The 115,343-nt window shown below is 53.7% G+C and carries 95 protein-coding genes, 1 other RNA gene and 1 riboswitch (1 of these 97 only partly in view); of the genes, 51 read left to right on the forward strand and 45 right to left on the reverse strand.

The window, feature by feature from the left end; translation table 11 throughout:
* The 4 genes from AYI87_RS10355 to AYI87_RS10370 form a co-directional block, all read right to left on the reverse strand.
* On the reverse strand, nucleotides 1-1,018 hold the 5' portion of the coding sequence (locus AYI87_RS10355; protein WP_144201844.1) for a TonB-dependent receptor. 953 nt of this gene lie to the left of the window's left edge; only the first 1,018 of its 1,971 coding nucleotides appear in the window; it begins with the start codon at nucleotides 1,016-1,018; its stop codon lies beyond the left edge, outside the window.
* Nucleotides 1,019-1,116: 98 nt separating this feature from the next.
* A riboswitch (cobalamin riboswitch) is annotated at nucleotides 1,117-1,333 on the reverse strand.
* Between the two features lie 218 nt (nucleotides 1,334-1,551).
* Nucleotides 1,552-1,902, reverse strand: coding sequence for a DUF805 domain-containing protein (locus AYI87_RS10360; RefSeq protein ID WP_011866788.1), 351 nt, complete (start codon nucleotides 1,900-1,902; stop codon nucleotides 1,552-1,554).
* A 140-nt stretch (nucleotides 1,903-2,042) separates the two neighbouring features.
* Nucleotides 2,043-3,344: a metal-dependent hydrolase family protein gene (locus AYI87_RS10365; protein WP_011866789.1), complete on the reverse strand. Its 1,302-nt coding sequence runs from the start codon at nucleotides 3,342-3,344 to the stop codon at nucleotides 2,043-2,045.
* A gap of 204 nt (nucleotides 3,345-3,548) precedes the next feature.
* Nucleotides 3,549-4,193, reverse strand: coding sequence for a hypothetical protein (locus AYI87_RS10370; protein WP_144201846.1), 645 nt, complete (start codon nucleotides 4,191-4,193; stop codon nucleotides 3,549-3,551).
* 366 nt (nucleotides 4,194-4,559) lie between these two features.
* On the opposite strand from AYI87_RS10370, the gene AYI87_RS10375 reads away from it, so the two are divergent.
* From AYI87_RS10375 to AYI87_RS10400, 6 genes are all read left to right on the forward strand, one after another.
* Nucleotides 4,560-6,248: a pepsin-like aspartyl protease gene (locus tag AYI87_RS10375; RefSeq protein ID WP_144201848.1), complete on the forward strand. Its 1,689-nt coding sequence runs from the start codon at nucleotides 4,560-4,562 to the stop codon at nucleotides 6,246-6,248.
* Nucleotides 6,238-6,888 carry a GNAT family N-acetyltransferase gene (locus AYI87_RS10380; RefSeq protein ID WP_144201850.1) on the forward strand — a complete coding sequence of 217 codons (651 nt, stop codon included), beginning with the start codon at nucleotides 6,238-6,240 and terminating at the stop codon, nucleotides 6,886-6,888. The genes AYI87_RS10375 and AYI87_RS10380 overlap by 11 nt, the downstream gene beginning before the upstream one ends.
* Before the next feature lie 98 nt (nucleotides 6,889-6,986).
* On the forward strand, nucleotides 6,987-7,799 hold the full coding sequence (locus tag AYI87_RS10385; RefSeq protein ID WP_144201852.1) for an SAM-dependent methyltransferase: 813 nt from the start codon (nucleotides 6,987-6,989) through the stop codon (nucleotides 7,797-7,799).
* A gap of 25 nt (nucleotides 7,800-7,824) precedes the next feature.
* On the forward strand, nucleotides 7,825-8,073 hold the full coding sequence (locus AYI87_RS10390; RefSeq protein ID WP_144201854.1) for a hypothetical protein: 249 nt from the start codon (nucleotides 7,825-7,827) through the stop codon (nucleotides 8,071-8,073).
* A gap of 408 nt (nucleotides 8,074-8,481) precedes the next feature.
* The gene (locus AYI87_RS10395; RefSeq protein WP_260865118.1) at nucleotides 8,482-9,870 is read left to right on the forward strand and encodes a GGDEF domain-containing protein; all 1,389 of its coding nucleotides are present in this window, start codon (nucleotides 8,482-8,484) and stop codon (nucleotides 9,868-9,870) included.
* A gap of 173 nt (nucleotides 9,871-10,043) precedes the next feature.
* Complete coding sequence (locus AYI87_RS10400) at nucleotides 10,044-12,221, forward strand: cation:dicarboxylate symporter family transporter (RefSeq protein WP_144201857.1); 2,178 nt, start codon at nucleotides 10,044-10,046, stop codon at nucleotides 12,219-12,221.
* A 2-nt stretch (nucleotides 12,222-12,223) separates the two neighbouring features.
* Here AYI87_RS10400 and AYI87_RS10405 read toward each other — a convergent pair whose 3' ends face one another.
* Nucleotides 12,224-13,006, reverse strand: a complete 783-nt coding sequence (locus AYI87_RS10405; RefSeq protein ID WP_144201859.1) for a CLCA_X family protein — start codon at nucleotides 13,004-13,006, stop codon at nucleotides 12,224-12,226.
* A gap of 225 nt (nucleotides 13,007-13,231) precedes the next feature.
* On the reverse strand, nucleotides 13,232-15,466 hold the full coding sequence (locus tag AYI87_RS10410) for an acyl-CoA dehydrogenase (protein ID WP_144201861.1): 2,235 nt from the start codon (nucleotides 15,464-15,466) through the stop codon (nucleotides 13,232-13,234).
* A 448-nt stretch (nucleotides 15,467-15,914) separates the two neighbouring features.
* Between AYI87_RS10410 and AYI87_RS10415 the strand changes: the two genes are divergently transcribed.
* From AYI87_RS10415 to AYI87_RS10425, 3 genes are read left to right on the forward strand one after another with little or no spacing between them, the layout of a single operon-like run.
* Nucleotides 15,915-16,658 carry a (Fe-S)-binding protein gene (locus AYI87_RS10415; protein ID WP_144201863.1) on the forward strand — a complete coding sequence of 248 codons (744 nt, stop codon included), beginning with the start codon at nucleotides 15,915-15,917 and terminating at the stop codon, nucleotides 16,656-16,658.
* 10 nt (nucleotides 16,659-16,668) lie between these two features.
* Nucleotides 16,669-18,057, forward strand: coding sequence for a lactate utilization protein B (locus AYI87_RS10420; RefSeq protein ID WP_144201865.1), 1,389 nt, complete (start codon nucleotides 16,669-16,671; stop codon nucleotides 18,055-18,057).
* A 1-nt stretch (nucleotide 18,058) separates the two neighbouring features.
* Nucleotides 18,059-18,628: a lactate utilization protein C gene (locus AYI87_RS10425; RefSeq protein WP_144201867.1), complete on the forward strand. Its 570-nt coding sequence runs from the start codon at nucleotides 18,059-18,061 to the stop codon at nucleotides 18,626-18,628.
* A gap of 285 nt (nucleotides 18,629-18,913) precedes the next feature.
* Here the strand turns inward: AYI87_RS10425 and AYI87_RS10430 are convergent, their stop codons facing one another.
* Nucleotides 18,914-19,807 carry a LysR family transcriptional regulator gene (locus tag AYI87_RS10430; RefSeq protein ID WP_011866804.1) on the reverse strand — a complete coding sequence of 298 codons (894 nt, stop codon included), beginning with the start codon at nucleotides 19,805-19,807 and terminating at the stop codon, nucleotides 18,914-18,916.
* 212 nt (nucleotides 19,808-20,019) lie between these two features.
* On the opposite strand from AYI87_RS10430, the gene ppiC reads away from it, so the two are divergent.
* From ppiC to mgtE, 4 genes are all read left to right on the forward strand, one after another.
* Nucleotides 20,020-20,298, forward strand: coding sequence for a peptidylprolyl isomerase PpiC (gene ppiC, locus AYI87_RS10435; protein WP_144201869.1), 279 nt, complete (start codon nucleotides 20,020-20,022; stop codon nucleotides 20,296-20,298).
* Between the two features lie 620 nt (nucleotides 20,299-20,918).
* Nucleotides 20,919-21,596 carry an HNH endonuclease gene (locus tag AYI87_RS10440; protein WP_144201871.1) on the forward strand — a complete coding sequence of 226 codons (678 nt, stop codon included), beginning with the start codon at nucleotides 20,919-20,921 and terminating at the stop codon, nucleotides 21,594-21,596.
* 72 nt (nucleotides 21,597-21,668) lie between these two features.
* Nucleotides 21,669-22,460: a DUF4344 domain-containing metallopeptidase gene (locus AYI87_RS10445; RefSeq protein WP_260865119.1), complete on the forward strand. Its 792-nt coding sequence runs from the start codon at nucleotides 21,669-21,671 to the stop codon at nucleotides 22,458-22,460.
* A 287-nt stretch (nucleotides 22,461-22,747) separates the two neighbouring features.
* A complete protein-coding gene (gene mgtE / locus AYI87_RS10450) occupies nucleotides 22,748-24,103 on the forward strand; it encodes a magnesium transporter (protein ID WP_144201873.1) in 1,356 nt (451 codons plus the stop codon).
* A 6-nt stretch (nucleotides 24,104-24,109) separates the two neighbouring features.
* Here the strand turns inward: mgtE and AYI87_RS10455 are convergent, their stop codons facing one another.
* The 3 genes from AYI87_RS10455 to AYI87_RS10465 all read right to left on the reverse strand — a co-directional run bounded on the left by AYI87_RS10455 (nucleotide 24,110) and on the right by AYI87_RS10465 (nucleotide 26,854).
* The gene (locus tag AYI87_RS10455; protein WP_144201875.1) at nucleotides 24,110-25,003 is read right to left on the reverse strand and encodes a mechanosensitive ion channel family protein; all 894 of its coding nucleotides are present in this window, start codon (nucleotides 25,001-25,003) and stop codon (nucleotides 24,110-24,112) included.
* A 102-nt stretch (nucleotides 25,004-25,105) separates the two neighbouring features.
* Nucleotides 25,106-25,717, reverse strand: a complete 612-nt coding sequence (locus tag AYI87_RS10460; protein WP_144201877.1) for a LysE family translocator — start codon at nucleotides 25,715-25,717, stop codon at nucleotides 25,106-25,108.
* Between the two features lie 21 nt (nucleotides 25,718-25,738).
* Nucleotides 25,739-26,854, reverse strand: coding sequence for an NADH:flavin oxidoreductase (locus AYI87_RS10465; protein WP_144201879.1), 1,116 nt, complete (start codon nucleotides 26,852-26,854; stop codon nucleotides 25,739-25,741).
* A gap of 110 nt (nucleotides 26,855-26,964) precedes the next feature.
* Here AYI87_RS10465 and AYI87_RS10470 point away from each other — a divergent pair, with 110 nt between their 5' ends.
* The 6 genes from AYI87_RS10470 to proC all read left to right on the forward strand — a co-directional run bounded on the left by AYI87_RS10470 (nucleotide 26,965) and on the right by proC (nucleotide 33,367).
* Nucleotides 26,965-27,894, forward strand: a complete 930-nt coding sequence (locus AYI87_RS10470) for a LysR family transcriptional regulator (RefSeq protein ID WP_222116774.1) — start codon at nucleotides 26,965-26,967, stop codon at nucleotides 27,892-27,894.
* Between the two features lie 551 nt (nucleotides 27,895-28,445).
* The gene (locus AYI87_RS21215; protein WP_186300604.1) at nucleotides 28,446-28,622 is read left to right on the forward strand and encodes a hypothetical protein; all 177 of its coding nucleotides are present in this window, start codon (nucleotides 28,446-28,448) and stop codon (nucleotides 28,620-28,622) included.
* Between the two features lie 4 nt (nucleotides 28,623-28,626).
* The gene (gene putP, locus AYI87_RS10475) at nucleotides 28,627-30,123 is read left to right on the forward strand and encodes a sodium/proline symporter PutP (RefSeq protein WP_144201880.1); all 1,497 of its coding nucleotides are present in this window, start codon (nucleotides 28,627-28,629) and stop codon (nucleotides 30,121-30,123) included.
* A gap of 12 nt (nucleotides 30,124-30,135) precedes the next feature.
* A complete protein-coding gene (gene proB / locus AYI87_RS10480; protein WP_144201882.1) occupies nucleotides 30,136-31,236 on the forward strand; it encodes a glutamate 5-kinase in 1,101 nt (366 codons plus the stop codon).
* A gap of 2 nt (nucleotides 31,237-31,238) precedes the next feature.
* Nucleotides 31,239-32,486 carry a glutamate-5-semialdehyde dehydrogenase gene (locus tag AYI87_RS10485; protein WP_144201884.1) on the forward strand — a complete coding sequence of 416 codons (1,248 nt, stop codon included), beginning with the start codon at nucleotides 31,239-31,241 and terminating at the stop codon, nucleotides 32,484-32,486.
* A gap of 23 nt (nucleotides 32,487-32,509) precedes the next feature.
* Nucleotides 32,510-33,367, forward strand: coding sequence for a pyrroline-5-carboxylate reductase (proC, locus tag AYI87_RS10490; RefSeq protein ID WP_258406656.1), 858 nt, complete (start codon nucleotides 32,510-32,512; stop codon nucleotides 33,365-33,367).
* Nucleotides 33,368-33,473: 106 nt separating this feature from the next.
* Here the strand turns inward: proC and AYI87_RS10495 are convergent, their stop codons facing one another.
* The 3 genes from AYI87_RS10495 to AYI87_RS10505 all read right to left on the reverse strand — a co-directional run bounded on the left by AYI87_RS10495 (nucleotide 33,474) and on the right by AYI87_RS10505 (nucleotide 36,646).
* Complete coding sequence (locus AYI87_RS10495) at nucleotides 33,474-34,769, reverse strand: glycerophosphodiester phosphodiesterase family protein (protein ID WP_144201888.1); 1,296 nt, start codon at nucleotides 34,767-34,769, stop codon at nucleotides 33,474-33,476.
* Nucleotides 34,770-34,850: 81 nt separating this feature from the next.
* Nucleotides 34,851-35,627: an alpha/beta fold hydrolase gene (locus tag AYI87_RS10500; protein ID WP_144201891.1), complete on the reverse strand. Its 777-nt coding sequence runs from the start codon at nucleotides 35,625-35,627 to the stop codon at nucleotides 34,851-34,853.
* Nucleotides 35,624-36,646 (reverse strand): M14 family zinc carboxypeptidase, encoded by a 1,023-nt coding sequence (locus AYI87_RS10505; protein ID WP_144201893.1) that lies wholly within the window; start codon nucleotides 36,644-36,646, stop codon nucleotides 35,624-35,626. Before AYI87_RS10505 ends, AYI87_RS10500 begins: the two co-directional genes overlap by 4 nt.
* A gap of 297 nt (nucleotides 36,647-36,943) precedes the next feature.
* Between AYI87_RS10505 and AYI87_RS10510 the strand changes: the two genes are divergently transcribed.
* Nucleotides 36,944-37,471: an acyloxyacyl hydrolase gene (locus AYI87_RS10510; RefSeq protein WP_144201895.1), complete on the forward strand. Its 528-nt coding sequence runs from the start codon at nucleotides 36,944-36,946 to the stop codon at nucleotides 37,469-37,471.
* Nucleotides 37,472-37,537: 66 nt separating this feature from the next.
* Here the strand turns inward: AYI87_RS10510 and AYI87_RS10515 are convergent, their stop codons facing one another.
* Entirely contained in the window at nucleotides 37,538-39,175 is a 1,638-nt protein-coding gene (locus AYI87_RS10515) for an endonuclease (RefSeq protein WP_144201897.1), read from the reverse strand.
* A 226-nt stretch (nucleotides 39,176-39,401) separates the two neighbouring features.
* A complete protein-coding gene (locus AYI87_RS10520) occupies nucleotides 39,402-40,082 on the reverse strand; it encodes an energy-coupling factor ABC transporter permease (protein WP_144201899.1) in 681 nt (226 codons plus the stop codon).
* A 244-nt stretch (nucleotides 40,083-40,326) separates the two neighbouring features.
* Here AYI87_RS10520 and AYI87_RS10525 point away from each other — a divergent pair, with 244 nt between their 5' ends.
* The 4 genes from AYI87_RS10525 (at nucleotide 40,327) to AYI87_RS10540 (ending at nucleotide 45,812) form a co-directional block, all read left to right on the forward strand.
* Complete coding sequence (locus tag AYI87_RS10525) at nucleotides 40,327-41,415, forward strand: sensor domain-containing diguanylate cyclase (RefSeq protein ID WP_144201901.1); 1,089 nt, start codon at nucleotides 40,327-40,329, stop codon at nucleotides 41,413-41,415.
* Between the two features lie 136 nt (nucleotides 41,416-41,551).
* Nucleotides 41,552-43,222: an amidohydrolase gene (locus tag AYI87_RS10530; RefSeq protein ID WP_144201903.1), complete on the forward strand. Its 1,671-nt coding sequence runs from the start codon at nucleotides 41,552-41,554 to the stop codon at nucleotides 43,220-43,222.
* Nucleotides 43,223-43,403: 181 nt separating this feature from the next.
* Complete coding sequence (locus AYI87_RS10535; protein ID WP_144201905.1) at nucleotides 43,404-43,706, forward strand: DUF1840 domain-containing protein; 303 nt, start codon at nucleotides 43,404-43,406, stop codon at nucleotides 43,704-43,706.
* Between the two features lie 660 nt (nucleotides 43,707-44,366).
* Nucleotides 44,367-45,812, forward strand: a complete 1,446-nt coding sequence (locus AYI87_RS10540) for a phospholipase D-like domain-containing protein (protein ID WP_144201907.1) — start codon at nucleotides 44,367-44,369, stop codon at nucleotides 45,810-45,812.
* A gap of 146 nt (nucleotides 45,813-45,958) precedes the next feature.
* Here AYI87_RS10540 and AYI87_RS10545 read toward each other — a convergent pair whose 3' ends face one another.
* The 3 genes from AYI87_RS10545 to AYI87_RS10555 all read right to left on the reverse strand — a co-directional run bounded on the left by AYI87_RS10545 (nucleotide 45,959) and on the right by AYI87_RS10555 (nucleotide 48,503).
* Nucleotides 45,959-46,429, reverse strand: coding sequence for a cupin domain-containing protein (locus tag AYI87_RS10545; protein WP_144201909.1), 471 nt, complete (start codon nucleotides 46,427-46,429; stop codon nucleotides 45,959-45,961).
* A 241-nt stretch (nucleotides 46,430-46,670) separates the two neighbouring features.
* On the reverse strand, nucleotides 46,671-46,916 hold the full coding sequence (locus tag AYI87_RS10550; protein ID WP_144201911.1) for a hypothetical protein: 246 nt from the start codon (nucleotides 46,914-46,916) through the stop codon (nucleotides 46,671-46,673).
* Nucleotides 46,917-47,150: 234 nt separating this feature from the next.
* Nucleotides 47,151-48,503 carry a phosphatase PAP2 family protein gene (locus tag AYI87_RS10555; protein ID WP_260865120.1) on the reverse strand — a complete coding sequence of 451 codons (1,353 nt, stop codon included), beginning with the start codon at nucleotides 48,501-48,503 and terminating at the stop codon, nucleotides 47,151-47,153.
* A 215-nt stretch (nucleotides 48,504-48,718) separates the two neighbouring features.
* On the opposite strand from AYI87_RS10555, the gene AYI87_RS10560 reads away from it, so the two are divergent.
* The gene (locus AYI87_RS10560; protein WP_144201915.1) at nucleotides 48,719-49,204 is read left to right on the forward strand and encodes a hypothetical protein; all 486 of its coding nucleotides are present in this window, start codon (nucleotides 48,719-48,721) and stop codon (nucleotides 49,202-49,204) included.
* A 109-nt stretch (nucleotides 49,205-49,313) separates the two neighbouring features.
* Here AYI87_RS10560 and AYI87_RS10565 read toward each other — a convergent pair whose 3' ends face one another.
* From AYI87_RS10565 to AYI87_RS10585, 5 genes are all read right to left on the reverse strand, one after another.
* Nucleotides 49,314-51,500 carry an OsmC domain/YcaO domain-containing protein gene (locus AYI87_RS10565; protein WP_144201917.1) on the reverse strand — a complete coding sequence of 729 codons (2,187 nt, stop codon included), beginning with the start codon at nucleotides 51,498-51,500 and terminating at the stop codon, nucleotides 49,314-49,316.
* A gap of 224 nt (nucleotides 51,501-51,724) precedes the next feature.
* Nucleotides 51,725-53,293 (reverse strand): sensor domain-containing diguanylate cyclase, encoded by a 1,569-nt coding sequence (locus AYI87_RS10570; RefSeq protein WP_144201919.1) that lies wholly within the window; start codon nucleotides 53,291-53,293, stop codon nucleotides 51,725-51,727.
* Between the two features lie 222 nt (nucleotides 53,294-53,515).
* Nucleotides 53,516-53,764 carry a hypothetical protein gene (locus AYI87_RS10575; protein WP_144201921.1) on the reverse strand — a complete coding sequence of 83 codons (249 nt, stop codon included), beginning with the start codon at nucleotides 53,762-53,764 and terminating at the stop codon, nucleotides 53,516-53,518.
* Between the two features lie 163 nt (nucleotides 53,765-53,927).
* Nucleotides 53,928-54,755, reverse strand: a complete 828-nt coding sequence (locus tag AYI87_RS10580; RefSeq protein WP_144201923.1) for a class II glutamine amidotransferase — start codon at nucleotides 54,753-54,755, stop codon at nucleotides 53,928-53,930.
* The gene (locus AYI87_RS10585; RefSeq protein ID WP_144201925.1) at nucleotides 54,740-55,693 is read right to left on the reverse strand and encodes a RimK family alpha-L-glutamate ligase; all 954 of its coding nucleotides are present in this window, start codon (nucleotides 55,691-55,693) and stop codon (nucleotides 54,740-54,742) included. The genes AYI87_RS10580 and AYI87_RS10585 overlap by 16 nt, the downstream gene beginning before the upstream one ends.
* Nucleotides 55,694-55,899: 206 nt before the next feature.
* Here AYI87_RS10585 and AYI87_RS10590 point away from each other — a divergent pair, with 206 nt between their 5' ends.
* On the forward strand, nucleotides 55,900-57,672 hold the full coding sequence (locus AYI87_RS10590; RefSeq protein ID WP_144201927.1) for an N-acetylglutaminylglutamine amidotransferase: 1,773 nt from the start codon (nucleotides 55,900-55,902) through the stop codon (nucleotides 57,670-57,672).
* 29 nt (nucleotides 57,673-57,701) lie between these two features.
* Here the strand turns inward: AYI87_RS10590 and AYI87_RS10595 are convergent, their stop codons facing one another.
* Nucleotides 57,702-58,271, reverse strand: a complete 570-nt coding sequence (locus AYI87_RS10595) for an SOS response-associated peptidase (protein ID WP_144201929.1) — start codon at nucleotides 58,269-58,271, stop codon at nucleotides 57,702-57,704.
* A gap of 565 nt (nucleotides 58,272-58,836) precedes the next feature.
* Here AYI87_RS10595 and AYI87_RS10600 point away from each other — a divergent pair.
* On the forward strand, nucleotides 58,837-60,552 hold the full coding sequence (locus AYI87_RS10600) for a hypothetical protein (protein WP_144201931.1): 1,716 nt from the start codon (nucleotides 58,837-58,839) through the stop codon (nucleotides 60,550-60,552).
* On the forward strand, nucleotides 60,545-61,474 hold the full coding sequence (locus tag AYI87_RS10605; protein WP_144201933.1) for a hypothetical protein: 930 nt from the start codon (nucleotides 60,545-60,547) through the stop codon (nucleotides 61,472-61,474). Before AYI87_RS10600 ends, AYI87_RS10605 begins: the two co-directional genes overlap by 8 nt.
* A 79-nt stretch (nucleotides 61,475-61,553) precedes the next feature.
* Here the strand turns inward: AYI87_RS10605 and AYI87_RS10610 are convergent, their stop codons facing one another.
* The gene (locus AYI87_RS10610) at nucleotides 61,554-61,940 is read right to left on the reverse strand and encodes a ribosome recycling factor family protein (RefSeq protein WP_144201935.1); all 387 of its coding nucleotides are present in this window, start codon (nucleotides 61,938-61,940) and stop codon (nucleotides 61,554-61,556) included.
* Between the two features lie 189 nt (nucleotides 61,941-62,129).
* Here AYI87_RS10610 and AYI87_RS10615 point away from each other — a divergent pair, with 189 nt between their 5' ends.
* The 3 genes from AYI87_RS10615 to AYI87_RS10625 all read left to right on the forward strand — a co-directional run bounded on the left by AYI87_RS10615 (nucleotide 62,130) and on the right by AYI87_RS10625 (nucleotide 66,088).
* Entirely contained in the window at nucleotides 62,130-62,378 is a 249-nt protein-coding gene (locus AYI87_RS10615) for a DUF3297 family protein (protein WP_011866839.1), read from the forward strand.
* 361 nt (nucleotides 62,379-62,739) lie between these two features.
* A complete protein-coding gene (locus tag AYI87_RS10620; RefSeq protein ID WP_144201937.1) occupies nucleotides 62,740-64,806 on the forward strand; it encodes a methyl-accepting chemotaxis protein in 2,067 nt (688 codons plus the stop codon).
* A 259-nt stretch (nucleotides 64,807-65,065) separates the two neighbouring features.
* A complete protein-coding gene (locus AYI87_RS10625; RefSeq protein ID WP_260865121.1) occupies nucleotides 65,066-66,088 on the forward strand; it encodes a substrate-binding domain-containing protein in 1,023 nt (340 codons plus the stop codon).
* A 20-nt stretch (nucleotides 66,089-66,108) separates the two neighbouring features.
* Here AYI87_RS10625 and AYI87_RS10630 read toward each other — a convergent pair whose 3' ends face one another.
* A complete protein-coding gene (locus AYI87_RS10630; RefSeq protein WP_144201941.1) occupies nucleotides 66,109-67,380 on the reverse strand; it encodes a serine hydrolase domain-containing protein in 1,272 nt (423 codons plus the stop codon).
* A 237-nt stretch (nucleotides 67,381-67,617) separates the two neighbouring features.
* Between AYI87_RS10630 and AYI87_RS10635 the strand changes: the two genes are divergently transcribed.
* The 4 genes from AYI87_RS10635 to AYI87_RS10650 all read left to right on the forward strand — a co-directional run bounded on the left by AYI87_RS10635 (nucleotide 67,618) and on the right by AYI87_RS10650 (nucleotide 71,329).
* A complete protein-coding gene (locus AYI87_RS10635; RefSeq protein WP_144201943.1) occupies nucleotides 67,618-68,166 on the forward strand; it encodes a DUF2726 domain-containing protein in 549 nt (182 codons plus the stop codon).
* Between the two features lie 255 nt (nucleotides 68,167-68,421).
* Nucleotides 68,422-68,871, forward strand: coding sequence for a dCMP deaminase family protein (locus AYI87_RS10640; protein ID WP_011866851.1), 450 nt, complete (start codon nucleotides 68,422-68,424; stop codon nucleotides 68,869-68,871).
* Nucleotides 68,872-69,613: 742 nt separating this feature from the next.
* A complete protein-coding gene (locus AYI87_RS10645) occupies nucleotides 69,614-69,943 on the forward strand; it encodes a hypothetical protein (RefSeq protein ID WP_144201945.1) in 330 nt (109 codons plus the stop codon).
* A gap of 189 nt (nucleotides 69,944-70,132) precedes the next feature.
* Nucleotides 70,133-71,329 (forward strand): serine hydrolase domain-containing protein, encoded by a 1,197-nt coding sequence (locus AYI87_RS10650; RefSeq protein WP_144201947.1) that lies wholly within the window; start codon nucleotides 70,133-70,135, stop codon nucleotides 71,327-71,329.
* Nucleotides 71,330-71,455: 126 nt separating this feature from the next.
* Here AYI87_RS10650 and AYI87_RS10655 read toward each other — a convergent pair whose 3' ends face one another.
* A complete protein-coding gene (locus tag AYI87_RS10655) occupies nucleotides 71,456-71,911 on the reverse strand; it encodes a GIY-YIG nuclease family protein (protein WP_144201949.1) in 456 nt (151 codons plus the stop codon).
* 267 nt (nucleotides 71,912-72,178) lie between these two features.
* Here AYI87_RS10655 and AYI87_RS10660 point away from each other — a divergent pair, with 267 nt between their 5' ends.
* Genes AYI87_RS10660 through AYI87_RS10670 form a run of 3 tightly spaced genes read left to right on the forward strand, consistent with a single transcriptional unit; the run spans nucleotide 72,179 to nucleotide 74,787 of the window.
* A complete protein-coding gene (locus AYI87_RS10660) occupies nucleotides 72,179-73,084 on the forward strand; it encodes a nuclease-related domain-containing protein (protein WP_144201951.1) in 906 nt (301 codons plus the stop codon).
* A gap of 59 nt (nucleotides 73,085-73,143) precedes the next feature.
* Nucleotides 73,144-74,172 carry a hypothetical protein gene (locus tag AYI87_RS10665; protein ID WP_144201952.1) on the forward strand — a complete coding sequence of 343 codons (1,029 nt, stop codon included), beginning with the start codon at nucleotides 73,144-73,146 and terminating at the stop codon, nucleotides 74,170-74,172.
* A gap of 6 nt (nucleotides 74,173-74,178) precedes the next feature.
* Nucleotides 74,179-74,787 carry a hypothetical protein gene (locus AYI87_RS10670; protein WP_144201954.1) on the forward strand — a complete coding sequence of 203 codons (609 nt, stop codon included), beginning with the start codon at nucleotides 74,179-74,181 and terminating at the stop codon, nucleotides 74,785-74,787.
* A gap of 190 nt (nucleotides 74,788-74,977) precedes the next feature.
* Here the strand turns inward: AYI87_RS10670 and AYI87_RS10675 are convergent, their stop codons facing one another.
* The gene (locus AYI87_RS10675) at nucleotides 74,978-75,406 is read right to left on the reverse strand and encodes a hypothetical protein (RefSeq protein ID WP_260865122.1); all 429 of its coding nucleotides are present in this window, start codon (nucleotides 75,404-75,406) and stop codon (nucleotides 74,978-74,980) included.
* A 189-nt stretch (nucleotides 75,407-75,595) separates the two neighbouring features.
* On the opposite strand from AYI87_RS10675, the gene AYI87_RS10680 reads away from it, so the two are divergent.
* Both AYI87_RS10680 and AYI87_RS10685 read left to right on the forward strand, forming a co-directional pair.
* Complete coding sequence (locus AYI87_RS10680) at nucleotides 75,596-78,322, forward strand: DEAD/DEAH box helicase (protein WP_144201956.1); 2,727 nt, start codon at nucleotides 75,596-75,598, stop codon at nucleotides 78,320-78,322.
* A 69-nt stretch (nucleotides 78,323-78,391) separates the two neighbouring features.
* Nucleotides 78,392-79,336, forward strand: coding sequence for a hypothetical protein (locus tag AYI87_RS10685; RefSeq protein WP_144201958.1), 945 nt, complete (start codon nucleotides 78,392-78,394; stop codon nucleotides 79,334-79,336).
* A 420-nt stretch (nucleotides 79,337-79,756) separates the two neighbouring features.
* On the opposite strand, the gene gcvP is transcribed toward AYI87_RS10685, so the two are convergent.
* The 6 genes from gcvP to AYI87_RS10715 all read right to left on the reverse strand — a co-directional run bounded on the left by gcvP (nucleotide 79,757) and on the right by AYI87_RS10715 (nucleotide 88,061).
* A complete protein-coding gene (gene gcvP, locus AYI87_RS10690) occupies nucleotides 79,757-82,645 on the reverse strand; it encodes an aminomethyl-transferring glycine dehydrogenase (RefSeq protein ID WP_144201960.1) in 2,889 nt (962 codons plus the stop codon).
* Nucleotides 82,646-82,813: 168 nt separating this feature from the next.
* Entirely contained in the window at nucleotides 82,814-83,203 is a 390-nt protein-coding gene (gene gcvH / locus AYI87_RS10695) for a glycine cleavage system protein GcvH (protein WP_011866859.1), read from the reverse strand.
* Between the two features lie 193 nt (nucleotides 83,204-83,396).
* On the reverse strand, nucleotides 83,397-84,491 hold the full coding sequence (gene gcvT, locus AYI87_RS10700) for a glycine cleavage system aminomethyltransferase GcvT (RefSeq protein WP_144201962.1): 1,095 nt from the start codon (nucleotides 84,489-84,491) through the stop codon (nucleotides 83,397-83,399).
* Between the two features lie 475 nt (nucleotides 84,492-84,966).
* A complete protein-coding gene (locus AYI87_RS10705) occupies nucleotides 84,967-86,175 on the reverse strand; it encodes an FAD-dependent oxidoreductase (RefSeq protein ID WP_144201964.1) in 1,209 nt (402 codons plus the stop codon).
* An 11-nt stretch (nucleotides 86,176-86,186) separates the two neighbouring features.
* A complete protein-coding gene (gene ubiH, locus AYI87_RS10710) occupies nucleotides 86,187-87,428 on the reverse strand; it encodes a 2-octaprenyl-6-methoxyphenyl hydroxylase (protein ID WP_144201966.1) in 1,242 nt (413 codons plus the stop codon).
* A 60-nt stretch (nucleotides 87,429-87,488) separates the two neighbouring features.
* The gene (locus tag AYI87_RS10715) at nucleotides 87,489-88,061 is read right to left on the reverse strand and encodes a UPF0149 family protein (RefSeq protein ID WP_144201968.1); all 573 of its coding nucleotides are present in this window, start codon (nucleotides 88,059-88,061) and stop codon (nucleotides 87,489-87,491) included.
* Between the two features lie 283 nt (nucleotides 88,062-88,344).
* Between AYI87_RS10715 and AYI87_RS10720 the strand changes: the two genes are divergently transcribed.
* From AYI87_RS10720 to AYI87_RS10730, 3 genes are all read left to right on the forward strand, one after another.
* On the forward strand, nucleotides 88,345-88,653 hold the full coding sequence (locus tag AYI87_RS10720; RefSeq protein ID WP_144201970.1) for a cell division protein ZapA: 309 nt from the start codon (nucleotides 88,345-88,347) through the stop codon (nucleotides 88,651-88,653).
* Nucleotides 88,654-88,730: 77 nt separating this feature from the next.
* Nucleotides 88,731-88,911: non-coding RNA, 6S RNA (gene ssrS / locus AYI87_RS10725), on the forward strand.
* A gap of 767 nt (nucleotides 88,912-89,678) precedes the next feature.
* A complete protein-coding gene (locus AYI87_RS10730; protein WP_144201972.1) occupies nucleotides 89,679-90,290 on the forward strand; it encodes a 5-formyltetrahydrofolate cyclo-ligase in 612 nt (203 codons plus the stop codon).
* Between the two features lie 18 nt (nucleotides 90,291-90,308).
* Here the strand turns inward: AYI87_RS10730 and AYI87_RS10735 are convergent, their stop codons facing one another.
* The gene (locus AYI87_RS10735; RefSeq protein WP_186300605.1) at nucleotides 90,309-91,139 is read right to left on the reverse strand and encodes a substrate-binding periplasmic protein; all 831 of its coding nucleotides are present in this window, start codon (nucleotides 91,137-91,139) and stop codon (nucleotides 90,309-90,311) included.
* A 354-nt stretch (nucleotides 91,140-91,493) separates the two neighbouring features.
* Between AYI87_RS10735 and AYI87_RS10740 the strand changes: the two genes are divergently transcribed.
* A complete protein-coding gene (locus AYI87_RS10740) occupies nucleotides 91,494-91,988 on the forward strand; it encodes a copper resistance protein NlpE (protein WP_144201976.1) in 495 nt (164 codons plus the stop codon).
* Between the two features lie 15 nt (nucleotides 91,989-92,003).
* Here AYI87_RS10740 and AYI87_RS10745 read toward each other — a convergent pair whose 3' ends face one another.
* On the reverse strand, nucleotides 92,004-92,597 hold the full coding sequence (locus AYI87_RS10745; RefSeq protein ID WP_144201978.1) for a hypothetical protein: 594 nt from the start codon (nucleotides 92,595-92,597) through the stop codon (nucleotides 92,004-92,006).
* A 181-nt stretch (nucleotides 92,598-92,778) separates the two neighbouring features.
* The gene (gene ung, locus AYI87_RS10750) at nucleotides 92,779-93,447 is read right to left on the reverse strand and encodes a uracil-DNA glycosylase (protein ID WP_144201980.1); all 669 of its coding nucleotides are present in this window, start codon (nucleotides 93,445-93,447) and stop codon (nucleotides 92,779-92,781) included.
* A gap of 128 nt (nucleotides 93,448-93,575) precedes the next feature.
* Between ung and AYI87_RS10755 the strand changes: the two genes are divergently transcribed.
* Together AYI87_RS10755 and AYI87_RS10760 are read left to right on the forward strand one after the other, a co-directional pair.
* The gene (locus AYI87_RS10755; protein WP_144201982.1) at nucleotides 93,576-94,112 is read left to right on the forward strand and encodes a type II secretion system protein; all 537 of its coding nucleotides are present in this window, start codon (nucleotides 93,576-93,578) and stop codon (nucleotides 94,110-94,112) included.
* A gap of 119 nt (nucleotides 94,113-94,231) precedes the next feature.
* Entirely contained in the window at nucleotides 94,232-94,549 is a 318-nt protein-coding gene (locus AYI87_RS10760) for a DUF3144 domain-containing protein (protein WP_011866871.1), read from the forward strand.
* A gap of 109 nt (nucleotides 94,550-94,658) precedes the next feature.
* On the opposite strand, the gene AYI87_RS10765 is transcribed toward AYI87_RS10760, so the two are convergent.
* The 4 genes from AYI87_RS10765 to ppk1 form a co-directional block, all read right to left on the reverse strand.
* The gene (locus AYI87_RS10765) at nucleotides 94,659-95,273 is read right to left on the reverse strand and encodes a LysE family translocator (RefSeq protein WP_144201984.1); all 615 of its coding nucleotides are present in this window, start codon (nucleotides 95,271-95,273) and stop codon (nucleotides 94,659-94,661) included.
* Nucleotides 95,274-95,294: 21 nt separating this feature from the next.
* Nucleotides 95,295-96,926 carry a S10 family peptidase gene (locus AYI87_RS10770; RefSeq protein ID WP_260865123.1) on the reverse strand — a complete coding sequence of 544 codons (1,632 nt, stop codon included), beginning with the start codon at nucleotides 96,924-96,926 and terminating at the stop codon, nucleotides 95,295-95,297.
* 146 nt (nucleotides 96,927-97,072) lie between these two features.
* Nucleotides 97,073-98,581, reverse strand: coding sequence for a Ppx/GppA phosphatase family protein (locus tag AYI87_RS10775; RefSeq protein ID WP_260865130.1), 1,509 nt, complete (start codon nucleotides 98,579-98,581; stop codon nucleotides 97,073-97,075).
* A 56-nt stretch (nucleotides 98,582-98,637) separates the two neighbouring features.
* Nucleotides 98,638-100,773 (reverse strand): polyphosphate kinase 1, encoded by a 2,136-nt coding sequence (gene ppk1 / locus AYI87_RS10780; RefSeq protein WP_144201987.1) that lies wholly within the window; start codon nucleotides 100,771-100,773, stop codon nucleotides 98,638-98,640.
* Nucleotides 100,774-101,154: 381 nt separating this feature from the next.
* Here ppk1 and AYI87_RS10785 point away from each other — a divergent pair, with 381 nt between their 5' ends.
* A complete protein-coding gene (locus AYI87_RS10785; RefSeq protein WP_186300606.1) occupies nucleotides 101,155-101,694 on the forward strand; it encodes a thioredoxin family protein in 540 nt (179 codons plus the stop codon).
* 112 nt (nucleotides 101,695-101,806) lie between these two features.
* On the opposite strand, the gene AYI87_RS10790 is transcribed toward AYI87_RS10785, so the two are convergent.
* Nucleotides 101,807-104,383 carry a TonB-dependent receptor plug domain-containing protein gene (locus tag AYI87_RS10790; RefSeq protein WP_144201991.1) on the reverse strand — a complete coding sequence of 859 codons (2,577 nt, stop codon included), beginning with the start codon at nucleotides 104,381-104,383 and terminating at the stop codon, nucleotides 101,807-101,809.
* A gap of 611 nt (nucleotides 104,384-104,994) precedes the next feature.
* Between AYI87_RS10790 and AYI87_RS10795 the strand changes: the two genes are divergently transcribed.
* From AYI87_RS10795 to AYI87_RS10805, 3 genes are all read left to right on the forward strand, one after another.
* Nucleotides 104,995-106,443, forward strand: a complete 1,449-nt coding sequence (locus tag AYI87_RS10795) for a sigma-54 interaction domain-containing protein (RefSeq protein WP_144201993.1) — start codon at nucleotides 104,995-104,997, stop codon at nucleotides 106,441-106,443.
* A gap of 180 nt (nucleotides 106,444-106,623) precedes the next feature.
* Nucleotides 106,624-108,066: a cytochrome c oxidase accessory protein CcoG gene (gene ccoG / locus AYI87_RS10800; protein ID WP_144201995.1), complete on the forward strand. Its 1,443-nt coding sequence runs from the start codon at nucleotides 106,624-106,626 to the stop codon at nucleotides 108,064-108,066.
* 316 nt (nucleotides 108,067-108,382) lie between these two features.
* On the forward strand, nucleotides 108,383-109,978 hold the full coding sequence (locus AYI87_RS10805) for an AMP-binding protein (RefSeq protein ID WP_144201997.1): 1,596 nt from the start codon (nucleotides 108,383-108,385) through the stop codon (nucleotides 109,976-109,978).
* Nucleotides 109,979-110,120: 142 nt separating this feature from the next.
* Here AYI87_RS10805 and AYI87_RS10810 read toward each other — a convergent pair whose 3' ends face one another.
* Entirely contained in the window at nucleotides 110,121-110,633 is a 513-nt protein-coding gene (locus AYI87_RS10810) for a lipocalin family protein (protein ID WP_144201999.1), read from the reverse strand.
* A gap of 361 nt (nucleotides 110,634-110,994) precedes the next feature.
* Here AYI87_RS10810 and AYI87_RS10815 point away from each other — a divergent pair, with 361 nt between their 5' ends.
* Nucleotides 110,995-111,975, forward strand: a complete 981-nt coding sequence (locus tag AYI87_RS10815; RefSeq protein ID WP_144202001.1) for a DUF4382 domain-containing protein — start codon at nucleotides 110,995-110,997, stop codon at nucleotides 111,973-111,975.
* A 68-nt stretch (nucleotides 111,976-112,043) separates the two neighbouring features.
* On the opposite strand, the gene AYI87_RS10820 is transcribed toward AYI87_RS10815, so the two are convergent.
* Nucleotides 112,044-113,909: an ABC transporter transmembrane domain-containing protein gene (locus AYI87_RS10820; RefSeq protein WP_144202003.1), complete on the reverse strand. Its 1,866-nt coding sequence runs from the start codon at nucleotides 113,907-113,909 to the stop codon at nucleotides 112,044-112,046.
* A gap of 105 nt (nucleotides 113,910-114,014) precedes the next feature.
* Nucleotides 114,015-115,325, reverse strand: coding sequence for a short-chain fatty acid transporter (locus AYI87_RS10825; RefSeq protein ID WP_144202005.1), 1,311 nt, complete (start codon nucleotides 115,323-115,325; stop codon nucleotides 114,015-114,017).
* Between the last annotated feature and the right edge of the window lie 18 nt (nucleotides 115,326-115,343).

Raw genomic sequence — 115,343 nt, forward strand, 5'->3', positions numbered from 1 at the left:
GCTCGCCGTTATCCGTCTTGATGTTAGCCACAGCCTTGGGCTTAAACTCGAGCAGAGAGCGGGTATCGCGGCGGCTTGTATTCCAGGTGCTGAGCCCGGTTGTCAGGGTGTCGCTGTAGTTAAGGTCGGCGCCCAGAGACCAGGCCTCATTTAGCTGTCGCTGATAACCGGTGCGGGCCGCCGTGGTCATCTCATGCAGGTAGGCATCGATAAAGAGATCGCCCTGCTGCAGATCACCCATTTGTCTTGGGTTTTCCTTGATCTGATCATCATTCAGCGCAGCAGCCAGTTCGCGGTGATTGTCATAGTGACTCGCCTCAGCGAAGAACTGCTGCACCTCATCGTCATATTGCAGGCGTCCCAGCACTGAGCTGGTTTTGCTGGCATTGTGATCGCGATAGTTGTCGCTCTTGAGATGGTTGGCCGCGCCATAGAGGCGCCAGTTGTCATTGATGGCGACCGACCCCTCGGCCTTGGCCTCAAAGGTGTCGAAGCTACCGCCGGAGAGCTGCAGGCTGCCGCCGTTATCTTTCGGCGCCTTGGTGATAATGTTGATCACCCCGCCAACCGCCTGGTCTCCATAGAGCACACCGGCGCTGCCTGAGAGGATCTCGACTCGCTCCACCTGATTGAGCCCGATGGCGCCGATGCTCGGCGCGGCGATATCGATGTTATTGAGGCGACGACCATCGATCAGGATCAAGGTGTTGTTGACCGCCTGACTGGCGCTGAAACCTCGCATGGCAAATACGGCGCCCGAGTTTGAATCTGACACCTGAATGCCGCTCTGTCCGCGCAGCAAGTCGGTGAGGTTGGTGGCACCGCTGAGCTCGATGGCGGCAGCGTCGATCACATTGACGTTAGCCGCGATATTGATAGGGGTGTTTTCGCTGCGGCCGATAACCGTGATGGTTTCATCCACAGGCCCTGGGGTGCCCGAACTTTCCGCTAAGACAGGAAAGCTCCCGGCCAGACAGGCGCCAAGCAGTAGCGCAATTTTACTAGGTTGTGTACCCATTTTCCTTTAACTCCTAAAAGGGAAACAGGGCAAGGCGTCACGACTGGGCGCAGTCCATCAAACCGCCAGGGTCGCATTTCGAGATCTGCCCGCCGAAATCTCAAAATCACCTTAAGGGCCGGTCTCCGGACTGAGGCTAAGTCTAAACAAAGGGTTTAAACGACGAGCTTAGATTTTTTTAACGCCATGATGTTAAAGGCATGGCGCACCCAGCTCTCACCTATCACCGTTGCGGGGGCAGTGCCAGATTCTCACTGGCTTCCCGATTATCCCTTGCGCCATTTTGGCTAGGGCACCACATAAGGTTGACTAAATTAGGTAACGCTCTGCCCTCGGCCCCGCGGCTTATGTGCGGCGTTGAGGAGAGGCTCTCTCCCGGCTCCAGTGACAGAATGCGGGCATTATAGACGTCTACACGTATAAATGTCTAATGCTCCCATAATGGCCCGAATCGGCATCTTCACCCAAGGGCTGCATTACTCCCTAAAACAACAAAGGAGGCCTATGCCTCCTTCATCGCAGATAGGGGAAAGTTACGCCTCGGCTAATGCCTTAGGGTTTTCACCATATTCATTGCCTTCAACGCTGTCTTGTACATAGAAGACGATCAACACGATAGCGCCGATAAGCGGGATCAGACCGATCAACTGCCACCAGCCCGAACGGCCGGTGTCGTGTAGGCGTCTTGCCGAGATAGCGAGAGTTGGGATAAGCAGTGCCAGCGAGAAGATACCGCTCAGCATATACAGACCTGTCACCACATCTATGGTTGCCGCCACGGCATAGAAGATGATGTAGAACAGGGTAAACATCCAAAATTCTTTGCGACGTGCACGACCGGTGAAATCAGCAAACTTCTTCAACGCACCAATAAAATATTCCATATAGTTCCCTTTGTTTACGTAAATTAACTGAAAAACTCCAATAAAGAGGGGGCCATTCCTAAGCCCCCTATTGGATAAGTGTCATAATATATCAATAGTTTAAAAAATATAATTGAAATTTAATGACAATCTTTTTTCATTCACAGGCGCGACTTCACCACCTTACCGCCTTTCATCACGAAGCCCACATCCAGCAGGGCCGAGATATCCTCCAGCGGGTTGCCCTGGGTCGCGATAATATCGGCCTGCTTGCCGACACTCAGGGTACCCAAGCTATCAGACATATCCACTAGCTCGGCGCCGTTGATGGTGGCCGAGATCAGCACATCTTTATTACTCATGCCCGCCTGATTCATCAATACGGCCTCGCGCGCATTGGTGCCGTGGGCCGAGACGCCGCTGTCGGTACCATAGGCAATCTTGACCCCGGCCTTATAGGCGCGGGTAAAGTTAGCCGTCATATCGGCACCCACTCGCACCGCCTTCTGCTTGATGGCCGGCGACATAAAGTCAGACTCCTTGGCCATATGCACCACGGTATCGCCCGCCAACAGGGTGGGCACCAGGAAGGCGCCATTCTTCTTGAGCAGCTTGATGCTCTCCTTATCGGCGTAGCTGCCGTGCTCTATGCTATCGACCCCGGCGCGCAGAGCGGCGTTGATCCCCTCTGTCGCATGGGCATGGCTGGCCACCTTACGCCCCAAGGCATGGGCCGTCGCCACAATTTCTTTGATCTCATCATCGTTCATCTGCTGGCCCGTGCCTGTGTCGGTATCCGACAAGACGCCGCCGGTAGAGGTGATCTTGATGACATCGGCGCCAAACTTGATGGCGCGGCGGGTGGCGCGGCGACAGTCATAGGGGCCGTCGCAGATGGTCTTAGTGGTGAACTTATCCAGCAGATCTGGGCTCATGCCGTCCACATCGCCATGGCCGCCGGTCACCGACACCCCGCCCGAGGCGATGATGCGCGGCCCGTCTATCCACCCCTTAGCAATCGCGTCACGCAGGGCATACATCTGCTCCGGCTTGGCGCCGAGGTCCCTAACCGTGGTGAAGCCCGCCATCAGGGTCTTGTTGGCAAAGTAGGCGCTCTGCATCGCCACATCGGCGTCTGACATCCTAAGGCGCTGGCTATCATTCTTGGGCCCCAGCTCGCCTTGCAGATGCACATGCATATCCATCAGACCCGGCATCACAAAGCCCTGCTTGAGATCCACATACTTAGCGCCAGGCGCGACGGTCTCGACGCTCAGATAGCCGGGGGCAACCTGGCTAATCTTGCCATCGGTGATCACCAGGGTCTGTTCGCTGAGCGGCTTAGCGGCCGGGTCGGCCAGCAGGGTGCCGGCATGGATCACTGTCACATCATTGGCAAACAGGGATGGCGACAAGAGAGCAGCCGTCAGCGCGGCAAGGGGGAGCAGAGTATTATTTTTCATTATGGCCCGTTAATCATGTCTGAAGGAGTGAGAACTCGCCGCGCCTTGCCGAGAAAGCTCCCGATAAGGACAGGGGCGAGCGTCTAAAACTTGACTAACATGACAACAAATTGGCCTAAAAACAACCACAAAAGCGGCCAACTTAGCCCGGGCCCCTAGCCCTAGCCCGAGCAAGAGCTGTCACAAGCAAGCGCCAAGCAGGTGTTATCGCAGGCCCGACATATCGGCGATACGCTCGACGGGCGGCGCTATCTTAAGAGAAGAGAGAGATAACAAGGCTTCGCCCCGCGCCGATTGATGCAGCAGAAACAGATCCTCCTTGCCGGCAATAACCGTATAGTGACCTATCTCGCCGACCGGCTTATCTATGCCCTGCTCGCCTCTGTGGGTCTGCGGCATCTTATCGCAGGTCAACATGGCGCTATAGCTCGCCTTACCGCCGAGCTCGCTGGCGCCCAGTTTCTGGTATTGCATCTCCCCCTCGCAGGTATGGCGATACTGCTCGGCAAAACTGTCGAGAAAGGCCTCGGGGTCGATACGCTGCGCCATCCCCTTAAACCCCTGCACGCAGTAGAGCGACGACCAATGGGCCAGCAGCTGCTGGGCGGGCACAAACTCGGCCGAAAACATATCACCGTGCTGCTCACTGTAGGCCAGGCGCCAGTTGGCGGGGAAATGCAAGCCAAGGTTCTGCTTGAAGATAGTCAATTGACTGGGCTGGACATGGGCCTGTGATGACATCTGTGCCAGCTCGGTGGCGGTCACGTCCAAGGGCTGTGCGAACAGGGGCAGTGCGAGCACCAGCCTTTTGGCCAACGCCTGAGTAAATACCTGTGGTGAAAAATCCATTTTATCTACCTCATCCTCAATGCTGCGACACCCAGATAGCCAACAAAAATAACCAACAAACCGATAACAATCTGCGGCCATTTGCAGTGTGAATCACTAAACACCAGTGATTTCCAGCAGATATTACTACAAAGTTACCCAGAGGGAGCGGATGATTTACAAAAATTAAGACTGAAAAACTCGTTGACGCTTTGGATTACTTTTTTAATCTTAATTAAAATTTACAAAGCCAATAGCAAAGGCTCTCTTAACTTCTTCCCTATTGATGTTCGACCACTGTCCTTAAATTGACCCTCTTGATTGGATAGAGTAAAACAATCACTTATATAACAATTATATGAATTCCCTTAGCCCCAAAGGTCATCGATGAGTTCAACCACCAATGCCCCCCGCACCCTCAAAGTCCCTCTCGTCAATGTGTATGCCAAAGGTGGCTACAGTGCCCAGTTGCGAATTGGCGCCGAGAAGCACCCGCTCAACCTGATCTTAGATACGGGTAGCAGCACCCTGGTGGTGTCTGGCAGCGACTATGTCGAGGAGCGCGACACTGCCCTCACCCCCACCAGCTTCGCCCAAGAGGTGCTGTACGGCATAGGTGGCTGGGACGGCCCAGTGGTCTACACCCGGGTGGGGATTCGTGAGGATGCGATAGATTTCGATCTCCATGACGACCATGTTCCCCACGCCCACCATCCGATTGTGCTTGAGCAGTGCCCTGTGGCCGTGGTGTCATCTCTTGCCCAAGAGACCAGCTTTGCCGATGCCGACGGCATCTTAGGTCTGGCCTACGACGCCCTTAACAAGGTCTATGATCTCAAGAGCTATTTTCATCACTACGGCATAGCCCCGGCGCTCACCTTCCCCTGGCCCTTCGATGAGGAGATCCACCTGTGCAGCCAGCACTATCGCCCCATACTCACTGAAGCGAATCAGGACTTCTCCATGGGTCAGGGCGCGCTCGCCGCGCAAGACACCCAGTGGCATCAGGCGACCGAGACGAGCTTCAACAGCGAAGATCTGCGCCAGTTTAAACGCTTTCTGCGCACCCAGCCGACAGATGATCTGCCGCCCTATTTCAGCAATTTAACCAGCCACGGCCTGACCCCCAACAAGTTTGCCTTCTTCGCCCGCCGCTCCAGTATACATGTGGCCAGCAAAGAGGTGCTCGCACCCAACAGCGCCAACGAGTTCGCTTTCCTCGGCCAGGATCCCCTCAACCAGGGCTGGTTGATCTTAGGTGGCGGCGAGGAACATACCGAACTGTATCAAGGCGAATTTAAAACCATAGCGGTGATCGAAAACCGGTATTACAACGTCAACCTGGTGGGACTAAAAATAGGCGATGGCGAGATGATCCCCAGCCTGCTGACGCAATCTGTAGAGAATGCAGAGCAGCAAGCATTAGCGGAGCACGAGTCAGCAGAGCAAGCGCCAGAAGCAGACGACGCCCAGCAAGATAACTCACCATCAGACACAAGTGCGCTCTGCCCAGACGGCCAGCACCTGCACACCCATGGGGTGCATATCTGCGACACCCTTAGGGGACAGAGCAACGCCATCATAGACACGGGCGCCTCTGCAATTGTGCTCACCCGTCACCTGTTTGGCGCGCTGACTCAGGCCCTGGAATCGATAGATCCCAAGTTCACCCAGCAGATAGCCCCCTTTAGCGATATCGCCTTTCAGCAGACAGGTATCGACATGGCAGAGCTACAGCTGGAGCGCTGGCCGGATCTCATCTTCTATTTTGTCGGCCCGCGAAACGAGCATGACTCGGCGCCGAGCTGCGACGATCCCGACTGTCCACCGGGATGCGAGCCTATCGCCATCCGCGTCACGCCCCAGCACTACTGGCAGATCAACACGCCGACTCAGGGCAAGGCCTGCTTCAAGCTGTTGTCGCAGCTGCCTAATTGGCCGGATCAATCCATTTTGGGTCTGCCGCTGATGAGCGCCTACTATGTGGTGTTCGACCGCTCGGTGGACGACAAGGGAGTGATCCGCTTCGCCGAGCAGAGACCGCTGCAGATATCCGAGGTGCAGCATGCCAGATAATGAACCCTTCTCATCAAAGCAACTCCCCTCAAGGGAGCAGCTTTCAAGCGAGCTGCCCTCTAGGCTAACCCACTACCTGGCAGACCATGGTTTTGCCAGCCAGCGCCTGACCATGCGCCCGATAGATGAGTCAGACAAGGCGCTGTATCGCCGCCTCTATTGCGACGAGAGGGTGATGCGCCATATCTGTCAGCCGTTCACCCATGCCGAAGCCGACAAAGCCTTTGAAACGTCAATTAAGGCAACCTTAAAGGCATTACAACACCCCGATACACCACCTAGCTACATGCTCTGGGTCATAGTAGAAAAAGCTTCAGGTCATACAACAGGCGTTATCGGACTAAATTGGGACCAGACTCAACGAGAATTGGCCGAAATCGGTATCATGATGCTACCCAAGGCACAAGGTAAACTACTTGCCGACGAGGCCGTCATCGCCCTGATAAAGCACAGTAAAAAAACACTGCAACTATCAGAAATTAAAGCATGTTTCTCTATTAAAAATCTTGCCACCAAAAGAATCGTAAAAAAACTGGGATTCAAACAACGTTCGCCCAGTCATCCCGCTCATGGTATTGGAGATGAAACCAGCGAGAGCCAATTGGAATACTTTTTGAGTTTGGCCGAAGAGTCTCAATAAAAAACCTGCCAAACAAAAATAATAAAGAGTTTTAAATCCAGTAAATTGCTGTTAGCTTTAACCCTTAATTAACAAGCATAACATCGGACATACTTAACATGGCGGGAAGCCTGGCTTGTGTCGGCATTGGGATGACACTAGGTGCTCACATCTGCCCGCTGGCACGCAGCTATATTGAACAAGCCGACGTCGTTTTCTCCGGCGTTTCAAACGGCATAGTAGAACTCTGGCTACAGGAGATGCACCCAGACGTACGCTCGCTACAGGTCTACTACGGCGAGGGTAAGTCACGTCATATCACCTACCGAGAGATGGTCGACGCCATACTAGCAGAGGTCAGACAAGGCAAGAAAGTCGTCGGCGCCTTCTACGGTCACCCCGGCGTATTCGCCCAAGCGCCCCACAGATCCATAGAGGCGGCGCGCGCCGAAGGGTTCGAGGCTGTCATGGTGCCCGGCATCTCCGCCGAAGATTGCCTGATCGCCGACATTGGCATAGACCCTGGCCAATTTGGCTGCCAGCAGTTTGAAGCCAGCCAGTTTATGTTTTACCAGCGGCGCTTCGACCCCTCCTGTTGCCTGATCCTCTGGCAGATAGGCCTGGCAGGTGATAAGAGCATGGCCAGATTCGCCACCGGCAAGGCCCATCGTCAGGTACTGATAGAATTGCTGGCAGAGACTTACCCCTTAGATCATCAGGTGATCCTCTACGAGGCCGCCGTGCTCCCCATAGATAAGGTGCGCAAACACACTCTGCCGCTACGGGACCTGGCCGATGCCGAGATCTTCATGCATACCACCCTGGTGATCCCGCCAAGCGAAAAGATGCGGCCAAACCCTACAATCTTGGAGAAGCTGGCTAAACTTGAAACGGCATACCGAGTCGATGACATCCTAATACCCGAAAACTAACCACCAACAACAATAAGGACGAACAATGTCAAACGTCATTGAATTACTAGAGCGAATTGGAAACGATGCAGGTCTTCAAACTCAAGATAGTTTTAGTCAAGCAGTCATTGACTCAAATCTTTCAAACGATTTAAAAAAGATGTTGTTAGAGAGAGATGTAAAAAACCTCGCCCGTGAACTTGATGTGTGTGCCGATGTTGTCTGCGCAATGTTGCCAGCAGAGGATGAACCAAAAGAAACAGATGAGAGTGACACCCAACAAGAAGAAAAATAATTCGATATTGAGACACTCGTTTTGTTTATCAAAATTACAAAACTCATTCTAATATTCTGCCTCATCGCCCCCATATGGGCCGGTGAGGTGGATATATTAAATGAAAAACTCATTAAGGCAGATCAACTGCGCAGCAGCGAGCCCCAAAAATTTGGAGAACTTCTGGCATCCTTAGATGAAGATGTAGATAAGTTATCCAGAGAGCAAAAATATTATTACAACTATCTTAAAGCCTACCAACTTTCCTTTAAGGGAGAGTTTGAAGAGGCGATAGCACTCTACAAAGAAAACTTAATCCATGACAGCCCAAAACTAATACAATTCAGATCAAATCTATCTATTATCAATATTTTAGCCATATCTAAAAATTGGACAGAGGGACTATCAAACCTCTCAAAACACCTTGAGATGTTACCGGAGATCGCCGAACCTGAATTTCAACAATTGGGACTACTGGTTGCGGCACTGTTTTACAACCAACTTGGGCAATACGAGCTGGGTCTGCGCTACGCCAACAAGCTGGAGTCTATTGTCAAAGAGGATAGAAATGCCTGTTTGGCAATTCAACTCACCATAGAAGCCAAACTCAAACTTCATCAACTGGATGAAAATAGTCCTGAGATAAATAACGGCATAGATGTTTGCGAAAAAAGCGGTGAAACTCTGGTTAGTACAATTATAAATACTTATGTGGCCACACTTTTATTAGAGCAACACAAAAACCAACAAGCATTACAACTACTAGAAGCACAGTTAGACACAATCCACGCATTTAACTATGCACCTGTCTCTTCTCGCTTGTACTCACTGCTTGCTCAAGGCTATCAAGAGTTGGGCCAGACCAACAAAGCAGAAACTTATGCATCCCAAGCCGTTGCAACCTCTATACCTATGGGGAACGATGAATCAAGCGTGATCGCCTATCGCATCTTATATCAGACGAATAAGGCCAGAAATGACTACAAGGCGGCGCTGGATTATCACGTCAAGTACGCCCAGGCCGACAAGGCATATCTGGACGACATCAAGACCAAGCATCTGGCCTTCCAGCTCGCCGAGCATCAGGCGGCGGAGCAGAAGAGTCGTATCAAACTGCTGGACAGACAGAACAACCTGTTGCTGACCGAGCAGCAACTGGCGAAGACCCAGGCGGAGAACAACCGGCTATTTATCTCGCTGCTGATCGCCATCATCACCCTGCTGGGCTTCTGGGCCTATAAGTCATGGACGATTCAGAAGCGCCTCAAGCAGCTGGCGGAATACGATGCCCTGACCCATGTGTTTAACCGCGGTCACTTCACCCAGGTCGCCCAGAGCGCGCTCACCTACTGCGAGAGCAGCGAGGTAGACCTCAGCTATATCCTGTTCGATCTGGATAACTTCAAGCAGATCAACGACAAGTATGGTCACGCCTGCGGCGACTGGGTACTGAAGAAAGTCGCCAAGGCCTGTCAGGCCCAAGGACGCAAGAACGATATCTTCGCCCGCATCGGCGGTGAGGAGTTCTGTATCGCCCTGCCCGGCTGCGACCTACAGACGGCGGTTAAGCTGGCCGAGGCCTGCCGTAAGGCGATTGCCGGGATTGATTGTAGCACCACCGGCCACGAGTTTGAGGTTACCGCCAGCTTTGGGATCACAGATACTCAGATGTCGGGCTATAAGCTGGAGCGGCTGATCAACGACGCCGACAGCGCCATGTACCAGTCGAAGGAAACCGGGCGGGATCGCATCTGTATCTTCGACCCCGAGGCCAAGCGCACTATCCCTCAGGCGTCCCATTCTCTGCTCTCCCTCTAGCGAGGGAGGCTAGCATCAAGCGTTCGGGCCAGCCTTGGCATGAGGCAGGCCACCACTATCTGCCCAGATATTAATTGTGCTGCTGCGCAACAGATTGAGATGAAAGCCTTTTGCCAAGCCGCAGCCCCTTTTATAATCAGGCAGTCGGAAACTCAAGCATACGTAAAAAGGGAATGACTCTCGTGCTAAAAAAACTGCTCGCCATGACCAGCTCGACCCAGATGCTCGTCGCCATGTTTGTCGGTTTTGCGGTGGGGCTCTTTTTCGGAGAGTCCGTCGGCTGGATGAGCAGCATAGGCACCAGCGTGATCCTCTTGATGCAGATGACGGTATTGCCCTATATTCTGGTCTCCTTGGTAGGGGGCATAGGTAAACTCAAGCGCGCCACCGCCAGCCTGATCTTCAGCCGCGCCGGCGTCATCATGCTGCTGCTCTGGGCTGTCGGACTCCTACTGGTCGCCCTGATGCCGCTCTCCTTTCCCTTTGTCGAGACCGCCTCCTTCTTCAGCACCAGCTCCATAGAGCCCGCCGCGGCCATCGACTACTTTAAGCTCTATATCCCCTCCAACCCCTTCCAGTCGATGGCCGAGGGTTATGTGCCCGCCATGGTGATCTTCGCCATCGCCATGGGGCTGGCACTGATTGGCATGGAGGGCGATAACAAGCAGCTGATCATTAACTTCATGCACACCTGCAGCGAGATCTTCTCCAAGATCACCCAGGCGCTGGTGAAGGTGTTGCCCATAGGGATCTTCGCCATGTCGGCCTCGGCCGCTGGCACCATGGGGGTGGATGAGTTTGCCAGCATGCAGGTCTATCTCGTCAGCTACTTCGTCCTCTGCCTGCTGCTCACCTTCTGGGTACTGCCCTGGATAGTCGCCTCCCTGACCCCGGTCACCTTCGCCCAAGCGCTAAGGATCAGCAAGTCCAGCCTGGTTACCGCGTTTGCCACCGGCAACATCTTCATCGTGATCCCGGTGATCGTCGAGGAGTGTAAGCAGATCATGCGCGAGCATCAGAGCCTGAGCGACGATGCCGAAACCTTGGTGGAGATCTTGGTGCCCATCGCCTTCACCTTCCCCAACATAGGCAAGCTGACGGTGATCCTCTTCGTGCTCTTCGCCGGTTGGTTCAACGGCACCCCGATAGAACTCAGCGCCCTGCCGTCGCTCTCCATCAGCGGCGTCTTGTCGCTGTTTGGCAGCGTCTATGTGGCTATCCCCTTCATGCTGGACCTGGTGCATCTGCCACAGGATCTGTTCCAGCTGTTTGTGATGTCGGGCTTTATCACGGGCAAGTTTAACTCCATCACCGCCGTGATGAACCTGTTTGCCCTGACGCTGCTGACGGTGGCGCTATTTGAGAAGCGTCTAAGACTCAGGCCGCCGCAACTGCTCAAGATGGCCATAGGCGTGGGGGCCAGCGTGGTGCTCACCCTCATCGTCTGCCGAGTGGGCATGGGGCTGTTTATTCACAGCCCAGAGGTAACCAGCGGCGTTATCGCCAACATGCAGGTGGCCGACAAGGTGCCGACCAAGGTGAGCAAGCAGTATCCGGTATTGGGTCAGAGCGCCAGTCGCCCTATCGCCGATGTCAACGCAATCCGCGCACGCGGCCTGCTGAGGGTCGGTTATATCCCCAGCAATGTGCCCTTTAGCTACTACAACAACGCCGGACAACTGGTGGGCTTCGACAGCGCCATGGCAAATCGTCTGGCAGACGATCTTGGGGTCAAGGTCGAGTTCATCCCCTTCGAGAAGGACAAGCTGGCCGCCTCCCTCGACGCGGGCTTCTTCGATATCGCCATGTCGGGCCTGGCGATGGATATCGAGCAGATGGATAAGCTGAGCTATGTGGAGCCAGTGCTGCTACTTAATCTCGCCATCGCCACCAAAGACCACAAGGTCAACAGCTTCAAGCGCAACCAGTCGATCAAGGCGATGCAAGATACCACCATCGCCTATGTGGAGCACAGCGACATTATCGAAGATGCCAAGGCCTTCTACCCCAACCTTAAGTTCGTCAAGATTAAGGGCTACAAGGACTTCTTCCGTCAGAAGGGCGACAAGTATGATGCCGTGGTGATCAGCGCCGAGGCGGGCTCCGCCTGGACCCTCTTCTTCCCCGGCTATGGCATAGCGCCGCTGGAGTACAAGGCGAAGTACCCTATCGCCTATGCGGTCGCCCAGGACAACCAGTCGCTGCTCAACTATGTCAACAACTGGCAGAAGCTGCGCAAGGTGGATGGCCACCAAGAGCGGCTCTACAACTACTGGATGCTAGGCCAAGGCGCCAGCGAGCCTAAACCCAGGTGGTCCATCATACGCGACGTGCTGCACTGGGTAGATTAAGGCTATCCCTCGCGCCCCAAGGCATCACCCAGGGGGCCGAAATAGGCCAGTAGCTGGCGATAGATGCTCTCTCTATGGTCGAGGCTAGGGTATCCGCCCGCCTTGGCCAAGGGCGAGTCCAGGGTCTCGTTGACCAGGTAGGGGTTGCAGATCTCGGGATGGGACTCGATACAGGCCTCGAAGGCCCTGGCCATCATCTCTGTGGGTTTGGAAAAGTATTGCCTCCCCTGCTGCCTGTCGAGCGCCACGGCGCGGCCTACATACTCGTGGCTGTCCTGGCCATCGCCGCTCAGCAAGACGCAGGCAAACAGCTGCATTAGGCGATCGTTAAGGGGATGAACAATTGGCGTGTGTTCGGCCAGCCAGCAGTGACTGGCAAAGGCGATACCCGTCGACGGTATCTCGAAGGCCTTGGTAGCGATATAGTGATCGAAGGCATGCCAGAACTCGTGTGCCAGGGCGCCGGCACCGGCATTTTTTGCCAGGGCTAATTCTCTCTGAGCAGGCATATAGTGGGCCTGCACGCCCATCTGTCCACCTGTCCCGAAGGCCAGGTTCAGTGTCTGTCTCAGCCCCATGGCCTTGGGCGGCAGCTTTAACATGAAGGCGAGATCGGCAAAGGCGTCGAAGATAAGGTTGGCCGCCTTATGCTTCTCTTCCTCCTCCACCCAGCTACCCAGGCGAATATGATTGAGGCCAAATACCTCCTTGATGTCGTGAAAGCTCACCTGCTCACCGCAGCGATAGTCTGGCCCCTCACGTCGATAATGGTTTCGTTTTAGCACTCGCCTGCCCATAAAATTGCCCGCAGCCATCATACCCTATTTTCTGTCTATGGATGACCTCGGCAAAAAAGGAGGTGTGGCACACTTTCAAGTGCTGGTTATGGCCCTCGATAATCGCACCAGCAGCGACGAAGATAGTCGCAACATCGGCACACAAAAAAGCCGCCCTAGGGCGGCTCTTGGCATTGCTGCTAATACGAAGCAGATCAGACTTAAACCATTAGGCTAGGCTATCTTCAGCGCCGCCTTGTCACTTATAAGCTGCATGTCGAAGTCGAACTCATCGACACGAATGGCGCGCTCACGCTTAAGGTTATAGTCCAGTAGTTGCTTGTGCTCGCCCTCTGTGATGATCTTGGCTTCGCGGGCGCGGTCCAGCGTCTGGGCGAATCTCACGCCAGACTTGAAGTAACCCTGCTTCAGTCCCTTCTTCACCTTGGCCAGCAGCGGCAGACAGGCGATCTTCGCCAGATAAGCCTGCTGGTTGATGTCGTTGCCATCGCCCGGTACTGGCTTCACCAGATGAGTCAGCTGACGCTTGATCTGGGTGTTGAGCTGCGCCTCATGGGCCAGTTCACGGATCAGGTCGTCGTTGATCTTCTTCATCTTAGGCGAGTAGGTCACAGTGATCAGCTTTATCAGCTGACGTGTCGCAGCTTGAGGGAAATTATCCAGGAAGCTCAGCAGGGCATTTTCGGCGTTCACCAGCGCCCAGCGGGTCGCGTACTCGAAGTAAGGCCTAGCCTGGGCACGATGCTCGCTGCTCACCTTCTGCTCGTAGTAGCGAATCGACGCCATGGCCGCGTACAGGTAGCTCATCACATCCCCCAGACGCGCCGACAGCATCTCGGCCTGCTTGAGTTTGCCGCCAAGCACCAAGAGAGAGAAGTCGGCATATACAGCTAGTTTCGACGCCAGCTTGTGCACCGCCTTCTCATATTCCACCACTTCGCTCAACTCAGACTTGGCATCGGCGGTAAAAGGCAGCAGACCCAGGCGGAAGGCGCGCAGGCTGTTGCCCACACTGTAGCCAACAGTCTGCTTAAAGATACGGTTAAAGGTCTTGTCGGCATCTTTGTCATCACTGTGAATCGCCTCAACCATGCTTTGCAGATGAGGGTGACAGCGCATCACGCCCTGACCGAAGATCATCAGGTTACGGGTCAGAATGTTCGCCCCTTCTACCGTGATGGCGATAGGCTGCGCCACATAGCCAGAGGCCAGGGTATTCTGCGGACCACGCTGAATCGCCTTACCGGCCTGAATATCCATGGCCGAGTTCAGCACGTCGCGGCCAATCTCCGTCATGTGGTACTTGGCCATCGCCGTTACGACTGAGGGCTTGAGCCCCAGGCCCAGGCCTTCGGTGGTCAGTACGCGCATCGCCTCTTGCAGATAGGTCTTACCGGCGATATCCGCCAATTTCTCCTGGATCCCCTCGAACTTGCCGATGGCCAGGCCAAACTGCTCACGCACCGCGGCGTATTCCGCCGACGACTTGAATGACGCCTGGCTTACCGAGACCCCAAGAGCCGGCAGCGAGATACCACGGCCGGCACCGAGACAGGCCACCAGCATCTGCCAGCCACGGCCAATATTCTGCTGACCGCCTATGATGAAGTCCATTGGGATAAATACATTCTCACCACGTGTGGTGCCGTTATAGAAGCGGCAGCCCATAGGATCGTGACGGTTACCCAGCTCGACACCCGGATGCGACTTAGGGATCAGCGCACAGGTGATCCCCAGCTGCTCCTTGCCGCCCAGCAGGCCTTGTGGATCTTCCACCTTGAAGGCCAGCCCCAGCACGGTAGCGATAGGCGCTAACGTGATGTAGCGCTTGTCCCAGGTCACCGATAGGCCGAGCACCTGCTCGCCCTGGTAGTCGCCCATGGTGACTGTGCCGATATCGGGAATACCGCCGGCGTCCGAGCCCGCCTCAGGACTGGTCAATGCGAAACAAGGGATCTCCTGGCCATTGGCCAGACGCGGCAGCCAGAAATCTTGTTGGGCCTGAGTACCGTAGTGCATCAGCAGCTCGCCAGGGCCTAAAGAGTTAGGCACCATGACGGTAACCGCCACCGCCGAACTCTTGGCGGCAATGGTGGCCACAATCGTCGAATTGGCATAAGGGCTGAATTCCAGGCCGCCGAAGGCCTTAGGAATGATCAGCGAGAAGAACTTATGCTCTTTTAGGAAATTAAGTATGTTGTCTGGCAGATGCAGGCTGTTTTGAATGGCAAAGTCATCCACCATCTCGATAAGTGTCTGCACAGGGCCGTCGAGGAAGGCCTGCTCCTCATCGGACAGGGTCGCCCCCGGAACCTGACGCAAGGCATCGAAATCTGGGATCCCCTGATAGATAGATCCCTCTAGCCATACATCACCGGCGTCGAGCGCCTCTTGTTCAGTGGTAGAAATACTCGGCAGTACTTTTTTAAATTTTGTTCTAATACTCATCTTTCAGACTCATCCGACCAGAAAACCTAGTGTGCATTACGTCACAAAAAATGGATTAGATCAAATATTCTAACCTCAAAAAAATGCTTTATTTTACAGTTACAAACGCAACTAAAAATTAAGCTCATTCTTTTCAAAAGGTTACAAGTGTACGCTCAAATAAAAAATTTAAACAGCTGTTTCATATAATTGTTTGAATCAGGCCTTTTTTGACCTAGATCAGAGACATTTTTCATTAATGAGTGAGCGAAATCACCCTGTTTCAAAAATGAAAAAATAAGCATATATATTTACTAAATTAGCACTACTTATTATGTGGTTATAAGCTTAAATTATCATCACAAATAACCCTGCGATATGGGCCAAATACCCAGCTTATGCCACCTGTAGCGGCACAATAAGCCAGCGCATTCGCCCACATGCAGCCATCAAAATAAGAGAGTGCTTCATGAAGATAGCCCTATTTATTCCCTGTCTGGTGAACCAGATGATGCCCCATGTCGGCATCGCCACCGTCGAACTCCTCGAAAAACTCGGCCATCAGGTCATACTGCCCAAGGGCCAGACCTGCTGTGGCCAGCCCATGACTAACTCGGGCTGTTTTGATGAAGCCAAGAAAACCACCCTTAAGCTGCTGAACGCCTTTAAGGGCGTCGAGTGTGACGCCATCGTCTGCCCGGCCGCCTCTTGCCTGGTAGCCGCCAAGGAGAACTTCCATGAGTTTGACAACAGCCCAGAAGCCCAGGCGGTGATCGACAAGCTCTATGAGCTAACCGAGTTCCTCCACGATGTGGCGCCGATCCCCGCCTTCAACAAGGCCTTCAACTACAAGATCAGCCTGCAGCTGAGTTGCCACGGCATCCGCATGTTGGACTTAGCCACGCCGAGCGAGCAGATGGGCCCACGCACCAATAAGGTCGAGGCCGTGCTGAGCCGTATCCCAGGTATCGAAATCGTCTACCCAGATCGCCGCGATGAATGCTGCGGCTTCGGTGGTACCTTCGCCGTCGACGAAGGCGCCGTTTCTGCCAAGATGGGTAAAGACAAGGCCCAGGCCCATGCCGCCACGGGTGCCACCTATGCGGTAGGTTTCGACCCCTCATGCCTGCTGCACCTGGATGGCATGATCCGCCGTCAGCTATTGCCGATCGCGACCCGTCATATTGCCGAAGTCATCAACGCAGCCCTGTAAGGAGTAGCTCATGTCTAGTCAAACCACCGCACTCAACTCAGGCGTGCATGCGAAGAAGGCCGACATCTTCTGTCAAGATGAGGCTCGCGTCGATTGGCACTCTAAGGCCCTATGGGTGCTCCGTGAGAAGCGCGATCGCGCCGCCGCCAGCCTGCCAGAATGGGAGCAGCTGCGTCAGCTCGGCTCCGAAATGAAGCTCCACACCCTGACCCATCTGGGCGAATACCTGGAGACTTTCGAGAAGAACTGTCTGGCCAACGGTATCGTTGTGCACTGGGCCAAAGATGGCGCCGAGCACAACCAGATAGTCCATAACATTCTGGCCAAGCATCAGGTGAAAAAGCTGGTTAAGTCCAAGTCTATGCTCACCGAAGAGTGTCACCTCAACCCTTACCTCGAGAGCAAGGGCATAGAGGTGATCGACACCGACCTGGGTGAGCGCATCATTCAGCTGGCCAAGCAGCCACCATCACATATCGTGGTACCGGCGATCCACCTAAAGAAAGAGGAAGTGGGCGACCTCTTCCACGACAAGTTAGGCACAGAGGCGGGCGCCTCGGATCCTCTCTATCTCACCCGAGCCGCCCGCGCTCACCTTCGTGAGCAGTTCCTGTCGGCCGATGCGGCCATGACAGGGGTTAACATGGCCATCGCCGACAAGGGCGCCGTAGTGGTCTGCACCAACGAAGGTAACGCCGACATGGGCGCTAACCTGCCTAAGCTGCAGCTGCACTCCATGGGCATAGACAAGATAGTGCCGGATCTCGACAGCGCCGCCATCTTGCTGCGCACCCTGGCCCGCAACGCCACCGGTCAGCCCATCACCACCTACTCCAGCTTCTATCGTGGCCCACAGGATGGCGGCGAGATGCACGTGATCATCGTCGACAACGGCCGCACCGACATGCTGCAAGACAAGATCCTGGCGGAATCGCTCAAGTGTATCCGCTGTGGTGGCTGTCTGAACACTTGCCCTGTGTATCGTCGCTCAGGCGGTTACAGCTACAACTACACCATTCCAGGCCCTATCGGTATCGCCGTGGGTGCCCAGGCGGACGATACCCACTCTATCCCTTGGGCCTGTACCCTATGCGGCAGCTGTAGTTATGTCTGCCCGACCAAGGTGCCGCTGGATAAGATCATCCATCACCACCGTCGCCTCAAGGCCAAGGCGGGCAAACTGCCATACGGTAAGCGCAACTATATGCCGTTGGTCGGTAACTTCATGGCCAGCGAAACCATGCTCAACTGCTCCATGAGCGTCGCCCGCACCGCGCTGCGTATCCTGCCGGGCTCGCTGCTCAAGCCATTCTCTGGCGCCTGGGGCAAATACAGAGAGCTGCCGGTCGCACCTAAGTCCAGCTTCGAAGCTTGGTTTAACAAAAACAGAGGTCAATAAAATGTCGAGCAAGCAATCTATTCTCAATGCATTAAAAAGCGTCGCGGTTGCACCTCAGGCTATGCCGTCAATCAATGTCAGCCCACGTCTGGATGATGTGATTGGTCAGTTTGAAACTAACCTAGGCACAGTTGCCGGCACCCTGCACCGCGAGGGTGGCTTGGCCGCCCTGCAAGCCAAGGCCGACGAGCTGATCAAAGAAGGTAAGCAGGTGATCTCTCAGGTCGAAGGTGTCACGGGCAACCGTAACGCCCCGGACACCGCCCATGAGCTAAGAGACATCGACTTTGCGGTGATCCCTGGTGACTTAGCCGTGGCTGAAAATGGTGCCATCTGGGTCAACAACCAGCATCTGGGCCACAGGGTAACTCCCTTCATCTGTGAAAACCTGTTCTTGGTAGTGAGCGCCGACAAGGTGGTTGCCAACATGCATCAGGCGATTAAACAGATTGGTCTGGAAAGCGGAGAGTTCGGCGTCTTTATCGCCGGCCCATCCAAGACGGCGGACATCGAGCAGGCCTTGGTCGTGGGCGCCCACGGCGCCTGCAGCCTGAATGTCTACCTGGTTTAAGCGCCTAGCTTAAAACATTCGTTTAGGTCCTAAGCTTCAACCCTATTTAGCAGCCTCAAACTGCCTGGCCACCAAGCTCACTGTGGTGGCTTTTTTTTGCCTGAATTGCTTGAGTGAAATAATTTCTTGAATGAAATAGTTGTCTTAATTTGTCGCCAAACGTCAGAGAAGATGCAGACGGGATCTTGCTAGGCGGCTAGCAGTAAGTTTGCTTGGGCTGGCGTCAGTGCCAACGACAAGGGGCTAGCGAAACTGACGCTAAGCAAAGGTATTAGCAACGTGGAGTTAATGGAACAAACAGCTGGCTCTGTCCTGCATAAATTCGATAAACAGCTTCACCTTGAGGGGCTGATGGGTACGCTGATGGTACAACAGGGAGATACGTCGCTGCTCGCCGTGCCAGTCGGGCAGCACCCGGCGAAGCTCACCCGAGGCAAGCTCCCCCTTCACGAACAGTTCTGGGCCGTAGAGAATGCCGCCATCGTCTACCGTGGCGCGCACCGCACCGTTGAGATCCCCAAGGGTCAACTTGGCGGGGCCTTCGTAATAGAAATCTTCGCCGCTGACATGCTTCATCGACCAGTTAAACAGGGGCCAAACCTTGATCAAGGAGTGTTCCACCAGCTGATCCGGATGTTGCGGCGTACCGGCGCAGGCAAGATAGCCCGGCGAGGCAAACAGGCCATAATCCAAGACCCCCAGAGACTTAGAGACCCAGGAGGAGTCGGGCTGGGCGCCGCCGACGATGGCCACGTCCACCCCTTCGTCGATCAGATCGATACTGGAGTTATTCTGGGTGATATGCAGCTGAATGTCCGGATAGGCCTTGGAGAAGTCGTTTAGCACCCCGATGAAGATCATCGAGATGATAGACACGGGCGCCGCGATGCGCAGTGTGCCTTCGGCCTTCTCGACTCTGGGCTCGCTACAGCGGTCAAACTGGGCCACCACATTCTGATAGCGGCCAAAGAGCTCGCTGCCCTCCTCGGTTAACCTCAGCTTACGGGTGCTGCGCATGATCAGCTGAGTATCAAGCAGGCTTTCCAGCTTAGTCACCTTACGGCTAACGGTCGCCACAGGCATACCCAGCTCTTTGGCCACCTGAGAAAAACCGCCGGTATTCACCAGATGCACAAAAAGATGGATAAGCTCAAGTTCTGTGCCTACGCTACGCGCCATCAAAGCCTCGAAAAAAGCGATTAGAAATGGATAGGAATTATAACAAAACCGCGCACATAGCGCAGTAGAAAAGCCTTAGGCAACACTGAGCCGTATCAAGAAAAATGCAATAAATTCTCCTCTTTCACGGTAAGTGCCCCGTGAATCTCGCCCGCAAGCTGAGTTATAATCATCGGCAATGATTAATTCCCGCCAATCGAGAGAGCATTAAGATGGCTAGAACCGCCGCCGCATTACACATTTTGGTCAAACATAAAGAACTCGCCGAAGAGATCATCGAAAAGCTTAACAAGGGCGCTAAGTTCGACCAGCTCGCCAAGAAACACTCCACCTGCCCATCGGGTAAGAAAGGCGGCAGCCTGGGGGAATTTAAGAAAGGTCAGATGGTGCCCGCCTTCGACAAGGTCTGCTTCAGCGGCGAGTTGATCACGCCGCATCTGGTCAAGACAAAATTCGGTTGGCATGTGGTGAAGATCCTCTACAGGACATGATGGTTTAAGGTCTGCGTAGACATAGTAAGACGACTTGCGACCGTCTTAAACATTATTTTCGCACGAAGCGCTAAGATAGTGCATTGTAATGAACACGTTACTAAGGTGTTGTATCGGACCTGATGCTTAGGTTTAGCCTAAGTGTTCAAAGGGGGTGATAGTTAACTGCCATCCGCCCCTCTATTTATCTTAGTGAATTACACTCAACCATTCATTTGACTGATTCACCATTTTGGACACCCTAGCTTTACTGTGACCAAACGCCTGCCCGGCGGGGGTTGTGCAAATACGCCTGTGAGACGCCGTGAATATATCCCTATAGTCTCTACCGAAACATCCCTGTTTCGGAAGCTCACCGGCGTATCTACACTCGATATCAATCATCTCTTCGATTAGGCCATATTTGATGGTCGAATCAGGTAAATTAAAGCCAAAATCATTCTAGATATGTGAAGTTTCACTTCATCTGCGCACCTAACAGTTGTTATCTTGAAAAGCTCAATGCTAAGTTATTGTCACATATTGAGTTATCTTTCCTGACTAAAATAAATCTAACAGTTCTTGGTTGGACTCTATGGGGAGTTCGGATTAACTCTCTAACATATTGAAAGGAAACAGCATTGAGCGCTCAATGGACAAGAGAAGAACTAAAAGCCGCAGTGAAAGCATATATTCAGATGCGTTCTGACGAAGCTAATGGCATTCATTTCGTTAAAAAGCACATCTATTCAGAACTAGCTAGTCGTTTTGGGCGTACCGAAAAATCATTTGAATTTCGAATGCAGAATATCTCTTATGTCTACTCACTTATGGGACGAGAATGGATTTCCGGTCTAAAACCCGCGAAAAATATTGGTTCAAAAAATGCGGCAGAAATCGAAAGCCTAATATCTGAAATTGAAGGACAAAACCTCCCCGAAGTGGTCGAGTTTGAAGCTCAAGTCATATCATATAAATCAAAGGAAAACCTTTCCAAACCAGATGGCGTCAAAGAACCGAGAAAAACACATACGCAAGTAACAAGTTTCGATAGAGACCCAAAAGTTAAAGCCTGGATTCTTGTAGAGGCATCAGGAAAATGTGAATGCTGTGGCTCTGAAGCGCCCTTCACAACTGCTGATGGCGAGCCTTTCATTGAGATTCATCACCTTCGCCGTTTGGCTGACGGTGGCTCGGATACCATAACCAATGCAGTTGCTTTATGCCCAAACTGCCACAGAGAAATTCACTACGGAATGAATAGATCTGAATTAAAAAAATCAATGTATAAAAAACTATCGAGACTTGTACAAGAGTAAAGGTATTACAAGTCAATCAAGTTCGCGCCTCCAGCCCCCAGATCCTGGCGTATTGCCGAGTAAGGAAAAATATTGAGTATCGTAAAATCTATATCGCTTGCTGTTGCGGGGGTGATCGTAGTGGCTTCGTCAGCCTTTGCTGAGGTTGCTGTGCGTCTCGAATATGGCAATCCTGGCGACGAGGCAGAGCAGGCGGTGAGAGAGGAGCTTATCGCATCGGGTGTCATAGACACGGGCGTTAGCTTTATCAGTGACCACTTCAAACTTGCCGAGCCCCTTGTGGTTGTTTTTGGCGGCGATGATGGCCCGCTGTTTGATGGCGAGAGCGGCAGCATAATGATCCCCTATGCTTTCGTTGACGAGGTCAGGCACAGATTCAAGCAGGCTAACTATGATAAGACTGGCGTGACGCCTGAGCAGGCGACGGATGATGCCTTGTTGCACACCCTGTTTCACGAGTTTGCCCACGCCCTCATCGACATGTATCAGCTGCCAGTTCTCGGAAAAGAGGAAGATGCCGCCGACGCCCTCGCCACAACGCTACTCGTCGAGTTTTTCGATGATGGTCAGGAGATTGCGTTAAGCGCCGCGGATCTGTTTGATATCGAGAGTGACGACAGAGAAGTGCTTGAAGATGAAGACTTTTGGGACGAGCACAGCCTGGACGATCAACGCTACTTTACGACCCTATGTCACGTCTACGGCAGCGCCCCCGACAAGTATGTCGCCATAGTTAAAGAGGGGCTACTAGGGGAAGAGAGGGCCGAGCTATGCATCGAAGAATACGCCGCCATCTCGCGCAGCTGGCTGTCAATACTGGAGCCTTACATCAAGGCCAAAAAAACGGAAAAGCTCAGCCAGTAGAGGTGGTGAGCGCCCCTAAACATCACCTAGGCAAAACGCATCTGGTCGGGTGAGCTGTCGGCGCTTTAAGGGATGGAGTATATAAATCATCCAACTTGCCAGCTCCCCTATCTTACATCATCGGCTAAGCACTTTAGCTAACAGCTTAAGAAGCAAAGCTATCACTAAGGCTCTAAATTGGTTAGCGTATACTAAGCTTGGCTTATTCCTTCCGTCACTTGAAAGATAAGAGTCCAGCTCACAACGGACAGGCCGAGTCGTGCAACCCAGGCAGTAAAGGATATCGAATGACCGACAAATTTCAGCAGCTTGCAGACAAGATAGATGCCGCCTTACTCACAGGCGATAACACCGCCATTGCGACCATCTTAGCCGAGATAGCCAGCGCCGAAATCGCCAGGCTGCTGGAGTCCCTGCCACCAAAGGAGAGGCTAAGCGTCTGGGCCCAGGTTGCCCCCAAGCGCTGCGCCAAGGTGCTCCTGGCCCTGCCACAGCCCCAGCGCCGCGCGCTCATTCAACATACGGATGAAGCCAAGCTGATCGCCGGTCTTAGCCAGATGCAGATGGATGAGCTGGCGGATATCGACGCCGACCTACCCATGCCGGTGGTCTCGGCCATGGTGCAGGCGATGGACTCCCAGCGCAGGCAGAGATACGAGCTAGTCAGAGACTACCCCGACCAGAGCGCCGGCGGCCTGATGGATGTGGATATCAGCGCCCTGCGCGCCGATGTCTCGATAAAAGCCGCACTGCGCTATCTGCGCCGATTGCGTCAGCGCGAAGGCCAGCTGCCGGAACATCTGGACAGCCTTATGGTGGTCGATAGAAACAACACCCTGGTCGGCATCATCCCCCTGAGTCTGCTGGTTTCCAGCGAGATGGACACTAGCTTAAGCGAGCTGATGTCCACAGAGATCACCTGCTTTACACCAGAGATGTCCGCCAGCAAGGTAGCACAAGTCTTTAAAGACAAAGATCTACTGTCGGCCCCCGTGGTGGACGGTGAGCACAAGTTGATTGGCCGCATCACAGTGGATGATGTGATCGACGTGATCCAGGATGAAGCCGACAAGGCCCTCTATTCCCAGGCGGGTCTGAACAATCACCCAGACCTGTTTGCCCCCATAGTACGCAGCGCCAGCCGCCGGGCACTCTGGCTCGGCATCAACCTGCTCACAGCCTTTCTGGCGGCCTGGGTGATCGGCCTGTTCGAGGCGGCTATCGAGAAGGTGGTTGCCCTCGCCGTGCTCATGCCCGTGGTGGCCAGCATGGGCGGCGTCGCCGGCAGCCAGACCCTCACCATGGTGACCCGAGGCCTGGCACTGGATCAGATCAATCGTAATAACATCATCAAGTTGATTGGCCACGAGTTTGGTATCGGCGCGCTCAATGCCCTGCTGTGGGCATCCTTGGTCGCCTTCATCGCCCTCAAGTGGTTTGGCGACTGGCAGCTGGGGCTGGTGTTTGGTCTCGCCATGGTGATAGTGCTGATCACCGGCGTGTTAGCCGGCGCCAGCATCCCTGTGCTGCTGAAGAAGATAGGGATAGATCCGGCGCTGGCGGGCGGCGTGGTGCTGACCACAGTCACAGATGTGGTGGGCTTCTTCGCCTTCTTAGGATTGGCGACCCTGTTCATTCTTTAACGCTGATTATTCAGCTGCTTTATCCTCAGAGTTGCCTCGCGGCGCCTTGACTATCTTAAGCTCGCCATCCAGATGTAGATCCCGCTGAGGAAAGGCGATCACTATGCCGGCCTGGGTAAACAGCTTGTAGATGCGAAAACGGATGTCGCTGCGGATCCGGCGAATGTCCGCCTCTGTGTTGGCACACACCCAGAAGATGCCATCGAAGATGAGTGCGTTATCGCCAAAGTCTTCGAAGATGGCAACCGGAGACGGCGTAGTTAAGATCTCCTCATGCTCATCCAGGGTCTGCTTGATGATATCCGCCACCCGCTCCACATCCGACCCATAGGCAACCCCCACCCTCACGGTCGAACGGGCGATGTTGTCTATCAGGGTCCAGTTGGTGACGGTATTTTCCAGCAGCTGGCTGTTGGGCACCAGCATATGCACCCCGTCGTTGCGGCGGATCAGAGTCGAACGGGTATTAATGCTCTCCACCACCCCCTTGGTCTCGCCTATCTCCAGAAAATCGCCGATGCGGATCGGCCGCTCCCACATCAAGATCCAGCCGCTGATGAAGTTGTTGATGATGTTCTGCGCGCCGAAACCGACACCGATTGCCACGGCGCCCGAGACGAAGGCGAAGGCCTTAATGGGAATATTGAGAATCTCCAGGCTGGTCACCAGGATGATGGCGATCGCCAGTATGAGATAGATACGGGAGAAGAGATGCACCGCATCCGGGGCGACCTTACGGGCCAACAGGGCGCGGCGGATCAGCTTGCCGATACGAGTCACGATAAACCAAGCCAGCAGCAAAAGCAGCGGCACCTGTAACACCTGAGAGACGGTGATCGCCGAGTCTCCGTAGGTGAAGAGAACGAATGATAAGATCTCTTTAATATCCTGCCAGCTCATGCCCCGCCCCTCACTTTGCGCCGTTCATTGAGTATAACAGCCGGGGCGAAAAGCGTGATTTAGCCATCGGGGTCAATCACTTGGGCTGTGCAGCTCTCTAAGTTAAATACTGAGCCAAAGCACGGCTACCAGAAAGAGCATGGCACCCGAGAGACGATTGAGCCACTGGCCCCTGCCGCGCTGCCGAAGGAAGCTCGAGAGCCGTCGACCACCATAGGCATAGAGCAGCAAACAGGCAAACTCTATGACCACCACCAGCGTCAGCAAGACTAGCGTCTGGGTCATCAAAGGCTGCTCGGGACGAATGAAGGGCGGCAGCAGCGTCATCAGAAAAGCCCAAGCCTTAGGATTAGAGATCGCGGCGGAGAAGCCACTCAATGCCAGCGCCCCCGGCGATGATTGCGACGCACTCTCCACCTTACTGGCACAATAAGGCGAGCGCCAGCTCTTCACCCCGAGATAGATGAGATAGGCTGCCCCAAGGTATTTCACCATCAGCAGCAACCATTCATGACGGCTAAGCAAGTTGCTGATACCGACAAGCGCCAAGGTGGCGATCGACGCGATGCCCACCAACACGCCGAGCATCATCCACAGGGTTCGACGCACGCCTATGTTAGCGCCGAGCGTCATTGCCAGCATCATGCAGATCCCAGGTGAGACCGACATGAGAAAGAAGGTCAACATAAAGACCAGTAACCATGAGAAATCCACAGAGTCTCTCCCTATCCTGAGTTAAGCCTGAATGTCGTCTGGCGTCGCAACCAGCCCGGGCACAGAGAGCAGATATTCAAGTCCCTTAGCGTTGAAGCCATTGAGACTCAGCCGCTTTCGACTAAAGGGCGGGTTAATCAACTTAGTGCGAGTCGACACCCGGTTGAACCAGTCGGGATTACCTAAGGCCGCACTGCCCACGGCCACCATGTCGGCCCCCAGATGCAACGCCTGTTGGGCACTGAGGCCATCGACAATCTTGCCCGCTACCATCAAAGGAATATCACCGATAAAGCCTTCACGAATATTCGCCAGCAGGAAACTCCCCTCGCCTTCATCCGGCGCCTTAAAGCTGTCCCCCATGGAGAAGTGCAGATAGTCGATATCTTGCTCGGCGAGGATATTGGCAACCTCCATCTGATGGCTCAGCGCTATGCCACGCACATTGGCATAGCTTTCCGGTGACAGACGAACGCCGACGATAAAGTCACGGGGCAGACGACGGCGGATCTCTACGATGATGTCGCGCAGCAACTTGGTACGCTTATAGACACTGCCGCCCCATTCGTCGCTACGCTGGTTGAGGGTCGGATTGAGAAAATTACACAGCAGAAAATTGTGGGCGCCGTGGAGCTCTATGCCATCCAATCCCGCCTCAAAGGCCCGCTGCGCCGAATGAACGAAGGCCTCCTTTAGCTCGGCGATCTGTTCGCCGCTCATCTCCTGTACCCCGAGCGGATAACGTCCACCCGGTGGGATGGCAGAGGGCCCCATTGGCGCACGGCTATTTAACTCCACCGAGGCGCGTACGCCACCGTGATGCAACTGCACTAGGGTCAGCACCTCATGCCCCCTGGCCATCGCGGCCACCTTGGCAAACTGTCCCTGCTGATAATCGCTCATCAGACCGGGCTGCCCCTGCCAGCAGCGCCCGCCGGTCTGAACCTGGGTGGCGGCCAAGATCAGGGTGCCGAACCCGCCCCGGGCACACAGGCTAAGCCAGGCCATTTCGTCGCTGCTGAGATCGCCATTATCTTCGCTCATGTTATGGGTCAGCGGGGCCAGAACCGTCTTGTTTTTCGCGCTCTTACCTGCGCGGCAAAACAGCTGGGGATGGGTAAAGCTTGTCGTCACCATAGTAGATATTCCACACCATTAAACTCATGGCGCCTACTGTACACCACTCCTTGTGGCGATATAATCAGGTAAATTAGCAAGAGTAAATTTCCCAATAGGAAATAATAACTGTGAAGAGTAAGCTAGATACCATCTACCTGATGAAACTATTTGCCGCCATTGTCCACCGCGGCTCCTTTGCTGCCGCGGCCGCACAGCTGTCGATCACCCCGAGCAAGGCCTCTAAGGATATTCAATACCTGGAAAGCCTGCTCGATACCCGACTGTTGCAGCGCAGTACCCGCCATGTAACCACCACGGACGCCGGCGAACTCTTCTATCGCAAGTCCCAGGAGATCCTCGAGCTCAACGACGAACTGCTCGACAACCTGAGTCACCAAAAGACCCAGCTTAGCGGCGAGCTGCGCCTGACCGCCCCCAAGCTCTGGGGCGAACGCATACTGACCCCCATCATCTTGGCCTTCAAGCGTCATCATCCCGAAGTACGCATCAAGGCCAGCTTCTCCAACGAACACAGCGACCTTCACAGAGACAAGCTACACATCGCCTTTCGCAGCACACAGATCACCACAGAGCCTTACCTGGCGCGGCTGATCGCAAAAGATGAGTCTATACTTTGCGCCAGCCAAGACTATCTGAGTCGACATGCCGCCCCGCCGACCCCAGAGGCGCTGGCTGAACACAAGATGATCCTCCTCAGCAGCAGAGACAAGGTATTCGATCGCATCAAGCTGCTACGCACTAACCATAGTGCCATGCAGAGTATTGAACAGCGACTGGACGGCGAACTCACTTTTAACAATAAGAGCGCCATCTACCAGGCGGTCAAGGCTGGATTAGGCATCGCCGTACTGCCTAAATATCTGATCGATGCCGACCTGCGGCGGGGCGATTTGGTGACCATACTGCCCGACTACCAACTTGCGTCAGCCAACTTCTACGCCCTCTACAGCCATAGGCGAAAAGACTCGGCGCTGATCAACCTGTTTATCGACTTCGTGATCGCCGAGCTTACCCACGCACAGCCTAAAGTCGATTAGAGAGAATCCCTAGAAATCAAGATGGCAAAATAGTTACAGAGCTAATTAAACTACTCCCCATAGTTAAACTCTGTCAGCCTAAACTTCCCTTAGCTATATAAGGGTCGACAGCGCGCAAGAAGCATACACAATCGGTCTCAGTCATGGACAACAACCCAGGCACTACAGGGTAAGTGCTAACCATTCGCTCAGCCGTCATTGAGTCATCAACATGACCAACGAGACTATGGACATGATTTGCCCCAAGCCACAGCTCCAGCCAAGCTGCTGATAATTGATTGTTGGTTGTTTTTCACACAAAGGTAAGACTAATCCCATAACAGCACTAGGTGTATTGCCGCTTCATATTTTTATTTCGGTGTCCACTTATCACGCCTCAACTTCAGTAACCGCAAGGGCTACAGAGGATTAGATGAAGGTACGACTAAGCATTATCTCTGGATTCAGGGTGGAAAAACAGATCGATTGAGTGCTAATATAGTTCGAGCACTAACTATTAGTTGTGTAATTAATTTTTCATAAAAAACACTCACTTCGCTCGGGAGGGCACTATGTCGTCAGACAATGCAACGGAAGAAAATCTCATCTCACAGGTGTGGCAAACCGCCCGCCGCAAGGCCACTTACGCCATGCAACTCACCTGTCTTTTCGCCATCTTAAGTACCTATCTTTTTGTCATGTTGAAACCCGGTGGGATTCAAAATAACAAAGCGTTAGGAGGCCACTAACTCAATGCATTATTTAACCTACATCTCCCTCGCTATCTATTTTCTTGCCATGTTGGCCATAGGCCTGTTTGCCTACCGCCGTTCGACCGATGATGTGTCGGGCTACATCCTGGGCGGCAGACAGGTGAGCCCGCAGGTCACCGCCCTCTCAGCCGGTGCGTCCGACATGAGTGGCTGGATGCTGATGGGTCTGCCCGGTGCCATGTTCCTGGTGGGCTTCGAGACCATCTATATCGCCTTGGGCCTGTTACTTGGCGCCCTGGTGAATTATCTGATCGTCGCGCCTAAGCTGAGGGTCTATACCGAGGTGGCCAACAACGCGCTGACGATTCCGGAATTTTTCGCCAAGCGCTTTCATGACCCCAGCAGCAATGTACGCATCATCTCTGCGGCCATCATAGTGATCTTCTTTACCCTCTACACCTCGGCAGGCCTGGTGGCGGGCGGTAAGCTGTTCGAGTCGGCCTTCGAGGTCAACTACGAGCTGGGATTGGTGATCACCCTAGGGGTCGTCGTCTCCTACACCCTGCTCGGCGGCTTCCTGGCCGTCAGCCTGACCGACTTCGTCCAGGGCTGTATCATGTTTGTCGCGCTGATCTTAGTGCCCGTGGTGGCCTATCAGGAGTTTAGCAACGCCGATAAGATGATGAACTTCGCCTACGAGTCTATCCCTCATTTCGGCGAGGCGATGCAAAACGTCACCCTGCTGGGACTGATCTCTGCGCTCTCCTGGGGCCTGGGTTACTTTGGTCAGCCCCATATCATAGTGCGCTTCATGGCGATCCGTAGCGTATCTGACATCAAGACGGCCAAGAACATCGGCATGAGCTGGATGACGGTCACCATCATAGGCGCCCTGGCCACCGGCCTGGTGGGTATCGCCTATGCCAACAAGTTCGACATGAAACTGAGCGACCCTGAGACCATCTTCATCGTCTTCTCTGAGCTCTTGTTCCACCCCTTGATCAGCGGCTTCCTACTCGCGGCGATCTTGGCGGCCATCATGAGCACCATCTCATCTCAGCTGTTGGTGTCATCCAGCTCGCTGACCGAAGATATCTATCGCGTGGTGTCGAAAAAGAAGGCCAGCGAAGAGGAGATGGTGAAACTGGGACGCTTCGGCGTAGCCGGGGTGGCCATAGTCGCCAGCCTACTGGCACTGGATCGCTCCAACAGCATCTTATCTTTGGTGAGTAATGCCTGGGCCGGCTTCGGCGCCGCCTTCGGTCCGCTGGTGCTGTTTAGCCTGTACAAGAAGAACCTGACCCATAAGGCTGCCGTAGCGGGTATCGTCGCCGGTGCCGCCACCGTACTCTTCTGGATCTACGCACCAGTGCTGCCCGAGGGTAAGGCACTGAGCTCCATGCTCTATGAGATGATCCCAGGCTTTATGGCCAGCAGCCTGGTGATCTGGGGCGTGAGCGCCTTAGATGGCGATCCTTGTGAAAACACCATAGAGACCTTCGATGAGGCCGGGCGTCAACTAGCCGAGCAGAGATAAGGCGGGGGAAACATGGCAAACATACACTGGAAACGCATCGTCGTTAAGGTGGGTAGTGCCCTGATCGCGCCCCATAAGCAAGGATGCAGCAGCCACTATCTGCTGGGTATTGCCCAATTTATCGCTAACTGCCGCGCCCAAGGCGTCCAGGTCGTCCTGGTCTCCTCTGGCTCGGTGGCCGCCGGCTGGCACCGACTGGGTGATGTCAAACAGCCCACGGTATCGCAGAAGAAGGCGATGGCCGCCGCGGGCCAGGCCGATATGATGGCCACCTGGGATAAGTTATTCGACTTTCCCTCGGCCCAGCTGCTGGTTACCCATGGGGATCTCAGGGATCGCGAGCGTTACATCAGCATCAAGAACACCCTGTTTAGCCTGCTGGACCACGGCCTGCTGCCCATAGTCAACGAGAACGATGCGGTCACCACAGACACACTGCGTGTCGGTGACAACGACAACCTGTCGGCCATGGTCGCGGCGGCGGCCGATGCCGACGCCCTGATCATCTGCTCCGACGTTAACGGACTCTACACCAAGAATCCCCAGCTGCACGATGATGCCAAGCTGATCAAACAGGTGAACGAGATCAATGATGCTATCTACGCCATGGCAGGCGGCGCCACCAGCGAGGTCGGCACCGGCGGCATGCGCACCAAGATAGAAGCGGCCGAGAAGGCGATCGCCCACGGCATAGAAACGGTGATCATCAACGGCTTCGACCCCGATGCCTTCAACCGTCTGCTCAAGGGGCAAAACCCGGGCACCCTGTTCACCCCGTTCGACCAGCCCATGCAGGAGCATGTGCACTGGATGACCCATACCTCACAGGCCCAGGGCGAAGTGATTGTCGAAGACAACTTCGACGCCCCCCTGGATGACCAGGAGACGCAACTGACCAGCGACGATGTAGTGGCCGTAAAAGGCAACTTTTCCGTCGGTGACACCATCTTAGTGCGCAAAGGCGATGGCACTAAGCTGGCGAAGGCCCAGGCCAATTACAGCAGTTGCTTACTAAGTTTTATCGCCAAGCAACCGGACCGTGCCTTTGCCCATGATGTCGAGCAGCAAACCGGTCCCATCTTAAGCGATGAGAACATCGCCATATTGGAGTAAATATGAGCATAATTGAAACCCTATCTAGGGATGCCGCCCAGGCCGCCAAGACGCTGGCTCAGGTCGACACCCAAACCAAGAACACCATCTTACTGGACATGGCACGCAGCCTGCGCGACAACAGCTTCGAGATCCGCAGCGCTAACCTTATCGACCTCGCCAGCGCCGAGCAGGCGGGGCTGAGCCACTCCATGATAGACAGACTCACCCTGGACGGAGATCGCATCGAGGCGATGGCCCAGGGAATAGAGAACATCGCCACCCTGCCCGATCCTATCGGTGCCCAGCGCGACCTGAGTACCCGTCCTAACGGCCTAAGCATCAGCAAGATGCGGGTGCCGCTCGGCGTGGTGTGCATGATCTATGAGGCGCGCCCCAACGTTACCGCCGATGCCGGCGCCCTCTGCTTCAAATCGGGCAATGCGGTCATCTTAAGAGGCGGCAAGGAGGCGCTGCACACCAGCAAGGTGATCGCCGCCGTGCTGCAGAAGATCCTCAAACAATATGGCCTGCCGGCCTCGCTAATTGCCGTGGTGCCAGACCCAGACCGCGCCCTGCTGATGGAGCTGATGCAGCAACGCGATCATATCGATGTCATCATCCCCCGCGGCGGCGAAGGCCTGATCAACTTCGTCACCGAACACAGCAAGGTGCCCGTTATTCAGCACTTTAAGGGTGTCTGCCACCTGTATGTGGATAAGGATGCGGACCTGGACAAGGCACTGGCCTTGCTGCTGAACGGCAAGACCCAACGTACCGGCGTGTGTAACGCACTCGAGGGTCTGCTGGTACACAGCGAGGTAGCGCCTAAGTTTCTCGCCATGGCGGCCACCGCGCTGGCCAAGCACCGGGTGAAGATCAACTGCTGCGCCAATACCCAGCAATACTTCGCGACCGCCCAGGTACTCAGCGAAGATGAGTTTGGCCAGGAGTATCTGGATCTCGAACTCGCCGTGCGTCAGGTGAAGGACTTTGACCAGGCCGTCGCCCATATTCATCGTTTCGGCAGCCGCCATACCGAGGTGATCTGCACCGAAAATGAGCTAACCGCCAAACGCTTTCAGCGCACGGTCGACGCCTCTGTGGTCATGGTCAACGCCTCGTCGCGCTTCTCGGACGGCGGCGAGCTGGGGCTGGGCGCCGAGATCGGCATAGCCACCACTAAGCTGCATGCTTACGGCCCCATGGGGCTGGAGTCCCTCACCACGGAGAAATACCTGGTCAATGGCGACGGTCAGATCCGCGCCTAGCAAACATTCATAGGAGGCCCAACATCTCTTATCAAGACCCGGGATTAAATCCCCAGTTACGCATCGCCTTCATCGGCGGCGGCAACATGGCCAGCGCCATCATTCGCGGCCTGATCAAGCACGGCCACAGGAGCGCACATATCCTGGTCTGTGCCCCCAGCCAGCGCACACGCAGCCGCCTGGTGCAGGATTTTAATGTCAGGGTACACTCGGACAACAGCGCCGCGGTGGCCTTTGCCGACATCATCATACTGGCGGTGAAACCCTTCATCGTCCCCTTGGTGTGTGACGAGTTACGCCCCCTGCTTGGGCAAGTTAATAACGGCAGGAGTGAGCAAAAATTGCTGATCTCCATCGCGGCAGGACTAACCCATGCCAGCATCTCAGACAAGCTGCCCCAAAATGTTCAGCTGGTCTGCGCCATGCCCAACCTGCCAACGGCCATAGGCAAGGGACTCACCGGCCTCTATGTGCCGGGCCACCTGGATAGGCAGGCCGTCGATGATGCCGAGCAGTTGATGCGCGCCGTCGGCGATACCGTCTGGCTCGAGGATGAGCAGCAGATGGCCAGCATAGTGGCTACCGCCGGCAGTTCGCCCGCCTACTTCTTCCTGTTTTTAGAGGCGATGGAGAAGGCCGCCATCGCCCAGGGCCTGCCAGCCAAGACCGCCAGCAAGGCGGTGCTGCAGAGCGCCATGGGCGCCGTCTCTATGGCGATGGCCAGCAAGGAGGGGCTCGCTAATCTACGCCATCAGGTCACCTCCCCTAAGGGCACCACTGAGCAGGCGGTGCTGGCCTTTCAGCATGGGGATCTCGATGCCTTAGTCGCCAGGGCGATGGACAGCGCCGCCCGCCGGGCCAAGGAGCTGGCGCTCGGCTAAGCCGCTCCTCTCCTTTTACCCTGGCACAAAATAGAAGAGGCGCGCTCATAGGAGCGCGCCTCTTGTTTATCTCGCCTTTTATCTCAGTCGGGAAAATCCAAAGGGCTTATTTCGCCATGCAGTTGGCGTAGTAGGTCACGGTCGCCGGCCAGTCGCTAAACACGCCGATCACCCCAACATCCTTCGCCAGCACATCCAGCAGCTCGAAGGCCTTGCCTTCATCCTTGATCGCCTCAGTGATGCTCTGATAGTACCAGCCGCCACCCTGGGTCAGCAGGCCCGAACGCTCAAGAGTCCAGGTGATGATCTTAAGGCCCGCCGCATTGGCCGCCTTGGCATACTCCGACGGCACTATCTTGCCCTCATCGTCCAGCGTAACCAATACCCAGAGCGGCGGCGCGATGATCTGCACGCCATCACCAGCCAGACTATCCATGCCGGGTGACCAGGTGCTGCTGTTTTGCGGGTCGAAGTCGCTCAGATCGTATCTGTCATCCAGGTAGACCGCCTGCTGACCAAACTCGGGCGCATTGGCAATCCAATATTTCACGTCTTCGAGGTTGAACGACTGGGGATAGACGCTAGATGGCGAGACACCGGCCGCCTGATACTCATCCAGCATCATCTGGGCATAGTCTGCTTGCGTCATGCCATCAAACGGCATGGTCACGCTTGGCGCCTTCAGCTCTGGGGTCATCTTGACGCCCGCAGCCTTAAACATGGCGATGCTCTCGGCGTGGGTCATCAGGGTGCCCTCGCCGGCGTAGAGATCCGTGCGCCAGCTTTCCGTGCCCGCCATATACTCTTGCACATTGCTGGCCTTGGGGTTGGCGCCATCCATCTTGCCCTTGAGGCGCTTGAAATCTGCCAGAGTGATGTCGCTGGTACAACAGGTGGCAGAGGCGCTCACGCCGTTAACGGCATCGGCCGGGGTGAAGGGCACGCTACACTTGGCGGCGATATCATCGATGGCCAGAATGTTGGTGGTGGTGGCCAGGTCGCACTGGGAGTGACGGCACACCAGCGCCTTGTCGGCGGTAAAGGTCACGTCACACTCCACCACACCGGCGCCCGAGTCGATGGCCGCCTGGTAAGACTCTTTCGTATGCTCGGGAAACTGCATCGCCGCGCCTCGATGGCCGATGGCAAAGTCGCTGCGATAGAAAGGCCCCTGACGGCATTGCTCCAGCTGACTCTTGAGCTCGCCATCGACCATCTGATCCACCAGAAACAGGGGACGAACACCCACCTGGGCAGGAACCTGCTTATCGATACCCATCACTTTGATGAGGGGATTGCTCGGTTCCTGACTGTCATCATCATTGCTATTACATGCCGCCAGGCTGAGGCTTCCCAGTAGGATGCCCGCTAAGGCAGTTAGATTAGCTGATTGAATTCGCACTTTATTATTCCCTTAATTAACCATAGTCGGCCAGGGATACTAGCCAGTGCAGATGACAGTTAGACAACATTAATGTGACGATTAGCCGCCATCATCCTTGATGTTCGCCTTTAGGCAGGCCAGCAGCGCCTCGGGGGCGTCCAGGCTGATATCGTGGCCGCAATTGGGTAACATCAGCGCCTGGGTATGGTAGAAGCTGGCCAGGGCGCGGCTGCAGCGGGGATCGGCCAGACGATCCTCGGCGGCGCAGATAACCGTCACAGGAATACTCGACAGCGGCGGCGCCTGAAAGCGGGCGCAGGCGATAAGCTGACGAACGCCGTTGCAAAGACTGGTATGGCGCTCATCGCGCCAGCGGCTCCAGTTGGCGATCAGCGGCAGGTTGTCGCCATGATACAGGCTGGTGTATTGCAGTACGCAGGCCTCCACCAGGCTGAGGCCCCTGCCCAGCTTTGTCAGCTTGAGGCGCACTCCGCCTAACATCGCCCTCAGCAAGGGGAGCAGACGAAAACGGCGATACCAGGGGGAGAGATTGGCGGCGCTGCTGTTAAGCAGCACCACCTGACGAACGCGATCCGGATAGCGACTGGCCAGGGCCAGCGCCGTCATCCCCCCCATGGAGAGGCCAATCAACACCACAGACTTGCCCCTAAAGGGATTGATATGGGGTAATACCTGGCCCCAGACGCTGTCGCAATAGGCCTCTATACTCGTGGGGCTCAGCTCAGATGCCAGGCGACCATTACCGGGCAGATCCACAGTGATCACCCGCTCGCCGGCAGCAATCAGGCGCTCGACAAAGCCCTGCCAGTGGCGTTCGTCGCGCATCAAGCCCCTAAGCATTACCCAAGTGGTCATCTCTTGCCTCGATTAAACCAAAACCGCTGCCCCTCGGCGGTGAGCATTGACAGCTCGGATGGCGAGAGGCGTTCCAGCACCCTGCCGTAGGCGGCGTCGAGCAGAAACTGCATCAGCACCACGTGACGGCGCAAGATCCTGTGGTGTCTGTGGGGCGCCTGAGGATTGAAGTAGCCGGGAAAGTTAAACAGCTGTCGCGGATTCTTGCGTACCCAAGCCCATGACCCCATCTCTAAGGTTAGCGGTACGAAGGGGGTCTTGCCGTCAACCTGGGTCACCAGATAATCCCAGATGTCGCCGTGGGTGCGATAGAAATGGCTTTGGGGCGCCAGCTGATAGTGGCCGTGGTGGGGATAGCCCTTCTCAAACAACTTATGCAGTTGATAGACATAACCTATGCCGGCGAATGGCTCGCGGGTGTGGGCATGGGGAAACCAGAGGTGATCCCTGAGCCCGAAGCCCGAGTGGGCATCCAGCGCCAGCAGGCTACTGCTGCGCGCCTGTAGCGAAGTGACATAATCTATCAAGGCCTTGGTTTCCGCCGCCATCGCCTCGCCGCGATACCAGGGCAGATGACGGGAGAAGCGCTGCCCGCCGACCAGGAAGGTGACTCCCTCCTGCGCCTCTATGGGAGCATTGCGCATCAGGTCCACATCCTGACCATTGCCACGACTGCCGCGCAAGAACCCCGCCGGATTCACTATGGGGACGAAGGCCAGCCTTACCTTTCTTAATAGCGCCTGCAGGTGCGTGTCCCAGTCGAGGCGGTTAAGCAAACTGCCGAGAAACGCCAGCACCACCTGGGCGCCAATACGCTCGACCCCATGCACCCCGCCGACAAAGAGCACGCAGGGCGCGTCGCTTTCTTGCGCCCCCAGCTCGATGGCGGTCACCGACAGCGCCTCGCCGCGATAATAAAAGTCCAGCAGTGAGCGATGCCGAAAATGCGCCTGATGCTGGGCGATCAGCCGCTTTAGGGTATCGATCTCGAAGGCATGCTCAAAGGAGAACCGGCTCATTGCCCCAGCTTAACACTGCTTATCCATGGGCTTAACTTAGCCTGACAATACGACAGGGAGATGACACTCGCCAGACCTGGATTTGGGCACTTTAACGAGAGGCCCAGTGATTTAGACTAACCTTAATTTAAGCGCTTTTATTTAAGAGCTTTTATTTAAGAGCTTTTATTTAAGAGATTTGCTCTAAAGACTCTACCTTAGCGGCTTTATCTTAGCGGCTTTGCATTAGCGGCTTTCGGCCAGCATCAGGGCGTTAGCTAATCTCCTGACAAGGCCACATCTTCTAAGGATAACCCAATGAAAAATTTGTTTATTATCTTGGGCCTCTCACTCTTGCCGCTATCGGCATTCGCCGACTGGGGCCTGAGCTATAGCCTGGGGCAAACCAACCCCAAATGGCATGGTTCGGATAACGCCAGGGCCCACCGACTCGCTCTGGTCTATCCGATCCCCATGCAAGACAAGCTGCTGACCCGCCACAACCTCGGCATCAATCTGGAGCTGGCCTACCACTACTGGCAAGACTACACCCCGAGGGATAATCATGGCGTGTCACTCATCCCTGTGCTCAGTTATCAATATCCCCAGGAGAGCCTCAGCCTCTACTTCGAGGGCGGCATAGGCATCACCTATATCGACAGCGAGCATTACCTTGACCGCAGACTGGGCTCCCACTGGCAATTCGAAGACAAGTTAGGCGCCGGCGTGATACTGCAAAAGCACCACAAGCTCGGGATCGCCTTCAACCATTACTCAAACGCCAACCTCGCCAGCGAGAACGATGGCTTCAACGTGGTCGGTCTCAGCTATGATTATTTCTGGTAGTCCTTGATTGACATAAAAAAGCGCAGCCTCAGGGCTGCGCTTTTCATCAAGCTGATACGCTAAGGCTTAAGGGCAGGAGGCGCCGTAGATTTCGCTCACCCAACTGCTGTTATCGATGAAAGGATTACGGTTCTTCTGCCACTCGAACACTCGGTTGTTGCGGCGGCGCTCCCAGTCGCTGACCGGATCTTGCTGGTGCCAGCGATACAGGGTACAGAGATCCCCAAGCAGAGGCTCGCCATTACCGGTAACCCCGCTCACCACGCTGAGATCCGGCGTGCCGCTGGCATCGTTGCCCTCATACCTGACATCCATATAGAACACCATACGCGCCACATCGCCCTTCACCTCATCGCGCGGCTCGAAGCTGTCGGCATCAGTGAAGTTGCCCGGCGCCTCAGAGATCTCATTGCCGCCGGCGGCAAAGTCTTTGTTGCTGCGGCTGCTGTTCACCGTAACATCTGCCGGACGCAGGTGATGCAGATCGGTATAGGCGTACTGACTGCTGCTAGGGAAGCCATGGCTCTTGGCCCAGACGTGTTCTCTGTTCCAGGCATCGAGTGAGGTACTCAATCCGGCCCGATTCGTCTTAGGCTCAGAGCGGCCCGAGTACAGCAAGATCACATTGTTGCTGTTGGCCGGGTCTTCATCGGCATAGTTGAGTCCATCCCACACTTGGCTATAGCTGAAGCGGGTATGGCCCTTGATGATCCCATTCAGGCTGGCCTTTAGCGCCGCTCCGCTTTTGCCTATCGCATCACCATAGTAGCTGGTGTAGACATAATCACCATTGTCGCCGGCCGAGCCGTCACCGCCAGTCCCAGTACCAGTGCCGGAGCCATCGCCGCCACTCGCCACGTTATAACTTAGGCTGAGCGACACGCCACTAAAGGCCTCATAGGCAGTGATGTTCACATAGTAACGCCCGACCACAGGCGTGGTGACGCTGCACTGCTCGTTATTGCCGGTAAGATAAGGGGCGCAGTCATATTCAGACAATGTAGGCTCACTGCCCTGACGCAGATAGAGGTCGGCATCCCCGGTGCCGCCACTCATGGTGACCACCACATCGCTCGCCCCTTGGGGCAGGTCGAACAGGTAGCTGAGGGTCTGCCCCTTGGTCGCGCTAAGGTTAGACTTTGGCTGACCATTGCCCAGCTGATTGTCGCTGCCACCAGCGGAGGTGTCACAGCTATCCAGGCTACCCGTGCCCGGCGTGCCGGCGTTGTCCATGGCGCTCCAGTCGGCCTGCGACTTAGTGTTTATCACTGTTGTACGCGCCAGGGAGACGTCGCGTACGTTTAGCGACCAACCACTCAGGCCCCCTTCCCAGGCGACCAGATCCACCTCTTCGCTGCCCTTCGACAGACGCACGAAGTCACCCGAGTTGCCTAGGGTTAACGACATGGGAGATTGATCTGGATTGGTGTTGAACAGGCTGTAGAAACCCGCCTGGTTGACTGCTACCGTATAGTAGGCGCCAGGGGCGAGCGTACCCTGCAAGGCATAGCTGCTGCCGTTGTCGCTGAGCTGGTACTGACTCAAGTCGACACTGCTGCAGCCGGCGTTATACAGCTCGACATACTCTTCGACGCTGTCATTGTTAGGCGCATCGTATAACACTTCGCTGATCAGCAGATTGGCATTGGCATTGAAAGCCAGGCCAGCCACTAACGCAGCCGTTGATAACTTATACATATCCATCGTAAATTTTCACTCTAGTATTTTTATTATTGAGCCCGGCCTAAGGCCTGGGCTGACCCCGTACGCCACGAAGGCAAATCCCTTCGGGGAGCACAAGGAGGCATACTAACGCCCCAAGGTTACAAATTGAAACATTTAAACCATCATCTTGATAACCTTTGATTAAAATCAAGCTAACAGGCAGTTCTCGCGGGATTTTTACAACAGGTGCTTTTACAGCAGGTGCTTAGAAATAGGTTCTGTCCGAGTAGTCATAGAGCCATTCGGGACGATAGACCACCATCAGGGTCACCGCCATGCCATTGAGCAGCGCCTCGGGGAAGGCCAGCAGCGGGATCAGCAGCAGATAGTTATCTGTCAGATAGGCCCAGTCATAGTCGGTCGTCAGGTAGAGCCAGATCGACCAGCTGAGTATGTGAAACACTATGCAGAGGAAGGCATTCATGAAGGCGCCGCAGAAGATGTAGACGAACAGATGGTGCGGCAGATACTTAAACACCTGACTGTAGACCACATAGCTGAGAAACAGCGGCAAGGCGATGGCCACCAGGCCATAGGTGGCAAAATCCAGCGGCAACTTGAGCATGAAGGTGGCGAAGAAGGCGACCGGCAACAGCAGCGCCAGGGTAGCCAGGCGCCAACCAAACATCAGCATCAGAGTCACCAGGCCGAGAAAGTGGGCATGAATCCCCGGGGTGATGCTGGCGTCGATAAGCCAGAGGGCATTGACGAAGAAGATGGCCAGTAGCAAGCGGGTCTGCAGCGCCTTATCCTTAAGTAGCGCCTTCACATCCTCGACCGGCCAGATGGCCCAAAGCCAGAGTGCCAGCACGGCCATGGTCAGCAGCTGAGCACCGCCAAATTGCCAATTTATCTCACTCCATCTTTGTAGCAAGAATGCCGTCATCGCCTTTCTAACCCCATCAAAATCCTAGCGGCCCGCTTAGCGCAAATGTCCGCTAATATCTTTCGCTAAACCGCTTCCCCTTGGCGCTCACCCTAGCATAGACCCTAACGGGGCGTCATCAATCCTTGGCTAGTCAGGAGTGAGGACTGGCGAAAACCAACCGAAAAACCACCACGATATAAGCCACTGTTAATCTACTTAATTTTGGGTAATAATCCTCTGACGCAGTGAGGAAAGGGACATCATGCTAAAGTACTGGTACAAAGACTTTGCCCAATATCCACCGGGCCACAGAGACTATTGGCGCACCCGTTTGATCGGCCATACCCTGCTGCTCAGCAGCAGCTTCTTCCTGGTGCTCACCCTGCTCAACATCTTCTATTTCGAGAGCTATGAGTACGCCACCCTGGATGCCAGCGGCTTCGTGCTTTCCCTATCGATTCTGGCCTTCTTCAACCGCACCGCCAACGTCAACCTCGCCTCCTGGGCAGTGACCCTGATGGTCACCGGATTGATCCTGCTGTTCGTCACCTCTGTGGGCGGCTATGCCCACTCTCTCTATTGGGCAACCCTGATCCCGCCGTTCGCCTTCTTCCTCCTCGGACGGCAACGAGGTAGCCTGGTCTCTCTAATCGCCTTCGGGGTTTGCGCCTACATAGTCTATGGCCAGATCCAGGAGGCCAAGCCCGTCACCTTCGGCATGGGCGCCCTGTTCAATGTCATCGAGGTATCCATTGCCCATATCTTGCTGTTTCGTTTCTACGAGGGCACCCGCTCCTCGGCCTATCGTCAACTGGGCGAGCGCAACGCCAAGATCCAGAAACTGGCGGAGACCGACAAGCTCACCGGCCTCTACAACAGAGAGAAACTCGACATCACGATCGAGGAGTGTGTGCTGCAGAGCCGTCACCGGCAGACCCCCTTTAGCCTGCTGATTCTGGATGTGGATTACTTCAAGCAGATAAATGACGCCCACGGCCACCTGACCGGCGATCGCGTGCTGATCCAGCTGGCCGACAGCCTCAGGAGCCTCTGCCGTGAGGGAGATTTTCTGGCCCGCTGGGGCGGCGAAGAGTTCGTGATCCTGCTGCCCGATACCTCACTCTCAATCTGTGTCGCCGTGGCCGAACAGCTACGCCAGGATATCGCCGCACAGAAGTTTGATGGCCAGTCTCTCACCATCAGCCTGGGGGCCGCCCAGCTCAGAGAAGATGACACCATCAAGACCCTGGTCAACCGCGCCGATAACGCCCTCTACCAAGCCAAACACACGGGCCGCAACCGGGTCGTGGCCGAAGCCGCCAGCCCTCACATCTGCGCCGTTAACGACTAAACATCAGCAATTAAGGCCGCTATTGCTGCTTTAGCTCAGACAGTCCTGGCACGTGCCAGCCACTACCTATGGCTAGTTTGCCTGCGGCGACTAAGCTGCTAGTATGAATCCAATAACACCCTAAAAAACCAATAATATGAATACCCTAACTAAAGTAAGTCTCGCCATTGGCCTCCTGTTTTCCGCCAGCGCTCTGGCGCAAACCACCCTAATCCATAACCTCAAGGGCTACACCCTGGAGCAGGGAAAGCTGACCCAGTTTAGCGCCATCGCCTTTAGTGACGACAAGATAGAGAAGATCTACCAGCAGCCGCCGAGTGAGCTGCAAACGCAATCCACTAACGTCAAGGTGATCGATGCCAAGGGGCAGACCATGTTACCTGGACTCATCGATGCCCACGGTCACGTGCTCGGTTGGGGGCTAAATCTGATCCGGGTCGATCTCAAGGGTAGCGAGTCTGAACAGGCCGCCGTAGCGAGAGTTCACGCCTTTAGAAAGCAAAACAGGGATCTTAACTGGGTGCTGGGCCGAGGCTGGAACCAGGTGCTCTGGCCAGAGAAAAGCTTCCCCACCGCCAAAGCCTTGGATAAGGCCTTTCCCGACACGCCCGTGTGGCTTAGACGGGTCGATGGCCATGCTGGCTGGGCCAACAGCGCCGCCATGAAGCTAGCGGGCATCAATGGCGACACCCAGGCCCCCAGCGGCGGCGAGATCATCCGCGACGATAAGGGGCAACCCAGCGGCGTGTTTATCGACAATGCCATGGCGCTTATCGAACAGCAGATCCCAGCCCTGACCCAGGCGGAGCAGGCCCGCGTGCTACGTGCGGCCATGACAGATCTCGCCCGGCTCGGCCTCACCAGCGTGCACGATGCCGGTGTCGGTCACGATACCCTCGCCGCCTACCGCCAGCTGGCGGACGATAAGCAGATGCCGATCCGCATCTACGCCATGGTCGCCGCCGACGATAGTCAGTTCGACAAGACCCTGGCCAAGGGCCCCTATCGCCATCCTGGCAGCATGCTGGATATCAGCAGCGTGAAGATCTCCGCCGATGGCGCTCTGGGCAGCCGCGGCGCCGCCCTGCTACAGGACTACTCGGATCTGCACGGCCATAAGGGACTGCTGCTCTACAAGGAAGATGAGCTGAAGGCCTTGATGCTGAAGTCGATGCAGGCGGGATTTCAGGTGAACACCCATGCCATAGGCGATCGTGCCAACAAGCTGGTGCTGGATGATTACCAGAGTCTAATCGCCAAGACCCACACCAGGGCGCTGAGACACAGGGTCGAGCACGCCCAGATACTGCAACTGAGCGACATTCCCAGGTTTGCCGAGCTTGGGGTGATCGCCTCCATGCAAGCAACCCACGCCACCAGCGACATGAACATGGCCGAAGACAGGGTCGGCCCCCAGCGGATCAAGGGCGCCTACGCCTGGCGTAGCCTATTGGATAGCGGCGCGGTGATCGCCGCAGGTTCAGACTTTCCCATCGAGTCGGCCAATCCCTTCTTTGGCCTACACGCCTCGATCACCCGCCAGGATCACGCCAATAAGCCCGAGCAGGGCTGGTATCCCGGCGAGAAGATGAGCCTCATCGAGGCACTAAATAGCTTTACCCATGACGCCGCCTACGCCGCCCATCAGGAAACCCAGATAGGCGAACTGCTGCCCGGCATGAAGGCCGACTTCATCCTTTTAAAAGACGACCCCTTCACCATGGACCCGCAGCAACTATGGCAAACTCAGGTGAACCAGACCTGGGTTAACAGCAAGAAGGTGTTCGACATCAAGGATGCCCAGTAACGATAAGCCCTATGCTAGATGGATATAAGCCCACTAGCAAGACGTAGCAAAAAGCCCGGTTCGATGATCGGGCTTTTTTACTGTCTAAATACAAAACGTTTAATAGACAATAGGTTATAATTTGATCCACAGGCTATCGCAAGCCAAGTCATAGTCCCGGCGCACACCAAGGAGTCGCAACATGCTAGTCACCTTTAAAACCAAGCACTATGCCAACATCACCCTGTTTGGCGATGTGGCCCAGACCTTCCTGAAGATACTCGGCCATAGCACCTCGGTGCCGGGGGCGATTCGCGCCGAAGAGGTTCCTGCCGCCCTCGCCCGCCTGCAACAGGCGGTCGCCAATGCACCAACTCAGCCCCCACAAACAGAAGATGACGAAGATGAAAAGGGCCCCTATGTGAGCCTGAGACAAAGAGCGCTGCCCCTCATCGAGTTATTCGAGTCGGCGGCCAAGAATAATGACAACGTGATGTGGGAATAATCTGTAATACGAAAATAGGCACACATAAAATCGGCTCGTGAATATCAGTTATCGAGCGTGAATGTCTCTTACCGAACCGATTTTATACTTTTTACTATATTCATGAACTCTTTATTTCCGCCTCAGAAATCCAGGTTATTTTTATTCAAAATCTCGCCGACAAAACAATCCTATATATCCCGCCTGTTTCCAACACAAATCAATTAACAACTAATCAACAAGTAAAACCCATCCAAATAAAAAAGCACCATTGAAAACTTAAACAAAATAATATTAATCAGTTATAACTCATTTACCTAAAACTTCCCAAACTCACTGCCACAGCTTAACCACAGGCAAGAGCCATTCTACTTATTTAGCTGTTTTTAAAGCAAAACAATCACAACAGAATGATTAGTCATTTTAGTCGAATAACTGAGCAAAATTTATTCACCACACTGCATAACTAACAGATGACACGCATATTTTTAAAATGTACAAAAACTGAGACATTTGTATAACTTTTGTTAAATAACACCTACTAATTGTCATAATAGGCTGTTAGTATGCTGTCGAGTTTTTAAACTAAGGATGGTTAAACGTAGCTAAAACCTACAATGAAAATTGGATTCAGATTACTCATTTTCGATTTACACTTTTATTATAAAAATAAGGTAAAACATGAAAATTAATAAACTGAGTATGGGGTTGTTGTTATCGCTAGCTTCGTCAATGAGCTATGCCGATGATGTTGAAGTTTACTTTAATCACGTGGTCAATCCACCGGCCGTTCAAGCCGACCTTGAACAGAAAATTATCCAGCTTATCGATTCCGCCAATAGTACCTTGTACATGGCAATCTATGATCTCGACCTGCCCGGTATCGCCAACGCCATGGTGGCCGCCAAACAACGCGGCGTCGATGTGAAGTTTGTCACCGACGAAGACAACATCGCCGGCGAGAATGACCAGGCCATCGCCATCTTAAATCAAGGCGGCGTCCCCTGGATCGACGATACCGAAAACGGTAGCGCAGGCTCCAAGATCCAGCACAACAAATTCATTGTCGTCGACGGCAAGAAGGTGCTCACCGGCAGCACCAACTTTAGTCAGTCCGGCGTGCATGGCGACCTGGATGCCCAGGGCAACCTGATCAGCGAAGGCAATGATAATCATATCGTTATCATCGACTCTAACCAGCTAGCAAGTGTCTACACCCACCAGTTCAACCTGATGTGGGGTGACGGTCAGGGCGGCGCCAAAGACTCACTCTTTGGCCTGGGTAAGCCTGATCACCAGCTGGAGACCGTCTACACCAACAACGACAATATCCGCATCGATGTGCAGTTCACCCCGCAGTCGCCAAGCGTCTACGTAGGCTCGACTCTGTACAACATGCAGCAATATATTCGTAATGCCCAGGATCGCATTCATCTGGCGCAGTTTGTTATTAGCGCCCAGGATGTGGCCGATGAGATGGAGCTGAGACACGATGCCGGCGTCGAGGTACAGGGCCTGGGCGATGCGTCTTTCTTCTCTCGCTACTACTCTGAATTTCAGGATATGTTGGGCATAGAGAAGCCTAACACCTCAGGCAATATCGAGGTGGACAGCTACACTGGCGCCGCCAACAACATCTGGGAAAACCCTGCCGATGTGCGTGTAGCCAAGTTAAATGGTGGCGATAAGTTTCATCATAAGTACATGATTATCGACGATTTGGTACTGACGGGGTCCCACAATATCAGTGGCGCCGCAGCCTTTGGTAACGACGAAAACATAGTGGTTATCCACGACGCCGAGACCGCCGCCGAGTTTGAGGGACACTTCAGCTACACCTATTGCGTAGCTGGCAATGGCACAGATTGCGCCAAGCCTGCCTATCAGGAAGGCACCTGGGAAGGCGTCTTCTTTAGCGCCAGCGAAGTGGGTGTGGTACTGGATATCGTCAACAACGCGACCCTGACCGAGCTGGATATCGACGCGGCTATGAACAAGACAGCCGCCAACAATATCATCGCCGCCAGGCCGATTGCCGACATGGATGCCCTGGCCGCAGTGTCTTACGTGGGTAACGCCGCTATGATAGATCTGAAAGACTATATCGTTCAGTGGCAGAGCAAGTAGTCACTCGCTAAAACATAAAAGGGCGGCCTATTTGGGCCGCCCTTTTTTATTCTTTCTTAAGGGACTTTGTAACTTTACCGTTTGTTTTGGCAGACGTTCCTAGGCGGTGACGCCGTAAAAATCATCTGCAAACGCCGCCCAAAGGGTTAACGGGTCAGACGCTCGATAATCGCCTTATGCTGTGGATAGGTGTCCAGCAGCGGCTGGCGCTCGAACAGCTCGAAGTCCTCGAAGGTAAAACCAGGCGACACCATGCAGCCCACCAGGGAAAAGCCAGGGTTATTCATGGCCGAGCCGAAGATACAGCCTTTAGGCACCAGAAACTGCGGCCGTTGACCTGCGGCCACGTCCAGCCCCAGCTCAGCCGTAGTCAGCTCACCCTCCCCATCGATCATATAGATGGTCAGTGGCTCGCCGCCATGGAAATACCACATCTCGTCGGCGGTCAGGCGATGAAAATGGGACACCTCGCCGGTGCGCAGCAGGAAATAGATGCTGGTCCACAGCTGACGCCTGTCATCGAAGGCCTCTTCCGCCCGGTAGGAGGAGCGATAATAGCCTCCTTCCACATGTTGCTCTAACTGCAATGCATTGATGAAATCTTCCGCGCGCTGCATAACTTCTCCCTCTTCATGTTCTAATCGACCCGGCTTTAGGATTCATGGCCTTGAGTTAATGGCCCTAGTCATTGGCTTCAAGTCATAGCTCCTAAGTCAATGGCCTAGCACTCTAACCTAGCTTGATGCGCCATGCTGTGACTCGAGCTAAGCAACTAGACAAGCACGTCGCATCATAGCCTAAATAAAAAAGCCCAGAGCATTATGCCTTGGGCTTTTCTTATCTTTAGTGTTTCGCAACTCAGTGCTTAGAGACGCCGTGACGCACCATCTCTTTGCCCTGCTCGAACACTTCATCTGTGATCCAACGGGCATGCAGGAGTTTATGATTCTTGTCGAACACGGCCACAAAATGGCGGCCATCGGCGTTATTGGTCGCCATCCCAACCCCTTCGACCCCTTCCAGTCCCAGGCCGCCGTTTTCTACCGCCAACAGGAAACTGGCAAGATCATCCAGGTTGTCGATAACCGTTTTATCATCACTCATGACTTTGCTTCTCATCTTCATCCGCCCGCAAACGGGCCTTACTCAATGTCGCGTACTCTACCCTGAGTGGCCCAAGATGTGAACCCATAGCCCCAGGCTTTCCCAGACCAAACAGCTTCTACCAACAAGGCTTGCGAGATTGAAACTTCATCCACACTGCGAGATGCCCCCTAAACAGACAAGCATAAAACCTTGCGTTCTGGTTCAACTCGGCCGCCATCTGCGTATAGCAGGCTAAAAGCGATTCTCGACCGTAAGCACTATGGAGTCCGTCTGATACTCCATATTAAGCGCATCCCATTTGGCCTCTGAGTAGGCATACTTGAGTCCCATCACCCACTCCTCTCCCAAGGCATAGCTTAGCCCGGCTTCCGCTGCGACCAGTTGATTACCGGACCAGGCCTGAAAACGTCCCATGGCATCGGCCGACAGCCCTCCACCGATATGATAACGGGTTCGCCCTTCGATAGAGGGCATGACCTCCAGGCTACCCTCATCGGCATACTGACCGCCGGTCAGATAGTCCACCTCCAGCTCGACCCAATAGGCATATAGACCGCCACCCAACTTGAAGTGCCAATCCCCCTGGGGCGCGAAGCGATAGAAATATTGCGACCCCAGGCTCCACTGCTTGAAAGCCAGATAGAGGGTGTCACCATCCTGATACTGCTTACCATCCAGCTCGAACTCCCCCGAGAGGGTGCCAAACAGGCGTGTCTCGTTAGGCGAAAGTTCGAGTTGTAGCGAGGTCTTACTTGAGTCTAAGTACTCGTACAAGAGATAGGAAAACGGCTGATGATCGTCCACCAGCTGACTATCTGGCAGCAGATCTTTCGCCCCTGCCATACCCAGAGAATCTGTCATGTTAAAGCCGAGATTAACGGCAAAGCGGTGACGCTTGGGGCCATGAACCGCAGGCTGAGCACGCTTCTCGGCGCGCGGGCCAGCTCGGCCATTCAGGGGCCCATCCAGGGGCATAGAGAGATTAAATTGCAGCCCGCCTTCATCATTGGGAAAGAGGGACACCGCCAAACCTTGGTTATCGTAGCGCTCGACGAAATACTGGTTCACCAGGATGGCAATGCCCGCACCACCGAGCACATCATCGGCGTAGTGCCGTCTGCCATGCACCCGACTGGCGGCCACTACACCGGCCCCCAGATAGGCGGGGATCCCCCAGCGGCTGCCATATCGCGACTGCAGAAAGGCGGCGCCAGAGAAGGCCCCGGCGGAATGGCCAGAGGGAAAAGACTTATAACTTCCACCCGCCACATTTGAGTTGGGTCGATAGCGCCCCACAGTGCTCTTGGTGGCCTCGACAATCAGTTGTGTCGTCAGCACAGAGAAGGTCAGCTGTTTAGCCCCCTCGAAGTCATCATAGAGCCAGGACGCCAGGTATCCGGTCGCCGGAATGGCAATCACCAATATATCTCCGGCCTCGACAAAACCATCGTCTATCGACTCATTGATGGCGTTATAGGGCGCCGCCATAGCGGCGAAGCTCAGGCTCGTTCCCAACACAGCACAGGCTTGTAGTCGCTTGGCTTTTAATGGCATGGCTTTTAATGGCGTGGCTTTTAATTGCATAGCTTTTAATCGCAAAGCTTTGATTGACATAGCTGACTCCCGGCAAAGCAGATACTTGCCCAAAGTGTAGATGCAAATGCTTAATCCTGTGGCTAATCACTAGCCCTGAGGCGCAAAATCGCTTAAAATGTCGCCGCCTAATTCATAGGCCAAGTATCTGATCACAAAAGCCCTTAGCAAGGAAATGGCTAAGGTTAACCACTTAAGGACGAGTCATGGACCCTATCTCCCAGCTGTTTGCCGCCTATCTGGAAATGGTCAGCAGCAACATTGTCGCCAGCTATGAAGATGCCGCCAACACCCGCCTTGTCAGCCAGCGTCTGGTGTATGAAGACACGGCCGTCGGCTTTCAACATCAGCTATGGCGTATCCGGGATCAGAGCGTCTGCGCCGACATCAAACAAGACGTCACCCAATATGCCTACTGCACCCGCAAGGCCAAGCGCATGTTTACCAGTCTATGTAAGCAGCTCTCCAGGCGTGACGATCTCAATCCGCACGGCAGACGCCTGTCGACCATGTACTGTAACGCCTCCCTCAGCTATAAGCCGATGATCGCCCACATAGGCGAGCCAAGCTTGCGCAGCGAGCAGCAAAGAGCGCAGAAACGCTGTAACGATTTGATCCTCAAGGCGATGCAAGACAAGAGCCCAGAGGTGCAGCAGCAAAAGGCAGCCGCCTGCGCCAGGGCTAACGGCTAACCACTCGGCTAACCGACACCCAAAAGCGAGCACCAAACAGCAAGCACAAAAAAGCGAGCACCAAGGCTCGCTTTTTTAACTCGCTATCTGTAACGCACAGTACTAAAGATTAAAGTCCGGCTTTAATTTTACGAGCCTGATGCAGCTTCTTGTAGCTCTCGATGAGACGCAGATGTGGCTCTATCCCTTCCAGTGCCATGCTGGTCTCGGTAAGGCCTGAGAAGCGCACTTCGCCGTTCACCGAACCAACCACCTGAGCCATCACCTCTTCACCAAACATGCGGGTAAAGTTACCGATGAAGTGTTCAAGCTCGAGCTCCTCATCCAGAGTCACCTCGAGCACCGCGCTCATCGCCTGGTAGAAGAGGCCGCGCTGAACCGTGTTGTCGTTGAACTGCAGGAAGTCTTCCACCAGCTCCAGCGCCTCTTCGTGTGCGCCCAACGCCAGATAGATGAGGATCTTCAGCTCGATAATGGTTAGCTGTCCCCAGACGGTGTTTTCGTCGAAGACGATGCCGATCAGGGTGCGGATATCCGTGTAGTTATCCAGCTGACTCTCTTCCAGACGATTGACCAGATCGGCAAGCTCATCATCGCTCAGTCTGTGCAGGTTGAGGATATCTTCACGATAGTCCAGCGCCTTGTTGGTGTTGTCCCAGATGAGGTCGTCCACAGGATAAACCTCAGAGTAATCTGGCACCAGGATGCGACAGGCAGACGCGCCAAGCTCTTCAAACTCGGCGACATAGACCTCCTTGCCCAGGCTCTCTAGGATGCCAAACAGCCCCTTGGCCTCCTCCTCGTTGGTGCCGGAGAAGTCCCACTCACAGAACGCATAGTCCGCCTTGTTGCTGAAGAAGCGCCAGGAGATCACCCCGGTCGAGTCGATAAAGTGCTCGACGAAGTTCTCCGGCTCGCTCACCGCCATGCTGTTAAAGGTCGGCTTAGGCACATCGTTAAGACCCTCGAAGCTGCGGCCCTGCAACAGCTCGGTCAGGCTGCGCTCCAGCGCCACCTCGAAGCTTGGGTGCGCACCGAAAGAGGCGAACACGCCGCCTGTCTTAGGGTTCATCAGGGTCACACACATCACGGGGAATTGACCGCCCAGGGAGGCATCTCTCACTACTACAGGGAAGCCTTGCTCCTCGAGTCCCTTGATACCGGCAAGAATACTAGGGTACTTCTCCAGCACGGCCATAGGCACATCGGGTAGCACTATCTCCTGCTCGATGATCTGACGCTTCACCGCGCGCTCGAAGATCTCCGACAAACACTGTACCTCGGCCTCCTGCAGGTTGTTGCCCGCACTCATGCCGTTACTGAGGAACAGGTTCTCAATCAGATTCGATGGGAAATAGACGGTCTCACCGTCCGAGCGGCGCTTGTAAGGTATGGTGCAGATGCCGCGATCTATGTTGCCCGAGTTGGTATCGATCAGATGCGAGCCGCAAAGCTCGCCATCCGGGTTATAGATCTCCAGGCTGTAGTCATCCAGCATGCCTTCAGGCAGCGAGTCGTCATCGGTGAGGGCGAACCACTTCTCGTTGGGGTAGTGCACAAACTCGCTATTTGCGATATCCAGGCCGAAGAACTGATCGTTGTAGAAGAAGTTGCAGTTCAGACGCTCTATAAACTCGCCCAGGGCCGAACAGAGGGCACTCTCCTTGCTCGCGCCTTTACCATTGGTGAAGCACATGGGCGAAGCCGCATCACGAATATGCAGCGACCAGACGTTGGGCACTATGTTACGCCAGGAGGAGATCTCTATCTTCATCCCGAGTCCGGCCAGGATCTCCGTCATGTTGGCGATAGTCTGCTCAAGCGGCAGATCTTTACCCAGAATATAGGTGCTGCTGTCGCCACCTGGCTGGCCCATCAACATGGCGTTGGCATCGGCGTCGAGGTTTTCTACCGTCTCAATCTTAAATTCTGGGCCTGTCTGCACCACCTTCTTCACGGTACAACGGTCGATGGAGCGCAGGATCCCCTCGCGATCTTTGTCTGAGATATCGTCGGGCAGCTCGACCTGGATCTGGAAGATCTGGTTATAGCGATCTTCCGGATCGACGATATTGTTCTGAGACAGACGAATGTTGTCGGTCGAGATATCGCGCGCCTTACAGTAGACCTTTACGAAATAGGCCGCACACAAGGCCGACGACGCCAGGAAATAATCAAAGGGGCTAGGCGCCGAGCCATCACCCTTGTAGCGGATCGGCTGATCGGCGGTGACGGTAAAATCGTCGAACTTGGCTTCGAGTCTTAGGTTATCGAGAAAATTAACTTTGATTTCCATGGGGTGGTTTCCACTGCGCGCCTGTACCCGTGGGCCAGCATGCTTTATTTGAAAATGAGACAATTGAGGGGAATTATCGGTGTTTTTGCCCCATTAGTCTTGGGTTAATTGCCGAAAAAGGCCAAATGAGCCGAATTAACCATCAGGGCGGCGAAGAAGCTGCGCCACCCAAGAGATCAAATTAGAGAATAGAGCAAGTTAGAGAAATCGTTAGGGAGAGCGGATTAAGGCAGCAGCTGGTTCTTCTGCCCCGTCTTGTGTTCATACATCAGGCTGTCGGCCCGCTCTATGATACTGTCCACATCATCGGTCTCGTGCAGCAGCTGGGTGCAGCCGAAGCTCAGGCTCCACTCCTTCCCCGTCTTGCCAAGCCCCATGACGCCATAGGCGGCCTGGATCCGCTCCATGATCTCGTTGGCGCAGCTGCCGTCGCAGTCCACGAAGACGATAAGAAACTCATCGCCACCGATGCGGGCGGCAAAGTCACCGTCACGGATCGACATGTTGATCACACTGGCCACGCCCTTGAGTAGATCGTCCCCCGCCTCATGACCGTGCAGATCATTGGTCTTCTTCAGATCATTCACGTCGATGAAGCTCACCGCCAGCTGCGCCTTTTGGCGTCGGCTGCGGCTGATGCTCTTACCCAGATACTCTATGATGGCGCTGCGGTTATACAGGCCAGTCAGGGCATCGTGGCGGGCATCGAAGGTAAGCTGACTAAACAGGCGTTGCTGCTCAACCTGAGCGCCAGCCAATTTATAGGCCAGGAAGATAAACATGGGTGACACCAACAAAAATGCAAAAATGGCGCTTTTGTTGAGATTCTGCTGAGCGGCCTCAATCGTAGTCTCGGGCACGAACATCACCAGATAGGCGCTCTCCTTATCCACTATGTTAAACAGTGAATGGGGCGCCAACTTGAAGCGGCTGAAATAGTACTCGCCATCGTCGGTCACCACCTTGCCCAGCTCCGACTGCTGCATGCGACGCCAGGCTGTAGGGTAGTCACTGTCAAAGCCCAGCTGCTCACGTTCGGGGAACATGAAACGCCACTCCTTGTCGGCCTGCTCTCCCTTGAGATAGAAACCTTTGCCGTTCAGCAGGTAAACCTTGTCACCTTCATGCACATTCAAATCGTCGATGATCTGCAAAAGATCTTTACCCTTATAGTTGATCACACCGGCGCCGATAAAATCCCCCGCCTTGCTGTAGATGGGCGTGGCAAAACGTATGGTGGGCTTGAGGGGCTGCTCTACCTCACCGTGCTCCACATTGAGATCGAACGGCGAGGCGTAGATCTCTTCGGGTTTTAGCCCGGTAAGCTCACGGAAATAGTAACGGTCCGCCTTATTCTGTAAGGCCTGGTCCGGCACCAGGTAGAGGCTGTTATCCCGCTGCTGGTCGATACGAATCACCTCATCGCCTTTATCATCGAGCAGGCGGAGCTGATCATAATGTTTATAGAGATTACCAATTTGGAACATCAGCGAGGTGAGATAGCGCTTGGCCTTAGGATCTTTCTCCTCCAGGGTCGAGACGGCCAGTTCGCTGTGAGCATAATAAGCCAGGTCAGTACCGACGATATTAAGCTCGGCCAGCAGGCTCGCCTGCATGTTGCCAAGCTCGGCATATTGGCGCATCTCTCGTTCGCGGGAGATATTGCTGCTAGTCATCAGATAGACAATTGCCAGTACGGCAGACAGGAATAGCAGGAGTAGCAGTGAATACACCATGCTCTTCTTGTATTTAGCGTAGGTCAGGTTAACTTCCTGAGAGGCATCTCTATCCATAATGGCGATATGTTTTACTCATCCAGATTCATTAAGACGGCCAGCCGAGCAGGCCTAATTCCGACACAGTATAAATTACCTTGCCTTTCAAAACCTTAACCTTGTACTAAAAACTAACTATTAAATTAAGCTTTTGCTAACTATATATAAGAATCGAACAATTAGCCGAGTTGACCTTGAGCAAGATAACGTTAAGGTGAAGGTAAGGACAAATTGGCAGGCTTAATTGTCCCGATTTTCGGCTTCGCGCTTAACCAGGATAAAGGTGAGATACATCTTGGTCGGCAAGGAGAGCACCATGCCGAAGGCCACACAGACGGCGCTGATGATAATCCCGGTCACCCCCATGGCCTCCATGGTTTCACTAAAGTTGTGCAGATAGATCCCCAGCAAAATCAGGCAGAGCCCGATGACGATACAGATCTTTAGCAGCCGAATCAGCTTAGCATCCGCCTCCTTTTCCTCTGTCACCCCTGCCTCCTGTAACTACATATCTAAACTGCCTAATATACTGACCACTTATGAAAGAAGTGGCATTGATGCAGATCAATTGGCTATCTCAAGGGAACTGCGGAAGCCTTTTTCTAGGCCTCTAGCCGCTGGGCACACAGAGGATAGAGCGACATCTGCCCCATCATATGAAGGTTTCGCTAGTCACCTGATTCGCTTCTATGGTCGCAAAGGTGTTGGCTGGGATAGGTTTCCACTTATCACTGGCCTTATCCAAAGGTTCCGAAACCACAACAATACTTCCCTGTGGCATCAACTCAAATTGATCATCAAAATCTTGGATGCACTCGGTATCCGACGAGTAAAACTGGGTCATCGCCTCCTCATTATGGGAAAACCTTAGGGTATAGAGCCTGTCACCATCGGAGAGTGCACAAGATAGATTCAACACTCCCTTAGGATTAACTCGCTCCAGGGCCTGCAGCACTCGCTCGACCATTTTTTGCAGCGCCAACTTAGGGTTTTCTTGCAAACCATAGGTGAGAGCCAACATGAAAAAGGTCTCGCTGTCGGTAGTTCCCCTCAGATAAGGGTACAACTCGGGTGCGATATCCAGCTGGAGTTCTCGGCGGATCTTCTCGAAATCACTGACATGACCATTGTGCTGAAACAGCCAGTTTTTAAATTGAAACGGGTGACAGTTAGTGCGCTGCACGTCGCCAGTGGTAGTGGCCCGAATGTGGGCAAAGAAAATATGCGACTCCACCTGATGGCAAAGATTTTTCAGATTCTCATCATGCCAGGCGGGTTTATCATCGCGAAACACGCCTGGCTCGGCACGTCGGTTATACCAGCCGATCCCAAAACCATCGCCATTGGTGCTGAGCAATACGCCCGCAGGGCTAATGTTCAACTCACTGTTTAGACTCTGCGCCACTAGCGAGTGACTCGGCTGTGTCACTAAGGTATCCAAAAAAATGGGGCGCCCCGAATAGGCTAGCCATCGGCACATAGCAGATCTTCCTCCCGCCGCACCCGGCTAGCCATTAACCTCTGATGTCGATAGAAGCCCTTGGCCTCGCTCAGGGTATAGTCGATGATGGCGGCGGCAATATTACAATTAGTCACGGTTTCCAGGCCCTGTTTACCGGTAAAGTCGGGGGAGACATTGATCTCCAGCAGCAGAGGCCCACGAGAAGAACGCACAAAGTCGACGCCAGCAATATTGACGCCTATGCTTTGGGTCGCCCTTAACACCACCAGCTCCTCTTCTGGTGTCAACTGCACGGCGGCCGAGTGAGCACCGAGAGAGACATTGGCTCTAAAGTCATCGTCCTGGGACTCCCTCTGCATCGCGGCAACCACCCTATCCCCCACCACAAACGCACGAATATCTTGCCCAGCAGCCTCGGCTATAAACTCCTGTATTTGATAGCTAACCCCAGCCAGAGAGAAGGTCTTACATAGGTTATCGACCTCCTTTTTAGTTTTAGCTAAAAATACTCCAGTACCCTCGGTGCTCTCGATCAACTTCACCACCAGCGGCAACTTTAGATGGCCGACCAGCGTCTCTAAATATTCTGGGGTATAGGCAATAGCAGTCGCCGGAAATGGCAAGTCCTTACTCAAGAGATATTGCAAACACTTAAGCTTGTCCCGACCCAGGCGCAGAGCCTCTGGCGATTCGCTGACATAGATCCCGGCACAGATAAATTGCTGCAAGATATTGATACCGAAATCGGTATAGGAAACATTTAACCTGGGGATCACAATATCAAACTGATTCGTAATAACTTCATTTTGATAGTAAATTTCTGGATTACTGGGGAGCAACTCAATACTAATTTGGCGCAGATCGAGCAGAAAGGCGTCATGTCCCTTGGCGCGAGCTACTTCAACCAATCTGTTGTCATCGTCGACCTGATTAGTTGTCAGGATAGCTATTTTCATAAGTCCTTCATTAATTTTTGAGTGAACAAATTTTCAACTTGTTTAAAAGTGTAGCAGCCTCTGCTCATATTGCCCCCGCCAATTTCCCCTCGGTAAGACAATAAAATGATTCGCCTCTTTTTCATTGATTTCACTTGAGAAGCCAGTGAGTTTTACTAAGGTAAATAGTTATAACTGATATTAAATTCGAGTTAGTAGGAGTGACTATGTGCGGGATTGCCGGAGAACTCTCTTTTACCACTAGCGCCAAGGTCGACCAGGTCGCCGCCATGCTGGATAAACTGGCGCCAAGGGGACCAGACGGACAGGGCCTCTATAGCCTAGGACCATGCTGTCTGGGCCATAGACGTTTAAAAATCATCGACCTGAGTGAACATGGCGCCCAGCCTATGGTCGACGCCGAACTCGGGCTTACCCTGGTATTCAACGGCTGTATATACAACTACCGCGCATTACGGGCCGAACTGTCTGAGTTGGGCTACCACTTTTTCTCCCACAGCGACAGCGAGGTAATACTCAAGGCCTATGCCCATTGGGGTCGCCAATGTGTCGAAAAATTCAATGGCATGTTTGCCTTTGCCATTCATGAGCGTGATACAGGACGACTCTTTATCGCCAGAGACAGGTTGGGCATCAAGCCTCTCTACTACTTCAATGATGGCCACAGTTTGGTATTTGCCTCCAGCTTACCCGCCCTCTTGCGTCATCCGGTCGCCGATACAGAGATAGACCCCCAGTCTCTCAACCACTATCTCTGTTTTCGCGCCATCGTCGGCGACAAAACCTTGTTTAAGCAGATCCATAAACTCGAGGCGGCACATTGGATGATGGTTAGCACCGACGGCCAGATAGACCGCCGCCCCTACTGGCGCCTCTCACCGGGATCCAGCCTAGAACAAGAGACAGAGGAGACCTGGTCTCAACAACTGGAACAAAAGCTGTTTGACAGCGCCAAGCGCCGTTTAGAAGCCGACGTACCTGTTGGAGTGCTCCTCTCCGGCGGCTTAGATTCATCATTGATCGTGGGCTTGTTGCACGAGCTGGGGCAAAAAGAGATCCATACCTTCTCTATCGGCTTTGATGATGTCGCAGATGAGCAAGGTAATGAATTCAAATACTCAGATCTGATCGCCGAGCATTACCAGACTCGACATCAAAAGATAGTGGTCAGTCATAGTGAGCTTATCTCTCATCTGCCCGACTGCGTGATGGCGATGTCTGAGCCCATGGTGTCTCACGATGTCATCGGCTTCTATCTGCTCTCTAAAACCGTTAGTCAACACGTCAAGGTAGTTCAGAGTGGTCAAGGGGCCGATGAGGTCTTTGGCGGTTATCACTGGTATCCTCCAATGGTCGACGCCACCGCGGAAGATGAGGCACAAACCTATCAAGACGCCTACTTCTCCTGGCAATATCCAGAATACCAGCAGCTGGTCGCCCAGCCACTTCTCGATGGCGATCATGCAGGCGATTACGTACAGCGTTACTTCGCCCATTGCCCGGCCGAAACTGCCATCGACAAGGCCCTGATGTTGGATACTCGGGTGATGTTAGTCGACGACCCTGTTAAGCGGGTCGATAACATGACCATGGCCTTCGGACTCGAAGCCAGAGTTCCCTTCTTAGACCATGAGCTGGTCGAACTGGCCAGTCGCATCCCCTTCGATCTCAAGCTCAAGGAGGGAGGCAAATACCTACTCAAACAGGTCGCCAGACGCATCATCCCCCATCAGGTGATAGACAGACCCAAGGGCTACTTTCCTGTGCCCGGGCTGCGTAACATGCAGGGGCCTTACCTGGCTCTCGCTAAAGAGGTCTTTGCCCGTCCACAGGCCAGAGCAAGGGGAATCTTCAATATGGACTATATCGACGCCATGCTCGCTAGCCCTGAGCAACAACTCACTCGCTTCGGCTCACGTCTGTGGCAGGTGACACTCTTAGAACTCTGGCTGCAGCTTCATCTAGACCATGAAAGCTAGCCTCTGGTCGACGCCAGCAGATGTGGCCCCTAGCAGGCTTGGATCGATAAAAGAGTCTCGGGGGCTGTCAGTAGCGCGTCCAGCTCATGGGGCTGTGAGTGAAACCAGAAATCCAGCGCCTGGGGCTCGATAAGCAGCGGCATGCGATGATGATAGGGCGCGCAGCTAGCTATCGGCTTGGTGGTAAGGGTCACCAGGGCATGGGTGCCATCAATCTGAGGATAGAGGATCCCCGCCATCAAGAGCGGCTGTCCGTCACGGCCTTGAAACAGATACTTCTGCTTAGCACCGCCCGTCTGCTGCCACTCATACCAACCGCTACAGGGCACCAAAGCCCTATGCAGGGCAAAGGCCTGGGCGAAGGTGCGTTTCTGCCTCACCGTCTCGGCCTGGGCATTGATCAGCAGCCGCTTAGCCCATTCAGGCTTTATCCCCCAGCTGGCATCCACCTGCTGCAGTGCGCCGCCGTCCAGCGCTATGGTCCCAAGTTGCTGGGTGGGCCTGAGGTCATTATTGGTCTCGCTATGAAACTTGATCCCCAGCTGACCCGACACCCAGTCGCACAGGGGATCGCTAATCACATTGAGTCGACCACACATAGTCCGTTCCCTCTTCACCGAATGCTTTCAGCTGGTTTCTCCCCAATTTGAGCCGAGCCAGATGATTGGCTTGCCCTAAGGAGCAAAAAGATAGGCTTCAAGCTAAAACACTCACGCGGCGCTGTCCAATCTCGCTTTGGGCTAGGCTCTTGAGACTGATCTTAGCAGCGCTCTTAACACGACTCTTAACGCCTCTCTTAACATCAAGAGAAAATCTGCTTTGCCATTGCGGTTTCAGCGAAAGGTTCTGACTCAGGATGTGACGGACAGATAATCTTCTAACCCACCCAGCTCCTTTCTCTAAAACCACCCTCACAACCTTCCTCATTGCCTCTTTGCATCACCCTTTTATTCGTTCGGCAATAATGGCCACCAAGCCGGGGCCTTAATGACAGCAATGTTAATCTTCTGTGATTAATCACACACTTAGGCTAATGCTTAGGTTTCTTTTCGCCGCGGCTATAGGTATAGTTTTTAACAAAAGTAACCCCTGTTCGTGGCGCATCGAATCTATTACTCAGCCCAACTCGCGCCATGACACCTCAGCTCGGACACGGAAGAGATAATGATAAAACTGATCATTCTTGGCTGTTTTGTGGCATGGATGTTTATTCGCAAGCTAAGCAAGTCTAAACCCGACTCGATTTGGCGACTCAAGCTAAGACGACTCGCCCGTTACCTGATGATAGGCGCCGCCGCCTGGTTTGTGGTGATCGCCTTCGGCTCGGTGAAATATCAGATCTACACAGACAAGACATTTACCTACAAGAGCAAGGTACAAACAGTGTTCGCTTGGGAAGAGAACCGCCTGCTGCCCATCAAGGCACTGGCCAAGCCTGTGCTGCTGTCGCTGGATTATCAAACCAGCTTCCCCATGAGCAAGGCCACAGAGAAATCCCTCAGCCAGCAGTTCCCCTACGCGCCGCACTTTCAGGGAGTGAGCAAATTCTTAGGCACCTTGCTGCTGCTCGTCTGGCTCACCGCCTACCTGTCTCGCCACCGCCATACCGATAAGCGCTGGCAGGAGGCCGTCAGCACAGACACCAAGGCCGGCTACCGCGACTTCTTAACCTGGGCACGCAGCAATCCCCTCAGACGTGCCCACTGCACCCGCTTTATCAAGAAGGCGGATGTCGCCATGCAGTCAATTGATCAGCGTGGACGCCTGAAACTCGAGATGTACCGCAAGGGCTGGGCCGAAAGAGGACTCAACGCCGAGTTCCTCAACATGCTGCATAAGGTGATCAAGACGGGTCATTCACAGATCAGCGTTAAAGCCACACACATGAGCTGCAGCAAACCGGTTAGCGACATAGACATTAATTTGCTCGTCGGCGGCTGGAGTGGCTTAGACCCGCAGTATTTCATGCAACGTTACTACGCCAATCGCAAGGCGCGCGCCGAGCAGAAGGCCGAGCCCGATGCCTTCGAGGCTCAACTGCTCAAGACCCCGGAGCACCTGCGCTTCACCTACCCTGAGCCCCAGGTTGCCGGCAGAATCATCGAGAAACAGCTCGCCAGCGTGATGAACCAGGGCAAGAAGCGCTTCCTTGGCGACGAGCTGGTGCAGTTCACTCCACATAGCGACATAGGGCTTAAACAACCTGAGGTCAGCCTGGAGTTCAGTTACATGCAGTCCCTCAACGAACAAAACGGTAAACGCTCATCCGGCGTATGGACTGGCGAACTCAGGCACGAGACCATTACCATGGGAGATACTCAATATCCCGGCGGTAATATACTCTGGCTGGTCTTTGGCCTGGTCTTCGAATGGCGTCTTGTGATAGACGGCGTCGAGGCGGCCAAGGGAGAATATAAATGCTTCCCTGATGCCAACATCTGTAACGTTAGCCGACCCAGCAAACAGAAGATGCCGGAAAAAGCGGAGATCGAAAAAAACATCTTCGATGTGGTCGCCCTCTCCAACATCAGCTCCCTGTTTGCCCAGATGATGGGCATCAAGGAGGCGCAGATTAACGAGCATACGATCGAATTTAATAATCAGACCGCATTTGAGGTCAAACGCCAGACGGAGACTTCGAACCAGCTAGCCGAGAAGCTCGAAGATGCCCTCAGAGGCGAGGCGCTCGATGAGTTGATCAAGAGCAGCGGTGAGGAGCTTTACAAGCAAAACAAAGAGATGGTCGATGCCATGATCCGCGACTATATCGTCAATCACGGCGATACCGATACAGTATTGATGATCATCGACCTGCTGGGCGATGCCGCCCCAGAACTGGCCGCAGGACTGCTGCAGATCATCGGAGGTTCAGATGAATAAATGGATTTTACCTTGCTGTGCGGCGCTGCTACTGATCCTCGCCCCCGAGGTCGCCCACGCCGATCTGAAACAGAAGATCAAAGACAAGATTGAAGATGGCATCTTCGAGGCCTTCGCCGGCGAGCTGGCGCAGCTGCCGGGGCTGTCACACCTGATCGCACAGGTGGAGGGTAACCAATATCAACTGGTGAGCGCCAACAAGAATGCCGGCCTGCTGGATCTTGGCAGCAACCCAGATCTCGACAAGGCAACCCTGTCGCGCCAGGCCAATGGCACCGGGATAGCGATCAGCCGCCGCGCCTATCTGGCACCCGGCACCTATTGGCTCAAGGCCAGCCCTAAGGACAAGAAGAAGCAGGCCATCACCCGCAAAGTCTATGTTCAGGCCAAGCGCCGCAACGTTGCGACCCTCACCTTCTGGGAGAAGGGCCGTAAGAGCTTCCCGCTGGAGATAGTGACCCAGCCGACCACGGCAAAAGTCAGGGTGATGAACATAGGACCCAAATATGAGTTTGGCATGCCACTGGCCGCCGGAGACTACCAGCTAGAGGTCAGCGAAAAGGGCTATAAGACCCGTAATCTCAGGGTCAGGCTGGACCACAATCAGAACCAATTCGGCGTCATCCTGCAATCGATCGATGGCAAGGCGGTCACAGCCGACACCAGCAGCGCAGATGACGGCAAGGCAAGCACTAAGGTCGCCGCACCTGAGCAAAGCAGTCAAACCGCGGCCAACGAGCAGGCAGATGAGAAAACAGAAAAAGCGACAGACAAGGCCAAGAAGAAGCCTTCGACCACGGTAGAGGTGATGGTCTGGGTGCTGATGATCGGTGGCTTTATCTTTTTCTGTTGGCTCACCTATAAGCTGTTCACCTTCATCTTCACCCTGATGGGCAGCGCCTGGCGCAGACTGAGCGCCTAGCGCCTTTTATTCTGACCCATAACTACAAGGGGGATAGCCAAATCGGCCATCCCCCTTGTTTTTAAATTAAAAACTTGGTTTAACTATCGGCATCAAACCTGGCCTGGCGCGCCTCGATAATGGTGCACTTGGTCTGCTCCATCAGCTCCCCTAAGGTGATGCCCGGGGTCTCGCGGATCAGGCGCACTAACTTGACTGGCAAGGGTTCTAGCTTGTCGGCATGTAACAGAAGACCCGCCTCGAGTTTGGCGATCAGATAGGGCGCCGTCGCAGGCTGACACTGCTTAAGCGCCAGGGTAAAGGATTGCACATCCACCGCGCCGCCAGTCAGTTGCCAGTTGCGCGAGCGCCGCACCCGCTTCAGGCTGCAGCCAAATTTCACCGCCAGGGTTTGCGCCTGAGTCACCTGCTCCCGGCCGATACGGTGGATCAGCGAAGGTAAGGCGATGACGATCGCTTCATTCATGGCGACAAAATCCTCAAGGTATGGGGCGGCGATAGTAAACAGGCAGGCCATTTTTCCAGCCCAGACACAAAAACTCAAGGCGAACGCTCCCCTACTCCTCACGGTTTCGCCTGCCACCTGTTATTTCTTGAGCCCACCAGCACTATTGCCTACAATAGCGCACAACTTTTTTGATTGAAGATAACCACTATGACTGACACTAAATCACTACCTGCATTGCCCGATCGCCTATCTGTCAATCCACGTAGCCCACACCATGTGGCCGACTACTTCGAGCATGACATAGGCATTCTCGTTAACGGCAAAGAGCGCTTCAACGTCGAAGAGTATTGCATCAGTGAAGGCTGGGTGAAGATCCCTAGCCCTAAAGCCCTAGACCGTCACGGCCAACCGCTGATGATGACAGTCAAAGGCACCATCGAAGCTTTCTATAAGTAACAGCCGTTAAGTAACAGCCGTTAAGTAACTAGCATTACCAGCCGCCTTAGACGAGTGGCAAGGCGTAGACTAAGCCAAGATTTGAAAGGGGAGCCCAGGCTTCCCTTTTTCATGCCTGCATTTCTTCTCTTATCCTATAGATCTAGCCATATTTGCTAATCTAGCCAATCAGTTAGATTCAGCTTAAATGCCACCTGGCTCACCTCTTGGCCATATCTGTTAATCAACTCTCATTTGCGCCAAACAAGTTGCATCCACATCACGCTTCTGTAAACGCCAGATTGCCTTTGGGTTAATTTTGCCACTTAATATCCATTAGATTTTTCTTATATCTAGTCAAAATTGTCTTAGGCTGGTTCTTATGAAAATAACAATAAAAGCTAAACTAATCATATTAGTAGGTGCTTTACTTGTCGCGGTATCAGGCTTGTTTATCATCAACACCTATATCATCGCGCAAGAGGTCCTTAAGCAGGAACAGAGCAACATCAACCAACAGGTTGAAGCCCTCATCAAACAGAACCTCATCGGCCAAGTCGACACCCTAAGCCGCTCCGTCAACGACTTCTACCAACAGTCCCGAGAAGCCAATATCAAGCAGGCGCTGGGGGATGAGATAAAGGTGTTCCGCGATGTCATTAATCGCATGTACGAGAACAATCTTACCGACGATGCCGCCATGATGGTCTACACCTTCCTCAATGAGTATCAATGGGGTAACGGCCGCTATCTGTTTGCCTACAATGCCGACACCCTGGAGAATGAGGCGTCCGGCATGGGCGGCGTCTCCATGGGTAACAGCCGCGATGCCCTGGACGAGAAGGGTAACTACTATGCCCGGGATATAGTCGCCGCCGCTAGGGCCAATCCTATTGGATTTACCAGCTACTTCTTCTCCAATCCTTCGACCGATCAAGTGGAAGAGAAACTCTCGGCCTCCTTCTACTTCGAGCCGCTCAATCTGGTGATCGCCACCGGGGAATATGTCAGCACATTGAAACAAGACAAACTCAACAGTGCACTGCAAACCGTGCTGGCGGCCAAGTTTGGCGAAGACGGCCACTTCTGGGTACAGGACAGTGACGGCAAGATATTGGCCCACTCGCAGTCATCTCAAATAGGGCAAGTCACGCCAAACGCCGCCAAGGCGAAACAGGCGCTCGGCAACCAAGCGGAAGCCTTCGTCGCCTTACCTGTCACCGACCCTAAGACCCACAGCCAAGAGACGCAGATCGCCTATGTCAGAAAGATCCTTCCCGAGTGGGGCTGGGTGATAGGCACGGGCACCTATGAGTCCAACATCAGCGCCATCGAGCAGGGGCTCACCGCCGGCACTGAGGCGATATTCAAACAGAAAATTTACCGCAGCATCGCCATTGCCAGCCTGCTTATCATCATCGCCCTGGCATTTTGCGTATTCCTGCTCAACAAGATCATCGCCGACATGGTGATGCTGAAAAACCGCATCGATACTCTCTCCACCGGCGACGCCGACCTCACCTCCAGGCTGGCCATCACCAGCAAGGATGAACTGGCGGCCATCGGCCACTCGGTTAACAGCTTCATCGGCTACCTGCAGGCGATGATGCTTGAGATCTCCCACGCCTCACAGAAGATCACCCAGGGGATAGGCCAACTCGACAGCCACTCGGAAAACAATCGTCAGGCGCTGAGTAAACACAGCAGCGAGACAGAGCTTGTGGTCACCGCCATCAGCCAGATGAATGCCTCGGCAGACGCCGTCGCCCAGAGCGCGGGCAAGATGGCCGCCAGCACGCATCAGGCCAACGAAGAGGCCAAGACCTCGACCCTCACCGTCTCGGATGCCGCCGGCAGCGTCCAGGCTCTGGCGAACGAGATGAACTCGGCCAGCCAGAGCATTCACACCATGAGCGAGAACACCAATCAGATCATCTCGGTATTGGGGGTGATTAAGGAGATCGCCGATCAGACCAACCTGCTGGCACTCAATGCCGCCATCGAGGCGGCCCGGGCCGGCGAGCAGGGACGCGGCTTTGCCGTGGTAGCCGATGAGGTGCGATCACTCGCCTCACGCACCCAGTCCTGCACCACACAGATAGAGCAGATCCTCTCGACCCTTAGGCGCGACGCCGACACCGCCGAGCAACTGATGCTGGAAACCAAAAGCAGCTGCCAGCAGGTCACCCAAAATACCGCCCGCGTTACCTCAAACCTGAGCGCCGTTACCAACTCCATCGCCGAGATCAACGACCTGGGTGGCCAGATCGCCAGCGCCTCCGAGCAGCAGAGCGTGGTAACGGCCGAGATCAGCCAAAACATGCATACCATAGAGGCGATGGCCCAGACCCTGCTGCAAAACGGCCAGCAGACACTGGAAAGCACCCAGAGCCTGTCGGCTGCCAATCAACAGCTCAGCGCCATGGTGAGTAAATTCAAACTAGCCTAGCAAGTTGTGGCGACGCTAGTTTAGGCGCCTCTGCTCTGATAGAGGCGCCGACACCTTTAGCCCGCTTAGTATTACGCGCATTTATCACCGAAAATTCTTGATCCAACACATATCTTTAGCCGTATCACTTTGCTACATTTAGTTATCAAAATGTAAAATTTCGGCCTGGCTTGATATGGCTATGCTTATCAAGACGTTAGTTGCTAATATCTTAGCTACGACTAACCTGGTTATTAGGAAATGGATTCGAGAGGCTATCGTGACTCGGTTACTCATCACCCTCATCTCGCTGACCTTATTGGCCACCACTACGCTCAGCGCCGATGTCAGTGCCAAAACACTGAGATTCGCCGTAGTGCCTAAATTTTACGGCGCCTTCTTCGATCAGAGTAAGCTCGGCTGCGAAGCCGCCGCCAGACAGCTCAAGGATGTAGAGTGTATCTATCTGGGGCCAGAGATCTCCAGCGTAAGACTGCAAGATAAGGTGATCGAGCAGCTTATCGACCAAGGCATAGACGGCATTGCCGTGGCCATCACCCAGTCTAAGTTTCTCGCCGAGAACAGTCTCACCAAGGCCAAGGCCGCCGGCATTCCGGTGATCACCTATGACTCAGATTTCGACGCCCCAACCCTGGCCGAGCATCAAGATCTACGACGTGCCTACATAGGTACAGACAACTTTGCCTTTGGCCAAGCACTGGGCGAGCAACTCAAAAAACTCAGGCCCAATGGCGGCACCCTGATCATCCAAACCGGCCGCCCCGACTCTCCTAATCTCAACCTCAGGATCATGGGCATTCGCAGTGCACTATCTGGCAAAACCTATGAAAAGCCTCCGGGCAAGCGGCTACAGAAGGATAACGGCTGGACAGAGATCAGAGAGCCCTTCTCCAATTTCGATCAGCTCAGTCAGGCGGTGAAGCAGATGGAGTCTGTCATGAAAGGCAAGCCCATCAAGGCCGACTCCTTTATCGCAGTGGGCGGCTGGCCGCAAAACGATGAGGCCCAGTATCGTAAGATGATAGCGCCCTATAAAATCAAGCTAAATAACAAAGAGATAGTCGTAATTATCTCGGATGCCGCGCCGCCTCAGCTCGCCATGCTGCAAGACCACCTCGCCCATACCAACATAGGCCAGAGCCCCTACGAGATGGGCCGCGAGGCGATCTTCACCCTGCACAAAATTGTCAGCGACCAGGCCTTCGAGCAGATAGTCTTTACCCCCATCAAACTCTGCACACCCGAAAATGCCGTGACCTGCACCAAGAGCGCCAGCGACTGAGCCAGCGACATTTTTGTCCCCTAGTTAGATGAGTTAACCGACCGGTAGAGTTGCTTGATGAGCGCCGCCGCAATCGTGGTGGCCGGGTCACGCCCATCCACGCTAGGTGCCAGGTTGGTCCAGACCACCAGGGTCACCTTGTTTTCTGGGTCATGACCCATGAAGGAGTTATAACCCGGCAGCTCGCCGGTATGACCATAGAGCTGGCCAAACTTGGCTATGCCCAGGCCATAGTAGGCGGTGTTGGGATTATCGGGATCGATAGGCTTTAGGCTGGCCAGACGCAGTTTCTGCATCTCCTCATTTAACAGTTTGCCGCCAACCAAGGCCTCGACCCAGACCAGCAGCTCCCTGGCGGTAGAGATCCCCGCGCCAGCCGCCCAGCCCCAAGAGGGATTAGCATGTGTCTGATCCCCCGGCATTATCACCCCATCACGCGCCTCCTGCTGCATCGCCTCGGGCAGCGCCCCGTCCATGGTCAACACATTGGTGCCATACATATAGCCGTGGGCGTAGGGCTCGGGCAGCACGTTATCGGTGATCTCAGGAAACAAGGTTTGTGTCATGCCTAGGGGAGCAAACAGGCGGCGCAGCATGATCTCAGGCAAGGTGCTGTCATCGAGCTTTTGGGCGATCAGGCCAAGCAATACCGTATTAGTGTTGGAATAGCCAAAGTCTGTGCCCGGCGTAAAATCCAGCGGAGAGTCGAAACTCAGCTTGAGCAGCTCAGCTTGGGGCCAAGCATAAGTGGGATCCTGATCTAATGTCTGATTCAGCGCTAATGTCGTGGTGTAGTTATGTAGGCCGCTCTCCATCGACAGCAGCTGAGCTATGGTGATCTGCTCACCGCTCGGCACGCCAGTCCAGTGCATGGCCACAGGATCTTCCAGCTGGAGCTTGCCCTCCTGCACCATCTGCAAAATGATTGAACCGACCCAGGTCTTGGTATTGGAGCCTACCCGTAGGTGCTGATCGAAGCTGGTCGGCTCGCTGCCGCCATATCGGCTCACCCCAAAGGTATATTCAAAGTTCCCCTTGGGGGTATGCAGTATCACCACGGCGCCCGGCACCAGCATATCCTCGGCCAGCTCTGCCACCGTCTGCTGCATCTTGCCCGTATCGATGGCGTTTAGCGCCTCCTCATCGTCACTGTTGCAGCCACTAACCAGGACACCGGCTAGGATACTGGCAAAGGCAACCAACAAGGCACTCACTAGGTTGCTCGCCCAGGCTCTTAACCCTGCCTTATCCGTTCTAAACTTGCGCTGTTCCCAAATATTTTTCAACATCATTTGGCACTCCCTTTGTCATCCTGCATCCAGGATCCGCATCCAGGCTCCTCATCCTAGCCAGCTTAAAAACCGGCCATCCATTGCAATCCCCCAAGCTAGACTGGTTTAGATTGGGATTCAAGCTATGTTGGCAAAGCTGCTAGTGAAAAGACTGCGAGTTGAAAAAGCGAGGGACAAGGCTTATTGTGCAAACAAATCAACCCGGCAATGACGCCAACCTCAAGAGATGGATGTTCGATGAACCTCAACCTTTTATTCGCAATGGCCTTTGGCTTTATCATCATTTTGACCCTGCTGTCGCGACTAGGCAGTAGCACCAGCAGTCGCCACTACCAATATCGTAAACATAAAGCCCTGTTTACCCCCGCCGAGCGCTCGTTTCTGGGGGTGTTAGATAACGCTGTTGGCGAGCAATACCGTATCCTTGGCAAGGTACGCATTGCCGATGTGATCACTCCAGAAAAGGGGATGACGCGCCAACACTGGCAAAATGCCTTCAACAAGATCTCCGCCAAACACTTTGATTATCTCCTCTGCGATAAAAAGACCCTGGACGTTATCGCCGCCATCGAACTCGACGACAAGAGCCACAAGCAGGCCAAGACCATTGCGCGCGACCAACTGGTGGAGGATGCCTGTCGCACCGCAGGGCTTCCTCTGATTCGGTTCGACGCCAAACGCAGTTATCATGTCGAAAGCGTAAGAACTACTATCACATCGACACTCGAGCCAGAATTTGAACCCGAGATTGAAACCATTCCCCAGATAATCGCGAGTAGAGATTGACCGGCCAGGGCCTTGGAAAATAGCCAATGCCATCCCCATGGTTTTTAATGAGCCAGTGTTAATGAGTTAGCTTTAATGAGTTAGCTTTAATGAGTTAGATTTGAGCTGTGAGTAGTGATGAATTAGCGCAAGAACACTCAATCCGCCAGACTTTGCTTTGTGTTGGGCGCGGCTTGATTTATCATTGTTCTCGATAAAAAATTGTTTCTGGTTAAGTCAATATATTCAGCCATATAGAATAGGAACCCTAAGTAGATGATGAGCAAATGGGCGATACGTTTTTTGCAAATGGCCGAACTGGTAGCCTCTTGGAGTAAAGACCCCTCCACCCAGGTGGGCGCCGTGATCACTGAAAACAACCGCATTGTCTCACTGGGATTCAACGGCTACCCACACGGGATCTCCGACAGTGCCGAGACAGATAACCGCGAGATGAAACTGCTCAAGACACTGCACGCCGAAGAGAACGCCATTCTCTACGCCAAGCGGGATCTCAGCAGCTGCGAGATCTGGGTGACCCACTTTCCTTGCCCTAACTGCGCCGCCAAGATCATCCAGACTGGGCTAAAGGTGGTCCACAGCCCACAACCCAGCGACGACTTCCTCTCCCGCTGGGGCGATAAGATTAAGGTCAGCCAGGATATGTTTGACCAGGCAGGTGTAGAAGTCGATTGGATGCAGGTGGAGTCAGCACCAACAGAGTAAATCACCTAACCACCTTGTAGAAACGAATTACATTAACGAGCAGGGCTTATGGATTTATCCGGTTTTCTTTTCTGAAAAAAGTATTAAAGGTGCACTTCACCAGTAGACCTAAGCAAATAACACACAATACAGGTAATATATTGAATTTTAATGATTTACATTGGAAGTACTATCAATCTTTCGAGTATGATTTAAATCGGTTATCCCGATATATTGAAATAAACCAAGATAACTTTTCGACATACTCAGTAGAACTAACACGGTTATATCTCTCTTCATGTGCAGAGATTGACACTGTCATGAAAGAAATTTGCTACCAGTTATCCCCAAATGCAAAATCAGATAACATCATGGATTACATGAAGGTAATCGAAAGTAACCTGCATGCTTTCATTACAGAAACTGCAGTCATTGAAAGGTTTAGCATTAGCTGTACACCTTGGAAAGCATGGCAAGAACAAATTAGCCCGAGCTGGTGGAAAAGCCATACCGACGTGAAACACAATAGAAATAAGCATTTCACTAAAGCCAATCTTAAAAATGTGATCGATTCTATATGTGCACTTTACATAGCTAATGTATATCTTCGATATGCACACTTAAAAAGCAATGACAGTGGTATGGTTTATAGCCTTTCCGATGCCATAACTTCACTTCCGCGAGATTTAGACCTAATACGAATAGATTGCCGCTTCTCATATTTCTCAGATTGATAAACAATAGATACACAAGGAAGTAACCAATGACATCAAGGTCCAATGCCTCAAAAGCCCGCCACGCAGAATCACTGATCAAGATTGGTGAAAATATTCATAACGCCATTATTCTCACCGTGTTTGTCGCACCACTGATATTTCTCAGTAAGCAAGTTATCGAAGGGAAAGTGGGTGGTATATCAGGACTGTTGACGATAATACTCGAAAACCAATGGCCACTTCTCTTACTCTTTTTGCTAATGCTCCCCTCTACCTATTTAGGCGTGAAATTTAAACACTGGGGATTCGACATTCTCGATGAACTCGAAAGTGCTAGTGGAGAAGAAGATAGCCATCAAACGCCAGAGCTAAGCTAACACAAACCACCACTGTTGCCGGCTAACTTCCCCCTACTCCCAATGAGACAGCCCCCCTAAACACTTAATGTAACAATTGAAAATATGTAAGTGTTGGAATACATAGCTAATCCCCTTTATTGTCGATAAAACAAACGGCATACAAGTGACTTCTCAGGGACAGGAAACAAGAAGATTAGGAGCAACAAAATGAAGCTTAGCCATTTCACACTGACAATGATGTTTCTTGCGTTGGCAGGATGCTCGGTCAGCAACCAAGAATCGACAGCCGCAAATCAACAACTCGCCCGTCAACAAGCATTCGAAAACAGCATTCGTTCAATCGACGATGATGGAAACAGCAGCACATCAACCAATACGCTGGAAGCGCGAATGCAGGCTTATGGCGTCCCGGCGGTGAGCATTGCCGTATTTGATAACAACCAAATTATCTGGTCGAAGGGATACGGCAAGCCAGACATAGAATCGAACCAAGGAGTAACCTCGAATACGCTGTTTCAGGCCGCTTCCATTTCAAAAGCAGTCACCAGTGTCGCAGCATTTAAAATGATTCAGAACGGCAACTTTGAGCTAAATAAAGATGTGAACTTAAAACTTAAACGTTGGCATGTACCCGAAAACCAATTTACTCAACAACAAAAAGTCACACCAAGCCGGATCATGAGCCACACATCTGGGCTAAATGTCTCTGGATTTGAAGGTTATGCCCAAAACCAGACTATTCCCTCACTAGTTCAAATATTAAAAGGCAGTAGCCTGAGTAACTCTCCTGCCGTTAAGGTCTTTCAGACACCAGGTGAGTCTGAATATTACTCTGGCGGTGGCATGACAGTCTTGCAACTCTTGATGGAAGACACTAGTGAGCAGCCTTTCTCACAACTAATGAAGCAATTGATACTCAAGCCTTTAAATATGAGCCAAAGCTCATTCGAACTGGCACTGTCGAATGAACTCCAGAGCCAAATTGCAAAAGGATACGATAGCCAGCAATCCATGATTGAAGGGGGCTACCATCTCTACCCAGAGAAGGCGGCAGCAGGTCTATGGAGCACGCCCACCGATTTGGCAAAATTTATGATAGCCCTGGGTAAAGCCTACCGCGGCGAGGATGAAACTTTGCTATCACAACAATCAGCCAAAACCATGTTAACCAGAGTGCCCGGCGCGGGTGGAACAGGCATAGGAATAGATGGTGAAGCAGACGCTTTTCGCTTTCGGCATAGCGGCGGAAACGCCGGATACACCTGCTATGCAGTTTCCTTTGCAAATTCGGGAAGAGGCTTCGTTGTGATGACCAACTCGGATAACGGCTTTCAATTAATCCACGAAATATCCAGAGCCGTTTCGGAGGCTTATGGTTGGCCTCCAATGTGGATGCGTGAATAATGCTACCGTCTCACTTCACTTATTGAGCACTAGGGCTCCACCGCATTACGAGATCTGCTCTATATGCCTCAAAGGTTAACCGATAGAGAGATCTCCAGATCGTTTTAGCATCAACGAAAGTGATTCTTACCAGAATCCCCCACCGTTATTCTCACTCTCAAAATGCTTCTGGCGCAGATAGGAAATCGAAACCTCGTGCCACTTGATCCCTATTGAGCTGAGGCCATCACAGATCTCCTCAATCCGGGTATCCAGATAGATATCCATAGTCAACTCGTCCAGATACTTGGGGTTGCCAAGGTCTACCTCTTGCAGCGGGTGCACCACCATAAAAAACTCTGTGCCCGGATACCTCAGGTGGTCAAAGTAATTATGGATAATCGTCTCGACTTTCTTCATGTCATCGACCTGCATGGCAAAATAGACATCGAGTTCTTGAGCGCGGCCAGTCGTATCCAAGTCACGTGCACGGCGTATAGGGTCTATGCTGAGTCCAATCTTAATCTGATTGAGGTTTTCGGGCTCACGCATCACATAGATAAACCCGGGCCCATGGGGATCATTAGTATTAGAAAATCGCATATAGCCTCTACTTCCTTGATTAATTACGCTTGCTCTTCACGAGTCTACCTTAGAATCGACAGCAATGAAGATCGTGTCCTCACAGAACGCGAGCCCAACTTATAGCCAGCTCCCACCAGAGAGACCGCAACCAGAAAGATCGAAAAATGCATCACAATTAGACCAATTACCAGTTACTTTTTAGACACATTGAGCGTATATTATGCGCATATTCATGGGTTTATATCTCTAACCACTGATATACCCTCTTTTGCTTCAAGGATGAACATGACAGAGTTGGCCGCCAATCTCATATCAATAGCCGTCTTGTTATCGGGTATGTTTGTCGTGATGAGTGTCGCTTGGCTAATTCTAAAACGGCGTGACCTCACCCTAGATTTACCCGTCGATCGCGACCAACTTATCCGCATTCCCGCCTACGGCTTACAGCAACAGATTCAAGACCTGCAGATGGACTTAATCAGTGCTTTCATCCTAGCCATCATGGTTGTTGCCTTTCCCTTCGCCATCGACAGCCTCAGGGCCCACATCATTCAAGAGGATGTCCCCTGGCTATTCATCTGGACCATAGTCATAGGCCTAATTTATAGCGGCTACAAAACCTGGAAAGTCTTCACGAAATTGACCAAGTTACGTCTGGGTCATACCGCCGAAATAGCGACAGCCAACGAGCTTATCGGGTTACAAGCACTAGGCTACCAAGTCTTCCATGACGTACAGGCGGAAGGCTTTAATATCGACCACCTCGCCATAGGCAAGAACGGTGTATTTGCCATAGAAACCAAAGGCCGCCATAAGCGTACCAAAGATAAGAAAAACGGCGGCAAGGCTCATGAAGTCTTCTACAAAGATAACCGCTTATGCTTCCCCTCTTGGCATGAAACCAAGCCGATAGAGCAGGCTACAAGACAGGCCAAGTGGGTCGGCAACTGGCTCACCAAGGCTAGCGGAATCCAGGTCAATGCCGTGCCTGTACTCGTATTTCCCGGCTGGTACGTCACCAATCAATCCAGGCCACCTTTCCCCATCTTGAATCACAAGCAGTTAGTGAAAACCTTACCCAAGGTCAACGGCCATAAAGACTACGGGCAAACATTCAGCCAGCAAGAGATGGACGCCATCGTCTATCAAGTTGCGCAGAGGTGTTTGAGTAAGAGTGAGGCCGGAAACTAAGGAAATAAAATGTTTTCAGTCTTCAAAATACGATTTTAGCTTCTATTAGGTAGTAAACTATGAAAAAAAATTATAACGTTGAATTTTGGAACTTTGTCTGTCATTTTGGTGAACATAAATTACTAGATTTTTATAGTGAACTTGTTCACCCTGCTTTTACAAACGGCTTAACAAGAGACTATGGAGAAAATTGTTGGTTTTTTCACAATGTCGAATTGCTAACCTGCAATTTTGATGGAAATGAATTACCTTTCGTTTATGGGCGAATCATCAAAGATACTGTTCTTCGTAGAACTCAATATTTTAGTGAAGGGGAATTAAAAGAGGATGAAAAAGGAATACAATCTTCTCCGTCTTCCATTTTTATTCTTTCATTAATAGATCACCGTCTTTTCTTTGTAAAAGAGCAATCTGACTCTCCAACGATGGAGAACTTCAAATCTACGATCACGAAATTCATAAAAGATATTCGAACAAAATTGATTGACGATGAATACAGAGCAGCGAAGGAAATATATGACTATAATGGAGGAAGCAATGGAAAATTACACCGTACAACAAAGAAAAACTTAGGGGTTAGGTTTCCTGAACCCAACATAGAAATTATTGCCCAATCATCCGACGCTGGTATTGATGAATTCGTTAGAGGTATGAAGTCGATAGACCAACTTCAGCTTGAAGTAATTACTCCAAACAATGAATCAGATTGCAATGGTTTTTTTGAAGCCATTAGAAAGAAAGATAAACAAGTCGGAGTAAAAAAATCGACTCATACATATCGGAAAAAGGATGGGGTCTTAGCACATGACAATATCAGTGACATATCTAAAGAGGCAAACAAAGATGAGAATGTCCAAATAACTCTTAAAGGAAAAGATATACACAACGATAAACTCATAGGAACGAATGACAGCTTTAAATTAGTTAAAAGAATCGACGAAATTGAAGAGATTCCAACGTTATTTACAAAATCTGTGTATGAATCCTTCATGGAGCTTATTAAGGATGGGATCATTAGAGGTCCAAAAATATCAGACATGGACAAGGTAAAAGAAAAGCTAAGTAATATTCTTAAGATAATAAGATAGTATAAGATGACTGAAGACAACAACCTGGAAATAATCACCAAAGAGAATAGTTTTTGGAAATTATACAAAGTATGTAGAAAATTAAAGACAAGCAAAGACAATCTAATTGTTTTTGTACTGTCATTATTATATTTCTACACACTTAATATGTATTCTTTTTCCAGTAATAACGAGCTGATATCTGAAATCACGCTTGCATCAACAAACTTAATCTCTTGGTCTGTTAGTTTAATAGGATTTGCATTAAGCGGATATGCAATATTTGCAACACTTTCAGAGAAAAAAATGCAGCTGAGAATGGCTTTTGTAACTGATGAAAACAATAACATTTCCTATTTGAAATCAACACACTGCACTTTCATGAGAATCATTATAGATATGATTTCTATAGTGTTATTGACTTTTCTTCTTACAAACAAGCATCTTTTAGAACACATAAGCATTTCCATTCCAGATTTAGAAAGTGGATTATCGATCACCAATGCGACATTGTGCTTAATGCTAGGTTGGATACAATCTCTTTTAATATTAGAGATAATGCTAGCAAAATCTTTCGTATATAACGTTTACCATAGCATAATGGTTTCAATTAGATGGGCAGGAACTGAAAGTTAATCAACCAACAAAATAGAACACTTCCTACCGCCAAACTGTCAATAAGACCAGGACTATACTTCTCACAACAACATGCTCTAAGCGATTTATATATAATCATTAATTTTCATGATTACTTTTTACATTGCAAAAAAGTCTATCAATGATTCTTAACTATATTAGTAAACCTGCTAGCTAAATAAAATATTATCTAAAAAAGCTCTCTCAAACAGTGCTGCTGCCCAACAGCATTAGCGACGGCCACCAAGCGGCTTTTTATCTCTTCCTCGATCCCTGTACCACGCTTAAGCAAGTCATCAACGGCGATGAAGGCGATGGTATTCAGGCGACTGATCTCATAGTGGTAGGCGTAACCCGATTCGACTACCCAGTTCTCTGAGGTTAACAGCTCGGCCTTGTCATCCAGGGTTCTGACCAGGGTGAAATCGAAGGTTAAGACATGGTCTTCCTTGCCATACCAATCCGCCTTTAGCGCCTGAAAATTAATCCACATCTCAAGCTTGGCCAGTAAGGGCTTAAGTGAACTCGAAAATCTGTCATCGGCTGTGATGGTGATGGGGAATCCTTGCTGCATGGCTCTCTTTACCTCTTGCGTAAGCTTGCCGCTTACTTTACCCACCAGCTTGCTCTTATGCTTAGCTGCCGGAAATGACCTCGGTCTGTCGATAAGGTTTGATTGTGCTGGTGAACCGCCTCAGATGCAATGGTAAAGAGCAAAACCCAGGGCGCAATCTCCCACCACACCTTGTTGAAATTTAATGGTTAAGTTACTCTTGCAACGCTAATAAACCATGGGGATGGATAAGGTTTGCAAGGGATTCTGAGCTACTACAAACAGTGCTTTGCGCACGACAGCGCCGAGATCAACCTCTGGTCGTGTCATAAGCTGGCCGAGCAAGATCAGCTGCTGCTACAGGGTGAAGATGAGCTGGCCAGTGGCTTCCTCCCCCGTCTCCCCTTGCCCCACACCTTAGCCTCGGCGTTAATGAACCGCAGCGCCCTCTATCTGCGTGAGCGGGTATTGCTGCATTGCAGCCTCTTCTTTAGCGGCACCATAGAGCTCAATGGTGAGCGGCGTAAGGTGGTTACACCGCTGCTCTATCGCGAGTGCCAGATACAGGCCGATGGCGATGAGATCTTTCTGCAAGCCAGCGAGTCATTAACCGGCCAAAACCCCTTTACCATCAACGAGGCGCTACTTGAAAAACTCGTGGTGGAAGGCCACAGCCTGACCCAGGAGCTGCGTGATTACCCCACGGACGTGAGCGGCTGGATTGCCTGGCTGCGCGCCGGACAGGCCGATGTGGATGCCACCCAGCTACTGCATTTTCCCAAGCTGATTGATGAAGCGATATTTGAAGGCCTAAGGCGCAAGCGCAAAGGCTTTCTAGTGAGCCGCAGCCAACTGGTGCTAGCCGAGCGCTCTCTTGCCAGTCGCGGCATACTGCACGAACTCGACCTATTGATGGCTGCGCCTGATCTTTCGCCGCCGCTACAAACCCTGTTAGCCGAGCAGCAGCCATCGCCCCAGAGCAAACGACAGATAGCTACCCAGCAAGATTGCCTGCCGGGACTGCTGAGTAATGCCCAGATGCAGGCGCTGGATATCGCCGCCAACCACACCCTAGGGCAGATCTCAGGCCCACCCGGCACGGGCAAAAGCTACACCATAGCCACCATAGCCGCCGAGCAGATATTGCGCGGCAAGTCGGTGCTGATCGCCGCCCACACAGATGTTGCCGTGGACGTGATAGCCGATAAGTTGCAACAACAGTTTCAGCTGGGCAGCAGCCTGATCCGCGCCGGTTCGCCGCAGTTTATCAAGCAGCTCAAGTCCCAGGTGGACGACATGCTCAACGGCATTCATCCCGTCGCCAACAAGAAGGTAACTGACATCGCGCTGCAGAAGGCCTACAAGCAGCTCGATATAGTGACCAAACAGCAGGCCAAGCTGGAACAGAGCTTTACCCGCCATTGCAAGCGCGCCATCGGCCGCGACCAAAAGCTGGCGAGACTCGAACAGCAAAAATCCCGCTGGCGCCTGCCCTACTTTAACTGGTTCTATCGCGGCGGCATTAAGCGCTTCTCCCGTCAGTGGGAGGTGCTGAACAGCTTAAATGGCCTGATCGCGCAGAAAGAGAAACTCAGCCTTGAGTATCTGCAGCTGGCCACCAGCCACAGACAAAGCCGCCTGCTGCAAAACAAGCGCAGCTCCCTGGTGAACTTTGCCAAGGCGATACGGGCACGTCAGTCGGCGAAACAGCTGGAGGCCTTCTACAACACTGACTTCTCGGCGCTGCAGCAGACCTTTCCCATCTGGTTATCCAGCCTCGCCAATCTGCATAGGGTGTTGCCCCTGCAGCAGGAGATGTTTGATCTGGTGATCATCGACGAGGCCACCCAGGCCAACATTGCCGAGTGCCTGCCCGCCCTGCAGCGCGCCAAGTCGGCGCTTGTGGTGGGCGACAGTAAACAGCTGAGACACTTCTCGTTTCTCTCTCGCGAGAAACAAGCCAGCATTCAAACCCAGCTCGGTATAGCACCGGACAGACGCGGACTGCTGAGCTATCGCGATGCCAGCATGCTCGATTTGGTCTCAGGCTCCCTCGGCGCCCAGGCGCAAGTCGCCTTCCTGGACGAGCACTTTCGCAGCAAGCCGGAGCTTATCCAGTTCAGTAATCAGGCCTTCTATCAAAATGCCCTCAAGGTGATGCAGCACAGGCCCTGCACCAGCTCGGGACACCTGCACAGAGTTCAGGTTGATGGGATGCGCGACGCCAAGGGAGTAAACCTCGTCGAGGCCGAGGCCTTGATGGACAAGCTGAGCCAGCTTATTGAGGAACAGGCCGATGCCTTGGTGCCCTCTAGCATTGGGGTGCTCTCCTGTTTTCGCCATCAGACAGAGTATCTGTCAAAGCAGATCATGACCCGGTTCAGTCTGGCGCAGATAGAACGTCATCAGCTGCGGATCGCCACGCCTTTTGGCTTTCAAGGCGAGGAGCGCGACATCATGCTGCTCTCCTTCAGCGTGACTGCCCAGGACAGTCGCGCCGCAGCCTACCTTAACCGCGCCGATATGTTTAACGTGGCTATCACCCGCGCCAAACAGGCGCAGTGGCTGTTTCTGTCTTTGGATGAAACGGCGCTGCCTAACAATAATCTGTTGGCCAAATACCTCACCTCGGCGACCCAGTTTGAGGCTAAACACAACTATGTCGATGCCCTCGACGAGTTCGGTCAGTCGGTGACCCAGGCGCTTGAGGCCAAGGGGATTACTGTGTGGCGCGCCTACCATATGGCGGGGCTGGAACTGGATATCCTCTGCCGCTACGGCGACCAGTATCTGGCGATAGACTTAATTGGCTACCCTGGCCCCTGGGAGGACTTCTTCGAGATTAACCTCTACAAGCTACTGCAGCGCGCCGGCGTCAGCCTAATGCCGCTAAGCTATGGCCTGTGGAGCCAGCAGCAAGCCCTGTGTATCGACCACATCTGCAAGCAGTTCGGTATAGCGCCCACCCAAGAGGTCGCTTGAAGAAAATTCAATTGCCCACAGCCAGTTAATACCGCAAGGTTATGTTTTTAGATCAAATGGATAGTAAGTATGTCAAAGGGAATGACACAGCTTAACCGGATACCTCTACCGTTTTTATTACCGGCTTTATTATTGGCTTTATTACTGATATTAACGCTTGTTTTAAGGCTGTCAGAGGGTGCGGCAAACCTAGCCATCCCCTGCTTGGAAAATACCTACTTACAGGATCCCCATATGGAAGCTAGCTGTGTAGCGGACGTGATCGATAACACGGCAAACCTCACCTATCAGAATGATGCCATGCTGGAGAGCGGGCAAGAGGTTCATATGGTGAGCGAAATCGAGCTCACATTAGCTAGCAACGGGATTGATGAACAAGCCACACCGCAAATCAGCGCCGTCAAATTCCTCTCCGCCACCATGACACTCAATTGTGATATCGACTGTGACACCATGGACGGCCTGAACCGTCACGCCGGGCAGCTATTTCTCGCCTTTAACCGTTACCTCGCCGACCTGCCTCAGCTTAATCTGGTGAACGCCAAGGACTTGAAGCTAAAAGATGATATGGAAGCGCTGATTATCCGTATCTCGCAAAGCAAGGCAGAGATATCCAGCCTGCTAGCAGCGGACATTCAGAGCGAAATTAACGAAGGAAACCAACCCATAGTTTACGTCAAACTCCTTGGTGAACATGGCTTAGCACTGCACCTCAAACTCATGCTTACAGGCAAAACCTGGTTAATCGCAGAGACAATCGAAGAAGGCTTGAGAAGCACAAAAACCTCTGAAGACGGCTTGAGCTTAGCAGACCAACTACCCTTGATTAACTTCAGCCAAAGCGAGTATGAGGTCTTTCATCAAAACAGACCTTGGGCCGAGCACTTTGTAATGAATCAAATCCGCCTGAACCAGTGCTGGCGCAGGACAATCGCCACGACACGACTCGCACCAGACGGCACCACCACAACCCAGGGCCGAGACGTCGTCACCTGCGACTATCAATACCGATAACGGCTCAACCGCAAACAGCCCAAGTTAAGCTTTTCAGCTCTAACAGGCATGAAAAAAGCGAACCACAAGGGTTCGCTTTTTTATCAGTTAGTCGATCACATAATTGCGTCGCTGTCGAAGCACTCTTTGCACAATCCGCTCCGCGGCGGCAAATCGAAGGCTTTAGCGCGGAGTTGACTTGTGTCAATGAGCACGAAAGCTGAGATTCAACGCCGCAGTAGCGAGTCCAAGCAGCCAACAAAAAAGCGAACCTTAGGTTCGCTTTTTTATATCTAAGCTTCAGATGAAGCCAATTACGCCATAATTGCGTCGCTGACGAAGCTAGTGCTAGGCAAATCGAAGGCTCTAGCGCGCAGTTTACTTGAGTAAATGAGCACTGGAGCCGAGATTTAACAACGCAATAGCGAGTCCAAGCAGCAATTATTTGTAATCGTCAATCGGTGCACACGAACACATCAAATTACGGTCACCGTACACGTCATCAATACGATTCACAGTCGGCCAGAACTTGTTAGCCTTAACCGCAGCCGTTGGGAACACGGCCGTTTCACGGCTGTATGGACGTGAGTCGAACTCGCTGTCCATGATGTCGGCCATGGTGTGCGGCGCGTTGTGCAGCGGGTTGTTATCCGCTGGCCACTCACCGGCTTCAACCTTGGCGATCTCGCCGCGAATCGCAACCATAGCTTCGATAAAGCGATCCAGTTCAGCCTTAGACTCAGACTCTGTCGGCTCGATCATCAGGGTACCGGCAACCGGGAAGCTCATGGTCGGCGCGTGGAAACCGTAGTCGTTCAGACGCTTAGCGATATCCATCTCGGTAACGCCAGAGGCTTCTTTAAGCGGACGCAGGTCGATAATACATTCGTGCGCTACGCGGTCATTACGGCCTGTGTAGAGCACAGGGTAATGGGCAGACAGCTTCTTCATCACATAGTTAGCGTTTAGCAGCGCCATCTGAGTAGATTGTCTCAGGCCCTGGTAACCCAGTAGCTTGATGTACATCCAGGTGATAGGCAGGATGCTGGCGCTGCCGTATGGCGCTGCCGATACCGCACCGTTGTTGTCTGACTCACGACCATGCTTAACCACGGCGTGACCGGCAACGAATGGCGCAAGGTGTGCTTTAACACCGATAGGGCCCATACCTGGTCCGCCGCCGCCGTGTGGAATCGCGAAGGTCTTGTGCAGGTTAAGGTGCGACACGTCTGCGCCGATTGAACCTGGTGAAGTCAGACCTACCTGAGCGTTCATGTTGGCGCCGTCCAGGTATACCTGACCGCCGTGCTGATGGATCACTTCGCAGATCTCGCTGATGGTCTCTTCGTACACACCGTGAGTCGATGGGTAGGTCACCATGATGCAAGAGAGGTTTTCGGCCACTTCGGCAGCCTTAGCCTTAAGATCTTCCATGTCCACGTTACCGGCTTTATCACAGGCGGTAACCACGATCTTCATGCCAGCAAGCTGGGCTGAAGCTGGGTTAGTACCGTGGGCAGACTGAGGGATCAGACAGACGTTTCTGTGACCTTCGCCGCGAGACTCGTGGTACTTCTTGATAGCCAGCAGGCCGGCGTATTCGCCCGATGCACCCGAGTTAGGCTGCATGCACATGGCGTCATAACCTGTGATGTCGACCAACCAGTTTGACAGCTCCTCGATAAGCTCGGCATAACCCTGGGCTTGATCTTGCGGGCAGAAAGGATGCATGTTGCCAAATTCTGGCCAGCTCACAGGCATCATCTCGGTCGCCGCGTTCAGCTTCATGGTGCAAGAACCTAGCGAGATCATCGAGTGGTTCAGTGCTAAATCTTTGTTTTCCAGACGCTTGATGTAACGCATCATCTCAGTTTCGCTGTGATAGCGATTGAAGGTTGGATGCTCAAGGATAGCGTCTTGACGTACCAGCTCGGCTGGAATTGAGTTGCTGCCATTAGCGATGATGTCGGCATCGATTGCCGCCACATCTAGGCCATGACCTTCGCCTAGTACGATATCAAACAGCTGCGCCACATCTTCACGCGTGGTGGTCTCAGCCATGGCGACACCTAAGATGCCGTCGCTGTCGATACGCAGGTTAACTTCACCGGCAATGGCGCGAGCCTGCACGGCGGCGCTGTCGGCTACCTTGAACGAAACGGTATCGAACCAAGTATTGTTAACCAGCTCAACGCCTTTAGCCTTCAAGCCAGCGGCGAAGATGTCGGCCAGACGGTGGATACGGTCGGCGATAATCTTCAGGCCTTGTGGGCCATGGAATACGGCGTAGAAAGAGGCCATGTTGGCCAGTAACACCTGTGCGGTACAGATGTTTGAGTTAGCCTTTTCGCGGCGGATATGCTGCTCACGAGTCTGCATCGCCATACGCAGGGCGCGGTTGCCACGGGTATCTTGTGACACACCGATAATACGGCCTGGTAGTGAACGCTTGTGCTGATCGCGAGTCACGAAGAAGGCAGCATGTGGACCACCAAAGCCCATTGGTACACCGAAACGCTGGGCGCTACCGAAGACGACGTCGGCGCCCATTGAACCAGGCGACTTGAGCGATACCAGCGACATGATGTCGGCGGCAACGGTCACGACGGCTTTCTTCTCTTGCAGCGCGGCAAACAGCTCGGTGAAGTCGGTGATTTGACCATAGTGGTTGGTGTATTGGAACAAGGCACCAAACAGCTCATAGTTAACCGCTTCGCTGGCTGGGCCAACCACGATTTCGAAACCGAAACATTCGGCGCGGGTCTTCACCACGTCGATAGTCTGTGGGAACACATCGTCGGCGATGAAGAAGATGTTGGCTTTCTTCGCCTTAGAGACACGCTTGGCCAGCGCCATGGCTTCGGCCGCTGCAGTGGCTTCGTCCAGTAAAGAGGCTGAAGCCAGGTCAAGACCGGTAAGATCCATCGACACCTGTTGGAAGTTAAGGATGGCTTCCAGACGGCCCTGGGCGATCTCAGGCTGGTATGGGGTGTACGCCGTGTACCAACCTGGATTTTCGAATACGTTACGCTGAATCACGCTTGGCACTATAGTGCCGTAGTAACCCATGCCGATGTAGCTCTTGAACACCTTGTTCTTATCCGCGTACTTGCGAATTGAGGCAAGGCCTTCGGCTTCGCCACAGGCGCTGCCAACGGCAAGATCGCGTCCAAGACGAATCGACTCAGGGACTATCTGCTGTGTCAAATCTTCTAAAGATTCTGCACCAACGAAGTTCAGCATCTCTTGCTGATCTGCGCTGTCCGGGCCGATATGACGACGGATAAATAGTTCGTGCTGCTCTAACTGAGTGAGGGTTTCAGTGGTCATGATTAACCTAGTTCCATATTTGCCAGTATCCTAGCTGTAGGGGGCTGGTGTTACCGGTCTCGTTGTTTGATGTGGTTCTACTTCTCGTTACCGGCCTGCATATTGCGTGGGCTTATAACGAACGAAGCCCCATCTCTTTGCGATATGGGGCTTCGTAGGCATCGACAATTACTCTTCGTCGATAACCGCTTGATAGCCTTCGGCATCAAGCAAATTGTCTAGTTCGCTCAGGTCGCTTGGCATGATGCGGAAGAACCAGCCATCACCGTATGCGTCGCTGTTAACCAGCTCAGGAGAATCTTCTAGCGCTTCGTTAACCGCTACCACTTCACCTGAAACGGGTGCGTAGATGTCTGAAGCGGCTTTAACCGACTCGGCTACCGCGCAGTCATCACCGGCGCTAACGCTGTCGCCAACTTCTGGCAGCTCAACGAAAACCATGTCGCCTAGTAGCTCTTGGGCGTGCTCACTGATACCAACAGTGTATGAACCGTCTTCTTCTCTGCGGATCCATTCGTGTGAAGAAGCGTATTTCAATTCAGTCGGAATATTGCTCATTATTTTTGTTCCTTGTTCCGTAGTGCTAAATTTTAAAAACTAAGACTGTATAACCACTCAAGCGCCTGTCATTCGACTGGGTCAGCCGATATTTTAGCAGCTTTGGTCCGAGTTGCTTAGGTAGAGCAACCCGGCCCCGCTATTGCCCTTTTGGCAGCCTGACGGCTAAACAGGGATAACCCTTATCAAACAGTTAGAAAGCCTGCTTACCGTTGCGCACGAAGCTAGGTGCGATCACTTTAACAGGGACGCGCTTCTTACGCATCTCTACTTCTGCGACATCGCCAACAGAATTAGGCACGCGGGCCATGGCGATTGAGTAGCCTAAGGTCGGAGAGAAGGTGCCGCTGGTGATAGCGCCCTGCTGCTCAACGCCTTCTGCGTCGGTGAAGAAGACTGGCATGCCGGTGCGCAGTACGCCCTTAGCTTCCATCACCAGGCCAACTAGCTTATCTGTACCAGCGGCTTTGATGGCGGCTAGCGCTTCGCGGCCGATGAAGTCACGGTCTTCAGGTTCCCAGGCGATGGTCCAGCCCATGTTGGCCGCCAGCGGGTTAACGCTCTCGTCCATATCTTGGCCGTACAGGTTCATACCTGCTTCTAAACGTAGGGTGTCGCGGGCGCCCAGGCCACATGGCTTAACGCCATTATCTAGCAGGGCTTGCCACAGAGCTTCGGCTTCAGCCTCGGGTACGATGATCTCGTAACCGGCTTCGCCTGTGTAACCTGTGGTTGCGATGAAGAGAGAGCCAGACTGCACACCGAAGAAAGGCTTCATGCCTTCAACCGCTGCGTTTTGCTCGTCGGTAAATACCGCCGCCGCTTTCGCCTTAGCGTTAGGACCTTGAACGGCGATCATCGCCAGCTCAGGACGCTCAGTGACAGTCACGTCATAGCCTTTAACTTGCTCGGTGATCCAGGCGAGGTCTTTCTCGCGAGTGGCCGAGTTCACTACGATACGGTAATGGGTGTCGCTGAGATAATAGGTGATCAGGTCGTCGATAACGCCTGCATTGTGGTCTAACATGCCACCGTAGAGTGCCTTACCCGGCACCTTGAGTTTGGCGACGTCGTTGGCCAGTAGCTTACGAAGAAAATCACAGGCCTCAGCACCCGTAACATCAACTACTGTCATGTGAGACACGTCAAACATACCTGCGTCTTGACGCACAACATGGTGTTCTTCGATTTGAGAGCCGTAGTTTAGCGGCATGTCCCAACCGTGAAAGTCGACCATTTTGGCGTTAGCTTCTAGGTGCTTGTTAAAGAGTACAGTTTTATTAGCCATTATTATCTCTTCTTTTTTGCCCTTTTCGGGTCTTACCTGGCGGTGCCTCAGCGCTAGGGCATGATTGATGAAATGGGGCAAAGGCCGAAAGGGTCGGTCAAGCACTATCTTGTCATCAATAGGCGGTAGCGAAGCAGACGGTCATGGTGAACCGTCTCGAACTGACACACCTGAACCTAGGGTACGTAGGGCCAGGATGTGATTGCAAAGATGAGTTTTTGCATCAATTGCGTCGAATAAGATGCATCAACAAATTCTGTTTTAAGATACGCGCTTGGTATCAAAATGCGGCGAAATTATACCTTGCGTCACAGTTTTGTATACAAGAGAATTTTCTAATCCGAACCATTTTCCCATTACTTTTTCTCATGTTTAAAATGTAGTTTTTTTACATGAGAATCCGTATATCAAATCAAATGATGTCAACCACTTGTATTTAAAAACAAAATGATAAGGTGCCGCATTTTTCCCGAGCTTATTTACACAACTCAGGCAAGCGGGTTTTGTTACCCATAGCCTGTTGCATAAACAGTGTTTTCACAGGAGAAAGGTTATCCACCAGGTTGAGCCCCAGATCCCGCAGGGCTTTTTTCACCGGATTGCTACCTTCGAACAGCCGCTTGAAGCCCTCCATCGCCGCGATCATCTCCAGCGCGTCCGCCTTACGCCAACGCTCTAACGGACGTAGATTGGCATAATCGCCGATATCCTTGCCCTTGGCCTTGAGTTCGCTCAGGGTCTCGATAATGGCCGCGGCGTCTAAGAAGCCCAGGTTCACCCCCTGACCTGCCAGTGGGTGTATGGTGTGGGCCGCATCCCCGGCAAGCACCAGGCGGTGACGAGCAAAGTGACGGGCATAACGCATCCGCAGCGGGAAGGCCTGCGGCTCACTCTCCAGCGTGCACATCCCCAGCTTACCGTCGAAGGCGGCGGTCAGGCTGCGCTCGAACTGCACCTTGTCGCCCTCCAGTAGCGCCTGCGCCTTGGCTGGTGGCACCGACCAGACGATAGAGCAGAGATTTGGCTCAAACAGCGGCAGAAACGCCAGTGGGCCATCGCTTAAGAACACCTGTCTGGCGGTGGCATTGTGCGGTAGCTCGGTGCGGATCGAGGCGACAATGGCATGATGGCCATAGTCCCAGAAGGTCATAGGGATCTTGCACTGCTCGCGCACCCAGGAGTTGGCACCATCGGCACCAATCACCAGCGCCGCCGACAGGTTGTCGCCGTTATCCAAAGTCAGCCAGGCCTCACGCTCGCCAAAGGCTATCTTTTCCAAGCGATGATTTTCCAGGTGAGTAATCTCACTTAGCTCACCGGCACGGGTCGCCAAGGCATGGCTGATGTTGTCATTTTCTATGATGCTGCCCAAGGTCTGCTCACTGATCGAATGAGCATCGAAACCTATCTTGCCCAAGCTATCCTTATCCCACACCGCCATCTTCTGATAGGGCCCGACGCGAGACTCGTCGATATAGGCCCAGGCACCCAGATGGGTAAGTAATCGCTGACTCGCCTTGTTGATGGCGCTGACTCTTAGCCTGGCCTCACCGGATACCGCCTGGGTTTCGCCGGCATCGATCACCACGACTCTCAGCCCTGCCTGCCCCAAGCCGATGGCGGTTGCCAGCCCTACCATGCCTCCGCCGATGATGGCAACGTCATAGGTTTGTGTACTGAACATATAGCGATCCTTTATCCAAGTTGGCTGGCTGATTGAGGCGATTTCCATCCCATGGCTTTGCGGGCAATGGGCGTCTTGAGCGGCGGACACCAGGAGAGCAGACGCAGCCCCAGGTTACGACCGGCCACCAGAGGCCAGTGCTGATTCGAGAAGCCGCGCACTAAGAATTCGACATTGGTGATGGTGGTGTCACGGTCTTGCTGGCGACGGCTAAGGTATTCATGGGTCAGCTTGGCGCCGCCGATATCCTCGCCGCGTTCGAGCGCCTCGTCGATCACCTCAAGCAGACAGACGAGATCCCTCAGCCCCAGGTTAAAGCCCTGACCGGCGATGGGGTGCAGCGTCTGCGCCGCGTTGCCGATAAATACGGTGCGCTGATAGATGGGGCGCGCCATGTAAGAGAGCTTAAGCGGATAAGCGTAACGCTCGCCCACATCGATAAAACGTCCGGCGCGGTGGCCAAAGGCATCTTGCAGCGCATCTAAAAACGCAGGTTTTTCGGCGCCCAGCATCAGCTCGGCATGCTCTGGCGCCAGGGCCCATACCAGGGAGACTCTGGACTGCCCATCCACGTTGGCCATGGGCAGAATGGCCAGCGGGCCGCTGTCGGTGAAACGCTCATAGGCCCACTCTTGATGGGGCTTGTCGGTGAGCACGTTGGCCACCACGGCTACCTGCTCAAAGTCCACCTGCTCCAGCGGCAGCTTAAAGTCTTGTCTGACCTTAGAATTTAGACCGTCGGCGGCCACCACCAGCTTGGCGCTGAGGGCCGTGCCATCGTCTAGCATCAATTGCTGGGCATCGACGCCGGCGACAATACTGGCCACCTTGGCGGGACAAAACAGGCTGACATCCTGCAGCTCCAGCAGGCTAAATAGCTTGGCACCGACACGTTCAAGCTCCACCACCTGCCCAAGATAGGGCAGATGAAAATCTTTGGCGTTGAGTGTGGTCATGCCGAAATGGCCGCGATCCGAGACATGGATATTCTCGATAGCCGTACCCAGGTGGGCCAGCTTAGGCCAGATGCCGAGACGGGTCAGCTCAAAGATGGAGCCCTGGGCGATGGCGATGGAGCGGGCGTCGAAACCCGGATGACCGTCGCCGGGACGATTGGCCTCGATAAGGGCGATACGCAGCAGCTGCTGGCGTTTCTGTGCCAGGTTGGCCAGGCCCAAGGCCAGGGTGGCACCGGCCATGGCGCCGCCAACGATGGCGATATCAAACTGCTTAGGGTCAGACGAAGTGGTCATTCACTTTCTCTTTCTGTGGCAAGCAGTTAAATCTGCTCGCCCCGATAAATGCAGACAATATTAATGAATCATGGGGTCTTGATCTTTGATCTCACTCGGCTCGGGGCCAAATTCGGCGTAACAGAGTAGCGCCGCCATGCGGGCAAACTCCATCAGCTCTATGTAGGCCGCCTCGGACTCTTCATCTTCGGCCACATCGAACTCCACCTGAGCGATCTCGGCGAGATCTTTAATCACCTCTTTTACGTCGCTCGAGGCGCGATTGAGCTTAGGCTGCGCCATGGCGATGCCCGTCAGGAAGCTCTGCACCCAGAGAGAGAGCGCCTCAACGCGCTTGCTCAGGGTCTCCTCCTCTTCCGGCGCCATAGGTGTGAAGCCGAAATCGGCGTCAGTGATGCGCGCCAGAGTGTCTTGATAGAGCTCTTCGAGCAGCTGCACCAGAGAAGGCGGCGGCAACTGACCATCGTTGATCAGCTCGAGCAGTGGCTTGATCCACTCGCTCTTGGCCTGACCCACGCCACCGCAGATAAGGCCCACCAGGGAACCATGGACTTCAACGGGATGTTGGGCGATATCGGCGGCATTGAGCTCGGCGAACAGAATTTCGATGCGTAAAGAGGGAGGGGTTGCCATAAGGTGTTCCAATCATAATTTCACTCAGGACATGCTAGCAGATCTGGCCTGCGCGACCAAGCCAAAAGCATTGTTCTACCACCAAGTTAGGCCATGGATAACTATGGCCAGGCCCAGTAACTGCGCACAATTCATCCAGGGCAAAGCGTTCAGTGCTAAGCTATTGGTTATCTAAACAACATTTAATCTAACAAAGCGTTATTAAGGCCCCAGTGTTATTGCACTTTCCAGGGCAGCCCGATATAGTCCGCTCAACGACAGGATAAAAGGATCTACATCGCAAATGAGTAGCCATGCTATCGAAATTAGCTTATTGGGCCGCACCTACTCCATCGCTTGTCCGATAGGACAGGAAGATGCCTTGCGCCATGTGGCCGACAAGCTGGAAAAGCAGCTGAGTTCCCTGCGTGCTCGAACCAATAACCTTAGCCGGGAAGAAATTGCCATCATGGCGGCACTAAATATTGGCTACGAATTGTTGGAAGAACAGAAGAAGAATCAAGATTATATTAAGCAGATGGATGACAAGATCGGTCTGCTGCAGTCGACCTTAGAGAGTGCGCTGGTTGAGCGCGCCACAAAAGGCGATTAAACTGTAATTACGCGTGAGGTGAAGCGATTTATCGCGAATATCGCTGCCCGACCGATAAGGTCGATACGCAACAATTTTGCTCCCTGTGGTGTGCGTGAGTCGGTTATGTCCCTGTGCCGATATTTACAAACTCAGGGTGAATGTTTTGATGACATTGCGCAAGCTCGGCGCGAACCGAGAAGCCTTAGGATTTGATCATTTACCCGCCTTGAACCTACGGTTCAAGGGCTACACCGGTAACGGCATCTTGGGGAGCAATTCAAATTGAGAAGCCAGAAGGTCCACCATCTTCTGGCTTTTTTATATCCCAAGCAAACAGCCCGCCTCGAAACCATTATGGGTTCAAGGGCTACACAGATAACGGCATCTTTGGGAGCAATTCAATTAAATGCTTTATAAATGAAGGTTGGTAAAGCTAGAGGGCTGGAAGGTATTGATCTGAAAAGATAACCTTTCGGCCTTTTTTATATCCCAAGCAAACAGCCCGCCTCGAATCCATTATGGGTTCAAGAGCTACGCCGGTAACGACATCTTGGGGAGCAATTCAAACCTCTCGCTAAAAAGCGATAAGGCTGGAAGGCATTGATCTGAAAAGGTCACTTTCCAGCCTTTTTATATCCCACGCAAACTGCCCGCCTCGAATCCATTATGGGTTCAAGAGCTACACAGATAACGGCATCTTGGGGTGCAACTCAAATTAAGAAGCCAGTAGAAAAGATAGCCTTCTGGCTTTTTTATCACCTCATCAAACTCGCGCCAGCTCGTTAGCTAAATTGCCGAGCAGTTGAAAGTGTAATGACAACAGAGATAGACTGCCCACATCAAAGCAAACTCGATAATACCAATCACGGTAAGTAAGTGATCAGAAGTAGCACAGGAAAAACGGTCGAGAACAAGGCAAAACTTTTCGATAAGTAGTTATTCTACAATCAAAAATAATAACGCCGTTATCGGGCGTTTTAACAAGCTAGCATGATCAGTTATTTACTACGATTGGTATAACTGCCTTCACTGGAGTAGCGACATTGAAACCAGCCTTAACGCCGAGCGCCGCCAATCAAGAAAATCGTCAGGCGGTTAGAAATCAGATCCGCAGCGCGAGACGGGCGATCCCCGAGCAGACCCAGAAGCAATTTGCCCAGGAGGCGGCCAGCAGGCTGATGGCGGAGATTAATCAGCGTCAGGCCAAACATGTGGCGCTTTATCTAACCAGTGATGGCGAGCTGGATACCCAGCCGCTGATTGAAACCCTGTGGCAGGCGGGCGTAAATGTCTATTTGCCGCGCCTTCACCCCTTCTCACGGGGCAACCTGCTGTTTTTTAAGTACCATCCCACCAGCCACCTGATCCAGAATCGCCTCAAGATCTGGGAACCCAAGCTCAACATCACAGAGATGATCTTGCCCCAGCATCTGGATGTGATCATTACCCCCCTGGTGGCCTTCGATGAGCAGGGCAATCGTATGGGGATGGGCGGCGGCTATTATGACCGCTGCCTGAGCGACTGGCAGCTTAGGGGTAAACCCTACCCCATTGGCTATGCCCATGATTGCCAGCGAGTCGAATCACTGCCCACCGAGCATTGGGATGTGCCCCTGCCCATGATAGTGACTCCATCGGCTACTCACACAAGTTAAGGTAAAATTGGCAAGCGACTATTGGCTGCTCTGCGACTTTTGCTGCCAATAGGCGTTGTGCTCGAAACCATGGCTGGCCAGTATCTTGGACAGCTCGCCGCTGCGATGCAGCTCAGCCAGGCTCTGGTTAAAGTCGGCTAAAATCTTCTGGGCATTAGGAAGATGCTTGGCCACCCCGATATGAAACAGCTCCACGCTCAAAGGGTCTCCCACTGGCTCCAGCTTGCCACGATATTCGCTGCCGGGACGTTCGATGAGGTAGCGGGCGACATCCTCACAGATCAGCACCAGATCCACCCGCCCGGCCAGCAGTTTCCTTAGGTTCACCGCATCTGAACTGGCGGCTTCAGTTTTTAATGTTGCATTTTGAAATGCCTCTGGATTGGCATAGCCCCGGCCAATACCGATACGATACTGACGAAGATCGGCCATGGTATTAAAGTCTATCTGTGAATCCACCCGTTTATAGAGCACAACATTGACCGAGAGTAACGGCGTAGAAAAGGCTATCCACTCCTCCCTCGAAGGACGATACCAGACCCCCAAAATCACATCTGCGCCCCCCTTTTTCATAATGGCCTTGGCGCGGGCAAAAGGATAATAACGGTGAGCCAGGGGATACCCCGCGTGTTGAAACACCGCCTGAGCCAGATGATAGATAACCCCCTGCGATGGCAGATTCGTCGAATAAAAAGGGGGATAATCGTTAGACACGCTCACCAGAGAAAGTTTGTCGATTGGCTTCTTTATCGATGCAACTGCCACTTGGCCAGATATTGCGCCGCCATTATCGGCTGAGCAGCAGACAGAAAAAACCGTCGCCAACATCAGTGCAAATGCCAAACTCAAACGACGAGCCACACCCAAGCCGGTACAGGGCATTATTCGGCACGAGTAGCCAAAGTCGCTCGTATCACAGAGAGTAAATGTACTGGGCATAGTTTAGGTTTCATAAGGATTAACAGATGGATAGTTCACATTTTAGTCTAGTTTTTCCCCGCTCGTGATGCGGTCCAACTCGAGAGACGGCAAACTCAAGCTAACTCAGCAAATTAATCAGGCTATCCACTCGGTTCACTTTGAAAGCCCAAGGTTTACGGGCTAAAGTGTGCAGAGACTTTTTGCACTGGCGGCCAAAGGTTTCTAAGCCACTAGGCTCTTCACCATTAACCGCCAGGCGCTTCACCATTAAAGGATGAAACAATGAAGATTAGCGCGCGACTCCTCCCCCTTGTTCTGCTTGCCCTCGGCGCCTGCGCCCAACAAACCAGTCAGGCCCCCGAACCTCAGACAAAAGTGCCGGCCTCACAAGCGTCAGAGACTCAAGCCGCTCAGACTATGCCCCTTGGCGATACCAGCCGTAACGCGCTGGATTGGCCAGGGCTTTATAAGGGCACCCTGCCCTGCGCCGACTGTCAGGGAATCAACATAAGCCTCAAGCTTAATGGTGACAACAGCTATCAACTCACTCAGCAGTATCTTGGCAAGCAAAACCTTGGTGAGCAAAACCAGGCAACCGATGTCGTCCTCGAGGGGCAGTTTAGCTGGAATGAGATGGGCAGCAAGATCACCCTAGATAGCAAAGCCAGAGGCATGAAGCTTCAGGTGGGCGAGAATATTCTCTTTATGCTGGACGATAAGGGGGAGCGAATTAAGGGAGCGCTGGCCCAGCAATATCAACTGTTGAAAGCCAATTGATATTGCCTGTCAGACTTAATTTGATTTACACCAGAGATTAACGCAGGGAGTGTCGCCCACATTGACCTCAAATCCGGGGCAATGGTTGGCGAAGTATTTGGCCTCCTGACAGGAGGTCATCTGCAGACACTGCTGGCGGGCATCGCAGCTAAAGACCACATCTTGTAGCTCCTGCTTACCCACGTAATACTCAGACCCTGGGGGGAACAGTCCCTCAGGTGGTTTGATATCCACATCGGCCGAGTAATCATAGTTGACCATAAACAGATAGAGCAGATTACCAAAGGCAATCGCCAGGGCCACCAAACCCACCTTGACGCGCCAGCTGATGGCATCTTCGCTGTCAAACTTATCATGTGACTCGAAAGGCGAGGTCAAGGTGATGGGATTACCCAGATCTATCTCGCCCTTGGTGACCTTAGTGCCGCGCAGCGAGTCTTTCCACTGGCGATACACCACAGATTCACCCTCTTTGGGCATGTGTTCATAGGGGAGTAAATTGATGCCAAAAATTCTGAGTTCGTCCGATCCGTCGTCCGGGGCGATGAAACCTACCCTCTGCTCCTGGTTCCAACGAACAAGCGTTCCTCGCTTAGCTCTAATATCCATATTCCTGTCCGCCTTGAAAGCCTTGCCTGGAAGGCAGCTACCTACCCAAGCCGCTGTAACCTGTTTATGTCATTAAGGGTATCCCACCCAAGCCATTAACAGTTACGTTACACTTCTCTATCAATATAATTAGCTTTTCATGGTACGGCAAGTATGATTTTGTAGCAGCTTTGTCTGAATTTTATACCTGCCAGTCGATAGGTGTCTCACCAGATGCCATTAACAACTCATTGATTTTTGAGAAGTGTTTACAGCCAAAGAAACCGCGGTAGGCAGAGAGCGGTGAAGGGTGGGGGCCGCTCACCAGATGGTGCTGGTCCGCCTCGATAAGCTTGCTCTTCTTTATGGCGTGACCGCCCCACAGAACGAAAATAATCGGGCGCTCCTGCCCATTAAGCAGCCTTAAAGCGTTGTCGGTAAAGGTCTCCCACCCCGCCTTGGCATGAGAGTGCGCCTTGCCCTGTTCTACCGTAAGCACAGTATTGAGCATCAAGACCCCCTGCTCTGCCCACTTGGCCAGATAACCATGGTCTGGGATCACAAAGCCATCGATATCGCTGGCCAGCTCCTTATACATGTTCACCAAAGATGGCGGCACCTTCACCCCGGGCTGCACCGAGAAGCAGAGACCGTGCGCCTGGCCTTCGCCGTGATAAGGGTCTTGACCAATCAACACCACCCTCACCTTATCCAGCGGCGTCAGCTCGAAGGCGCTAAACACCTGCCCCTCTTGGGGATAGATCGCCTTACCGGCATCGCGCTCACCTTGCACGAAAGCCTGCAACTGGCCAAAGTAGGCCTGCTTGGCTTCCTGGTCGATAAAATCTTGCCATTGGCTGATCTCTGTCATAGCTATCTCTTTATATTTTTTCAAAAAAACTTAGAATCGAGTGATATTTACGGCGTAATCGAGCTCATACAGAGTAAATCGCCAAAAGCTTACCGAGAGTAGTCTCTGCATATCCAAGAGGTTTGACGATGTCCTTGGCGCATAAACGCGGTTTTACCCTTATCGAACTCGTGGTCGTTATCATAGTGCTGGGGATCCTGGCGGTGACCGCCCTGCCAAAATTTATCAATCTCTCCCAGGACGCTCAAGTCGCCAGCGTTAAGGCTACTGGCGGCGCTTTCAAGTCCGGCATCGATATGGCCCGCGCCGTCTGGGCAGTCCGAGTCGGCTCAGGCCCAGCGGAAAACCTCAAGACCTTCGGTGACGATGAAGCCGGTGAGATGGATTTTAACGCCAATGGCTGGCCGGCGCAGCACTACTTTACCGATAACGAGGCCTCACCCCAGCTGGACAACGTAGAAGATTGCATCTCGGTGTGGGAGACAGTATTTCAGGGCGACGAGCCCGGCGTCTCACGCAGCGATGCCCAGACGAGCACAGATTATAAGGCCAACTATATCAGCGTGAACCAGTGTCGCTACAACCTGAGCGACAATCAAAACCTCAGCATCTACTATGACTCACGGGATGGCCGGGTGCTGGTCGACAGCGATCCCGCCAGTTAACCCTACAGCGCGCATAGGGATTGGCGATACAGATCCCATTACCTCTAAATCTATGCTTCATTAACGGCTAATTTACGTTACTATGCCAGCATACTATTGACCTACCTGTGAGCATGCGCATGTCAGAACAGCAAAAAGAAACCACTATTTTTCAGTTAGCCGACAAGTTTATCGCCTTAGCCAACGAGCTTAGCGCCGAGGAGCAGGATATCGCCAAGGTAGGCACCGCCCTGCGTTTCGCCGCCGCCCGCTTTAACGCCTTCGAAGCCGCGCTCAAATCTGCCGACCTTAAGGCCGAAAAAGCCAACGCACTGGAGTGGTTTACCAAAGAATACAAGGATATGTTGAATGATAACCTAGACGATCATATCGACAATCCACCATCGGCTCAGCAAGAGCCAGCCAAAGATGACGCCGTTCAGGTCTTTAACGGCTAGTCGGCTAATCGACATAGCCAGATAAAACAATGCGGCTAAGGAATATTCCTTAGCCGCATTTTTATAAATTCTTCAAAAGCTTATGCAGATTAAGCACAGCCTATTCAAGCTAGAGGGTCACCAGCACCCGCACCGCCAGCAGAATCAACACCACGCCAGAGAGTTTATCGATCAGCGCCGCCTTCTCCCTTAGCTTAGGCAGTACGGATTTGTGCGACAGCAAGAATGCGATCAGGGTATACCAGAGGCCATCGACCACCAGCGGCGTCAACACGATAAGCGACTTGCCCCACAGCTCGTCGGCCACCATCACAAACTGACTGAAGAGCGCCAGGAAGAACAGCATGATCTTAGGGTTAAACAGCGAGATGGCGATGCCGTCGCGGGCCGCCGTCAACCAGTCTGTCGACTTCCCCGCCGCCAGCTTGTCCGACATGCCACCTTTAGAGCGCAGCGCCTGCACGCCGATATAGGCGAGATAGAGGGCGCCGAGGATCGCTATGCCATTGAACACCAGTGGCGCCTGCTTAAGCAGCACCGCCAGTCCCAGCAGGGTCACCAGGGCGTAGATACCAATGCCGATAGAGTGCGCCCAGGCGCAGACGATGCCGTTGGCCCGGCCACCGCCCAGGGTATGACGCACCACCATGGCCAGACTCGGCCCGGGCGACATGGCGCCCAAACAACAGATGGCCAACAGCCCCAGCCACGCACTAAAACTCATCTTATCTCCTCGCTGTCCTGATTAGTCCGCCTGATAGAACTGGCGAATATCCTTAGCCAGCGCCTTTAGCGACGAGGGCTCAATATACATCATATGGCCCGCCTCGTAGTAGTGCATCTCCACGCGGCTATTGTCTATGCCGTTATCGGCCAGGGTGTTCTCAGTAGCGAAGAAGGGGGTGGCAAAATCATAGTAACCATTGGCCACCAAGATTCTGAAATCCTTGTTCTCACGCTGGGCGCGACCGAGATAGGGGGCGACATTAACATAGTGCATCTGCTTGCCGCTGATGTTCCAGTTCCAGCCACGGTTAACATCGACCGAGAGCACATTAAAGGGGCGGGTGATCTTCACCCCCAGATCCTGATACAGATATTGGTGAATCGCGGCAGTATAGGCGCCATCTATGCCATAGCCAGATGGGTCGGCATCGGTGCGCTCGCCGCCGCTGTCATAGTCTACGCCCAGATAACGGCTATCCAAACGGCCAACGGTGCGATCTTCATCCCTAAGCAGCTGCTTGGTGTAGCGACTGGCACTGACTCTCAGATTCACCCTGTCCAGGTAGTTCTCTGTCAGTCCGGTAAAGCGTGCCAGCTGCTGGCGCACCGCCTGGTATTGAGCTTGGGGCAGACGACTGCCCTTAAGCAGCGCCAGGGCGTAATCGTTGATCGCAAACTGGCGCGCCGCCTCGACGAAGGCGCTCAGCCCCATCGCCTTATCGGCCGCAGCAACCCTGTCATGGTAGAAGGCGGTGGCCGCCATGGTCGGCAGGAAGCCGATGTAAGGCTGATTGTTGCCGGGCTGATAGCGGGCATGGCTAAAATCGAGAATGGATGAGATCAGCATGACGCCATTGACCGAAATATCTGTCCAGCCTGATTGCAGCTCGTCGACCAATGCGGCGGCGCGGGTGGTGCCATAACTCTCACCGGCGATATACTTGGGCGAGTTCCAGCGGCCATGTTCAATCAGCCAGCGGCGAATAAACTCGGCAATCGACTGAGCATCCTCTTTCACCCCCCAGAAGTCCTGGCCCTTGTGTTCACCCAGGGCGCGGCTAAAGCCTGTGCCCACGGGATCGATAAACACCAGATCCGACTTATCCAGCATGGAAAATTCGTTATCCACTAAGCGATAAGGCGCGGCGCCATCGTCCTTGGCATCACCAGACACCACCACACGCTTAGGCCCAAACAGCCCCATGTGCAGCCAGAGCGAGGCCGAGCCGGGCCCGCCGTTAAACACGAAGGTCACCGGGCGTGGCTGACCTGATTCAATCTTGGTGCGCAGATAGGTGACCGAGAAGATGCTGGCCAGCGGCTTATCCTTGTCATCTTCTAAGATGGTTTCCGAGGCGATGGTCTCATAGTGCACCCGCTCGCCATTGATCTTCACCTGACCAGTGGTTTGATAGACCTTGGCCTCTGGCGCCTGTGCCTCTGTCTTGGCAGGCTTGCCGTTAGATTTTTCCTGAGCCGCCTGACCGGGAAGGCTCAGAAGCAGCAGCGACAGGCCAGCCGCGCCCAACAATTGCTTGGAGAGCTTGAGTCTCGATAGTGGTCGAGTCAGATGATTGAGTGGATTTTGACTCAAGTGGTCTTGACTAGAATAGTTTTGACCTGAGTGTCGCCGCGTAAAAATATCAGCCATGGAGCGCGTCCTATTATTGTTATTGTCGATTTGGGCCGGTCAGCTTACAAAGAATCCCAAAGCGTCGCAAAGCATCAATTGCAAACAAATTTTTCACGAATCGGTGAAGAGCCGCCAGCGAATCGGCGGCCCTTGTTGTGCCCCGCTTAGCTCTCCAGCCGCAGGCTAAGGCCCAGCTCGCGCATATGCTTCTTCTCACGCTTGAGATCCTTAAGCAGCAGGTCCACCCGCGCGCTTTGCTCGGGCAGCAGCGCCAGCTCGTTGGTGTCCAGCGGCGCGCAGCTTAGGCGCAGGCTCTGGGCGACCCGGCCGAGATTGACCAGGATGGCGAGGCGCAGCAGACACAACAAGCGCACCATCAGTTGGCGCCTTCCATCTGGCAGGGCGTTGAGCTGCTCGAACTGCGGCTTCTTGCGCTGATTGCCGATAAGCAGCGCCAAATCCTGCTGCAGATCCTGGCTAAAGCCCGGCAGTTCGCTGTTGGCTATGATATAGCCGCCATGCTTATGGTGAGAGCGGGAGTTGATGTGTATGCCGATCTCATGCAGGGTCGCGGCATAGGCCAGCAGCCTCGCCTGGGGACGGATCTCCCAGGCATCGGCCACCGACTCGAACAGCGCCATGGCGCTTTTACACACCCTGGCGCCTTGAGCCATATCTACATGATAGAGCTGAGCGATACTGTCTACGGTGCGATGGCGCACATCATGATACTGACCTATCTGCGCCAGCTCGTAGAGCACGCCTTCGCGCAGGGCCGCGGGGGTAAAGCTAAGCTGCTGGATCTCCAGGCGGCGAAAGAAGCTGAGCAGAATAGCCAGCCCCGCCGGCACCAGTATGATGCGCTTGCGGTCGATATTGGCAAAATCCAGCCTGTCCACATGACCCGCCTCAATCAGCAAGCGCTTGAGGCGTTTGAGCTGACTCAGGGTCACTGGGGCATAGTGGCCGGGTTCGATATCGCTCTCTTGTGTGTCTTCGCTGGCACCTTCACCGGCTAGCCTCTCCCGCCTTGACAGTTCCGCCAAGGCCTCGCAGATCGCCTTGACCGAACCAGAGCTGCCCAGCACCAGCTCCCAGTCGGCCTCGAAATATTCCTTGGAAAGCGAGGAGAACTGCCTGTCGGCAGCGGCCTGGGCGGCGCGAAAGGCCGCCGAGGTCAATGTGCCATCTTCGAAGAAGCGCTCGTTAAAGCTGACGCAGCCGCAGCGCAGGCTGGAGAGTTTCACCGGCAGGTGTTTCTCGCCAATCACCACCTCGGTGGAGCCGCCGCCGATATCGATCACCAGATTATTGCGCGCCAGCACCTGACTCTGGGCGATACCCGAATAGATAAGCCTGGCCTCTTCGTGGCCGGAGATCACCTCGATGGGAAAGGGGATGATCTTCAGCGCGGCCTTGAGAAACTTGTCACGGTTCTTGGCGACTCTCAGAGTATGGGTCGCCACCAGACGGATCTGGGTCTCAAGGAGGTCGGAAAAGCGCTGACCGAAGTTTCTCAGACATTCCAGGCCGCGGGCCATCGCCTCGTCCGACAGATAGCCCTCGGCGTTGAGCCCCTGAGCCAGACGGACCTGCTCCTTCTCTCTGTGGAGGATCTGCAGACTGCCGTCCTGCTCCCTGGCAATCATGAGATGAAAACTATTTGAGCCCATGTCGATAGCGACAAAATGGCGTTGTGTGACTAGGGCCAAAGTTCCTCCAATAGGGGCTAGCTAGCGGCCAGCAATGGGTAATTGGGCTTAGGCTCGCTCGATGTCTCTTCGGCTTTGATGCGTGCCTTGGCCTGTTTCTCATACTGGCTAAGATATTGATGTATGGCGATTTGAGATCTTACCTTACGCTTATTGCCGCGGCCGCGATAGGGGTTGCTCTGATCTCGGTTGATGATCCTCGCCTTGGTATTGTCCCCCAGCTGCAGCTGCAGTATGTCGATGATCATCTGCTTTAGATCAGGATCATAGATGGGGGTACTCACCTCGATGCGACTGTCGATGTTGCGGCTCATCCAGTCGGCGGAGCAGAGGAACACCAGATTCTCACCACCGGCGTGGAATACCATGACGCGAGAGTGCTCCAGGAAGCGATCCACTATGCTGATCACCTGAATGTTATCGCTGATCCCCGGGATCTGCGGCACCAATGAACACATGCCGCGAATGATCAGCTTAACGCCGACCCCGGCCATAGAGGCCTCATATAGCTTGTTGATCAGCTGCTCGTCCACCAGGTTGTTGAGCTTGAGGGTGATGGCCGCCTTGCCGCCACAGCGGGCATTAAGGATCTCACGATCGATAAGCGCCGTCAGCTTCTGCCTGGCATCGAAGGGGCTGACCAGCAGGTGCTGGAAGTTGTCGCGCCGATATGGATGCTCAATCAGATCGAACACCTGCTCCACCTCGCGCGCTATCTCCTGATTGGCGGTAAACAGCGACAGATCCGTGTAGACCTTGGCGGTGCCCTCGTTGAAGTTACCCGAGCCGATATGACAGTAGAGGCGGGTCTCGCCCTGCTCTTCCCGGCCAATTAAACACAGCTTAGAGTGCACCTTAAGGCTAGGGATACCATGATGCACCTTGACCCCGGCCTCGGCCAGGATCCGGGTCCATTCTATGTTGTGCTCCTCGTCGAAGCGCGCCCTGAGCTCGATCACCGCGGTCACCTGCTTGCCGTTCTTCACCGCATCCATCAGCGAGTGCATCACCCGCGACTTCTTGGCCACCCGGTAGAGGTTGATCTTGATAAACTTCACCGCCGGGTCGTAGGCCGCCTGACGCACCATCTCGGTAAAGTGAGAGAACTTATGGTAGGGATAGTTGAGCATGATGTCGCCGCGGGCGATGGCATCGAAACTATTGCTGCAACGCTGGAAACCCGCGCTGTCCAGGGCCGGGAGCTTGGCATTCTCCAGATACTTGCGCCCAGGGTTGGGGAAAGCGATGAAGTCCTTGAAGCTGTGGTAACGCCCACCGGGCACCAGACACTCGGTGGAGCTGATCCCCAACTGCTCCTTGATCATCGCCAGCATATGCTCAGGCATCTGTCTGTCATACACCAGGCGCACCGGCTCGGCGGTGAGGCGCTGCTTGAGGCCGCGGGTCATCTTCTCCAGCTGGCTCTGATCCAACTCGTCGGCAATATCGAACTCAGCGTCGCGGGTCAGCTTCATCGAATAGGCATCGATAGACTCATACTCGAAGAAGGGCGAGAGCAGGTCGTCCAGGCAGTGACGTATGATGTTATCCAATAAGATCAGATACTTCTTACTCTTAGGCTTGCCGGTTGGCAGCTCGACGAAACGGGGCACGTTCTTGGTAGGCACCTCCACCAGGGCATATTGGCGCCTGTCCTTGCTGTGCAGACACACCGCCAGGTAGGTGGCGTTGTCGGTGAGGTGTTTCACCATAGATCTGTGATTGCCGATAATAAGCGGCGCGATATGACGCTTGAGGTGGTCGCGAAAATAGACCCTTAGCCACTGGCTGTGAAAATCGCTCAGCTGCCCCTCATTGATCAGCAGTATGTTGCGGCGAATAAGCTCGCGCATCAACTCGGTGTAGATGCTGTCGAAGCGCTCCTGCAATGCCAGCACCCGGGTCTGGATTTTGGCCATCAGGTGACGGCTATTGCTGCGGCCATCTTGCAGGCTCGACAGCATGATGCTGCGGCGCACCTGGGCGACCCTGACCCTGAAGAACTCATCCATGTTGCTGGAAAATATCCCCAGAAAACGCACCCGCTCTACCAGCGGTACCTCGCTGTCGCAGGCTTCTTGCAACACGCGTTCATTAAACGACAACCAGGACAGTTCCTTGTCGATAAACATCTTGTCGGAATTGGGAGACACTCGACTACTCCTTTGAGCGCAGGGAAACGGCGGCTTCATTGCATCTTTGCCACGCCACAGGCCAGCGCGAGGCGATTAGTACCAGCGGCAAGCTATTGGCAGGGCTTAAAAAGAATTTCCATTAGCAGCAGATTACTTCAGTGGGATGTCATATTTATGACAAGCGCTCAGGCGGCTAGGCGCCACCGCGGTCGAGATAAGCTTTTGAACTTAGGACGCTTGCATAGAGTCAGAAGGGGTATCATGATGGCGCGGCAAATACCCTGCTACACCCAGATAGCAAGCTGTGCCCGAATAGCAAGTGGGCCTATATACCTAGCGAACCTAGGCAAAACCCATCATCAACCACTCATCACAAACCATAGGACACCAGGCATCACAATGAACAACATCTTACTGGTCAGCGCCCTCACCTTAAGCCTGCTACTCGGGCTATTTGTCTGGCTCAGCTACAGGAAGCTCAAGGGCAGCCAGATCCCAACGGGTGTCTTGGCTGTGCTGCTGGTGTTTGCGCTAATAAACGGCGCCGTGAGTTACTTTATTGCCCCCAAGGCCGGCGATGATGCCTACAAGCAGCTGGTGTGGCAGTCGCTAAGTCCAAATGCTATCCCAGGGCAACTGGCCCAGGGCAAGACGGTGTTTGTGGATGTCAGCGCCGACTGGTGCAACATCTGTAAGGCCAACAAAGATAGGGTGCTGCATCAGGCCGTGGTGGTTGAGCGGCTAAAGGATAAGGATATGGTGCTAATGCGCGGCGATCTCACCCAGAGCGATGCCAGGATAGAGGCCTATCTGGCTCAGTATCAGGCCTATGGCGTGCCCTTTAATATCGTCTACAGTCAGGCTCACCCCGATGGCTTAGTCCTGCCAAGAGTGCTGTCAATCGATGACCTGCTCAGCGCCCTGCCTCCGCGCGGCTAGTTGCCAGCCAGACTCAAACAAAAGCAAAAAAAGAAGGCTGCAAAGCAGCCTTCTTATCATTTCAATTGCTAGCGCCTGGTGATTTTAATCACTAACGCCTAGGACGCCGAGATTAGAAGCGGTAGTTCACGCGACCATAGTAGTAGCCACCGTTGTAATCGAACGGGCCACTCTCATAGTAGATCGCACCTAGCTCACCACGGGTACCGTCTTTCAGCTTCTGCGCTTCCTGATCGAACAGGTTGTTGGCACCGATAGAGACGGTCAAGCTATCGAGGAACTGATAGCTTAGCTCCAGATCCACGGTCACCGCAGCATCGGCCATCTCTGAGCCCCAATCCGAGGTGTCGTCGGCGTGAGTCGCATAGTACTCACCGAAGTAGTTACCACGCAGCGACATGCTGAATCTGTCCCAAGACTGTGCCCAGGTCAAGGTCGCACGGTGAGCCGGAATACCATCTTCTAGACGACGCACCTTACCCTCATCTGTGGTATTTGGGTTGTACTTGTCGACGCTGGTATCAGTCCAGCCATAGGCCAGGCTGAACTTGGTATCGCCCGACAACAGCTGAGTGTCGTATGAGGCCACCAGATCGATACCCTGAGTCGTGGTATCGAAGTCGTTGGTGTAATAAGTCACCGCAGAGATCAGCTCTGGGAACTCGACACCGGCGGCGCGCAGCGCGTCATAGTCTTTCGCCTCAACCTCGATCTGGCTCGACTGCGCGATACGACCTGTCACCTCTATATTGTAGTAATCCAGAGTCACGAAGAGGTTTTCATGCTCGAACACGGCGCCGAGGGCGTAACTGACAGACTCCTCAGGCTTAAGCACCTTACCGCCATAGAAGGCCGACAGCGGATCGGTTGGCGGCGCGATAAAGGTCTGGATCAGGTCACCATTAACGATGGAGGTCTGAGTGTTAACCACGTTCTCCTGACCCACGGTCGGCGCACGGAAACCTGTGCTGTGTGACGCGCGGAAAGAGAGATCGTCGGTAGCCGTGAACTGAGCGGTCAGCTTGTAGTTCAGGGTATCACCGAAGGTAGAGAAGTCCTCGTAACGCAGCGCGGCGCCAAGCAACCAGCGCTCGCCCAGATAGGCTTCCATGTCGGCATAGACGCCTATGTTGTTACGTGAGTTCTTGCCAGCAGACTCTGGGCCGAAACCCTTAAAGCCGTGAGAGCCGATGTTGAAGCCCTGGTCGGCGTATGGGCCAGCAATCCAAGAGGCTTCCTCGCCCTGAGTGATCTCGAACGACTCTTCACGCCACTCGAAACCTGTGGCGAAGCTGATATCTTCGACGCTGCCCAGGGTGAGCATGCGCGAGAAGTCCAGGTTAACTGTGGTCTCGGCCTGCTCATAGGCACCAGTTTCAAAGTCGGTGGGTGTGTCTAAGCCCAGTGACGGGTTAAGCGAATTCTTCAGGCTGAAGGTCGACTTGTTGTTACCCATACCGGCGCTGAAATCATAGTTCCAGGCACCGAGCTCGCCTTTAACGCCGGCGAAGAAAGAGCTGTCTTCCACTGTACCGGCAAACTGCGGCGTATAACCGCCCGGACGCAACTGGTTCATGGCGAAACAGTTAGGATCGGCCAGCATCGCCTTGTAGGCATCAGTCTCGAGCACGTTACCGTCGCTACCATCTGCATTCTTTGGAATTGGCACCACGGCACAGGTCGAAGGATCGCCATTGACCGCACCCACCAACAGGGTTTCACCGCCATCTAACGAGTAGACGTTGCCGCGGTTGTGGGGGTTACGATAGTAGAAACCACCGACCACATCGCGCGAAGAGAGGTTACCGAAGGCATATAGGCGCGCATTGTCGTTGATATCGTAGCCAGAGTTAAGGAAGAAGCTGTAGTCATCCTTGATCTCTGGGTTACCCCAAATCTGGGCAGGGTCTTGGACGAAGGTGTTGCCCTGCTCAATCAGGTTGGCAGCATCCGGACGCTGCATGCTGCGGCTGGTGGCATCGGCATTCTTGTATTGCAGGCTAAGGTTAACGAAACCAGCGTCAGACAGAGGGAGTCCCACGTTGGCATCGATAGTGGTGGTGGCACCGTCACCCTCATAGTATTCGCCTTGGCCGACCGTGATAGAGCCGCCTTCGGCATCATCTTTGAGCACAAAGTTCATCACACCGGCAATGGCATCTGAACCATATTGCGCCGCTGCACCATCACGCAGCACCTCAACTTGTTTCAGCGCCGCACTCGGAATGACCGAGATATCCGGGCCCTGGGCGCCATCGTTGATGCCACCGCCCTGGAAGGCGATCACCGAGGCGCGGTGACGACGTTTGCCGTTGACCAATACCAGGGTGCTGTCTGACGGCAGACCACGTAGGTTGACCGGACGGATCAGGGTTGCCGCATCACTGATGGGCTGGGCACGAGAGTTGAAAGATGGCACAGTGGTGACCAGCATGTCGATCATGTCGGTAGAACCATTCTTCTTCAGATCATCGCTGCTGATGATATCGATAGGTACCGGCGAATCGCCGATAGAGCGTGGCGCAGAACGTGTTCCCACCACGGCAATTTTTTCAATATTCTGAGACGCTTCTGCCTGCTGATCATCGGCAAATGCCTGTGTACTCGCTAACGACCCTGTCAATGCCAATGAGATGGCAAAACTCAGCGCACTCACGCCGAAACCTTTATTTTTATGTGTTGTCATCATTTTTCCCGCATAGTTTTTTTATATTTCGCCATCATTCGCGCCTTTCTCACACGAACCACCACAGGCATACCCCAGAGTGAAATGAATACATTTCATTTACACTTTTATAACAAACAAAAAATAATTGCTAATACTAATTGGTCTAATTTAGACGAGAGCAGGAGACACTGGCAGACTAAAAATCGAACAAATACGTGGCGTTCACGATAAAACTCCAAAAAGATTAATCATTAAAGCTCAAACAGTTTCGATTAAAGCAAATATTCAAAAGATGCAAAAAACGTTAACCGGTGATTAACATCTACCTCTAAGGAGATAGCAAAGTGGTCTTCTAGACAGGCGATCTAGCAATAGTGCCAGAGCAACCAGGATAGATTAGCGAAATATCGTGGAAAGGCTTGATGACGCCATTCAAGAAAACGAGCTAATATAGGGGCTAAGTGAGAGGTTAGTTAAAATGTGCATTTAAAGGCTGAGCGACATTAAATAAGTGACTTTTCTAGAGACTTACGAAGAGTAACTGTTCGAAAATGACTCTCCACGACTAGCATACAGGCCTCACATTAAGAGTGAGATAGCACAACAATCATTGCCAGCAAGGAGCGGCGAACATGGCTTGTAAACACCCAAGGGTCGATGATGCCCATGTGGACTTTCTACCCGAGAACAAACTGCTACTCAACGCGGTAGGCGAAGGGATCTACGGCTTCGACCTAGAGGGCAATGCCGTCTTTATCAACCCTGCCGCCGAGCGGATGACGGGCTGGAAGGCCGAAGAGTTGCTGGGTAAGAACATCCACGACTGTCACCACCACAGCCACGCCGATGGCAGCCCCTATCCCCAGGAAGAGTGCCCCATCTACAACACGCTGCACGACGGCATCGCCCGGGAGATCAGCCATGATCTCTTCTGGCGCAAGGACGGCAGCAGCTTCCCGGTGCACTACACCTCGACCCCCGTCTACAAGAACGATCGCCTCATAGGCGTGGTCGCGATATTTCGCGATATCAGCATTCAGAAGCAAACAGAAGCCTCACTCAGGGAGGCGCTCAAGCAGGTACAGGCCCTGTCGGAGAAGCTGGCCAACGAGAATGACTACCTGCTCACCGAGCTGGCCAGCCATCGTCAGGAGGTCAATATCTCGGGCGAGAGCGAGACGATACAGTCGCTTATCCAGCAGATAAAACTGGTGGCCAACACCAGCAGTACCGTGCTGATCAACGGCGAGAACGGTACAGGTAAGGAGTTAGTGGCCCGCAACATACATGCGCTCAGCGATCGCAGCGATCAGCCCCTGGTGAGCGTCAACTGCGCCGCCTTCTCCCCCACCCTATTAGAGAGCGAGCTCTTCGGCCACGAGAAGGGCGCCTTCACCGGCGCAACCAGCCGCCGCAAGGGGCGATTCGAGCTGGCCCATCAGGGCACTTTGTTTCTCGATGAGGTGGCCGAGCTTTCCCTCGAGGCCCAGTCTAAGCTGCTCAGGGTGATCCAGGAGCAGGAGTTCGAGCGTGTGGGCAGCAGTACTCCCATCAAGGTGAATATCCGCCTAGTCACCGCCACCCATCACGATCTGCTAAAGCGGGTACAGCAGGGGCTGTTTCGCATGGATCTCTACTATCGCCTCAATGTCTTTCCGTTGCATGTGCCACCACTCAGAGAGCGGCTGCAAGATATTCCACTATTGGTCAGCGATATCCTCCTCAACCTCAACCATAAGCTGGGCAAGAAGATCAAAGGGGTCAGCAAGCAAGGCATGCAGCACCTGATGGCCTATCACTGGCCCGGCAACGTGCGTGAGCTGCAGAACGTTATCGAGCGTCAGACCATACTCTGTCACGGTCAGATCCTACAGATCCCCGCGCTACAGGCCGAGCCGCAGCCCCAAGACAAGGGGGAGTTTCAGACCCTGCAGCAGGTCGAGGCTGCTCATATCCGCCGCACCCTGAAGCGGCTCAACTGGCGAATCTCGGGCCCCAACGGCGCCGCCAATTTGCTCGGGCTGCCCGCCAGCACCCTGAGATCCCGTATGCTCAAGCTGGGGATCAAGCGTCCGGCCTAAAGCGTCTTGAGTGATCGCATACAGATTAGCGATATATCGCCAAAGCACGATATATCGCTAAACCAAAATAGAGAAGATGAATTAAACCCATTTAGTTTCAAACACTTACAAAGCAACAAAACTTGGTTCCCAACTTGCATTGGCTGTCGGCAATTCCCCTAGCAAGAGTTTGGAAAGCCAATGAGTCAAGATCTCAGCAGTACAGAGAACCCAATCGCCACCAAGGCCGCCCTGGGCCAGGCCATCCCCGTGACCAATTTGCCGGTGCAGCGCGGTAAGATACACATAAAAGAACAGAAGGGGCGCTTTCAGCGTCTGCGCACCGGCCTCAATAGCCTGCTTATCCTCTTCTTCTTCCTGTTGCCCTTCATCCCCTATCAGGGACGCCAGGCGATCCTCTTGGACGTGGAGCGTCAGGAGTTTCACTTCTTCAACCTGACCCTGTGGCCGCAGGATTTCACCCTGCTGGCCTGGCTGTTTATCATCGCCGCCTTCGCCCTCTTCTTCGTCACCGTCTTTTGGGGCCGCGTCTGGTGTGGCTACCTCTGCCCTCAGACCAGCTGGAGCTTCGCCTTCGTCTGGATAGAGCGGCAGATTGAGGGCAACAGCAACAAGCGTCACGCCCTGGATAAGGCTCCCTGGAGTCTTGAGAAGGTGCTTAAACGCGGCGCCAAGCATCTGGCCTGGGCACTGGCGGGGCTGATCACCGGCTGTGGTTTCATCGCCTACTTCATCCCGGCCAGCGAGCTCTATCCACAGATCTTTACCCTAAGCGCCAGTTTCTGGGTCACCGCCTGGGTCTGGTTCTTCGCCCTGTGTACCTACCTCAACGCAGGCTGGATGCGTGAGCAGATGTGCCTGCACTGCTGTCCCTACGCCCGCTTTCAGTCGGCCATGTTCGACGCCAATACCCTCACCGTTTCCTATGACGCCGCTCGCGGCGAGTCTCGCGGCCCGCGAAAACGCAAACAGGCTACCGATCTCGGCGACTGCGTCGACTGTAATCTATGTGTCGATGTCTGCCCCACGGGGATAGATATTCGTAACGGCCTGCAATATGAGTGCATCAACTGCGGTGCCTGCGTCGATGCCTGCGACCAGACCATGGACAAGTTCGGCTATGACAAGGGCTTGATCCGCTACGCCAGCGAGAACGAGCTGCAGAAGAAGGAAGCGAAACGTTTTACCTCCTTCAAGTTTGTCGGCTATGGCATCGCGGTGATCATCATGCTCAGCGTGTTCGCCCTGGATCTCTATCGCCACCAGAGCATAGATCTCAACGTCATCCGCGACCGCCAGAGCCTCTACCGCGAGGTAGGTGACGGCCGCATCGAAAACAGCTACACCCTGAAGATCCGCAACAAGACCCAGGAGGATCACCAGTACCTTATCAGCCTAAAGGACACTGGCAACCACGGCTTCGCCAAGGAGACCTCACAGCAGGTGATGATCAAGGCCGGTGAACAGCTGAGCTATCCGGTGACGGTTTTCGAACAGAAGCAGCCGGACTTTGTCGGCGCTAAGCTGCAGAAACAGACCATCGCCTTTACGGTCACCAACCTGAGTAACCCCAAGGAGAAGGTCTCCCAGGCCAGTCCCTTCTTTAGCCTGAGCGCCTTCTAAGGACTCGAGTGTGCCTCGGTGGTGTTACTGGCCACCGGGGCCAACACTTATATGCATTTTTACCCAATCGCTTTCACGCCTCACTCTAAGTCCCTCTCGCAATACCCGATAATAACGGCTCCATCAGGTCAGACCAGGTAGGTTTTGTCACGCTATAAAAATAGCGATATTAAACAGATAGATAATCGTTAAACGATTGTTTTATTTTAGGCCGACAGAGGTTGACCTTAGACGCGTTTTAGCACAGTCTAAACACCTGTTTGATTTTTAGCTGCGCCCAAGAATACCGACAATAATAAGCAAAGGAGACGCGTCCATGGCCTATGACTCACATGCCCATGTAGATCTGGAAAAATATGCATCACTGATCGATCTGATCGAAACGGCCGCCGAGCGCTACGGCGACAAGACAGCCTATGTGTGTCTGGGCAAGGCCAGCAGTTTTGCCGATATAGAACGCGACTCCCGCTACTTTGCCGCCTACCTGCAGCAACATACCCAGCTTGAGGTGGGCGACAAGGTCGCCATCCAGCTGCCCAACATCACCCAGTTTGTTATCGCCGCCTATGGCGCGCTCAGGGCCGGCATGATACTGGTCAACACTAATCCCTTGTATACCCAGCGAGAACTGATCCACCAATACAGAGACTCGGATGCCAAGGCCTTGGTAGTGCTGAGCGATCTGCTGCCAACCCTGGAAGCCGTGATCCCAGAGACCCAGATAGAGACGGTAATTTCAACCCATCCGCTGGATCTGATAGCAACCCAACCCCAGGCCGACAGCCAGCTCGCCCACATAGGTTTTAACCAGGTATTGGCCCTGGGCAGCCAAGCCGAGTACCGCCCGATAGAGGTCGCGCAGCAGAGCCTGGCGGCGCTGCAATACACGGGCGGCACCACGGGCCTCTCCAAGGGCGCCATGCTCAGTCACAGCAACCTGCTGGCCAATATGCTGCAGGTGCAGTCGCGCCTGGCCAGCAAGTTTGTCGAGGGCGAGGAGATCTTTATCGCGCCCCTGCCCATCTACCATATCTATGCCTTCATGGTGAATTTCGTCTACTTCGAGCAAGGGGGCTGCAGCGTACTCATCCCCAACCCGAGAGATATCAGCGCGCTTATTCAGACCATGTCCCAGCATCCCTTCACCGGCTTTGCCGGCCTCAACACCCTGTTTGTCGGTCTGTGCCATCAGCAGTCCTTCCAGGCGCTAGACTTTAGTCACCTCAAGATCACCATCTCTGGTGGTACGGCACTCACTCAGGCGGCGGCCAGCGTCTGGCAGTCCACCACGGGCTGCACCATCTCCGAAGGTTATGGCCTGTCGGAAACCTCGCCCGTGGTCTCCGTTAACGCGCCGGGACTCGAGTGTCTTGGCACCATAGGTCGCCCGGTGATCGATACTCAGGTGAAGATCCTCGATGCCAACGAGCAGGAGGTGTCTCAGGGTGAGATAGGCGAGCTGGCGGTCAAGGGGCCACAGGTGATGAGCGGCTACTGGCAGAAGCCAGAGGAGACCGCCAAGGTGATGACCAGCGATGGGTTCTTCAAGACCGGGGATATCGCCCTGGCCACTGAAGATGGCATGCACAAGATAGTGGATCGCAAGAAGGATATGATCATCGTCTCCGGCTTCAACGTCTATCCTAACGAGGTGGAAGATGTGCTGGCTGCCCATGAGAGCGTGCTGGAATGTGCCGTGATCGGCGTCGACGACAGCCGTAGCGGCGAGGCCGTCAAGGCCGCCATAGTGCTGCGAGAACCTGAGCTGGCAAACGATGCCACTAAGCAGGCCCTGCTCGAACATTGCCGCGCGCAGCTGGCCGCCTATAAGCTCCCCAAGATAATCGAGTTCATGGCCGCACTGCCCAAGTCGACCGTGGGTAAGATACTGCGTCGTGAGTTGAGGAAGTAATCTGCTAAATCAACCAATTTGAGCCTCAAAAGCCATAAAAAGGGCGCCTTCTCGGGCGCCATTTTTTATTCTCACATTTATTCGCTCTGAGTTGGATAAGTAGCTCTATTTCGCCCAGCTATCTATTACTCCCTGCTTTCTATTACTCCCAAATGAGCGCCTGGGTATCGAACCCCAGCTTCTCGGCCTGGGTGATAAAGGCTTGTCGTACCGACTCATCCACCTCGGGCGAGCGCGCCAGCAGCCAGAGATAGTCACGGTTATAGCTGGTTACGAAGGCGTACTGATAATCCGCATCCAGACGGTAGATCACATAGGCACCATAGAAGGGACCGAAGAAGGAGACCTTGAGGTGGCCAATATCGGGCGTCTGGACAAAGTAGGCCTTGCCCTCGGCGCTCTTCCAGCTTTGTGATTGCGCATCGAAGCCGCGATTGGTCACACTCACGCCGCCATCGCCCCGCAGTTGATACTCGGCGGTCACCTGGCTCAGGCCGCGCTCGAAGCCATGATCCAGACGGGCGATCTCATGCCAGGTGCCCAGGTATCTGGAGAGTTCGAATCCCTCCACCGGCGCTATCCCCTTGGGTGCGCTGGTACATGCCGTTAGCAGGGTTAACAGACAAATAAGAGAAAAGGTGACAGGCCATCTCATCGCGATACTCCACTTATTGAGGTATATTGGAAAAACAATTCGTTAAACCAATTCTTTAAATCAATTCGTTAAATCAATACGCAGGGATCTCGCCTGAGGTTCACAAGCACTAACGCTCTCCTGTAATAATGCTCTCTTGTAATAATGCTCTCCTGTAATAATGCTCTCATGTAATAAAGCTCTCCAGTGATAAAGCACGCCTCCCTATCGCACTTTATTTTGGCCATCAAGGGCTAAACGTCCTAAGCGTTAGGCCACTCACAAAGTACAAATTTCAACCAGCAAATCCCTACATTTTGTGCAAGTACTCCTTAGAATCAATATATCCATTAGAAAAAACTCATTAAAAGGTTTAATCAAGATGCGACCCTTAACTCTACCCCTAGCTTTTTTACCCTTCACCCTCGTTGGCCTTATGCTCAGCGGCTGCGGCGGCTCCGATGACACCAGTCCACCAGAGCCACTCGCCACAGGTACAGTGAGTATCGCCCTGTCCGATTCTCCAATGAGTCAGGTCAGCCGGGTCGAGCTGGTGTTCGATAAACTGGTGATGACAGATGCTCATGGCCAGCGGCACACTCAGGATATGGCCCAGCACAGGTTTAACCTGCTGGACTACCAAGGCATGGACAGCCACAGAGTGATCGACGGCCTAGAACTCCCCGCAGGCCAATATCACGACGTACACTTCACCTTGGTTAATGGCGATCAGGCCCAGGGTTGCCTCATCGAAAACGGCCAGGGCCAGCACCCGCTGATGATAGAAGATGGTCGCCTCCCCATGGCAAACTTCACCCTGGGCGAACATCAGCACCTTAACCTGACCATGGAGATCGACCTCTACCAGTCAATGCACCTTTCCGATGGCCAATATCAACTCAACCATCAGGGTATCTACTCCATCGACGACGACACCATGGGACACATCTTCGGCGAGATGGATCCTCAATGGATCGCCGATTGTGAGACTCAATACGCAGCGAGTGCCCCCGAGGGCGGCCAGTTCTACCACATGGCCTATCTCTACCCGAGTGAGGTGACCAGCCTGGCGCAGATGGGCGACATAGCGCAGAGCCGCGACGACGGCCTCTTCTCGCCGGTGGCCATCTCCCCCATACGCCAAGACATTAATGGTAACTGGTTCTTTGCCATGGGCTATCTGCCTGCTGGCAACTATCGGGTGGGCTACACCTGCCTCGGGCACCTGGACTCCCCGACCCAAAACGATATGACTCAAGGCGCATTTAAGCTGTTTGAAGATGGCGGTGAGATCGCTGTGGAAGATGGCGGCAGAGAAACCCGCCATCAGTGCGGTGGTGGCCACGGCGGCCATAGAGGCTAGTCTAGCTAAATATAGAAACAGATAAGAGCAGATATAACCTGTCTGCCCTTATCTCACTCTCCTATCCTTTAGGCCTCTTCCGAGAGTAGCTGCAAGCTGGCGAACTCGCGGTAGAGGCTGTTGCTCTGCATCAGCTCGCCATGGGTACCGCTGGCGATCAGTTCCCCCTTATCCATCACCAGTATACGGTCGGCGTTGAGCACAGTTGCCAGGCGATGGGCGATGATCAGTGTGGTGCGCCCCTGCATCAGCACATCCAGCGCCTGCTTCACCTTCTGCTCGCTGACCGCATCCAGGGCACTGGTGGCCTCATCCAGCAGCAATACCGGCCTATCGGCCAATATCGCCCGCGCGATGGCGATACGCTGCTTCTGACCACCGGATAGACGCACGCCGCGTTCACCCAGATAGGTCTGATAGCCCTCGCTAAAATCAGAGATAAACTCATCGGCGCGTGCGGCAACACAGGCGGCCTGCACCTCCTCCAGACTGGCGCCCGGGCGACCGTAACGCACATTTTCCAGCACGCTAGTGGCGAAGATCACCGATTCCTGGGGCACCAGGGCATATTGCTGGCGCAAATCCTGTGGTCGCAGGCTGGCGATGTCGATACCGTCCAGGGCGATCACCCCGCTGTCCAGGGGGTAGAAGCGCTGCAACAGCTCAAACAGGGTACTCTTGCCGGCGCCGCTCGCCCCCACCAGGGCCACCCGCTCGCCGGGAGAGATATGCAGGCTCAGGCCACGGATCACCTCGACGCCAGCCTGCGCTTCCATCTCCTCAGCACTATCGGCACTGGCCTGAACAGGATAGCTGAAACACACCTGCTCTAGCCTCAACTCGCCGCGCACCTTGGCCGGCAAGCTGACTGGTTGTGGCGCCAGAGGAATATCGATAGGCGTCCCCACCAGCTCGATAAGCCGCTCCGTCGCACCGGCGGCGCGCTGGATCTCGCCGATCACCTCGCTGATGGTCGCCACGGCGCCCGCCACCATCACGGCATAGAACATGAAGGCGGAGAGCTCGCCCGGAGTGATCGCCCCACTCATCACATCCTTGGCGCCCACCCAGGTAATTAACGCGATGGCGAGTATGCTGAGAAACATCACCAGGGAGATGAGAATGGCGCGATACTTGATGCGCCCCCTGGCCGCCTCCATCACGGCCTCGACCCGCTCGGAAAACAGCTGTCTGTCACGGCCTTCATGGCAATAGGCCTGCACTGTGTGGATCTCGTGCAGCGACTCATCCACATAGGCACCCAGGTCGCCCACCCTGTCCTGGCTGCGACGAGACAGCTCGCGCACCTTACGGCCAAAGAAGAAGATAGGCCCCAGCACCAGGGGCACGGCCAGCAGCACCAGGGCGGTGAGTTTAAGGCTGGTGATCGCCATCATCACCAGGCCGCCCACCACCGTAACGCTGGCGCGCAGCGCCATGGAGAGACTAGAGCCCACCACAGATTGCAACAGCGTGGCATCGGCGGTAAAGCGGGAGATCACCTCGCCGGTGCGCAGCCTGGCGTAGAAACCGGGCGACAGCTTGAGCAGATGGTCATAGACCTTGAGGCGGATATCGGCGCTTACCCGTTCCCCAAGCCAGGTCATGAGGTAGAAGCGGCAGAAGATGGCGGAGCTGCTCAGCGCGGTGATGCCAATCACCAGCAAGATGATCTCGTTGAGCCGCTCACCGTTCTCCCGCAGGAATCCCTCGTCCACCATGAGGCGTACCCCCTGGCCCAGGGACAGCCAGGCCAGCGAGCCGATAAACAGAAACACTATGGCGGCGATCACTTTGCCGCGATAGGGACGCAGGAAGCCGCCTATCCAGGGCAGAACGGCTTTCTTCGCTCCTGGTCGCTTAGGTTGAGGTGCTGACCGCTTAGGGCCGGGAGGTGCGTCATGAGAGGCAGTCGGTGAGAGAGGTTGAGACAAGCTGGCATTCCTTTTCGGCAGCGGTATCAGGCTTGACTAACAGAATAACAAAACCCGCCGGGAAAAGCGGGTTTTGTTTGCGGAGATTAATCGGTGGGGATCTGACTAGAACCAGGTCAAACCGATACTGATCACTATGCCAGTGATGATCAGCTGCATCAGGCAGAAGCCCATGATATCCCGCGCCTTAAGACCTGCAATAGCCAGCACAGGCAGGGCCCAGAAGGGCTGGATCAGATTGGTCCAGGCATCGCCCCAGGCCACCGCCATGGCGACCCTTGCCACATCGGCGCCCAAGGCCTCGGCGGCGGGCAACATGATAGGTGCCTGCACCGCCCATTGCCCACCACCGGACGGCACGAAGATGTTGACGATACCTGCACTGATAAAGCTCCAGAACGGCAGGGTGTCGGCGCTGGCGATGGCCACGAACCCCGAAGAAATACTCTGAGCCAGACCCGACTGCACCATGAGCGCCATGATCCCCGCATAGAAGGGGAACTGGATCACTATGCCGGCGCCGCCCTTGATCGCTTCATTGAGGCTGGTCAGCAGGCTGCGAGGCGTCTGATGCAGGATGATGGCGAGAAACAGAAACAGGTAATTGACGATATTCAGGTTGAGCTTACCGCCGGCAGCGAAGAAGTATTGTCCCAGGTAAACCAAACCAGCCCCACCCACGGCCCAGGCCAGTAGGCGGCTATTTTCCAGATAATCAGCCGGACGGGTGATCGCCTCGGTCTCGACCTCGGGCTCTGCTAGCTTGTCCCTGTCGACATAGATGCTCTCATCAGCGCTTGGCAACATGAAGCGGTTAACCAAGGGGATCAGCACGAACAGAACAGCCACCAGCGCCAGGTTAAAGCCGGCGAAAATGGTATTGTCTGTGGCTATGATGCCTATCTTGTCCTCGGCGAAATGCCCCTTGGTGGCTATGGTCAGGGGGATGGAGCCGGCGAGGCCGCCATGCCAGACCACAAACCCCGAATAGGCACTGGCCACCAGCAGGCGATAATCCACCTTCACCTGACGCGCCAGCGCCTTGGCGAACAGGGCGCCGACCACCAGGCCGAAGCCCCAGTTGATCCAGCTGGCAAGCAGCGACACCAGAGTCACCAGGATGATCGCCTGGGGCGCACTCTTGGCCAGGGCGGCGATGCTATCTAGCAGGCGTTTAATGGGCGGCGAGCTGGCCAGCATGTAACCGGCCACCAGCACCAGCAACATCTGCATCGAGAAGCTGAGCAGCGCCCAGAAGCCTTGGCCCCAGTAGGTCACCAGTTGCAGCGGACTCTGCTGTTCCACCGTCATGGCGGCGACAAACACCAGCAGGGTGAGGAGTAACACGAAAATATAGGGGTCGGGCAGATAGCGGTCGACCAACTTGACCAGAGGTTTTGCGGCCTTATTAAGCATGATCTTGTCCTTGATAGC

The organism is Shewanella sp. KCT (genome assembly GCF_007636505.1).
Lineage (GTDB): Bacteria > Pseudomonadota > Gammaproteobacteria > Enterobacterales > Shewanellaceae > Shewanella > Shewanella halotolerans.

Excerpts from the sequence above, each read along its gene's own strand:
- AYI87_RS10775 (WP_260865130.1), bottom strand. The coding sequence starts at position 98,581 with ATGGGCTCAAATAGTTTTCATCTCATGATTGCCAGGGAGCAGGACGGC.
- AYI87_RS10645 (WP_144201945.1), top strand. The coding sequence starts at position 69,614 with ATGACATCAAGGTCCAATGCCTCAAAAGCCCGCCACGCAGAATCACTG.
- AYI87_RS10570 (WP_144201919.1), bottom strand. The coding sequence starts at position 53,293 with ATGGATAGAGATGCCTCTCAGGAAGTTAACCTGACCTACGCTAAATAC.
- AYI87_RS10425 (WP_144201867.1), top strand. The coding sequence starts at position 18,059 with ATGTCGAGCAAGCAATCTATTCTCAATGCATTAAAAAGCGTCGCGGTT.
- ung (WP_144201980.1), bottom strand. The coding sequence starts at position 93,447 with ATGACAGAGATCAGCCAATGGCAAGATTTTATCGACCAGGAAGCCAAG.
- AYI87_RS10500 (WP_144201891.1), bottom strand. The coding sequence starts at position 35,627 with ATGACCACTTGGGTAATGCTTAGGGGCTTGATGCGCGACGAACGCCAC.
- AYI87_RS10565 (WP_144201917.1), bottom strand. The coding sequence starts at position 51,500 with ATGGAAATCAAAGTTAATTTTCTCGATAACCTAAGACTCGAAGCCAAG.
- AYI87_RS10600 (WP_144201931.1), top strand. The coding sequence starts at position 58,837 with ATGATAAAACTGATCATTCTTGGCTGTTTTGTGGCATGGATGTTTATT.
- AYI87_RS10770 (WP_260865123.1), bottom strand. The coding sequence starts at position 96,926 with ATGGCTGATATTTTTACGCGGCGACACTCAGGTCAAAACTATTCTAGT.
- AYI87_RS10485 (WP_144201884.1), top strand. The coding sequence starts at position 31,239 with ATGAGCATAATTGAAACCCTATCTAGGGATGCCGCCCAGGCCGCCAAG.
- AYI87_RS10755 (WP_144201982.1), top strand. The coding sequence starts at position 93,576 with ATGTCCTTGGCGCATAAACGCGGTTTTACCCTTATCGAACTCGTGGTC.
- AYI87_RS10410 (WP_144201861.1), bottom strand. The coding sequence starts at position 15,466 with ATGAGTATTAGAACAAAATTTAAAAAAGTACTGCCGAGTATTTCTACC.
- AYI87_RS10370 (WP_144201846.1), bottom strand. The coding sequence starts at position 4,193 with ATGGATTTTTCACCACAGGTATTTACTCAGGCGTTGGCCAAAAGGCTG.
- AYI87_RS10545 (WP_144201909.1), bottom strand. The coding sequence starts at position 46,429 with ATGCAGCGCGCGGAAGATTTCATCAATGCATTGCAGTTAGAGCAACAT.
- AYI87_RS10595 (WP_144201929.1), bottom strand. The coding sequence starts at position 58,271 with ATGTGTGGTCGACTCAATGTGATTAGCGATCCCCTGTGCGACTGGGTG.
- AYI87_RS10360 (WP_011866788.1), bottom strand. The coding sequence starts at position 1,902 with ATGGAATATTTTATTGGTGCGTTGAAGAAGTTTGCTGATTTCACCGGT.
- AYI87_RS21215 (WP_186300604.1), top strand. The coding sequence starts at position 28,446 with ATGTCGTCAGACAATGCAACGGAAGAAAATCTCATCTCACAGGTGTGG.
- AYI87_RS10640 (WP_011866851.1), top strand. The coding sequence starts at position 68,422 with ATGATGAGCAAATGGGCGATACGTTTTTTGCAAATGGCCGAACTGGTA.
- AYI87_RS10420 (WP_144201865.1), top strand. The coding sequence starts at position 16,669 with ATGTCTAGTCAAACCACCGCACTCAACTCAGGCGTGCATGCGAAGAAG.
- AYI87_RS10760 (WP_011866871.1), top strand. The coding sequence starts at position 94,232 with ATGTCAGAACAGCAAAAAGAAACCACTATTTTTCAGTTAGCCGACAAG.
- AYI87_RS10515 (WP_144201897.1), bottom strand. The coding sequence starts at position 39,175 with ATGGATATGTATAAGTTATCAACGGCTGCGTTAGTGGCTGGCCTGGCT.
- AYI87_RS10650 (WP_144201947.1), top strand. The coding sequence starts at position 70,133 with ATGAAGCTTAGCCATTTCACACTGACAATGATGTTTCTTGCGTTGGCA.
- AYI87_RS10430 (WP_011866804.1), bottom strand. The coding sequence starts at position 19,807 with ATGGCGCGTAGCGTAGGCACAGAACTTGAGCTTATCCATCTTTTTGTG.
- gcvH (WP_011866859.1), bottom strand. The coding sequence starts at position 83,203 with ATGAGCAATATTCCGACTGAATTGAAATACGCTTCTTCACACGAATGG.
- AYI87_RS10365 (WP_011866789.1), bottom strand. The coding sequence starts at position 3,344 with ATGAAAAATAATACTCTGCTCCCCCTTGCCGCGCTGACGGCTGCTCTC.
- AYI87_RS10825 (WP_144202005.1), bottom strand. The coding sequence starts at position 115,325 with ATGCTTAATAAGGCCGCAAAACCTCTGGTCAAGTTGGTCGACCGCTAT.
- ppiC (WP_144201869.1), top strand. The coding sequence starts at position 20,020 with ATGGCTAGAACCGCCGCCGCATTACACATTTTGGTCAAACATAAAGAA.
- AYI87_RS10740 (WP_144201976.1), top strand. The coding sequence starts at position 91,494 with ATGAAGATTAGCGCGCGACTCCTCCCCCTTGTTCTGCTTGCCCTCGGC.
- AYI87_RS10505 (WP_144201893.1), bottom strand. The coding sequence starts at position 36,646 with ATGAGCCGGTTCTCCTTTGAGCATGCCTTCGAGATCGATACCCTAAAG.
- AYI87_RS10385 (WP_144201852.1), top strand. The coding sequence starts at position 6,987 with ATGGCGGGAAGCCTGGCTTGTGTCGGCATTGGGATGACACTAGGTGCT.
- AYI87_RS10720 (WP_144201970.1), top strand. The coding sequence starts at position 88,345 with ATGAGTAGCCATGCTATCGAAATTAGCTTATTGGGCCGCACCTACTCC.
- AYI87_RS10815 (WP_144202001.1), top strand. The coding sequence starts at position 110,995 with ATGCGACCCTTAACTCTACCCCTAGCTTTTTTACCCTTCACCCTCGTT.
- AYI87_RS10795 (WP_144201993.1), top strand. The coding sequence starts at position 104,995 with ATGGCTTGTAAACACCCAAGGGTCGATGATGCCCATGTGGACTTTCTA.
- AYI87_RS10660 (WP_144201951.1), top strand. The coding sequence starts at position 72,179 with ATGACAGAGTTGGCCGCCAATCTCATATCAATAGCCGTCTTGTTATCG.
- AYI87_RS10455 (WP_144201875.1), bottom strand. The coding sequence starts at position 25,003 with ATGAGCTGGCAGGATATTAAAGAGATCTTATCATTCGTTCTCTTCACC.
- AYI87_RS10790 (WP_144201991.1), bottom strand. The coding sequence starts at position 104,383 with ATGATGACAACACATAAAAATAAAGGTTTCGGCGTGAGTGCGCTGAGT.
- AYI87_RS10605 (WP_144201933.1), top strand. The coding sequence starts at position 60,545 with ATGAATAAATGGATTTTACCTTGCTGTGCGGCGCTGCTACTGATCCTC.
- AYI87_RS10415 (WP_144201863.1), top strand. The coding sequence starts at position 15,915 with ATGAAGATAGCCCTATTTATTCCCTGTCTGGTGAACCAGATGATGCCC.
- AYI87_RS10555 (WP_260865120.1), bottom strand. The coding sequence starts at position 48,503 with ATGCAATTAAAAGCCACGCCATTAAAAGCCATGCCATTAAAAGCCAAG.
- AYI87_RS10665 (WP_144201952.1), top strand. The coding sequence starts at position 73,144 with ATGAAAAAAAATTATAACGTTGAATTTTGGAACTTTGTCTGTCATTTT.
- AYI87_RS10390 (WP_144201854.1), top strand. The coding sequence starts at position 7,825 with ATGTCAAACGTCATTGAATTACTAGAGCGAATTGGAAACGATGCAGGT.
- AYI87_RS10400 (WP_144201857.1), top strand. The coding sequence starts at position 10,044 with ATGACTCTCGTGCTAAAAAAACTGCTCGCCATGACCAGCTCGACCCAG.
- gcvT (WP_144201962.1), bottom strand. The coding sequence starts at position 84,491 with ATGGCTAATAAAACTGTACTCTTTAACAAGCACCTAGAAGCTAACGCC.
- AYI87_RS10560 (WP_144201915.1), top strand. The coding sequence starts at position 48,719 with ATGGACCCTATCTCCCAGCTGTTTGCCGCCTATCTGGAAATGGTCAGC.
- AYI87_RS10745 (WP_144201978.1), bottom strand. The coding sequence starts at position 92,597 with ATGGATATTAGAGCTAAGCGAGGAACGCTTGTTCGTTGGAACCAGGAG.
- AYI87_RS10765 (WP_144201984.1), bottom strand. The coding sequence starts at position 95,273 with ATGAGTTTTAGTGCGTGGCTGGGGCTGTTGGCCATCTGTTGTTTGGGC.
- AYI87_RS10610 (WP_144201935.1), bottom strand. The coding sequence starts at position 61,940 with ATGAATGAAGCGATCGTCATCGCCTTACCTTCGCTGATCCACCGTATC.
- AYI87_RS10465 (WP_144201879.1), bottom strand. The coding sequence starts at position 26,854 with ATGGTGACGACAAGCTTTACCCATCCCCAGCTGTTTTGCCGCGCAGGT.
- mgtE (WP_144201873.1), top strand. The coding sequence starts at position 22,748 with ATGACCGACAAATTTCAGCAGCTTGCAGACAAGATAGATGCCGCCTTA.
- AYI87_RS10630 (WP_144201941.1), bottom strand. The coding sequence starts at position 67,380 with ATGATGTTGAAAAATATTTGGGAACAGCGCAAGTTTAGAACGGATAAG.
- AYI87_RS10810 (WP_144201999.1), bottom strand. The coding sequence starts at position 110,633 with ATGAGATGGCCTGTCACCTTTTCTCTTATTTGTCTGTTAACCCTGCTA.
- AYI87_RS10655 (WP_144201949.1), bottom strand. The coding sequence starts at position 71,911 with ATGCGATTTTCTAATACTAATGATCCCCATGGGCCCGGGTTTATCTAT.
- AYI87_RS10635 (WP_144201943.1), top strand. The coding sequence starts at position 67,618 with ATGAACCTCAACCTTTTATTCGCAATGGCCTTTGGCTTTATCATCATT.
- AYI87_RS10590 (WP_144201927.1), top strand. The coding sequence starts at position 55,900 with ATGTGCGGGATTGCCGGAGAACTCTCTTTTACCACTAGCGCCAAGGTC.
- AYI87_RS10805 (WP_144201997.1), top strand. The coding sequence starts at position 108,383 with ATGGCCTATGACTCACATGCCCATGTAGATCTGGAAAAATATGCATCA.
- putP (WP_144201880.1), top strand. The coding sequence starts at position 28,627 with ATGCATTATTTAACCTACATCTCCCTCGCTATCTATTTTCTTGCCATG.
- AYI87_RS10785 (WP_186300606.1), top strand. The coding sequence starts at position 101,155 with ATGAACAACATCTTACTGGTCAGCGCCCTCACCTTAAGCCTGCTACTC.
- AYI87_RS10670 (WP_144201954.1), top strand. The coding sequence starts at position 74,179 with ATGACTGAAGACAACAACCTGGAAATAATCACCAAAGAGAATAGTTTT.
- AYI87_RS10525 (WP_144201901.1), top strand. The coding sequence starts at position 40,327 with ATGCTAAAGTACTGGTACAAAGACTTTGCCCAATATCCACCGGGCCAC.
- gcvP (WP_144201960.1), bottom strand. The coding sequence starts at position 82,645 with ATGACCACTGAAACCCTCACTCAGTTAGAGCAGCACGAACTATTTATC.
- proB (WP_144201882.1), top strand. The coding sequence starts at position 30,136 with ATGGCAAACATACACTGGAAACGCATCGTCGTTAAGGTGGGTAGTGCC.
- AYI87_RS10550 (WP_144201911.1), bottom strand. The coding sequence starts at position 46,916 with ATGAGTGATGATAAAACGGTTATCGACAACCTGGATGATCTTGCCAGT.
- AYI87_RS10520 (WP_144201899.1), bottom strand. The coding sequence starts at position 40,082 with ATGACGGCATTCTTGCTACAAAGATGGAGTGAGATAAATTGGCAATTT.
- AYI87_RS10530 (WP_144201903.1), top strand. The coding sequence starts at position 41,552 with ATGAATACCCTAACTAAAGTAAGTCTCGCCATTGGCCTCCTGTTTTCC.
- ubiH (WP_144201966.1), bottom strand. The coding sequence starts at position 87,428 with ATGACCACTTCGTCTGACCCTAAGCAGTTTGATATCGCCATCGTTGGC.
- AYI87_RS10510 (WP_144201895.1), top strand. The coding sequence starts at position 36,944 with ATGAAAAATTTGTTTATTATCTTGGGCCTCTCACTCTTGCCGCTATCG.
- AYI87_RS10620 (WP_144201937.1), top strand. The coding sequence starts at position 62,740 with ATGAAAATAACAATAAAAGCTAAACTAATCATATTAGTAGGTGCTTTA.
- AYI87_RS10395 (WP_260865118.1), top strand. The coding sequence starts at position 8,482 with ATGTTACCGGAGATCGCCGAACCTGAATTTCAACAATTGGGACTACTG.
- AYI87_RS10540 (WP_144201907.1), top strand. The coding sequence starts at position 44,367 with ATGAAAATTAATAAACTGAGTATGGGGTTGTTGTTATCGCTAGCTTCG.
- AYI87_RS10615 (WP_011866839.1), top strand. The coding sequence starts at position 62,130 with ATGACTGACACTAAATCACTACCTGCATTGCCCGATCGCCTATCTGTC.
- AYI87_RS10375 (WP_144201848.1), top strand. The coding sequence starts at position 4,560 with ATGAGTTCAACCACCAATGCCCCCCGCACCCTCAAAGTCCCTCTCGTC.
- AYI87_RS10685 (WP_144201958.1), top strand. The coding sequence starts at position 78,392 with ATGTCAAAGGGAATGACACAGCTTAACCGGATACCTCTACCGTTTTTA.
- AYI87_RS10535 (WP_144201905.1), top strand. The coding sequence starts at position 43,404 with ATGCTAGTCACCTTTAAAACCAAGCACTATGCCAACATCACCCTGTTT.
- AYI87_RS10715 (WP_144201968.1), bottom strand. The coding sequence starts at position 88,061 with ATGGCAACCCCTCCCTCTTTACGCATCGAAATTCTGTTCGCCGAGCTC.
- ccoG (WP_144201995.1), top strand. The coding sequence starts at position 106,624 with ATGAGTCAAGATCTCAGCAGTACAGAGAACCCAATCGCCACCAAGGCC.
- AYI87_RS10380 (WP_144201850.1), top strand. The coding sequence starts at position 6,238 with ATGCCAGATAATGAACCCTTCTCATCAAAGCAACTCCCCTCAAGGGAG.
- AYI87_RS10580 (WP_144201923.1), bottom strand. The coding sequence starts at position 54,755 with ATGTGCCGATGGCTAGCCTATTCGGGGCGCCCCATTTTTTTGGATACC.
- AYI87_RS10585 (WP_144201925.1), bottom strand. The coding sequence starts at position 55,693 with ATGAAAATAGCTATCCTGACAACTAATCAGGTCGACGATGACAACAGA.
- AYI87_RS10705 (WP_144201964.1), bottom strand. The coding sequence starts at position 86,175 with ATGTTCAGTACACAAACCTATGACGTTGCCATCATCGGCGGAGGCATG.